General features: G+C 61.6%; 99 protein-coding genes and 3 pseudogenes. 45 read left to right on the top strand and 57 right to left on the bottom strand.

Annotation, left to right across the window (positions count from 1 at the left end; translation table 11 throughout):
• Nucleotides 1-49: 49 nt before the first annotated feature.
• Nucleotides 50-1,252 (top strand): annotated as a pseudogene (locus ACLCGK_RS23015) (IS1182 family transposase); the annotation flags it as partial.
• A gap of 93 nt (nucleotides 1,253-1,345) precedes the next feature.
• Here the strand turns inward: ACLCGK_RS23015 and ACLCGK_RS23010 are convergent.
• From ACLCGK_RS23010 to ACLCGK_RS23000, 3 genes are all read right to left on the bottom strand, one after another.
• The gene (locus tag ACLCGK_RS23010; RefSeq protein WP_410953032.1) at nucleotides 1,346-1,678 is read right to left on the bottom strand and encodes a GFA family protein; all 333 of its coding nucleotides are present in this window, start codon (nucleotides 1,676-1,678) and stop codon (nucleotides 1,346-1,348) included.
• Nucleotides 1,679-1,870: 192 nt separating this feature from the next.
• A complete protein-coding gene (locus ACLCGK_RS23005; RefSeq protein ID WP_410953031.1) occupies nucleotides 1,871-2,632 on the bottom strand; it encodes an SDR family NAD(P)-dependent oxidoreductase in 762 nt (253 codons plus the stop codon).
• 341 nt (nucleotides 2,633-2,973) lie between these two features.
• Nucleotides 2,974-3,435 (bottom strand): DUF6196 family protein, encoded by a 462-nt coding sequence (locus tag ACLCGK_RS23000; protein WP_410953030.1) that lies wholly within the window; start codon nucleotides 3,433-3,435, stop codon nucleotides 2,974-2,976.
• Between the two features lie 124 nt (nucleotides 3,436-3,559).
• On the opposite strand from ACLCGK_RS23000, the gene ACLCGK_RS22995 reads away from it, so the two are divergent.
• On the top strand, nucleotides 3,560-4,468 hold the full coding sequence (locus tag ACLCGK_RS22995) for a LysR substrate-binding domain-containing protein (RefSeq protein ID WP_410953029.1): 909 nt from the start codon (nucleotides 3,560-3,562) through the stop codon (nucleotides 4,466-4,468).
• Between the two features lie 194 nt (nucleotides 4,469-4,662).
• On the opposite strand, the gene ACLCGK_RS22990 is transcribed toward ACLCGK_RS22995, so the two are convergent.
• Complete coding sequence (locus ACLCGK_RS22990; RefSeq protein ID WP_410953028.1) at nucleotides 4,663-5,484, bottom strand: helix-turn-helix domain-containing protein; 822 nt, start codon at nucleotides 5,482-5,484, stop codon at nucleotides 4,663-4,665.
• A gap of 109 nt (nucleotides 5,485-5,593) precedes the next feature.
• Between ACLCGK_RS22990 and ACLCGK_RS22985 the strand changes: the two genes are divergently transcribed.
• The 3 genes and pseudogenes from ACLCGK_RS22985 to ACLCGK_RS22975 all read left to right on the top strand — a co-directional run.
• Nucleotides 5,594-5,908, top strand: coding sequence for a DUF2834 domain-containing protein (locus ACLCGK_RS22985; protein ID WP_024086856.1), 315 nt, complete (start codon nucleotides 5,594-5,596; stop codon nucleotides 5,906-5,908).
• Nucleotides 5,905-6,333 (top strand): MAPEG family protein, encoded by a 429-nt coding sequence (locus ACLCGK_RS22980; protein WP_410953027.1) that lies wholly within the window; start codon nucleotides 5,905-5,907, stop codon nucleotides 6,331-6,333. Before ACLCGK_RS22985 ends, ACLCGK_RS22980 begins: the two co-directional genes overlap by 4 nt.
• Nucleotides 6,334-6,393: 60 nt before the next feature.
• Nucleotides 6,394-6,534, top strand: a pseudogene (locus ACLCGK_RS22975) (chorismate mutase); the annotation flags it as partial.
• 124 nt (nucleotides 6,535-6,658) lie between these two features.
• On the opposite strand, the gene ACLCGK_RS22970 reads toward ACLCGK_RS22975, so the two are convergent.
• Complete coding sequence (locus ACLCGK_RS22970) at nucleotides 6,659-7,093, bottom strand: rhodanese-like domain-containing protein (RefSeq protein ID WP_410953026.1); 435 nt, start codon at nucleotides 7,091-7,093, stop codon at nucleotides 6,659-6,661.
• Between the two features lie 95 nt (nucleotides 7,094-7,188).
• On the opposite strand from ACLCGK_RS22970, the gene ftrA reads away from it, so the two are divergent.
• Complete coding sequence (gene ftrA, locus ACLCGK_RS22965; protein ID WP_102083696.1) at nucleotides 7,189-8,148, top strand: transcriptional regulator FtrA; 960 nt, start codon at nucleotides 7,189-7,191, stop codon at nucleotides 8,146-8,148.
• 125 nt (nucleotides 8,149-8,273) lie between these two features.
• Here the strand turns inward: ftrA and ACLCGK_RS22960 are convergent, their stop codons facing one another.
• The 7 genes from ACLCGK_RS22960 to ACLCGK_RS22930 form a co-directional block, all read right to left on the bottom strand.
• Nucleotides 8,274-8,990, bottom strand: a complete 717-nt coding sequence (locus ACLCGK_RS22960; protein WP_410953025.1) for an SDR family NAD(P)-dependent oxidoreductase — start codon at nucleotides 8,988-8,990, stop codon at nucleotides 8,274-8,276.
• 298 nt (nucleotides 8,991-9,288) lie between these two features.
• Entirely contained in the window at nucleotides 9,289-10,986 is a 1,698-nt protein-coding gene (leuA, locus tag ACLCGK_RS22955) for a 2-isopropylmalate synthase (protein WP_015270092.1), read from the bottom strand.
• Between the two features lie 277 nt (nucleotides 10,987-11,263).
• A complete protein-coding gene (locus ACLCGK_RS22950; protein WP_410953024.1) occupies nucleotides 11,264-11,770 on the bottom strand; it encodes a GNAT family N-acetyltransferase in 507 nt (168 codons plus the stop codon).
• A 91-nt stretch (nucleotides 11,771-11,861) separates the two neighbouring features.
• Nucleotides 11,862-14,300, bottom strand: coding sequence for a TonB-dependent siderophore receptor (locus ACLCGK_RS22945; RefSeq protein WP_410953023.1), 2,439 nt, complete (start codon nucleotides 14,298-14,300; stop codon nucleotides 11,862-11,864).
• A gap of 77 nt (nucleotides 14,301-14,377) precedes the next feature.
• Nucleotides 14,378-15,214: a FecR family protein gene (locus tag ACLCGK_RS22940; protein WP_139657655.1), complete on the bottom strand. Its 837-nt coding sequence runs from the start codon at nucleotides 15,212-15,214 to the stop codon at nucleotides 14,378-14,380.
• Nucleotides 15,211-15,735 carry an RNA polymerase sigma factor gene (locus ACLCGK_RS22935; RefSeq protein ID WP_015270088.1) on the bottom strand — a complete coding sequence of 175 codons (525 nt, stop codon included), beginning with the start codon at nucleotides 15,733-15,735 and terminating at the stop codon, nucleotides 15,211-15,213. The genes ACLCGK_RS22940 and ACLCGK_RS22935 overlap by 4 nt, the downstream gene beginning before the upstream one ends.
• 93 nt (nucleotides 15,736-15,828) lie before the next feature.
• Nucleotides 15,829-16,215: a MerR family transcriptional regulator gene (locus ACLCGK_RS22930; RefSeq protein ID WP_023660557.1), complete on the bottom strand. Its 387-nt coding sequence runs from the start codon at nucleotides 16,213-16,215 to the stop codon at nucleotides 15,829-15,831.
• 73 nt (nucleotides 16,216-16,288) lie between these two features.
• Here ACLCGK_RS22930 and ACLCGK_RS22925 point away from each other — a divergent pair, with 73 nt between their 5' ends.
• The 3 genes from ACLCGK_RS22925 (at nucleotide 16,289) to ACLCGK_RS22915 (ending at nucleotide 19,985) form a co-directional block, all read left to right on the top strand.
• The gene (locus ACLCGK_RS22925; protein ID WP_410953022.1) at nucleotides 16,289-17,389 is read left to right on the top strand and encodes an SDR family oxidoreductase; all 1,101 of its coding nucleotides are present in this window, start codon (nucleotides 16,289-16,291) and stop codon (nucleotides 17,387-17,389) included.
• A gap of 160 nt (nucleotides 17,390-17,549) precedes the next feature.
• On the top strand, nucleotides 17,550-19,061 hold the full coding sequence (locus ACLCGK_RS22920) for a diguanylate cyclase domain-containing protein (protein ID WP_410953021.1): 1,512 nt from the start codon (nucleotides 17,550-17,552) through the stop codon (nucleotides 19,059-19,061).
• Nucleotides 19,062-19,085: 24 nt separating this feature from the next.
• Nucleotides 19,086-19,985 (top strand): DMT family transporter, encoded by a 900-nt coding sequence (locus ACLCGK_RS22915; RefSeq protein WP_410953020.1) that lies wholly within the window; start codon nucleotides 19,086-19,088, stop codon nucleotides 19,983-19,985.
• A 62-nt stretch (nucleotides 19,986-20,047) separates the two neighbouring features.
• Here the strand turns inward: ACLCGK_RS22915 and ACLCGK_RS22910 are convergent, their stop codons facing one another.
• The 4 genes from ACLCGK_RS22910 to ACLCGK_RS22895 form a co-directional block, all read right to left on the bottom strand.
• A complete protein-coding gene (locus ACLCGK_RS22910) occupies nucleotides 20,048-21,301 on the bottom strand; it encodes an OprD family porin (RefSeq protein WP_054573820.1) in 1,254 nt (417 codons plus the stop codon).
• Nucleotides 21,302-21,359: 58 nt separating this feature from the next.
• Complete coding sequence (locus tag ACLCGK_RS22905) at nucleotides 21,360-22,664, bottom strand: CitMHS family transporter (protein ID WP_013972233.1); 1,305 nt, start codon at nucleotides 22,662-22,664, stop codon at nucleotides 21,360-21,362.
• Between the two features lie 123 nt (nucleotides 22,665-22,787).
• A complete protein-coding gene (gene dctA, locus ACLCGK_RS22900) occupies nucleotides 22,788-24,101 on the bottom strand; it encodes a C4-dicarboxylate transporter DctA (RefSeq protein ID WP_003256769.1) in 1,314 nt (437 codons plus the stop codon).
• Between the two features lie 73 nt (nucleotides 24,102-24,174).
• The gene (locus tag ACLCGK_RS22895; protein ID WP_015270082.1) at nucleotides 24,175-25,254 is read right to left on the bottom strand and encodes a 4-oxalomesaconate tautomerase; all 1,080 of its coding nucleotides are present in this window, start codon (nucleotides 25,252-25,254) and stop codon (nucleotides 24,175-24,177) included.
• 147 nt (nucleotides 25,255-25,401) lie between these two features.
• Here ACLCGK_RS22895 and ACLCGK_RS22890 point away from each other — a divergent pair, with 147 nt between their 5' ends.
• Entirely contained in the window at nucleotides 25,402-26,295 is an 894-nt protein-coding gene (locus tag ACLCGK_RS22890) for a LysR family transcriptional regulator (RefSeq protein ID WP_013972231.1), read from the top strand.
• Between the two features lie 60 nt (nucleotides 26,296-26,355).
• On the opposite strand, the gene tcuB is transcribed toward ACLCGK_RS22890, so the two are convergent.
• The 3 genes from tcuB to ACLCGK_RS22875 form a co-directional block, all read right to left on the bottom strand.
• Complete coding sequence (tcuB, locus tag ACLCGK_RS22885) at nucleotides 26,356-27,537, bottom strand: tricarballylate utilization 4Fe-4S protein TcuB (RefSeq protein WP_410953019.1); 1,182 nt, start codon at nucleotides 27,535-27,537, stop codon at nucleotides 26,356-26,358.
• A complete protein-coding gene (gene tcuA / locus ACLCGK_RS22880; RefSeq protein ID WP_015270080.1) occupies nucleotides 27,518-28,972 on the bottom strand; it encodes an FAD-dependent tricarballylate dehydrogenase TcuA in 1,455 nt (484 codons plus the stop codon). Before tcuA ends, tcuB begins: the two co-directional genes overlap by 20 nt.
• A 148-nt stretch (nucleotides 28,973-29,120) precedes the next feature.
• Nucleotides 29,121-30,041 carry a LysR family transcriptional regulator gene (locus ACLCGK_RS22875; protein ID WP_013972228.1) on the bottom strand — a complete coding sequence of 307 codons (921 nt, stop codon included), beginning with the start codon at nucleotides 30,039-30,041 and terminating at the stop codon, nucleotides 29,121-29,123.
• A gap of 441 nt (nucleotides 30,042-30,482) precedes the next feature.
• Here ACLCGK_RS22875 and ACLCGK_RS22870 point away from each other — a divergent pair, with 441 nt between their 5' ends.
• From ACLCGK_RS22870 to ACLCGK_RS22830, 9 genes and pseudogenes are all read left to right on the top strand, one after another.
• Nucleotides 30,483-30,839, top strand: a complete 357-nt coding sequence (locus ACLCGK_RS22870) for a metalloregulator ArsR/SmtB family transcription factor (protein WP_013972227.1) — start codon at nucleotides 30,483-30,485, stop codon at nucleotides 30,837-30,839.
• Nucleotides 30,840-30,848: 9 nt separating this feature from the next.
• Nucleotides 30,849-30,935, top strand: a pseudogene (locus ACLCGK_RS22865) (arsenate reductase ArsC); the annotation flags it as partial.
• A gap of 18 nt (nucleotides 30,936-30,953) precedes the next feature.
• Entirely contained in the window at nucleotides 30,954-32,015 is a 1,062-nt protein-coding gene (arsB, locus tag ACLCGK_RS22860; protein WP_410953018.1) for an ACR3 family arsenite efflux transporter, read from the top strand.
• Nucleotides 32,016-32,018: 3 nt separating this feature from the next.
• Nucleotides 32,019-32,735, top strand: coding sequence for an arsenical resistance protein ArsH (gene arsH, locus ACLCGK_RS22855; RefSeq protein WP_410953017.1), 717 nt, complete (start codon nucleotides 32,019-32,021; stop codon nucleotides 32,733-32,735).
• A gap of 23 nt (nucleotides 32,736-32,758) precedes the next feature.
• Nucleotides 32,759-33,763 carry an ArsJ-associated glyceraldehyde-3-phosphate dehydrogenase gene (locus ACLCGK_RS22850; protein WP_410953016.1) on the top strand — a complete coding sequence of 335 codons (1,005 nt, stop codon included), beginning with the start codon at nucleotides 32,759-32,761 and terminating at the stop codon, nucleotides 33,761-33,763.
• Nucleotides 33,764-33,772: 9 nt separating this feature from the next.
• A complete protein-coding gene (gene arsJ, locus ACLCGK_RS22845; RefSeq protein ID WP_410953015.1) occupies nucleotides 33,773-35,017 on the top strand; it encodes an organoarsenical effux MFS transporter ArsJ in 1,245 nt (414 codons plus the stop codon).
• A 617-nt stretch (nucleotides 35,018-35,634) separates the two neighbouring features.
• Nucleotides 35,635-36,228 carry a GNAT family N-acetyltransferase gene (locus ACLCGK_RS22840; protein ID WP_410953014.1) on the top strand — a complete coding sequence of 198 codons (594 nt, stop codon included), beginning with the start codon at nucleotides 35,635-35,637 and terminating at the stop codon, nucleotides 36,226-36,228.
• Nucleotides 36,225-36,584 carry a cupin domain-containing protein gene (locus ACLCGK_RS22835; RefSeq protein ID WP_025339506.1) on the top strand — a complete coding sequence of 120 codons (360 nt, stop codon included), beginning with the start codon at nucleotides 36,225-36,227 and terminating at the stop codon, nucleotides 36,582-36,584. Before ACLCGK_RS22840 ends, ACLCGK_RS22835 begins: the two co-directional genes overlap by 4 nt.
• A 289-nt stretch (nucleotides 36,585-36,873) precedes the next feature.
• On the top strand, nucleotides 36,874-37,275 hold the full coding sequence (locus tag ACLCGK_RS22830) for a GFA family protein (RefSeq protein WP_410953013.1): 402 nt from the start codon (nucleotides 36,874-36,876) through the stop codon (nucleotides 37,273-37,275).
• A gap of 151 nt (nucleotides 37,276-37,426) precedes the next feature.
• On the opposite strand, the gene ACLCGK_RS22825 is transcribed toward ACLCGK_RS22830, so the two are convergent.
• The 3 genes from ACLCGK_RS22825 to ACLCGK_RS22815 form a co-directional block, all read right to left on the bottom strand.
• Nucleotides 37,427-37,912 carry a glycine zipper domain-containing protein gene (locus ACLCGK_RS22825; protein WP_025339507.1) on the bottom strand — a complete coding sequence of 162 codons (486 nt, stop codon included), beginning with the start codon at nucleotides 37,910-37,912 and terminating at the stop codon, nucleotides 37,427-37,429.
• A 362-nt stretch (nucleotides 37,913-38,274) separates the two neighbouring features.
• Nucleotides 38,275-38,970: a DUF2238 domain-containing protein gene (locus ACLCGK_RS22820; RefSeq protein WP_410953012.1), complete on the bottom strand. Its 696-nt coding sequence runs from the start codon at nucleotides 38,968-38,970 to the stop codon at nucleotides 38,275-38,277.
• 313 nt (nucleotides 38,971-39,283) lie between these two features.
• Nucleotides 39,284-39,517 (bottom strand): PLDc N-terminal domain-containing protein, encoded by a 234-nt coding sequence (locus ACLCGK_RS22815; protein WP_004376302.1) that lies wholly within the window; start codon nucleotides 39,515-39,517, stop codon nucleotides 39,284-39,286.
• A 187-nt stretch (nucleotides 39,518-39,704) separates the two neighbouring features.
• Here ACLCGK_RS22815 and ACLCGK_RS22810 point away from each other — a divergent pair, with 187 nt between their 5' ends.
• The 7 genes from ACLCGK_RS22810 to ACLCGK_RS22780 all read left to right on the top strand — a co-directional run bounded on the left by ACLCGK_RS22810 (nucleotide 39,705) and on the right by ACLCGK_RS22780 (nucleotide 43,456).
• Entirely contained in the window at nucleotides 39,705-40,208 is a 504-nt protein-coding gene (locus ACLCGK_RS22810; protein ID WP_410953011.1) for a CinA family protein, read from the top strand.
• 48 nt (nucleotides 40,209-40,256) lie between these two features.
• Nucleotides 40,257-40,796 (top strand): hypothetical protein, encoded by a 540-nt coding sequence (locus ACLCGK_RS22805; RefSeq protein WP_410953010.1) that lies wholly within the window; start codon nucleotides 40,257-40,259, stop codon nucleotides 40,794-40,796.
• A gap of 110 nt (nucleotides 40,797-40,906) precedes the next feature.
• Nucleotides 40,907-41,371 carry a hemerythrin domain-containing protein gene (locus ACLCGK_RS22800; protein ID WP_410953009.1) on the top strand — a complete coding sequence of 155 codons (465 nt, stop codon included), beginning with the start codon at nucleotides 40,907-40,909 and terminating at the stop codon, nucleotides 41,369-41,371.
• Nucleotides 41,371-41,616: a hypothetical protein gene (locus tag ACLCGK_RS22795; RefSeq protein ID WP_015270062.1), complete on the top strand. Its 246-nt coding sequence runs from the start codon at nucleotides 41,371-41,373 to the stop codon at nucleotides 41,614-41,616. Before ACLCGK_RS22800 ends, ACLCGK_RS22795 begins: the two co-directional genes overlap by 1 nt.
• A gap of 45 nt (nucleotides 41,617-41,661) precedes the next feature.
• Complete coding sequence (locus tag ACLCGK_RS22790) at nucleotides 41,662-41,805, top strand: hypothetical protein (protein ID WP_024086842.1); 144 nt, start codon at nucleotides 41,662-41,664, stop codon at nucleotides 41,803-41,805.
• 86 nt (nucleotides 41,806-41,891) lie between these two features.
• Complete coding sequence (locus ACLCGK_RS22785; protein ID WP_023661904.1) at nucleotides 41,892-43,001, top strand: mechanosensitive ion channel family protein; 1,110 nt, start codon at nucleotides 41,892-41,894, stop codon at nucleotides 42,999-43,001.
• Nucleotides 43,002-43,027: 26 nt separating this feature from the next.
• Nucleotides 43,028-43,456, top strand: a complete 429-nt coding sequence (locus ACLCGK_RS22780) for a hypothetical protein (RefSeq protein ID WP_410953008.1) — start codon at nucleotides 43,028-43,030, stop codon at nucleotides 43,454-43,456.
• 18 nt (nucleotides 43,457-43,474) lie between these two features.
• On the opposite strand, the gene xth is transcribed toward ACLCGK_RS22780, so the two are convergent.
• The 4 genes from xth to ACLCGK_RS22760 form a co-directional block, all read right to left on the bottom strand.
• A complete protein-coding gene (gene xth / locus ACLCGK_RS22775; RefSeq protein WP_410953007.1) occupies nucleotides 43,475-44,269 on the bottom strand; it encodes an exodeoxyribonuclease III in 795 nt (264 codons plus the stop codon).
• Nucleotides 44,266-44,508 carry a hypothetical protein gene (locus ACLCGK_RS22770; protein ID WP_003257678.1) on the bottom strand — a complete coding sequence of 81 codons (243 nt, stop codon included), beginning with the start codon at nucleotides 44,506-44,508 and terminating at the stop codon, nucleotides 44,266-44,268. The genes xth and ACLCGK_RS22770 overlap by 4 nt, the downstream gene beginning before the upstream one ends.
• A 160-nt stretch (nucleotides 44,509-44,668) precedes the next feature.
• Nucleotides 44,669-45,283 carry a hypothetical protein gene (locus tag ACLCGK_RS22765; protein WP_015270058.1) on the bottom strand — a complete coding sequence of 205 codons (615 nt, stop codon included), beginning with the start codon at nucleotides 45,281-45,283 and terminating at the stop codon, nucleotides 44,669-44,671.
• Nucleotides 45,284-45,503: 220 nt separating this feature from the next.
• On the bottom strand, nucleotides 45,504-45,644 hold the full coding sequence (locus tag ACLCGK_RS22760) for a hypothetical protein (RefSeq protein ID WP_289805886.1): 141 nt from the start codon (nucleotides 45,642-45,644) through the stop codon (nucleotides 45,504-45,506).
• 405 nt (nucleotides 45,645-46,049) lie between these two features.
• Here ACLCGK_RS22760 and ACLCGK_RS22755 point away from each other — a divergent pair, with 405 nt between their 5' ends.
• On the top strand, nucleotides 46,050-47,702 hold the full coding sequence (locus tag ACLCGK_RS22755) for a SulP family inorganic anion transporter (RefSeq protein WP_410953006.1): 1,653 nt from the start codon (nucleotides 46,050-46,052) through the stop codon (nucleotides 47,700-47,702).
• A 213-nt stretch (nucleotides 47,703-47,915) separates the two neighbouring features.
• Here the strand turns inward: ACLCGK_RS22755 and ACLCGK_RS22750 are convergent, their stop codons facing one another.
• From ACLCGK_RS22750 to pedF, 10 genes are all read right to left on the bottom strand, one after another.
• On the bottom strand, nucleotides 47,916-49,643 hold the full coding sequence (locus ACLCGK_RS22750; protein ID WP_410953005.1) for a NahK/ErcS family hybrid sensor histidine kinase/response regulator: 1,728 nt from the start codon (nucleotides 49,641-49,643) through the stop codon (nucleotides 47,916-47,918).
• Nucleotides 49,627-50,790 (bottom strand): alcohol dehydrogenase-like regulatory protein ErcA, encoded by a 1,164-nt coding sequence (gene ercA, locus ACLCGK_RS22745; protein WP_013972181.1) that lies wholly within the window; start codon nucleotides 50,788-50,790, stop codon nucleotides 49,627-49,629. Before ercA ends, ACLCGK_RS22750 begins: the two co-directional genes overlap by 17 nt.
• Before the next feature lie 89 nt (nucleotides 50,791-50,879).
• Entirely contained in the window at nucleotides 50,880-51,152 is a 273-nt protein-coding gene (gene pqqD, locus ACLCGK_RS22740) for a pyrroloquinoline quinone biosynthesis peptide chaperone PqqD (RefSeq protein WP_061302426.1), read from the bottom strand.
• Nucleotides 51,153-51,204: 52 nt separating this feature from the next.
• Nucleotides 51,205-51,276, bottom strand: coding sequence for a pyrroloquinoline quinone precursor peptide PqqA (pqqA, locus tag ACLCGK_RS22735; RefSeq protein WP_003253598.1), 72 nt, complete (start codon nucleotides 51,274-51,276; stop codon nucleotides 51,205-51,207).
• 251 nt (nucleotides 51,277-51,527) lie between these two features.
• On the bottom strand, nucleotides 51,528-53,048 hold the full coding sequence (locus tag ACLCGK_RS22730; protein ID WP_024086835.1) for an aldehyde dehydrogenase family protein: 1,521 nt from the start codon (nucleotides 53,046-53,048) through the stop codon (nucleotides 51,528-51,530).
• Between the two features lie 162 nt (nucleotides 53,049-53,210).
• Nucleotides 53,211-54,995 (bottom strand): PQQ-dependent alcohol dehydrogenase PedH, encoded by a 1,785-nt coding sequence (gene pedH, locus ACLCGK_RS22725; protein ID WP_024086834.1) that lies wholly within the window; start codon nucleotides 54,993-54,995, stop codon nucleotides 53,211-53,213.
• 267 nt (nucleotides 54,996-55,262) lie between these two features.
• Nucleotides 55,263-56,195 (bottom strand): quinoprotein relay system zinc metallohydrolase 1, encoded by a 933-nt coding sequence (locus tag ACLCGK_RS22720; RefSeq protein WP_309673656.1) that lies wholly within the window; start codon nucleotides 56,193-56,195, stop codon nucleotides 55,263-55,265.
• Between the two features lie 40 nt (nucleotides 56,196-56,235).
• Nucleotides 56,236-57,003 (bottom strand): quinoprotein dehydrogenase-associated SoxYZ-like carrier, encoded by a 768-nt coding sequence (locus ACLCGK_RS22715; RefSeq protein WP_085719687.1) that lies wholly within the window; start codon nucleotides 57,001-57,003, stop codon nucleotides 56,236-56,238.
• 162 nt (nucleotides 57,004-57,165) lie between these two features.
• Complete coding sequence (locus tag ACLCGK_RS22710; RefSeq protein WP_015270051.1) at nucleotides 57,166-58,041, bottom strand: substrate-binding periplasmic protein; 876 nt, start codon at nucleotides 58,039-58,041, stop codon at nucleotides 57,166-57,168.
• A 5-nt stretch (nucleotides 58,042-58,046) separates the two neighbouring features.
• Nucleotides 58,047-58,508, bottom strand: a complete 462-nt coding sequence (pedF, locus tag ACLCGK_RS22705) for a cytochrome c-550 PedF (RefSeq protein ID WP_013972175.1) — start codon at nucleotides 58,506-58,508, stop codon at nucleotides 58,047-58,049.
• A gap of 254 nt (nucleotides 58,509-58,762) precedes the next feature.
• Here pedF and exaA point away from each other — a divergent pair, with 254 nt between their 5' ends.
• Nucleotides 58,763-60,658, top strand: a complete 1,896-nt coding sequence (exaA, locus tag ACLCGK_RS22700) for a quinoprotein ethanol dehydrogenase (RefSeq protein WP_410953004.1) — start codon at nucleotides 58,763-58,765, stop codon at nucleotides 60,656-60,658.
• Nucleotides 60,659-60,836: 178 nt separating this feature from the next.
• Nucleotides 60,837-61,496: a pentapeptide repeat-containing protein gene (locus ACLCGK_RS22695; RefSeq protein WP_410953003.1), complete on the top strand. Its 660-nt coding sequence runs from the start codon at nucleotides 60,837-60,839 to the stop codon at nucleotides 61,494-61,496.
• A 142-nt stretch (nucleotides 61,497-61,638) separates the two neighbouring features.
• Here the strand turns inward: ACLCGK_RS22695 and ACLCGK_RS22690 are convergent, their stop codons facing one another.
• Both ACLCGK_RS22690 and ACLCGK_RS22685 read right to left on the bottom strand, forming a co-directional pair.
• Complete coding sequence (locus ACLCGK_RS22690) at nucleotides 61,639-62,277, bottom strand: response regulator transcription factor (protein WP_003257635.1); 639 nt, start codon at nucleotides 62,275-62,277, stop codon at nucleotides 61,639-61,641.
• On the bottom strand, nucleotides 62,277-63,551 hold the full coding sequence (locus ACLCGK_RS22685; RefSeq protein WP_410953002.1) for a histidine kinase: 1,275 nt from the start codon (nucleotides 63,549-63,551) through the stop codon (nucleotides 62,277-62,279). Before ACLCGK_RS22685 ends, ACLCGK_RS22690 begins: the two co-directional genes overlap by 1 nt.
• Before the next feature lie 151 nt (nucleotides 63,552-63,702).
• Between ACLCGK_RS22685 and ACLCGK_RS22680 the strand changes: the two genes are divergently transcribed.
• From ACLCGK_RS22680 to ACLCGK_RS22655, 6 genes are all read left to right on the top strand, one after another.
• Complete coding sequence (locus ACLCGK_RS22680; protein WP_410953001.1) at nucleotides 63,703-64,896, top strand: ABC transporter substrate-binding protein; 1,194 nt, start codon at nucleotides 63,703-63,705, stop codon at nucleotides 64,894-64,896.
• A 31-nt stretch (nucleotides 64,897-64,927) separates the two neighbouring features.
• Nucleotides 64,928-65,917, top strand: coding sequence for a YVTN family beta-propeller repeat protein (locus ACLCGK_RS22675; RefSeq protein WP_054572885.1), 990 nt, complete (start codon nucleotides 64,928-64,930; stop codon nucleotides 65,915-65,917).
• Nucleotides 65,914-66,654: an ABC transporter ATP-binding protein gene (locus tag ACLCGK_RS22670; protein ID WP_410953000.1), complete on the top strand. Its 741-nt coding sequence runs from the start codon at nucleotides 65,914-65,916 to the stop codon at nucleotides 66,652-66,654. The genes ACLCGK_RS22675 and ACLCGK_RS22670 overlap by 4 nt, the downstream gene beginning before the upstream one ends.
• Nucleotides 66,651-67,442, top strand: a complete 792-nt coding sequence (locus tag ACLCGK_RS22665; protein WP_410952999.1) for an ABC transporter permease — start codon at nucleotides 66,651-66,653, stop codon at nucleotides 67,440-67,442. The genes ACLCGK_RS22670 and ACLCGK_RS22665 overlap by 4 nt, the downstream gene beginning before the upstream one ends.
• A 304-nt stretch (nucleotides 67,443-67,746) precedes the next feature.
• Nucleotides 67,747-68,307, top strand: a complete 561-nt coding sequence (locus ACLCGK_RS22660) for a PQQ-dependent catabolism-associated CXXCW motif protein (RefSeq protein ID WP_061302432.1) — start codon at nucleotides 67,747-67,749, stop codon at nucleotides 68,305-68,307.
• A 57-nt stretch (nucleotides 68,308-68,364) separates the two neighbouring features.
• Entirely contained in the window at nucleotides 68,365-69,030 is a 666-nt protein-coding gene (locus ACLCGK_RS22655; protein ID WP_013972165.1) for a response regulator transcription factor, read from the top strand.
• Nucleotides 69,031-69,136: 106 nt separating this feature from the next.
• Here ACLCGK_RS22655 and ACLCGK_RS22650 read toward each other — a convergent pair whose 3' ends face one another.
• The 4 genes from ACLCGK_RS22650 to ACLCGK_RS22635 form a co-directional block, all read right to left on the bottom strand.
• The gene (locus tag ACLCGK_RS22650; RefSeq protein ID WP_286918253.1) at nucleotides 69,137-71,035 is read right to left on the bottom strand and encodes a NahK/ErcS family hybrid sensor histidine kinase/response regulator; all 1,899 of its coding nucleotides are present in this window, start codon (nucleotides 71,033-71,035) and stop codon (nucleotides 69,137-69,139) included.
• The gene (gene nosP, locus ACLCGK_RS22645; RefSeq protein ID WP_013972164.1) at nucleotides 71,004-72,167 is read right to left on the bottom strand and encodes a nitric oxide-sensing protein NosP; all 1,164 of its coding nucleotides are present in this window, start codon (nucleotides 72,165-72,167) and stop codon (nucleotides 71,004-71,006) included. Before nosP ends, ACLCGK_RS22650 begins: the two co-directional genes overlap by 32 nt.
• Before the next feature lie 269 nt (nucleotides 72,168-72,436).
• Nucleotides 72,437-73,621 carry a porin gene (locus ACLCGK_RS22640; RefSeq protein WP_003257627.1) on the bottom strand — a complete coding sequence of 395 codons (1,185 nt, stop codon included), beginning with the start codon at nucleotides 73,619-73,621 and terminating at the stop codon, nucleotides 72,437-72,439.
• Between the two features lie 217 nt (nucleotides 73,622-73,838).
• Nucleotides 73,839-74,726 (bottom strand): MerR family transcriptional regulator, encoded by an 888-nt coding sequence (locus ACLCGK_RS22635; RefSeq protein ID WP_085719673.1) that lies wholly within the window; start codon nucleotides 74,724-74,726, stop codon nucleotides 73,839-73,841.
• 154 nt (nucleotides 74,727-74,880) lie between these two features.
• Between ACLCGK_RS22635 and ACLCGK_RS22630 the strand changes: the two genes are divergently transcribed.
• The 7 genes from ACLCGK_RS22630 (at nucleotide 74,881) to ACLCGK_RS22600 (ending at nucleotide 80,386) form a co-directional block, all read left to right on the top strand.
• On the top strand, nucleotides 74,881-75,327 hold the full coding sequence (locus tag ACLCGK_RS22630; protein ID WP_410952998.1) for a PAS domain S-box protein: 447 nt from the start codon (nucleotides 74,881-74,883) through the stop codon (nucleotides 75,325-75,327).
• Between the two features lie 102 nt (nucleotides 75,328-75,429).
• Nucleotides 75,430-75,852: a nuclear transport factor 2 family protein gene (locus ACLCGK_RS22625; protein WP_410952997.1), complete on the top strand. Its 423-nt coding sequence runs from the start codon at nucleotides 75,430-75,432 to the stop codon at nucleotides 75,850-75,852.
• Entirely contained in the window at nucleotides 75,849-76,601 is a 753-nt protein-coding gene (locus ACLCGK_RS22620; protein ID WP_013972160.1) for an SDR family NAD(P)-dependent oxidoreductase, read from the top strand. Before ACLCGK_RS22625 ends, ACLCGK_RS22620 begins: the two co-directional genes overlap by 4 nt.
• A 6-nt stretch (nucleotides 76,602-76,607) precedes the next feature.
• A complete protein-coding gene (locus tag ACLCGK_RS22615; RefSeq protein WP_410952996.1) occupies nucleotides 76,608-77,855 on the top strand; it encodes an NAD(P)/FAD-dependent oxidoreductase in 1,248 nt (415 codons plus the stop codon).
• Nucleotides 77,852-78,661, top strand: a complete 810-nt coding sequence (locus ACLCGK_RS22610; RefSeq protein ID WP_410952995.1) for a DUF1365 domain-containing protein — start codon at nucleotides 77,852-77,854, stop codon at nucleotides 78,659-78,661. The genes ACLCGK_RS22615 and ACLCGK_RS22610 overlap by 4 nt, the downstream gene beginning before the upstream one ends.
• A complete protein-coding gene (locus ACLCGK_RS22605; protein ID WP_015270035.1) occupies nucleotides 78,636-79,898 on the top strand; it encodes an SAM-dependent methyltransferase in 1,263 nt (420 codons plus the stop codon). The genes ACLCGK_RS22610 and ACLCGK_RS22605 overlap by 26 nt, the downstream gene beginning before the upstream one ends.
• The gene (locus ACLCGK_RS22600) at nucleotides 79,898-80,386 is read left to right on the top strand and encodes a DUF2878 domain-containing protein (protein ID WP_410952994.1); all 489 of its coding nucleotides are present in this window, start codon (nucleotides 79,898-79,900) and stop codon (nucleotides 80,384-80,386) included. The genes ACLCGK_RS22605 and ACLCGK_RS22600 overlap by 1 nt, the downstream gene beginning before the upstream one ends.
• Here ACLCGK_RS22600 and ACLCGK_RS22595 read toward each other — a convergent pair.
• From ACLCGK_RS22595 to ACLCGK_RS22585, 3 genes are read right to left on the bottom strand one after another with little or no spacing between them, the layout of a single operon-like run.
• A complete protein-coding gene (locus ACLCGK_RS22595; RefSeq protein WP_082810517.1) occupies nucleotides 80,324-80,506 on the bottom strand; it encodes a DUF2256 domain-containing protein in 183 nt (60 codons plus the stop codon). The genes ACLCGK_RS22600 and ACLCGK_RS22595 overlap by 63 nt on opposite strands.
• Nucleotides 80,503-82,029, bottom strand: coding sequence for a cryptochrome/photolyase family protein (locus ACLCGK_RS22590; protein WP_410952993.1), 1,527 nt, complete (start codon nucleotides 82,027-82,029; stop codon nucleotides 80,503-80,505). The genes ACLCGK_RS22595 and ACLCGK_RS22590 overlap by 4 nt, the downstream gene beginning before the upstream one ends.
• Before the next feature lie 43 nt (nucleotides 82,030-82,072).
• Complete coding sequence (locus tag ACLCGK_RS22585; protein ID WP_038410392.1) at nucleotides 82,073-82,594, bottom strand: chalcone isomerase family protein; 522 nt, start codon at nucleotides 82,592-82,594, stop codon at nucleotides 82,073-82,075.
• A 158-nt stretch (nucleotides 82,595-82,752) separates the two neighbouring features.
• On the opposite strand from ACLCGK_RS22585, the gene ACLCGK_RS22580 reads away from it, so the two are divergent.
• The gene (locus ACLCGK_RS22580; RefSeq protein ID WP_038409357.1) at nucleotides 82,753-83,523 is read left to right on the top strand and encodes an SDR family NAD(P)-dependent oxidoreductase; all 771 of its coding nucleotides are present in this window, start codon (nucleotides 82,753-82,755) and stop codon (nucleotides 83,521-83,523) included.
• A 26-nt stretch (nucleotides 83,524-83,549) separates the two neighbouring features.
• Here ACLCGK_RS22580 and ACLCGK_RS22575 read toward each other — a convergent pair whose 3' ends face one another.
• From ACLCGK_RS22575 to pstS, 11 genes are all read right to left on the bottom strand, one after another.
• The gene (locus tag ACLCGK_RS22575; RefSeq protein ID WP_054572893.1) at nucleotides 83,550-84,104 is read right to left on the bottom strand and encodes a helix-turn-helix domain-containing protein; all 555 of its coding nucleotides are present in this window, start codon (nucleotides 84,102-84,104) and stop codon (nucleotides 83,550-83,552) included.
• 248 nt (nucleotides 84,105-84,352) lie between these two features.
• A complete protein-coding gene (locus ACLCGK_RS22570; protein WP_102083680.1) occupies nucleotides 84,353-85,711 on the bottom strand; it encodes an aspartate aminotransferase family protein in 1,359 nt (452 codons plus the stop codon).
• Between the two features lie 71 nt (nucleotides 85,712-85,782).
• Nucleotides 85,783-86,556, bottom strand: a complete 774-nt coding sequence (locus ACLCGK_RS22565) for a gamma-glutamyl-gamma-aminobutyrate hydrolase family protein (protein ID WP_015270028.1) — start codon at nucleotides 86,554-86,556, stop codon at nucleotides 85,783-85,785.
• Nucleotides 86,557-86,640: 84 nt separating this feature from the next.
• Nucleotides 86,641-87,987, bottom strand: a complete 1,347-nt coding sequence (locus ACLCGK_RS22560; protein ID WP_410952992.1) for a glutamine synthetase family protein — start codon at nucleotides 87,985-87,987, stop codon at nucleotides 86,641-86,643.
• 27 nt (nucleotides 87,988-88,014) lie between these two features.
• Entirely contained in the window at nucleotides 88,015-88,569 is a 555-nt protein-coding gene (locus ACLCGK_RS22555) for a helix-turn-helix domain-containing protein (RefSeq protein ID WP_013972148.1), read from the bottom strand.
• Nucleotides 88,570-88,728: 159 nt separating this feature from the next.
• Nucleotides 88,729-89,328 (bottom strand): hypothetical protein, encoded by a 600-nt coding sequence (locus ACLCGK_RS22550; protein ID WP_085719663.1) that lies wholly within the window; start codon nucleotides 89,326-89,328, stop codon nucleotides 88,729-88,731.
• Nucleotides 89,328-90,026, bottom strand: a complete 699-nt coding sequence (locus tag ACLCGK_RS22545; RefSeq protein WP_015270024.1) for a hypothetical protein — start codon at nucleotides 90,024-90,026, stop codon at nucleotides 89,328-89,330. The genes ACLCGK_RS22550 and ACLCGK_RS22545 overlap by 1 nt, the downstream gene beginning before the upstream one ends.
• A 93-nt stretch (nucleotides 90,027-90,119) precedes the next feature.
• Nucleotides 90,120-90,881, bottom strand: a complete 762-nt coding sequence (gene pstB, locus ACLCGK_RS22540; protein WP_031324478.1) for a phosphate ABC transporter ATP-binding protein PstB — start codon at nucleotides 90,879-90,881, stop codon at nucleotides 90,120-90,122.
• 75 nt (nucleotides 90,882-90,956) lie between these two features.
• Nucleotides 90,957-91,850 (bottom strand): phosphate ABC transporter permease PstA, encoded by an 894-nt coding sequence (gene pstA / locus ACLCGK_RS22535; protein ID WP_015270023.1) that lies wholly within the window; start codon nucleotides 91,848-91,850, stop codon nucleotides 90,957-90,959.
• On the bottom strand, nucleotides 91,850-92,815 hold the full coding sequence (gene pstC / locus ACLCGK_RS22530) for a phosphate ABC transporter permease subunit PstC (protein WP_013972145.1): 966 nt from the start codon (nucleotides 92,813-92,815) through the stop codon (nucleotides 91,850-91,852). The genes pstA and pstC overlap by 1 nt, the downstream gene beginning before the upstream one ends.
• Before the next feature lie 72 nt (nucleotides 92,816-92,887).
• A complete protein-coding gene (pstS, locus tag ACLCGK_RS22525) occupies nucleotides 92,888-93,919 on the bottom strand; it encodes a phosphate ABC transporter substrate-binding protein PstS (protein WP_003259756.1) in 1,032 nt (343 codons plus the stop codon).
• 289 nt (nucleotides 93,920-94,208) lie between these two features.
• Here pstS and ACLCGK_RS22520 point away from each other — a divergent pair, with 289 nt between their 5' ends.
• Entirely contained in the window at nucleotides 94,209-94,586 is a 378-nt protein-coding gene (locus tag ACLCGK_RS22520) for a termination factor Rho (protein WP_410952991.1), read from the top strand.
• A gap of 101 nt (nucleotides 94,587-94,687) precedes the next feature.
• Here ACLCGK_RS22520 and ACLCGK_RS22515 read toward each other — a convergent pair whose 3' ends face one another.
• The gene (locus ACLCGK_RS22515) at nucleotides 94,688-94,921 is read right to left on the bottom strand and encodes a hypothetical protein (RefSeq protein ID WP_054572896.1); all 234 of its coding nucleotides are present in this window, start codon (nucleotides 94,919-94,921) and stop codon (nucleotides 94,688-94,690) included.
• A gap of 245 nt (nucleotides 94,922-95,166) precedes the next feature.
• On the opposite strand from ACLCGK_RS22515, the gene ACLCGK_RS22510 reads away from it, so the two are divergent.
• Nucleotides 95,167-96,042, top strand: coding sequence for a universal stress protein (locus ACLCGK_RS22510; RefSeq protein ID WP_038409345.1), 876 nt, complete (start codon nucleotides 95,167-95,169; stop codon nucleotides 96,040-96,042).
• Nucleotides 96,043-96,127 lie beyond the last annotated feature (85 nt).

The raw sequence follows: 96,127 nt of genomic DNA, 5'->3' as shown, positions 1-96,127 counted from the left end.
CCTGCGATTATCTAACCTTCTGATCGTCGAGATCGTGGCGGGGACGATCATGAAGCGGTTCATTGAGGGTGAGGCCCGGACGCAAGTCACGCTGCTGCCGGAGTGCCTGGATGATTACATCACCGAAGAAAACCCTGTTCGAGTGGTTGACGTTTTCGTCGATGAACTCGACCTCGGAGCGCTCGGATTCGAGGGTGTCGATCCGGCTGCTACGGGTCGTCCGGCCTACCATCCAGCAGTCCTGCTGAAAATCTACATCTATGGCTACCTCAATCGGATTCAGTCCAGCCGCCGGCTTGAGCGCGAGGCAGAGCGCAACGTCGAGCTGATGTGGTTAACGGGCCGGTTGGCTCCTGACTTCAAAACGATTGCTGACTTTCGTCGAGACAACGGTAAAGCTATTCGCGGCGTGTGCCGGCAATTCGTAGTGCTGTGCCGCAACCTCAATCTTTTCTCCCAGTCGATCATTGCCATCGACGGCAGCAAATTCAAAGCCGTAAATAACCGCGACCGCAACTTCACCCAGGGCAAGATCAAGGCGCGCATGCAGCAGATCGAGCAGAGCATTGACCGCTATCTTGCGGCGCTGGATTCGGCGGATCGGGCGGCGCCCGAGGTCGCCGAGGCCAAGGCTGAACGGCTGAGCGAAAAAATAGAAAAGCTGAAACAGCAGATGACAAAGCTAAAGGACATTGAAGCGCAGCTTCACGCCAGCCCAGATCAGCAAATCTCTCTTACCGATCCTGATGCACGCTCAATGGCCACGAGTGGCCGAGGTACTGGCACGGTTGGCTACAACGTACAAACAGCAGTCGATGACAAATACCATCTGATCATTGCTCATGAAGGCACTAATGTTGGCAATGACCGAACGCAGCTGAGCAATATGGCGAACCAGGCACGCGAAGAGATCGGCGCTGAGTCGCTGACAGTGGTCGCCGACCGAGGCTATTACAAAGGTCCGGAGATCCTTGCTTGCGAGCAGGCAGGGATCACCACTTTTGTCCCGAAGCCGCTGACATCAAGCAGCAAAGCGGAAGGCCGATTCGGCAAGCAGGACTTCATCTACATCGCTGCATCGGATGAATACCGATGCCCTGCGGATCAACTACTGACCCGCAGGCATTCTTCGGTGGAAGACGGCATGTTGCTGCACTCCTACTGGTTCTCTGGCTGCCAAAGTTGCTCCATGCAGAAGCAGTGTACGACGGGTAAGGAACGCCGGTTGAAGCGCTGGGAGCATGAAACGGTAGCTGCCCTTCATGTAGGGCAGCTTGCGGCCAGGAGCTGGCCGTGGCACTTGCGAGTTGCCACGTTAAAGCCTTGGTCGGGCGCGAGTGCCGTCTTATTGATGTGGATGTTCCGGAAACTGCTTGGCGCTGTCGCAAATGTCGTACCAGCTTGGCTTTTCCTTGACGAACTCATGGAAGAGATTGGTGATGGTTAATGCCTCATCGATGCAATTCGCAGCCACGGGAAACGACTCGGCGGTTGACGTCACCTCGCCCAATGCTGTTCCGCAGTGCGAACAGAAGCACCGGTTGTACTTATAAGGTGCTTCAGGATAGTAGGTGGTGATGGAGTCCGAGCCGGAAATCAGCTCGAACGATGAGCGCTTTACGAAGACGAAGGTACTTGCTCCGACCTTTCTGCAACGAGAGCAATGACATGTTCCCATCATTGTCGGAGGACTCGACACCGAAAACTTCACTGCTCCGCAGCAGCAACTACCGTTAAGCATGGCTTTCTCTCCAAAGGAAACAAATACTGTACATAAATACAGTGGCAATTGGAAGGGTGCCTTACCAAGACTTCAGATACCTCAGATGGATGAGGGGCAGCCATGGGTCGACAGGGTGACTCTTTTTCTCTAGGTCAGATTCAACCCACCGTCTGAAAGGAGTATCTCGCCGGTCAAGTAGTCGGACTCGACCAGCATGACAACAGCTTTTGCGATGTCCTCTGGGCTGGCGGCCCTGCGCATAGGTGCGCGAGTTCGCCACAACTCTTGAGCCTCTGTCCACTCTGCGGTCAGAGGCGTGTCGACCAAGCCAGGCGCCACAGCGTTTACGCGAATTTCTGGCCCTAGCGATACCGCGAGCAAGCGGGTCATGTGATTAAGCGCAGCTTTGCTTACCGCATAGGGAATCGATGCGCCCTTAGGACGGGTACCGGCATGCGAACTGATGTTTACGACGCAACCTGCTCGACGGTAACGGGCGGCATCGCGCAGTGCCGACTCGGCCAAAGCAACCAGATGGAACGGCGCCACGACATTAACCTCGTTAAGTTCGTGCCACACCGTCGAACTGGCAGAGGTAAGGTCGCCGTGCGCAATGACTCTGCTAATACCGGCGTTATTGACCAGTACGTCGAGCTGCCCCCACGCGGCGATAGCCTCGTTAACAAGCCTGACCCTGTCAGCTTCGACAGCAAGATCAGCTTGCAAGTAAATAGCCTGCTTCATTTCGGCAACCATAGCGTGTCCCGTATCCGCAGAATTTCGCGAATGGAGCACCACCGCATAGCCTGCCCGGCTAAGTACACGTGCAATGGCTGCGCCGATACCGGAAGTTGATCCTGTCACCAATGCGACGCGTAATACGTTATCGGTTGTCGGATTGGGTGGCATATGGATATCTCGAATGGGTTGCTAAAGAGTAAGCGGCCAGCGTACACACCTTGCACGTCTCAGTCAGGCATCCACAGATGCGGAAGCAGTTGCTAGGCTCTGTACGAAAAGCCTTGATACTTGTCCATGCTGCGTTGAAAACAGCCTCGGAATGCTCATGTACTCCAGTACACTCCGCTTCCTCGGCTGTTTTCGCCTTGCCTGCCCTGCGTCTCAAGACTTTTCGTACAGAGCCTAGATCTCACTGGCTCACTGCGTCAGCACATCATTTAGATACGCGCATGGGTCATGACCATTCAGCCGCGCAGAAGCTGAGATTTGGGGACGCGCGAACGTATCCGCTACAGGGAAACTCCCACCTCCCCGTCCGTTTGGCCATCTACCAAAGTCTGGATCTCTGCGAAGACATCCGAAGCTAGGCTGGCCGGGACGCCCCAATAATCAAAGATCCCACCCTCATCTCGATTCTGGCCACAGGTCACAAAAACGCCGGTCCCAAACTTCTGCTTCAGGCGCATTGCCAACCAGCCAACGAAACCGCTGTTGTCGGCGCCTTGCGTAAAGTGAAATCGGAAGACGCCGAATAGCTCTTGCTCGACATCAGCACAGGGGACCAGTTGACTCCATACCTGGTCATCCCGTACGAGCGCCAGTGCATCAGGGCGAGCGGCATTAGGGAACGATGGCAACGGAAACTCGAGAAATGCGTAGGTGCCGGGGAAGAGCCTCAAATGGGCTTGGGTAATGACGCGCAACAAGCGGCGCTCCGTATCTTGGACCGTTTCATGGGAAATGTTCACCATTTCAGACTCTCCGTTCAGTAAAGCGCGCAGCGCTTCTTTTGATTGACCGAGGAGATGCTAAGCAGGAAGATCTTCAAGATAAATGCTCGGATTTAAATAACATTAACAACTAAAGATTGTAGATATGGATAAGCTAAAAAGCATGGCGGCGTTCGTAGCAGCAGCGGAGTCAGACTCCTTCTCGGCAGCAGCTGCCGTGTTAGGCGTGACGCCACAGCTGATTGCCAAACAGGTCAGCAATCTGGAATCTCAGCTAGGCCTTAAACTGATCACCCGCACCACTCGCCGACAAAGCCTGACCGCCGTGGGCAGGGACTATTACTTGCGCTGCAAGGCTATCCTGAGCGACGTTGAAGACGCCGATCAGCTGGCGCTGTCAGCAAACTCGACTCCGCGCGGAAAAATCCGCATCAGCGCGCCCTATAATTATGGTTCTCATCGACTCATCCCGTTCCTGACCCAATACCTAACGCGTTACCCAGAAACGGAAATCGAGTTGGAGTTGACTGACAGGTTCGTGAATATCGTAGAAGAGGGATTCGAAGTCGTGTTTCGGCTTGGCAAACCCCAACTGGCCGACAGCGCGGCATTGGTTCAACGCGGCTTGAGACCTTTCAGGATGTTTGCTTGCGCATCTCCCGCTTATCTGTCGCGCAAAGGGACCCCGCTCCATCCCGAACAACTCGTGGACCATGATTGCCTGGGCTATCTGTTCTCCGATCGAATGACGGACAAACTCTGGCGATTCACCAAAAACATGCAGACGTTCACGATCCCCATTGCGAGTCGACTGAAAGTCAATAACACCCTGGCCAAGGTGAACGCCGCATTAGCGGATTTCGGCATCACGCTGTGCGTCGAGGATGTACTGATGCCTTACGTGCAACGGGGTGAACTGGTCGTACTTTTCGAGGAATTCGAAGGGCCCACGTATCCCGTCAATCTGATCTACCCCTTCGACCGTCGCCCCTCCGCAAAGCTCAGGCACTTCATAGACGAAGTTGTTGCTGCATTGGGTTCGCCGAAGGCTTAACAGAACAGGGCTGGTTGCGCGCAGCTTGTATGCAAGAGTGCTTGGTAGTGAAGGCGAGATCATCTGATCGCACCCGAGCCATGGTCGTCTGGCCTGATGCCGATGAGGCTGGCAGTAATCCGTTACAGGATGCCCGCTTTTGGCAGACCTCTGCCGGTGCTGACCGGCAGCTATGGGTCGATAGCTGCTATGCGCTATTCGCCGTATTCCGCATTCCAAGCATCGAAAGCATGCATCATCCTTTGTCTGGTCGATAGATCGGCAGGTATCAAATGCTCGATTCGCAGTGACTCTACAGTGATGTCCAGGGGTAGCCCGAAGGTCGTGAAGGTAGATAGAAAGCTCAACTCGCCATCTGCGATGCGCACTCGTGTCAGCAGCACGGGGCTGGCAGTCTCTGCGTGCAAGGCCACGCCCGGCGGAGGGAGGCTGCTCAGGCGCTCTGCGAGCGTAGGGTTGCTGACTGACTCCCTGGCCGCGCGTTGCCACGCGGCAGCACGGACCTCCTGGGCATTGGCCAGGCGATCACCCAGGCCGCCGGGGCATAACAGTGTTTCCAGCAGGTTGACGCCTGATGATAGGTCCTGCGCCACACCCGCCAGCGCCAACAGCAGACCTGTGCTCACGTTGGCGGCAGTGATATCCCAGTTGCTGTCCATGACGATGGCCGGCGCCGGATTGTTTGCATGCAGGATATGTTCGATGGCCGTGTGTACCACACCCATAGCGGGCGCATCGAGTGGCGTCGCGGCGTAGCGCGGCGCGTAGCCAGCGGCAAGAAACACTTCGTTGCAGTATTCCAGTGGCGCCCCAAGGGTCATCAGTAAGGCATGCAAGGTGTCGGGGCTGACTTTGGCACGCCCGGTTTCCACACAGCTGAGGTGGCGCTGCGAAACCCCGGCCATCAGTGCCAGGTCAAGCTGGCTGAGCCCCGCCTGCCGACGCAGGTGGCGCAAATGCTGGCCCGCGGAGGTGGCCGGTGCGGGGGATTTTTGATGGAACAGTTGGTAACTCATGCTTCGTCTCTAGCCCGTCCTTGCGCTCCGCGCTCAATGACCTCAGAGGTCATTGAGCGTCGACCATCCTACCCCTAATGTGCCAGGAAAACCTATCAGGGACATGATCATGGCTCTTCGTATTTGTGCGCTGGCATCGTTGGTGCTCTTTTCGATTTACAGTGGCTGGACGATGTTGATTGCCGAACAATCGCTACTGGCCTTTGGGCGCGAGCTTGTTTCGCGACCGGACACAGCCCAGGTGGTCATCGACTTGTACTTGATGGCGGCGCTGGCCTGCGTCTGGATGGTGAAGGACAACCACTCTCGGGGCAGGTCGCTCATCGCAATGCTTCCCTACTTGCTGCTCACGGCGGTTTTCGTGTCCGTCGGGCCGCTGCTCTATCTGGCGGTCAATGGCCTTGATCGGGGGCGCCAGGTGTGAACGATGCCTTGAACGTCTACGCGCTGTGCGTGGTTGTGCTGTTCCTCAAGATGTTTGCGGTCTCCTGTTACCAAGGTTGGTTCCGACTGCGGCACAGGGCATTCACCAACGCAGAAGACGCCGCTGTTTTCAATCGGGTTGCCCGTGAAGCAGAGCTTGCACAAGTGAATCGGGCGAGCAGGGCCTGGGCAAACGACCTGGAGAACATCCCGACTTTTTTCGCGCTCGGTGGGTTGGCCATTGCCATGAATGCACCTGCAACCGTCACGGCAGTGTTGAGCATTCTGTTCACCGTCGCCAGGGTCCTGCATACCGTGGTTTACTTGAGGGGTATCCAGCCATGGCGCACGGTTTACTATGGTATCGGGATACTCTGCCTCTTGGGGTTCTGCACGTCGCTCACAATGACGATATGGGTGCGCTGATCCTGGGTTCATGCCAGAAGCCCCAGGCAGAATTTGCTCCGAGATTTAGTTTTGCAAGCGCGGCCCCAACGTGAAATGGCTGACGAAACTGGTGCCTCGGCCGAGGTCGTGGAGCAGGTCTACCGGGCGATGATTTCGGCCTTCATCACTCAAGAACTGGCCATTCATGCGCAGCTGGCCAACGGACCTTCAGCATCTTGAAGACAACGCGGGGCTCATCCGAAGCCCCGCCGCCTCCCCCTTCCATCTTTGACTCAAAGCGGCGTGTGCTCGATCAAGCCGGGTACGTCTTCGGGTGATGCCGCTCGAACTGTGCCCTCTCGACTCAACATGCACATGAAACGCCGTTACCCTGTGCAGCAACGTCCGCCCCCACCAACGAAAACCCTTCGTCAAGCCAGCCGGTAACCCCGCCAATCATTTCTTTCACCGGAAAACCCAGCTCAGCCAAACGAACCGCCGCCCGATGTACGCCATTGCAATGCGGCCCCGCGCAATAAACAACGAAAAGCGTCTGGCGCGCATAGTCAGCCATGCGTTCTGCGCTGATGGTGCGGCCAGGAATATTGATCGCGCCCGGCACATGGCCCTGCGCAAACGCCTCGCTGCTCCTTACATCTACCAGCACATAGTCGACGTCACCCGACCGCTGGCTACGTTCAACATCCGAACAATCCGTCTCGAACGCCAGACGGCGGCTGAAATGAAGCAGGGCATCGGATGGGCTTGCGGCAGGATATTCGCTGACCAGGCTTGGCATGGATTTCACTCCTCGGTTGAAGGTGCGCCCATTGTAGGAAGCCCGCCTGTATCGCTACAGTGGCGCATTCGACAGTCACCGGTAGTTTTCCGCCAATGCTCACGAACCCTGGTTTGGTCGCCGTGCTGGCCTATGACGGGCTGTGCACCTTCGAGTTCGGCATTGCCGTGGAGATCTTCGGGCTGCCACGCCCGGAGTTCGAATTCGCCTGGTACACGCATCGCATCGTCGCCGTCGATCCCGCACCAATGCACGCGGCAGGTGGCATGCAGGTCATTGCCGAGTTCGGCTTGGAGTCGCTCGTTGATGCCCATACCATTATCATTCCGGGCTGGCGTAGCCGCGATGAGCGCCCGCCGCAGGTGCTGCTGGACGCCTTGCGCGCCGCGTATCAACGCGGGGCGCGGCTGCTTTCCATCTGTTCGGGGGTGTTCGTGCTCGCGGCTGCGGGCCTTCTGGACGGCAAGCGTGCCACCACCCATTGGCGCTATACGGACGAACTCGCGGCACGCTATCCACTCCTTGAAGTTGACCCTGGCGTGCTTTACGTAGACTGCGGCCAGCTGATTACCTCGGCAGGCAGCGCTGCCGGTATAGATGCCTGCCTGCACCTGGTGAGTCGAGACTTTGGTACGCAGGTTGCCAACACCGTTGCCCGTCGCCTGGTTATGGCACCCCAGCGTTCCGGAGGGCAAACACAGTTCTTCCCCGCACCCCTTGCCCAGAAGCCTCGCGATGATCTTGCCGCGGTGCTGGAGTGGGCGACCTTGCATGTGGGCAGGCCGCTTACGGTCAAGCAGCTGGCAGCGAAGGCGCTGATGAGCGAACGTACCTTCCTGCGACGCTTCATCGAAGCGACAGGCATCACGCCGAAAACCTGGCTGCTTCAGGTACGCATGAACGTGGCGCGTGAGTTGCTGGAAAGCAGCCCATTGAGCAATGAGCAAATCGCCGAACGCTGCGGGTTCGCCTCGGCGGAAAGTTTCCGGGCAGCATTTCGCAAGATCGTGGGGTTGGCGCCCATGAGGTATCGTGCGCAGTTTGGCAACCACTGACCGTTCAGCGGTACCTTTGATACACCGTTTCTGCCAAGGAAGCAGAAACACGTGCATGTCGATTCTGTCGCGCCCTGGTACGCGTCAGCTGCTATCCGGACTCAGGGCGACTGACCGTTGTGGCGTCAGAAGCGCTCATCCCCGATCGCGGGCAAGATCAACTCCCGTACGAATGAAGCCCCTGACAGGCGCAACAACGCATCGACCATGGTGACCACATCATGTACCGGTACCCAACGCCGCTCACCTCGCGCAGCAGCCTGCACCAATGGCGTGGACAGGGCGTCATCGGTATTCAGGTAACCCAGCTGAAGCACGGTCACCGCCAGGTTGTCATCCCTGAAGCCTTCGCGTAGCGCATCAGCCATGCCGTTGAGGGCGAACTTGGAGGCACCGAACGCTGCCTCCGGGCGCCCGCTCTGGCGAAGAGCCGAAGTCGAGCCGGTGAGGATCAACTGCGGCCGGGGAGCACCGAGCAACCTGGGTATCAGGCGTTTGAGAAGAAGCAGCGTGGCGGTGACGTTCACCTCGACCAGCCGGGTGATCGATTCGTCGCTGTCTTCGGAGAATGCATAGTGCTCGCTGAAGGCATGCTCTTCCCAGATGCCGACGTTGTATATCAGTACGTCCAGATCGGCAGGTGTTCGGTCCGCGATCCGTGCTACAGCCGCCACTGGCTCGGAAAGGTCGGCATCGATCCAGTACAGGTCGATGCCCGGCGCAAGGGCCAGATCTTTCGGCTGTTTGCGTGATACGCCAATCAGCGTGTCCCCGGGCTTGCCGAGGCCTTCGAGCAAAGCCCGCCCCAGCCCTCTGCTGGCGCCTACGATCATCGTCTTCACATGCTGTTCCTCTTTCCCTGATCTGCTCCAGGCCTCACTGGATCGGTCATCGCCTTCGACAGGCCCAAGGCGATGAAGCCGATAATCTGGAAAACCAGCAGTGAAGTCGGAGTGTCCATTTCTGGTGCTTGCGAGTTCGTTTGCGCAAGCAGCGAGTGTGCCGCCACGCCACTCTAAAACCTTGAGTTAACTCGAGGTCAATAGCGGTTCAGGGTTACAAGGCTGGCATTTCACCTTTTCCGCCGTGGCCGCAGCAGCATTGGTCACCACACCGCCGAACAGCGCCAGCCAGTATCCCTCAAGCCGTGGCGACCGTGCTTTTCACTGTATCGAGCAGCCCCAGGCGCGTGGCCCGGCAGACAGCACTCACCACAGCCTTGAGTGATGCCTGGAGTGTGCTGCCGTCCCTGCCCACGCCAAACAGCAACTGGTTCTTGACACGTATTTCGATGTAGGCAATGGCTTCGGCCTCAGCACCATCACGCACGGCGTGCTCGTGGTAATCGGCAATATCGAAGACCAGCCCCTGCTGGGCGAACGCATGGACCAGTGCGGCCACTGGGCCATTACCCTTGCCAGCGAACGCCAGGCGTTCACCCTCGACCAGCAGTTGAGCGTCAAGGTAAGTGCAGGCTTCGTCAGTGGTGACCATGGGGTGCAGCAAGGCGTAGGGATTACCCTGCTCCAGGTAGTTTCTGGTGAAGCACGACAAGATCATTTCGCTGGTGATCTCCCTCCCTTCACTATCGGCGACCTGCTGCACCAGGCCGCTGAACTCCATCTGTAACCGGCGCGGCAGGACGATACCCTGCTGCTCCAGGAGATAGGCCACACCACCCTTGCCCGACTGGCTGTTGACCCGGATGACTGCCTCGTAGCTGCGCCCCATGTCGGCCGGGTCGATCGGCAGGTACGGCACCTCCCAGAAACCGTCGGGGTTTTTCCGCCGTTGGGCGAAGCCCTTCTTGATTGCGTCCTGGTGAGAGCCGGAAAATGCCGTGAACACCAGCTCTCCCGCATAGGGATGGCGTGGATGGGTCGGCAACTGGTTGCAGAACTCGACCTCACGCTGGACATGGATGATGTCAGAGAAATCCAGCTCCGGGCTGATGCCACTGGTGTAGAGGTTCATGGCCAAGGTCAGGATATCGACATTACCGGTGCGCTCACCATTGCCGAACAAGGTGCCCTCGACCCGCTCGGCGCCTGCCAGGCAGGCCTGCTCGGCGGTAGACACACCTGTGCCACGGTCATTGTGCGGGTGGATACTGATGATCACGCTGTCGCGCTTGCGTACGTGGCGGCAGAACCATTCGATCTGGTCGGCGAACACGTTGGCGGTCGAAACCTCCACGGTGGTAGGCAGGTTCAGGATCATCTTGTTGGTGGGAGACGGTTCGAATACGTCTATCACCGCTTCGCAAATTTCCAGGCCAAAATCGAGCTCGGTGAAGCAGAAGGTTTCTGGTGAATACTGGTAAGTCCACTGCGTCTGCGGATTGGCCTGCATCAGCGCCTTGATCTCCCGGGTAGCCTGCGTGGCGATGCCGATGCAACCTGCGCGATCCACACCGAACACCACATCACGAAATACGGGAGCCGTTGCGTTGTACACATGAACGATGGCACGTGGCGCCCCCTTGAGCGCTTCGAAGGTACGCTCGATCAAGTGTGTACGGGCCTGTGTCATGACTTGGATAGTCACATCTTCGGGGATCCGACCGCTCTCGATCAATTCACGCACATAGTCGAAATCGGTTTGCGATGCTGCCGGGAAGCCAACCTCGATCTGCTTGAAACCGACCTTCACCAAAAGGTCGAAGAATCGGCGTTTGCGTTCGGCGTTCATCGGCTCGATCAGTGCCTGGTTACCGTCTCGCATGTCGACGCTACACCAGGTGGGAGCGACCTTCTGGACCTGATTGGGCCACTGGCGGTCTGGCAGGTCGACTGTGGCGAAATGGCGATATTTGATTGATGGATCCTTAAGCATCATGGCGGCTTTCTCCTGGGCCTGTGTAACACCTTGTACTTGCCCGTGATGGACAAGCCAAAATATTGGATCCAATTTACACAGAACCTGGCTTACCTCGATTGCGTTATTCAGCATCAATTCGGTAACTTGCGAACATTTATTGTTAAAAACAATGAAAAAATGGATTTTTATATCAAAAAATGAAAATAGGCAGCCACAGATTGCCTTCTTCACCATCCCATCGGAAGCTACAGCCCCAAAATCTGGCAAAGGCGAATGCGCCTTCATGAAAAAGCGCTTATTGGCTTGCTTCCGTCTCCTCCTGCTTGAAGATACGGAACCCTCGCGCCTGATAATTTCGAAGCGCGGCAGGATGGTCGAAGGTGCAGGTATGTACCCACACCCGCTCTGTACCGCTCCACTCCCACGCTGCTCGAACAGCGTGACTCAGGAGCGCTCCGCCGAAGCCACACCCCAGGAATTGAGGTGCCAGCCCGAAGTAGCGTATCTCTGCGTTACTGCCATCGGGGCGATAGAGCTCGTAATAGCCGGCTATCGCACCACGGTAATAGGCAACCCAGGTACGATGGCAATCCTGTTCGACGAGTGCCTGCCAGTCAGAAATCCCCCAGGTGTCAAGATCGCCCCACTCCCAAGGTGTGCCTACCAGCTTGTACAGAAACCGATTGAATTCCGCCTGAGGCACTTCACATTCAATGATCTGGAGTTCGTGAGGCTGTGTTTTTTCCTTCAGGTCGGATGCCGAGACCATTTCCAGATAATAAGTGGTGCAAGACCGTTCCATCGTAGACTCCCTACCCTACAGGCCAGCTATTGGTGTGAAACATGACAATGACCACCGGGGCCGACATCGAGCCCGGTGGTTTTTCACTACCTTACCAATTGTGCGTGTAACTGGCAGTCAATACCGTGCCGGGTGCCGGCAAGTGGCTGGTGTTGTTGTTATTGCGCAGCAACTGGCTGTAGAGCGGGTAGTAGTCGCGGTTGAACAGGTTCTGGATGCCGACGCTCACCTTGTCGTCTGCGGAGATCTGGTACTGGCTGATCAGGTCGACTGTCGTATAACTGCTAACCTGATGTCGACCAAAGCTGTCCACCCCATCGAGCCTGTAGTCCTTGGCATCGAAGAACGTGGCTTGCAAGCGGTTGCTCCAATCCAGGGTCGGCTTGTATTGCACGTAGGCGGTCAGCTTCAGCGGCGGAACGCGATAGCCGGTCATGTCTTGCCAGTCTTTACCGTCCGGTTTTTCTCGTCCGCGCATCCAGGTCGCACTCCCCCCTGCGCCCCACACAGCATCGTCCGACAGCCAATCGGCACTGGCTTCAGCACCGTAGATACGCTCCTTGGTGCGGGTCAGAATCAGGCCGTTGTTGAAACTTTGTACATCCCCCAGTTTGGAGGTGGTGTAGAACAGTGCCAGGGTGCCAAGGGTGTTGCTGCCCAGCTCTCCTCGCCAGCCAAGCTCATAGTTGTTGGTCTTGACCGGCTCCAGGTTCGATGCGCCGATGTCGAAGCCACGGCGCGCATTGCGCAGCTGGATGCCCACGTCGGGCAACTGGAAACCCTGGCTGAAGGAGGCGTAGATTTCCTGGCCGAGTACCGGCGAGTAGACGATGCCCAGGTTCGACAGCACCGCATCGTAATGAATGTCGCCACCCTTCACCGCCACCGGGGAGGCAGACGTGGACTCGGACAACGGAACGAAGTCATCGAATTCGGCGGTGGAGTATTCGTAGCGCAGGCCGCCGTCGACCGACCAATGCTCATCGAAGCGATGCTGCAGCTGGGCGAAGGCACCGGCGCTTCGCGTCCTCAGCGGGGGCATGTAGGTGAGCTTGCCAGTCTTGTCGAAAACCAGGCCGCCACTGGCGTCATAAGCCGCCGGGTCGAAGACATCGAGCGGCATTTCGCTGCGCTCCTGGTTATAGTCACCACCCCACACCAGTTCGGTACTGCCGCTGTCGCCAATTGGCGTGCGCAGCGTCAGGCGGCTTCCGAAGACTTCGCTGTTTTGCATGATCTGGTCAACATTGCCGCCGCGGGTGGCAACGGCACGGGCATCGAACGGGGTGAAGCGCGTGAAGTAGTCCCGGTAGTACATCTGGGCAGAAAGCCGGCTCCCGAGGATGTCGAGATTTTCATACTCCAGGTTCACCAGCGTGTTGCGAATGCGGTTCTGCTCGTCAAGATCCAGGCCCTTGATCGCATTGGCCGGCACAGAGCCAGCAGGGAGTTTCGCGACGCTTGGGTCGGTAGCGTAATCGCTGTCCTGGCGGGCATCGTAGTGGCTGACTGCAAGCTGCACTCGCTGGTTCTCGTCAATGTGCAGCCCCAGCTTGCCGCCAATGTTGTAGATGTTCGAATCGAACAGGTCGCCTTGGCTTGGCTCCGGGGCGATCCGGTCACCGTGCGCATCATACGAGGCACCGATATGGCGGGTACCGAAGTCGAACGAGTAGTCCACCGCACCCTGAGAGCCCGCGAAATATTGCTGGAACTGCCCCCCCAGGCCATCGCTGCCAAGGCGGGTCAGCGGCGAGGTCGCGCTCAGGCTGGTTTCGGCGCGGTTTTCACCACCCGCGGGCCGTGTGGTAATGGAGATGATGCCCCCCGTGGCGCCGCTGCCGTAGATGGCGCTGCTGCCACGAATGACTTCGACCCGTTCGATCAGTGCCGGGTCGATGTTGGCCAGGTTGCGCGAGGAGTCGCGGTTGGTATTGAGCGGCACCCCGTCGACCATGACCAGCATGCTGCGCCCGCGCAGGGTCTGGCCATACTCGGTGACGGTGCGGCTGGAGTCGGACATGCCGGGAACCGCCTTGGCCAGTACCGTAGCCAGGCTCTCTGACCCCTGGCGCAGCTCCTGCAGTTGTTCATGCTCGAGAATGGTGGATTGCCGCGTCGCGGAAACCAGGCTGCTGCTGGTGCGCGAGGCGGTGATTTCCGTCTGGGCCATTTCCACGGGTCCGCTCTGGATTCCAGCACTTGATGCAGGGGCACCCTGCGCGACGATGACGAACGTGCGCTCATCCTTGGCCTGTACCTGCAAGCCAGTGTCCTTGAGCAGCGTTTGAAGTGCTTCCTCGGGTGTGAACCGCCCCTTCACCGCAGGCGCGTTTCGGCCTGCACCAAGATCGCTGGCGAAGATGATCTGTACCGAAGACTGCTGTGCGAGCGCGTTGATGGCCTCGCCCAGCGGTGCGGCGGGGAGATCCACGTTCACCTTTTCCCGGCCCTGGGCCGACATTGCGATGAGCAGGCTACTGGCAAGCAATGACAGGCGTAGCTGGCGACTGCGGAGGGGAAAATGCACTTCTCGAGTTCCTTTTTGTGGTTGGGCTTTTTCAGTAGCCGCCATGGGGATCGAGAAACCCTACCTGCGCCTGAGAATTATTTTCTTGTCGGTTTGCGTTGAATCCGGACGCTGCCGTCCCCTACCTGCAGCACGGCGACAGGCAGGATGCTGGGCAGCAGATCCAGTAGCAGGTCGACATTGCGCGCTTCGAACACCCCCGTCACCTTGAGTGCGGCCAGGCTTGGGTCGCTCAGCTCGATGGGGGCCTTGCGATAGTGGCGCAACAACGACACCGCTTCATCCAGCGGCGTCTGCTCGAACACGATGCGATCATCTTTCCATGCCATCGCCTTGGAGGCGTCAGCCTTTGCAACCGGCATCAGTTGCCCGCCAATCGAGTCGACCTGTTGCCCTGGCCTCAGGGTGACAGGCGCCTGTGCTGCAGTTGCAGCGGTGACGTCCACGCGCCCACGGGCCAGGGTCACACGCACCGCGTCGTTATCCAGCCGGCGGACATTGAACAGCGTACCGAGCACCTCGACTTTCGCCATGCCAGCGGACACCACGAAGGGGCGGTACACGGCCGAGGACACATCGAAAAGCGCCTGCCCTGCGCGCAGGTCGACTTCGCGGCTGAGCAGACGCCAACTGATATCGACATGCGTGCCACTGTCGAGCAGCAGCTTGCTTCCATCGCTCAGCAGCACAGCGCGCCGCTCACCAATGGCGGTAGCGAAACGCTCGCTCTTGTAGGCAGGGTTCAGCCACGCCAGGGCCGAAAAGGCGATCGCAACCGCTAGTGTAATACCGGCCGACTTCACCGCTTTGGAGGGCGCTGGCCTGGACGGCGGCATGGGGAACAGCTGCTTGAGCTCTTCACGATGTCGCCCCAGTGCCTCGTCCAATGGCGCCTGTTCGGGCTGCTTGGTCATGGATGCACCTCATCGCGCCCAAGCCGTTGCCTGCACGCCGCCAACCCCAGGCGCAGATGCTTTTCCACAGTCTTCAGGGAAATACCGAGGCGCGCAGCTACTTCTGCCTGGGGGATTTCGTGAATCTTGTGCATGACGAAAACAGCCTGGCAGCGTGGTGGGAGGTCTGCGATAGCGTTGACGAGCAGTTGAAACTCGCGCGCGCTGTCATACCTGGTCACCGGGGTGGCTGCCGGGCAGGCCACCTCTGGCAGCTCGGAAATTGCCTCTACCCAGGCGCCTCGGCGGCGATCGCTACGATAGCGGCTCACGGCGGTGTCGTGGGAGATTTTTCGTAGCAGGGCCAGTGGGGTTCTGACGTCTTCTTTCTCACCGCGCTCAAGCAACTGCACACACACGTCATGCACTACATCGCGCGCCACGCTTCTGTCGCCGAAGCGTCGGCGAATGTGGTCCACCAGCTCGTCATAGTGACGGACCAATGTAGACAGCAGCGACGGTTTGGCGGGATCGAACGACACGATGCATCCTGGATAAGAGGTAGGCCTCGAAAACAAGACACAAGTGTAAATGAGAAATAATTGCGAATAAACAAGCTACTGCATCGAGCCATGCTAAACCGAGAGAGGGCGAGGAATGGTCAGACCGTTGGCAATGGCACTGGCTTCCAGCTTTGCACGCTCCGCATCCAGAAAGACATAGGCGGCTTGCAGCGTGTTGATCTTCGCTTGAATTTCGGCCATCTTGCCGGCTACCAACATCGCGCCTTGGGCGCAATCGATCGTGTTACCGCGCTTGGCCGCAAGGATGTCGCCAATCTCGGCGAGCGAAAAACCGCCACTCTGGGCACTTTGAATAAAGGCCAGGTCAACAACGGTCTGGTCGCTGTAGCTGCGGTAATTGTTGGCTTGGCGATGGGCCACGATAAGCCCGAGTTGCTCGTAATAACGCAATGTATGGCGGCCCACCCCACTCCGGCGCTCCAACTCTCCGACATTCACGATAAAAATTCCTTGACTGTAGAGTAGGCTCTACACCTTAGCCTGCGCCGATCATCCAGACAAGGATTCAGATATGAGCGTGGAATGCTTCGTCACTGGCGGCAGTGGGTTTGTGGGTCAACATCTGCTGGCCCATCTTACCGCGACAGGGCACAAGACCTGGGTGCTCATGCGCAACCCTGCAAACATCGAACGCCTCAAAGAGCAGGTAGGCCAACTGGGAGGTAATCCCGCCTATTTAAACGCAGTTGAAGGAGACATCAGCAGGGATGGGCTTGGACTCAGCGAAGCAGACAGGCAATGCGTAACTTCGGCCGCGGTGGCCTTTCACCTCGCGGCGCAGTTTACCTGGGGCCTTACAATGGAACAGGCCCGCGCAGTCAACGTACAAGGGGCGCTGAGGGTCGCCAGGCTTGCGGCGAGCCAGCGTATCCGCTTGCTGATGGCTGGCGGTTATATGCTGCAGAACCTTACCCATCTTGCAAGTATCGGGGTTGATAACGCGCACCCTGAAAACACCAATTGGCCTGCAGTATACGGCCGTGTCGGGGGCTACGAAGGCAGCAAGCTGGAGTCCCATTTCGCGGTCATCCGTTACATGCAGGAGGTAGGCGCAGATTACTCGATCGTTCATCCTGCTACGGTATGTGGTCACAGCGAGAGTGGGCATATCCCTGAAGGTCAACCTCTGGTGGACCTAATCAGAAACCTGGCACTGGGCCGGTTCAAGGCTGTCCCCGGTTCCGCCAGGCACTGGTTGCCGCTGGTCAGCGTTGATTACCTGGTAAAGATGATGACGTGCGTGGCGTTCGACCCATCAATGGTCAACCGGCAGGTCCTGGCGCTGTATGAGCACACGCCGAACCTGCAGGGTATGCTTGAGCAAATGGCACAAACGCTGGATATAGAGCCCCCCCGCCGCCATGTACCCATAGGGTTGCTGAAGTGGCTGTTGGCGATTCCAGGGCTGGCCAACCGATTATCGATCAGCGCGGAGTCACTGAACTTCATCCAGACGCAGCGGTTCGACATGAACGACAGCCAGCAACTGGAACGAAAGTATCAGTTGGCCCATCCCGACATGACGCGAACTTTGGAAAAGACGGTGCGCTACGTTGAGGGTTACTTGCCCAATCGTCATGTTCATACTTCTGCATACCCTGCCGGAAGATAACAAACGGGTTCTGACAGAACGCGTGATTCTGTCGAACATTCCAGCAACTTCGGTGTTATATTGTTGCACATGAACCGATTGGTTACTTCCTGACCGTCTGGTTAGTTAAAGCGTGTCGACGCTCAACTTGGTCTTTAGGGAAAAAGGCGTGTGAATTGACGTGAAGCGTGACATCCACCTCGTTGTGCTACTGCTATCGGTCATCGGTTGCTCTCTCGCCTCGCTAACGCTGTGGAAGGTCATGGCTTCTCGCGAGCGTGCCCTGGAAGACGTCAATGTCCATGGCCTTAACCTGACCCAGGCATTGTCCACCTATTCGGAAGGTATTGTCCGTCAGAGCTCAATGCTGCTGCTCGGGCTGGTCGAGCGCCTGGAAACCGAGGGCTCCGGACCTGCGCAGATCGAGCGGCTGGATCAACTGGTCAAGCGCCAGCAACCATTGATGCCGCCAATGAGCGGCATCATGATCTACGCCAGGGACGGACGCTGGCTGATGTCGTCCAACCAGCCGACCCCGGTCGGTGCCAATAGCAGCGACCGCGCCTTTTTCATACACCATCGTGACGACCCGTCCCGCGACCCTTTCATCGGCCTGCCAATCCGTAGCCGCGTCAACCAGGAATGGGTGATCACCATCAGCCGGCGGTTCAACGATAACCATGGCGAATTCGCCGGCGTTGTCGCCATGACGCTTGGCGTGGAGAACTTCCTGCAGCTATTCGGCAAACTCGATGTCGGCCATGAGGGTGCCATCGGGCTGGCCTATACCGACGGTTCCATGCTGGTGCGCTACCCGTTTCGGGAACAGGACATGGGTCGCAACTTTTCGAAGTCGCCCATCTTTACCAAGTATCTCGTTGACCAGTCAGCAGGCACTGCATCGTTCACCTCCAGCCTGGACGGCGTGGAGCGCCTCTATGCATTTCGCAAGAGCGACAAGCTACCTTTGGTGACAACGGTCGCGCTGGGCAAGCAGGAGGCACTCTCGGCCTGGCGGCTCGAGGCGCTGCTGTCAACGCTGGTGGTCGCTGTGCTGCTGGCACTGACCGGGGCCATTGGCTGGCTGTTGATTCGCGCCATGAGCCGGCGAAATGCGGTCGAAAGCGAGCTTCGACTGACCCAGCAACGGCTACTCGACAGCAACCAGCAGCTCGAGAGCCTGGCGATGCACGATGCGCTCACGGGGCTTGCCAACCGGCGCTGCTTTGACGAAGCGCTGACTCAGGAAATCCGCACGGCCCATCGCAATGGCACCACGCTGGCTTTGCTGATGATCGACATCGATCATTTCAAACCCTACAACGACACCTACGGGCATCCGGCGGGCGATGCCTGCCTGCAGCAGATAGCCTCCCTGCTCTCCTCCTGCATTCGCCGCCCTCGCGACCTGCTGGCACGCTACGGGGGAGAGGAAATGGCGGTAATCCTGCCCGATACCGACAACGATGGAGCTGCCGTCGTCGGCAGGCTGATGCTCGAACGCCTGGCCTTGCAAGCCATCCCTCACAAAGGCAGCCCATTCGGACACATAACCGCCAGTATCGGCATCGCCTGCTCCAAAGGTACGGCCCTGGACAGCGCGCCATCACTGATTGAGCGCGCCGACCGGGCGCTCTATATCGCCAAGCAGGCCGGCCGCAATCGCCTCCATGTCGACCGGTCGAAGACATAAAGCCAAATAACAAGGAATGTATAAATGCAATCTCAATTCAGCAAAGGCTTGCTCTTTGCACTCTGCGCCGCTGCACTGAATGCAACGATCGGTGTACTCAGCAAGGTATTGATGAACAGTGGATTCAGTTCCAGCAGCATCGCCCTGATAAAAACAGTCCTCGGCTGCCTATTGCTGTCAGCACTGCTACTGTTCCTCAAGCGGCCACTGCATACGGCCAAATGGTTCCATGCCGCCGTTTGCGCCTTTCTCGGCATTTTTGTGCTGTTCCACTTTGAGACTTCGGCCTATAGCCATTACGCCGCGGCAGGCGTCGTGGTGATCCTGATGGCGAGCGCCTCCATTTCTTCGATATTACTGGGACGGATAGTCCTCAAGGATCCAATCACCGCCAATGCCACAGTAGGCGCCGGTTTGACCATAGCCGGTATTGCCGTGATTTTTGGAGCCGACCTGGACCAAGGCTTCACGCTGCAAGGCGCAATGCTCGCTGCGACTGGGGGCTGCGGCTACGGTGCATTTTCAGTTGCCATGAAGCGCATGGGCGTTTCCGGGGGGCTGCATTTCACTCGGCAACTATTGTTTTTCGGCAGTCTCTACCTGCTGATGCCAGCTGCAACCGATGGGTTCATCATGGGTGAACTGTCGCTGGGAGCGGTCCTGGCATTGCTGGCGCTGGCTGCGTTGCCGACTATCCTCGGCTTCTTCTGTACCACCAAGGCCATCGAATATTTGAAGCCATCACAAGTGCAGGCACTGGAGCTGACTGAACCGCTGTTTGCCGCGCTTCTAGCGTTCGTGATCCTCAATGAAGTGCCACGAGACACCTTGTACCTGGGGGCCGGGCTGATCCTCTGCGGATTATGTTTCTCCAACGAGCTGATCCGGTTAGGCAAAAAAGCACCACAGCCGTCCGGTGCATAATTCATTTTCAATCAGCACCCGGCGAGCACGCGCTCCTTGAGGCGCATGCTCGCACTGCCGCATTACCAGACTGCAATATCGTAGGTGAGATAAATCCGGTTGCTGTCACGACCTCGGGCAAAGTCAGAGCGGTATACATAGTTGCGCAGTTTCACGCCCAGCCCTTTGACTGGCCCGGACTGCACCACGTAGGCAAGCTCCACATCACGCTCCCACTCGCTGAGCCCGGCTTCACCGGAACGACCGTTGTCCCCGCTCAGGTAACGCGCCATGAAGGTCAGCCCGGGCACACCGGCCGCTGCAAAGTTGTAGGCGTAGCTCGCCATCCAGGTTTTCTCTTCCTCCTCGATGAACTTGCCTATGCCAACGTTACTGAACGAGTAAACCGTCGCGCCGCTGATGTACGGCAGCCCTGCCTCGCCGTCGAGCACCTGGTAACCGGCACCGACAGTGTGCCCGGAGTGGGTATAGGACAACTGCCCGCTGAACATGTCATTGTCGATCTGGCCGCCATGAGCGGCTCCGCTGTCGCGGCTCTTGAAATAGCGCAAGTCGGTGGTGAACACCCCTCCACCCAACGGCAGGTCGTGTACCAGGCCGGCATAGTCCTGGCGATAGAAGTGTTCGAGCTGGCCGTGGAAATAGCTCAAGCGCAGCTGCTTGCTGACGGCATAGTCGGCACCGGCAAAGTTGAAGTCGCCAGACTCGCCGCCACCATAACCATCCAGGAACAGACCGGTGCTGTCCGAGGAGTCCCGCTGCTTGAAGCGGTCCAGGTGGCCGGCGGTCAGGGTCAGGCCATCGACATCGGTACTGGTCAGCTGCGTACCCTGGTAGGTCTGAGGCAACAATCGTGCATCGTTGTACACCAACACCGGTGTCTTGGGCAGCAAGGTGCCATGCTTGACGATGGTCTGCCCCAGTCGCGCCTTGGCGGTTACCCCGGCACTGGCGAACTCGTCCGCGGCACGGCCATCGTCATGCACCGGCAGCAAGCCGGTACCGCTGCGGCCGCGGCCCGAATCGAGCCGGACGCCTACAAGCCCCAAGGCATCGAGCCCCAGCCCCAGCGGGCCTTGGGTGAACCCTGATTGGTAGTCGAGCAGAAAACCCTGCGCCCATTCCACCCGCTCGCTCTTTGCAGTTGCAGCAGCGCGGGCGCTCATGCCTTGTTCGTCGCGGAAGTTTTCGTTGAAGTAAACGTTGCGCAGCTGCAGCTTGAGCTTGCCGTCGTCGATGAATCCGGCAGCGCCGGCCACAGGCAGCCAGCCGCAGAGCAGGCCACAGGTGGCCCGGCGGAAAACAGTTCGGGACATTTTCGATACTCTGTTGTTGTTCTTGGATGAGGTGGGCGCCAGCGGCGCCCGAAGCAGATCAGACGAAGAAGGACAAGGCACCCGTGACCAAGGCCAGTGCGGTGATGACCAGTGATGTCAGCACCGCCCATTTCACGGTGGCCTTCTGGAAGTCGCCGATGTCGCGATCGACCATGCCCACCAGCAGCAAGGTCGAGGCCACCAGCGGGCTCATCAGGTGCACTGGCTGCCCCAGCACCGAGGCGCGGGCGATTTCAACCGGGTCGATGCCGTAGGCGGCCGCAGCGTTGGCAAGGATCGGCACCACGCCGAAGTAGTAAGCGTCGTTGGACAGTACGAAGGTCAGCGGCATGCTGGTCAGCGCCACCACCAGCGGGAACCAGTGGCTCCACGCCTCGGGAATCCAGTCGACCAGGGTCTGAGCCAGCGCATCGACCATCTTGGTACCCGAGAAGATCCCCGCGAAGATGCCTGCGGCGAATACCAGCAGTACCACTGTCATGGCATTGCCAGAATGGGCGAGGATGCGCTCTTTCTGCAGATCCAGCTGCGGGTAGTTGATCATCAGCGCCGCGACGAAACCGATCATGAACAACAGTGCGGAATGCATCACGCCCATCACCAGCGCTGCCATGACGGCAATCACCAGCACCAGGTTCACATACGCCAGGCGTGGGCGCTTATGTGGGCTCTCGCCGAGGATTTCCTTGATGTAGCAGTTGCCGCCACCCGACTCCAGGGCGATGTTGCCGATGCGTCGGCGCTCGGCGCGGCCCAGCAGGAACGCGGTGAACACCACCCAGGCCGCACCGCCGATCACGGTCGGCAGCATCGGGATGAAATACTCGGTCGCATCCAGCCCGAGCGCGGCAATGGCCCGGGTGGCCGGCCCACCCCAAGGGCTCATGCCACTCATGATACTCAGCGACAGCATGGATACCGTGGCCAGGATCATCGGGTTCATGCCAATGCGCTTGTACAGCGGCAGCATGGCCGCACAGGTAATCATGTAGGTGGTGGTGCCATCACCGTCGAGCGCCACCAACAGCGAGAGCAGCGCGGTACCGATGGCGATCTTGACCGGGTCGCCATTGACGCGCTTGAGGATCTTGCGGATCAGCGGGTCGAACAGGCCGGCATCGATCATCAGGCCGAAGAACAGGATGGCGAACAACAACAGGGCCGCCGAGGGCGCCACCATTTTCAAGCCATCGAGCATCATCTTGCCCAGCTCGGGGGCGAAGCCGCCGATCACTGCAAAGACAATGGGTACCACGGTGAGCGCAACGATTGGCGACAGGCGTTTGCTCATGATCAGGTAGGTGAAGGTCACCACCATGATCAGGCCCAGGAGTGCGAGCATGGTCTTTTCTCTTGTTTTTATTCTATTGCGGCCATCGGCAAGGCAGACGGCCCCCTACCCCACTCGGCATCGCAGGGATGCTGAGTGGGATTCTAAGTCAACTATGGAAGGTGAAGAGGCTTTTCAGCCGTGATGCCGAGGCTCGGCAGACCAGTCGGCCTGCGCAATATCCGCCTCGTCCGGTGCAGCCGGAATGCCGTTCAGGCGGCGCAGCAAGGTTTCCCGCTCACAGGCATTCTCCGACAGCGAGATGACCACCGTGGCCACGGCATTGCTGGCCAGGCTGGTCAGGGCACGCGCCTCGGACATGAAGCGATCGATGCCGATCAGCAAGGCAAGCCCTGCCAACGGGATGTCGTGAATGACGGTCAAGGTCGAAGCCAGCGCAACGAAACCACTACCGGTCACACCCGCCGCGCCTTTTGACGACAACAGCATGATCGCCAGCATCGTCACCGTCTGGCCAAGGCTCAGGTCGATGTTGCAAGCTTGAGCGATGAAGACCGCCGCCAACGACAGGTAGATGGCAGTACCGTCGAGGTTGAAGGAGTAACCGGTTGGCAGTACCAGCCCGACCACACCTTTCTTGCAGCCCAGTTTCTCCAGCTTTTCCAGCATGCGCGGCAGTACAGGCTCGGTGGACGAGGTGCCGAGCACCACCAGAAACTCCTCGCGGAAATAGCGCAGCAGCTTCCACAAGCTGAAGCCATGGGCACGGCAGATGCCGCCAAGCACCACCAGCACGAAGAACGCACAGGCGATGTAGAGCGTACCGACCAGCTTGGCCAGTGCCCCCAGGGACGTCACGCCGTACTGCCCGACGGTAAAGGCCAGCGCACCGAAGGCGCCGACCGGGGCGAAGCGCATCAGGTAGCCAAAGATGCGAAACACCATGGTCGAGGCAGACTCCAGCACATCGAGTACCGGCTTGCCCTTCTCGCCCATCGAAGACAAGGCGAAGCCGCTGAGCACCGCGATGAACAGCACCGGCAACACTTCACCCTTGTTGAACGCCCCGATGAACGTGTCGGGAATGATATGCATGAAGAAGTCGACCACGCTGAGCTTCGCCGCAGATGCGGCGTACTGGCCGAGCCCCGCAGTGCTGAGAGTGGCAGGGTCGATGTTCATGCCGACACCAGGACGGAACAGGTATACCGCTGCCAGGCCGATCATCAGGCTGATGACAGTCAATACCAGGAACAGCAGCAAGGTCTTGCTCATCAAACGCCCGAGGGAGCGCTTGTCGGTCATCCCGGCGATACCGGTGACGATGGTGCAGAAGACCACCGGCGCGATCATCATCTTGATCAGCTTGATGAACGCATCACCCAGGGGCTTGAGCGCAACGGCCTGTTGCGCCCAGAAGTGACCGACCACCACGCCCAGCAGGACGGCGCAGAGGATCTGGAAGTACAGCGATTTGGCGAGTCTCATGAGGCATCACCCATTGTTGAAATTGTGCGGATGCGCTTGTTGCGAATGTACAGGTCTGGACTACCGCCTGGGCCTACCCCGCCAACCTGCGGAATGTAGGCGCGTAAACGAAGCCTGAGAACAGCCGCCGGGCGGTTCGCACCACAGAGGCCTGAATCGTCTTGCCATCTGCGCCACTGCGCGACAGCGCGACATCGATACCGCCGCTTGGATGTTCCAGACGCACTTCGGTCAACTGCACGGCGCCCTCGCCCAGCAGATCGCCGATCACCGTACCTGGGCTGACGCAGGCAGTCGCCAGCCCTATCGCTCCGGTGATGGCCAAGGCGCGGTGGCAGTTGTGCGGCATGAAGTAGCGAACCTGCAACGTGCCGTCATAACGGGGCTTGGACACCAGAACAGGCTTGGGGATGACCATGCCGCTGACATCACCCAGGCCCATGGCCTTGCCGGCCTTCAGGCGCAACGCCTCGAGGCGCTCGAGCAGTTCGCCGTTGGCGTCGAGTTCGGCCGGGGATTCCGAGCCGGTGACGCCCAGCTGGCTGGCCTCCACCACCATCATCGGCATGGCCATGTCGATGCAGGTGACCGCAACGCCGTCGATCACATCCTTGGCCTTGCCAGTCGGGAACAGTTTGCCGGTCTTGCTGCCGACCGCATCGAGGAAGGTCAGGTGTACCGGGGCGGCAGTGCCCGGTACGCCATCGATCGCCGTGCGGCCTTCATAGCGCACGATGCCGCCGGGGGTTTCCACCAGCGAATTGACGAAAGTGCCGGTGTTCAGGTTGCGAATACGCACCAGCGTCTTGCCGTCCTGGCCTTTGACAAGCCCTTGCTCGATGGCGAACGGGCCAACGGCGCACAGCATGTTGCCGCAGTTGGGCGCGGTATCGACCCGGCGCTGGGCGACCATGACCTGCACGAACAGGTAGTCGACGTCGGCGTCGGCATGCAGCGAGGGGCTGACAATCGCTACCTTGCTGGTCTGCGGGCTACCGCCACCGATGCCGTCGATTTCCAGTTCATGCCCGGAACCCATCAGGTTGATCAGCAATTCGTCGCGTTCGACCACATTGGCAGGAAGGTCCCATGCATGGAAAAAGGGGCCCTTGGAGGTGCCACCGCGCATGAGTACGCAAGGAATTCGTTGCATGATTTCGCACTCTTGTTGATCAATGGACATCATTGATGCTGTGGACAAAAGATTGACAGGGATGGATAAATCAATCCAATGCAAATATCGTAGTTATTGTTCCGATTTGAGCATCAATACCGAACCCAATGCCAAGAGCGATCCGAGATGGAATATGAGCTGCAAGACATACGATCTTTCGTGAAAATCGCCGAACTCGGCAGCTTCCACGAAGCCGCAGAAGCGCTGCACCTGTCCCAGCCCGCCTTGAGCCGACGGATCAAGAAGCTCGAGGAAGGCTTGGGCACTTCGTTGCTGGAACGCACTACTCGTCGCGTCAGCCTGACCAGCGTCGGGCGTGACTTCCTGCCCAAGGCCAGGCGCCTGCTGGATGACTTCGAAGACTCGATCCTGAGCATTCGCGAACTCGCAGAACGACAGACCGGCCAGGTAACCCTCGCCTGTATTCCGACCGCAGCGTTCTATTTCCTGCCATCGGTGATCCGCGACTACAACGAGCAATACCCCAAGATCCGCATTCGTCTGCTGGACCTCAGTGCCAACGACGGGCTCGAAGCCGTGCTGCGGGGTGAAGCCGATTTCGGCATCAACATGATGAGTGGCCAGCACCCGGACATCGAGTTCGTCTCCCTGGTACAGGAGCACTTCGTGCTGGCCTGCCGCAGGGACCACAAGCTGGCGAACCGTGAGGCCGTCACCTGGACAGAACTGGCCGACTACCGCCTGATCGGCGTAGGCCGGCTTAGCGGTAACCGGATGCTGCTGGACCATGCCCTGTCCGGGCTCAACCTGCGGCCCAAGTGGTTCTATGAGGTTCAGCACCTGTCGACCTCGCTGGGCATGGTCGAGGCCGGGCTGGGCGTGTCGGCCATGCCCAGCCTGGCCATGCCCAGCGCCGACCACCCGACCCTGGTCAGCGTGCCGCTGATCGAGCCCCAGGTAACCCGCACCCTGGGGTTGGTCTACCGCAGAGGGGCGTCGCTGTCGCCGGCAGCGGAGAAGTTCGTGTCGATCCTGCTGGACAAGTGGCCCAACCGTTGAACGAAATGCCTTGCTTCCGGCTCGGCACGGCGCAAGGGGCATACGGACTGAGTTCATGGTTCACTCCCCGCCCAGGCCCAGCTTGTTGGGCCAGCGCTTCTCGATTGCAAACTTGAGCAGTGCCGCGCTGCGGAACAGGCCATGGGCAAACTTGCCATAGGGCAGCGTGATGAACAGCGCCATCACCGTCCCCAGGTGAAGCGCCAGCACGATCGCCATCGCGGCGGTATCACGCAGGCCCAGCAAGGCGAGGCCTGTGGCGCTGACCAACAGCAGAAGCAGAATGAAGGCCCGGTCCATGGGGCGCTGGGCCACATCGCCCTGCTCCGGCGCCCTGCGCAGGTTCAGCGCCAGCAACCCGGCCGGCCCGACAATCAAGCCAATTCCGCCCAGGGTTCCGAGCAACACCGGTGCACTCAGCAGCGGGTAGGGCGCCTGCTGGCCCAGCAGGTAGTGATAACCGGTGGCGACCACCGTGGCGGCAAAGCACAGCATGAAGCCGTAGAAGGTGAAGTGATGGAAGCGACGGCGCCAGAGCGTGTAGCGATCATCGGCATTGTTGCAACCTTGGCCGTGCCCACCGTCGAGGTATTTCAGGGTCAACACCGCGCTTGATGCCTCGAACACCGCCCCTTTGGCCGGTTGCGCCAGCGCCTCGGCAGGCGAGACCGAGCGCCAGAAGCGACGTACCGCCACCGCCAGGGCCAGCGCTGCAGCGGCAAAGACGCTACCGAACATCAGTGCCAGGGTGTTGTGCGGGAAGACCGCATAGAAATTCCCAGCCAACCGCCCGGGCAGCAGCGTGCCGTTGACGAACAAGGTCAGCAGCAGGAACAGCGACAAGGCTACGGCCAATGCACTGGCGACATAGGTGCCGTTGTGCCTGTACAGCCGCCCGAAGAGGGCCGGCCAGGCGTACTCGGCGTATGTCTGCCCGCGCACCTTGGCCATCGCCTGGGGCACGTTCACCGCGAATTCGTGGGGCTGCGCGTACTGGCAGGCATGCAGGCAGGCGCCGCAGTTGTGGCACAGGTTGGCCAGGTAATGGATATCGGCCTTGCCGAACTCCAGCCTGCGGGTCATCGCCGGGAAGACCGCGCAAAAGCCCTCGCAGTAACGGCAGGCATTGCAGATCCGCATTTGCCGGTCCACTTCCTGCTCCTCGACGTTCAACACCGGGATCAGTTCGAGGGCCGGCCCGGCGGTGTCAGGCTGGCGTGGCTCAGGCAGTTGCGCAGTCATGGCTCTTCTCTTTTTCTGGATGTTCGTAACCCGCCGCCGCAGCAGCGCTGGTCCCGGCGATACGGCCGAAGGCGGTGCCAATGGACATGCCGACGCCTGCGGTGTAGCCCTTGCCCAGTACATTGCCCGCCATCATTTCGCCAGCAACGAACAGGTTCGGGCTGGGACGCCCGTCGAAATGGACGGCGGCGGTTTCATCGGTGCGCAGCCCCAGGTAGGTGAAAGTCACGCCAGGGCGCAGCGGGTAGCCGTAATAAGGCGGCGTATCGATCGGGCGCGCCCAGTGGCTTTTCGCCGGTTCCAGGCCTGCGGTGTGGCAGTCGTCCAGCCGGGTGTGGTCGAAAGTGCCCACCTGGCAGGCTCGGTTGTAGGCATGCACGGTTTCGAGGAAGGCCTGCACAGGCAAACCGAGCAGGCCGGCCAACGCCTCCAGACTATCGGCGGTGGCACCCGGAAAAACCGGTGGCATGAAGCGCCCGAGGGCTTTCTGGTCGATGATAGAGAACCCCACCTGCCCAGGCTGATGCGCCACCAGGCGCCCCCAGATGGCATAGCGCTTGGGCCAGAAATCCTCGCCTTCATCGTAGAAGCGCTGGCCATCGCGGTTGACCACCACGCCCAGCGACACACAATCGATGCGCGTGCAAATGCCGCCGTCGTACAACGGCGCACGAGCATCGATCGCCACCATGTGCGCCTGGGTCGGGTCGCCAATCGTGTCGGCGCCCTGTTCGATCATGCGGCGCAACAGCACCCCGTCATTGAAGCGCGTGCCACGGATCAGGAAATTGTCCGAAGGCCACTCCCCTCGCTCGTTCTGCCCCCACGCCTCGCGCAACCACTCACGGTTGGACTCGAAGCCGCCGGCGGCAAGCACACAGGTACGCGCCTCGATGCGCTCGGCAGGCAGGTGTCGCCCCTGAACCTCACGCGCCGGCACATGGGCCGCGACGAAGCGTCCGCCCTGCAGTTCGATGTCGGCTACTGGCGTGTCGTAGCGTATCTGTACGCCAAGGTTTTCGGCGCTGCGAAAGTAGGCATTGACCAGTGCCTTGCCGCCGCCCATGAAGAAGGCGTTGGTCCTTGCTGTGTGCAGCGCACCCGACAATGAGGGCTGAAAATGCACGCCATGGCGGCGCATCCACCCACGACAACTGGAGGACGCGCGAATCACCAGCCGCGCAAGCTTTTCGTCGGTCTGGCCACCGGTAACCTTCAGCAGGTCCTGCCAGAATTCTTCTTCCGGGTACGCCTCGACCAGCACATCCTGCGGTCCATCATGCATGCACCTCAAGTTGCGCGTGTGTTGTGAGTTGCCACCACGCCAGGCGCGGGGTGCGGCCTCGAGCAGCAGCACGCTGGCTCCGGCCTCTCGCGCCATCAGCGCGGCACAGAGGGCGGCATTGCCCCCTCCGATGACTAGCACATCGATCATTTCGCCTCCAGATCACGAAGAGCCGAATGTTCGGCTGCTCCTCGTGACCGGGGACTTTAATGAGCGCCCGCAGACCGCGAAACGCGATGGTCGGGGGGAGGCATTCAGTTTTTCTAAAGGGTCGGAACAAGCGCCCCCGGCGCCTGGGTCAAAGCAGCCGTGCGCCTGGCCATCGGCCCTGCTCCACCAGCTCCCGGGCAACGTCCTGCAGTACGATCCGCGTAGCCAGCGCCGCCGGTGAGAGCTCGTCATCAGTCAGGCTGACAATCACATTGCGACGCTGCGCCAGGGCTTCGTCGACAGCAAACACGCGCAGGCCCGCCTGATGCGCCCGGGCCACTGTCGCGCCAGGTTGGATGGTGGCGGCATGGCCCGCACACACGCAATCCATCAACAGCGACAGGCCATCGACTTCCATGACGATGCTGGCCTCCAGCCCTGCCCGCTCGAAAATCGAGCGCAACGTCGTGCGCAATCCATGCTGGTTGCTGGGCATCACCAACGGCAACGTCGCGATCTGTTGCAACGTGAGCGACTCGCCCCAGCCGTCCTTGACCAGCGGTGCGGGAACCAGCACGAACAGCCGTTCCGTCAGCAGCCCCCGCACCTCCAGGCGCGGCCCCGTCTCTGCCTGGAACAGCACCGCCAGGTCAAGGTGCCTGGCATTGAGTTGGTTCATCAGATAACCAGACAGCATCTCCACCAGGTGCAGACGGATATCGGGATAGCGCTCTCGCATCCTGTCGATCAAGGCAAGGCCAAGAATCGAAGCCGTGGTCGGAGCCAGCCCCACGCTGGCATAGCCGCTCATGCGGCCACTTTGAGCTGCCAGCACAGCATGTTCCGCCTGACGAAGCGCAAGACGCGCATGGTATTCGAAGGCCAGTCCGGCCGCGGTCGGCGCTACGCCGGTGCTCGAACGCGTCAAAAGCCGGGTACTCACCTCGCTCTCCAGCTTCGACAACTGCTGGCTCAAAGCCGAGGCGCCAACCCCTAGCTCGACCGCAGCCCTGCCAAGGCTGCCGTACTCCAGAACACTCAGGAAATAGCGAAGCTGACGTAACTCCATACAGATCTCTTCAACGATGGGGGCAGGCCTGGAGCATGTTAAACGTATTTGCACAGCGTGGGCGGTCAAGCCTTGATCGACAGGACGCTACGGTGGAACGGACTGGCCCGCCCTCATGGAACTGCATATAGCTGGATGATTGAGCAGGGCCTCTGTGGGAGCGGGCGTGTCGAGGCGTCGAACCGCCGCGAACACCGGCGCAGCCGGTGCCAACCACCGCGTTGAATTTTTCGCGGGCACGCCCGCTCCCACAGAGGCCGCGTCGCGCTTGCGAATTGAGTTCTCTGCGCGACAGCGCAGCCCAAAGGGCTGGGCGATCTCCTGCAAGGCCTTCTTTTCGTCTGCAGGAATCAATCTGGCAGGCCTTGCAATACATGCGAAAAATCGTATATTTGAAAAACCATATATATCAAGCATGAAAAGCAAACACCGAGAACTGCCATGACTGACTCGCTGACCCCGACCCAGGTCTTCAAATGCCTCGCCGACGAGAACCGCATTCGGATGATGCTGCTGATCGCTCGCGAGGAAGAGCTGTGCGTCTGTGAACTGATCTGCGCCCTGGAAGAAAGCCAACCCAAGGTTTCTCGCCACCTCGCACAACTGCGCACCTGCGGCCTGCTTGAAGACCGCAGGCAGGGCCAATGGGTTTACTACCGCCTGCATCCAGAACTGCCCGCCTGGGTACGCGATGTGCTGGTAACCACGCTGGAAGCCAATCGCGAATGGTTGAGCACCAGCGCCAAACGACTGGACACCATGGGTGACCGCCCTCAGCGCGTCGCTGCCTGCTGCTGACCACTGCCGAGAAAAAAGGCATTTCTCGCATTGCCTTTCGAACAACTGGATGCAGCCCGGCTCAAGGCCGAGCTGGCGATCATCGGAACGCTCTGACGTTCAGGGAGATACACCATGAGCAAAAGCCGGCTTTCCTTCCTCGACCGCTACCTGACGGTCTGGATCTTCCTGGCCATGGGCCTGGGGATCACTCTCGGCAGCCTGTTCCAGGGGTTGCCAGCGTGGCTGAACAGGCTGTCGGTGGGCTCGACGAACATCCCCATCGCAATCGGCCTGATCGTCATGATGTACCCGCCATTGGCGAAGGTGAAATACGAGGAGTTGCCACAGGTCTTCAAGAACAAGCGCATCCTTGCCCTGTCGCTGATCCAGAACTGGGTGATCGGCCCGGTGCTGATGTTCGGGCTGGCAGTAGTGTTCCTTTCCGACAAGCCCGAGTACATGACCGGCCTGATACTCATCGGCCTGGCGCGTTGCATCGCCATGGTGCTGGTATGGAACCAGATCGCCGGCGGCAATAACCAGTACGTGGCCGGCCTGGTCGCCTTCAACAGCATTTTCCAGATTCTGTTCTTCAGCGTGTACGCCTGGATCTTCCTGGGCCTGCTGCCGCCACTGTTCGGCCTGGAAGGTAGCGTCATCGAGACCAGCTTCCTCGATATAGCCCAATCGGTGTTGATCTACCTGGGTATCCCGTTCCTGGCCGGTTTCCTGACCCGCAAGACCCTGATCAGCCGTAAAGGCGTCACCTGGTACCAGGAGCACTTCATTCCGAAAATCAGCCCGCTGACCCTCGTGGCGTTGCTGCTGACCATCGTTGCCATGTTCAGCCTGAAAGGCGACATGGTGCTGCAACTGCCGCTGGACGTGCTGCGCATCGCCATCCCGCTGACCATCTATTTCGTGGTGATGTTCCTCTTCAGCTTCTGGATGGGCAAGCTGCTGGAGGCCGACTACCCCCGCACCACTGCGCTGGCCTTCACTGCGGCAAGCAACAATTTCGAACTGGCCATTGCGGTGGCCATCGCCACCTTCGGCCTCGCCTCGCCGGTCGCGTTTGCCACCGTCATCGGGCCCTTGGTGGAAGTGCCGGTACTGATCTCGCTGGTTGGCGTGGCCTGGTGGCTCAAGCGTCGCTGGTTCGATCAGCCATCTGGCGCCTTGTCCCAGGAGTGAAACATGACCGAACACCACATTCCCAACATCGACAACGACCTGGTCGATCTGCCGACAGCCGAGAAACTGGCGATCGCGCAGCGGTCCACCCACAAGCCTCGCATCCTGCTGCTGTACGGATCGACCCGCGAACGTTCGTTCAGCCGTCTGCTGACGGAAGAAGCGGCGCGCCTGCTGGAGCACTTCGGTGCCGAGACGCGCATCTTCAACCCGTCCGGGCTGCCACTGGCGGATGACGTGCCCGATGACCACCCCATGGTCAAGGAACTGCGCGATCTGGTGTTGTGGTCCGAAGGCATGGTCTGGTGCTCGCCGGAACGCCACGGTGCAATGACCGGCGTGTTCAAGTCGCAGATCGACTGGATCCCCCTGAGCATGGGCGCCGTACGGCCGACCCAGGGCAAGACCCTTGCGGTCATGCAGGTATGCGGTGGTTCGCAGTCGTTCAACGTGGTCAACCAGTTGCGCGTGCTTGGCCGCTGGATGCGCATGTTCACCATCCCTAACCAGTCGTCCGTGCCCAAGGCCTACCTGGAGTTCGACGAAACGGGCCGCATGAAACCGTCCCCGTACTACGACCGTGTCGTCGACGTCATGGAAGAACTGGTGAAGTTCACCCTGCTGTTGCGCGACCGCGCCGACTACCTCGTCGACCGCTACTCCGAGCGCAAGGAGTCGGCCGAGGAATTGTCCAGGCGTGTCAATCAACGATCCATCTGAAGTCACAACTCGAGAACAAGACCATGGCAATCAAAGTAGGCATCAATGGGTTTGGCCGTATCGGTCGCCTGGCGCTGCGCGCGTCCTGGGGCTGGCCGGAATTCGAATTCGTCCAGATCAATGACCCGGCCGGCGACGCCGAGACCCACGCCCACCTGATCAATTTCGATTCGGTCCACGGGCGCTGGGATCGTGAAGCCGGGGCAGATGGCGACTCGGTGGTGATCGAGGGCAAGCGCATCAAGGTCACCGCGAACAAGAACATTGCGGACACCGACTGGTCGGGCTGCGAGCTGGTCATCGAAGCCAGCGGCAAGATGAAGTCGGTAGCCGTGCTCCAGGCCTACCTGGACCAGGGCGTCAAACGCGTGGTGGTCTGCGCGCCAGTGAAGGAGAAAGGCGCGCTGAACGTGGTGATGGGCGTCAACCAGCACCTGTTCGACCCGGCGCAGCACCGTATCGTCACCGCCGCTTCCTGCACCACCAACTGCCTGGCCCCAGTGGTCAAGGTGATTCACGAGAACCTGGGCATCCGCCACGGCTCGATCACCACCATCCATGACCTGACCAATACCCAGAGCATCCTCGATACACCGCACAAGGACCTGCGTCGCGCCCGCGCCTCGGGCATGAGCCTGATCCCGACCACCACGGGTTCGGCTACCGCAATCGCCGAGATCTTCCCTGAGCTGCGCGGCAAGCTGAATGGTCACGCTGTGCGTGTACCGCTGGCCAACGCCTCGCTCACCGACTGCGTGTTCGAGGTGGAGCGTGAGACGACGGTTGACGAGGTCAATGCGCTGCTGAAAGCCGCTGCCGAAGGGCCGCTCAAGGACATCCTCGGCTACGAAGAACGCCCTCTGGTGTCCATCGACTACCGCACCGATCCACGGTCTTCGATCATCGACGCGCTGTCCACCATGGTGGTCAATGGCACCCAGGTGAAGATCTACGCCTGGTACGACAACGAGTGGGGCTACGCCAACCGTGCAGCTGAACTGGCACGCTTGGTCGGCGCAGCGGAGTAACCGGCAATCATGAAGGAGTTGTCAGCCCTGCCTGCACAAGTGCGTCAGTACCTGCTGGTTACCGGCAACTACTGGGCCTTCACTCTCACCGACGGCGCATTGCGCATGCTGGTGGTACTGCACTTCCATTCGCTGGGCTACACGCCGCTACAGATTGCGGCGCTGTTCCTGTTCTACGAAGTGTTCGGCGTGATCACCAACCTAGTGGGCGGCTACCTCGGCGCCCGCCTGGGGCTCAACCGCACCATGAACATCGGCCTGGGCATGCAGGTGCTGGCCTTGCTGATGCTCACGGTGCCGGCAGCCTGGCTGACAGTGCCTTGGGTGATGGCGGCACAGGCGCTGTCCGGCATCGCCAAGGACCTGAACAAGATGAGCGCCAAGAGCTCCATCAAGCTTCTGGTGCCGGACAGCCAGCAAGGCACCCTGTACAAGTGGGTAGCCATTCTCACCGGTTCGAAAAACGCGCTAAAGGGCGTGGGCTTCTTCCTTGGTGGTGCCCTGCTCGCCCTGCTCGGCTTCACCCTGGCGGTGCTGGCCATGGCGGCGGTACTGGCATTGATCTGGATCGGCAGCCTGATCCTGCTGAAGAAGGACCTGGGCAAGGCCAAGGCCAAACCGAAGTTCCGCGACATGCTGTCCAAGAGCCGGGCCATCAACATTCTCTCGGCCGCACGGCTGTTTCTCTTTGCCGCCCGTGACGTCTGGTTCGTCGTCGCTTTGCCGGTGTACCTGAGCACGGCTTTTGGCTGGGACTTCTGGCTGGTCGGCGGTTTCCTGGCTGCATGGATAATCGGCTACGGCATCGTCCAGTCGCTTGCCCCCCACATTACTGGCAAGAAACGCGGCCATGTGCCCGACGGTCGCGCGGCTTTCATCTGGGCGATCGCCCTTGCCGGGCTGCCGGCGCTTATCGCCCTGGGCCTGTCGGCAGGCTGGTCGGCGCAGGTGGTGCTTCTGGGCGGGCTGATGCTGTTCGGCGTGCTGTTCGCCGTGAATTCGTCGCTGCACAGCTACCTGATCGTCAGCTATGCCCAGGAAGACGGGGTATCGCTGGATGTGGGCTTCTATTACATGTCCAACGCGCTAGGGCGGCTGGTCGGTACGCTGCTTTCCGGTTGGGTATTCCAGGCTTACGGGCTGGGAGCCTGCCTGTGGATCTCCACAGCGTTTGTTCTGCTGGCTGCCCTGATTTCTATCGCATTGCCAAGGCATGCTGCCGGGGTGCTCCAGGCTAGCGAAGAAAAAAGGTAAAGGGGTGATCCATAGCTGCCCACAATCGATCCTTGGCTGTCGTTCTGCCCAACAGAAATCATTGTGGGAGCGGGTTCACCCGCGAACACCGGCACAGCCGGTGCCATCCACCGCGGCGCCTGCTTCGCGGGTAAACCCGCTCCCACAGAGTACGCGTCGCGCTTACAAAATCAGTTATCTTTTAGCGTCCGCTTTGGGTCCATAGCGGTTGGTCTCGGATGGCTGCTAACGACCCGGCGCTTACACTGATCCACGCTCTGTTGCTTGTACCGGCCTCTTCGCAGCACAAGGATGCTCCTACAAAGGACGCGTCAGACGAGCGATATTTGTTCTCTGCGCGACAGCGCAGCCCAAAGGGGCTGGGCAATCTTCCTCGGGAAAATCACCAGCCTTCATGCATGCGCTGTACCTGTGGGAGCCGCGCTTGCCGGCGATGGGCCGCGAAGCGGCCCCGGTTACAGATGCCGCCATGCCTTTGCGCATGGGACAGCGTCGCACACCGTGCTGACGGTGTTCGCCCACAGCATGATGGGCACCGTTCAACCCGCCTACCCTGCCTCCCTGCCAAAGGCGTAATCCTTGAAAACTGACCACCCGGTCCCATGGGAGCACTGTACATGCCTATCGACTTCAGGCCCGCTCAAGCCTCGGACGCGCACGATATTGCGCGCTTCTTTCAACTGACATCGGAGGGCATGGCCGATTACATATGGAGCAAGCTTGCCGCTCCTGGAGAAGCATTGCTGAGCGTCGGTGCGTCTCGCTATGCCAGGGAACAAGGCGACTTTTCCTACAAGAACTGCCTGATGGCCACTTTCGAAGGGCGTGTCATCGGCATGATGCATAGCTATGCCTTGCGCGAGACCCCTGACAGGTCTGTCGAGGCAGACCCGGTCCTCGCGCCTTATTCCGACATGGAAATACCCGACACCTTGTACATATCCAGCCTGGCCCTGGATGAAGCCTGGCGCAGCCAGGGGCTGGGCGTCCAGTTTCTTCGCCACGCCCAGCAGCGCGCCGAGGAGTCTGGCCTGAATGGGCTATGCCTGATCGATTACGCAGAAAACCACGGTGCACGCCGCTTCTACGAACGTCACGGTTTTCAAATTGTTAAAACCTGCCAGATAGTTCCGCACCCGATGCTGGGCGTAACCGGTGAAGCCTATTTGATGTATCGCCCTAACCAAAACGTGCTCGAGGAAAAGCCATGAACAAGAAACTGACCGTGTTCCGCGAACTGGATATCCAACCGATACGCGACCTTCCCTTTTTTGAAGAGGTCGTGGAAGGCACCCCTCATACGCTGACGTCCAAGTACTATCACGATGAACAGCAAGGTCGCATTTCCGGAGAATGGGAAGCCAGCACCGGAGCGTGGCGCATCGACTACAAGGTTTGGGAGTTCTGCCATGTACTGAGTGGATGCTGCGTCATCGAGCTTGAGGGTTGCGCCCCCATCAAACTGGCCGCTGGCGACACGTTCATCATCGAACCGGGCGCCAAGGGTAAATGGACCGTGCTGGAAGACATGAAAAAGAACTTCGTGATCCTCTTGCCCGCGAACTAGGCGCGGCAAGCCACAACAGCCCTCTACTTCATGGCTGCGCTCTCGCGCATGGAACAAAGCCTTTGTGGGAGCGGCCTTGTGTCGCGAAAGGGCCGCAAAGCGGCCCCAATTTGCTTAACTGACCGGCATTAGGGTAACCCCTGTTGCTGAAGCCAAGCCCGCCACTTCATGGCAAGCCCTCCCCCACGAGATCACTACTGATCCTGAGGTCGAGAATGGCCACGAACGGCCAGTCGACTGATCCAGCCGAGGCGGTTACGCTGTTTTCCTTACCTGCACGGAAGCGCCTATGACAGAGACATTCCAGGGAAGCTGCTTGTGCGCAGCGGTCACTTACCAATTACTCGCCCCGCCAAAGGCAGTGAGCCATTGTCATTGCAGCCAGTGCCGCAAAGGTCACGGGGCTGCATTCGCTTCGTACGGCAGCGTTCCATGCAGCATGCTGCGAATACTTCGCGGCGCCAACAGCATCAAGGCTTTTGCTTCATCACCGACGGTAGTGCGCGAGTTCTGCGCCGAGTGCGGTTCGACCTTGTTCTGGTCACGCCTCGAGGGTGAGTTTGCTGACTGGGTTTCGATAGCGCTAGGTACGCTCGATACCCCGTTTCTACCCAGGAAGCAGAAGCATGTTCACGTGGACTGCGCAGTCCCCTGGTACAAACTACCCAATGCCCATCCTCAGGTTGACTGAAAACTCAAGATCGATAGCGTCCCCTCTTTCATGCAGTTCAAATCTGGGGGGACTTCATAGCAGGTGCCTGGAGCAAGGGGCGCTGGAGGTATTGGCCTGGCTGGCCGCAATTGCTGCGGCCAGCCCTTGCGATGGGCCTGTAACGCGGGGGTCAGTCGTCGTGGCGGTGTTTGTTGCGCCAGCCGTAGTGATTGCCACGGTCGTGGCGGTGACGGCGCCAGCCCCGATCATCGTCATCGTCGTCATAATCACGATAGCGATGCCCGCTCTCGTCATCGTATTCCCGGCCCATGTGGTTGCCCAAGGCACCACCCACACCGCCACCGGCTGCTGCGCCGATCATGCTGCCAGTGGTGCCGCCCATCTTGCGACCCACCACGTTACCGCCAGCTGCACCCAGTGCGCCGCCAATGGCCGCCTCGCCACGGCTGTGCTTGTCGGCACCCACCGCACCACCGGCCGCGCCACCCAGGCCGGCGCCGATTGCCGAGCCGGTGCTGCCGCCGATCGACTGGCCGACTACCGAGCCCAATACTCCACCCAATGCGCCACCTATACCTGCTTCGGTATTGCCGCCTGCCGACGCAACGCCGCTCAGCAGGCCAAGTGACAACAAGAGAATCGAGGAGTACTTCATATGTGAAAGCCTCAGAGGGATACGGAGGCGATCCTGAGGCTCTGGACAGGGCCTTACAATGGAAATCCGACGAGTGACACGACTTGGAGAAATTCTCCAAGTTACTGTTTTCCCGACGGAAACTTTAGGGATTTTCGATGGTCACAGGCTGATTGCGAAAGGCCTTTCCAGTGATGGAGAGGCCTTTTGAAGTTCTGATCGCGTTGGATGCTACCTGCTGGTCTTGCAGGAGCGGCCTTGTGTCGCGAAAGGGCTGCGGAAGCAGCCCCAGCAACTTATGCGTCTGCGCCGAAACCCTGGGGCTGCTTCGCAGCCCTTTCGCGACACAAGGCCGCTCCTACACAGCGATAAGTCCTGCCCCGTCAGCCGTGCCTGTCCCCCAGACACACTACCCTTCTGCCCCAAAGCTTGCGTGACCCAAACCACTGGATCAACAAGGTGAAAAGTGCGCCGAGCAAAGCCAAGGCCATGTCCTTTTGCGCATCCCAAGGGTCTTGCTGGGTCGCGAGAAAGGCTTGGGCCCGGTCATCGCCCAGGTATTGGCCGCCTATCCACTCCAGCAGTTCGTACAGCGCCGATGTCGCAAGCACGAAAGAAACAGTGCACAACGCCAACCAGGCGCCTCGCAACAGGGCCTGGCGCTGGAGCAGTTCCCTGATCGGCAAGACGAACAGAAGGCCGTAGCTCAGATGCACCAGACGATCGAACTGGTTGCGTTGCCAGCCCATCCAGGCATTCAGAGAGTGATCGGTAAGCGCACGCAGCCAAGCGTCATAGGGAACCTTGGCATAGGTGAAATGCGCGCCTAGCTCATGAATCGCCAGCATCACCATGATTGCCAGGTAGGCATGCCACGAAAAGCGCCAATAGCGGCTGGTTGCAGCCAAGGTGAGCAGGAGTGCCAGCGGCAAAACGTTTTCGAGCCACCAATCTGCACGGTCATGCGGCGCAACTCCCGAGGCAAGCACCATCAACGTGGCCGATGCCAGCACACCCGCAACCTGCCTTGGCGTGGCCGACGGGGCAAAGCTTGTTTGCGACGCTGGATTCTTGGTCATGGCTTCACGCTCGGCTTGACGTGGCTCATGGCACCGGCTTCGCCGGTGTTCGCGGGCTTGCCCGCTCCCACAGGGACCGCGCCGAATTCACGAAGGCACTTTGCCCGTGGGCGCGGGTGAAGCCCTGCTGCACCGCTCAACTGCTCACGGCCCGCTCAACGCTTGCGTTGCGCTTTATCACGAGCTGTTTTCTGCGCAGTGGAATCATGGGACGTGCCAGTTGACCCATCAGGACGCTGCGCATCATTGTCCCGTTCCTCTTCGCCTTGGGTTCCGCTGCGAGGTGTCTCCGATCCTTTCTTCATCTCCCCTCCTACCCCTTGCTATGTTCAGGCGACGACGGCCCGGTACCGCGTTTGATTCCACGCGGCCCAAGCACGCCCCAGATGGCCAGGCCGACAATGGGCAGCGCCAACAGCAACAGTGCCCACATCGCCTTCGTCACATCGCTCTTGTCACTGCGGAAAACACTGACGATGGCCCACAGATCGAGCAACACAATGATCGCCGCCACAGCGATCCAGAAATACGTCACAGGCTCGGTCATGATCGCTTCTCCTCTGCTTGTTCCGGCAGCAGCGCGTGGTCCGCGCCCCCACGCTCCTACCCAGAGGAAGCCAGCAAGCGGAACAAAGTTCAGGAAGCTTTCCCCGCCATTGATAGGTGGCACACAAGCAATGAACCAATCCCGCAGGAAACACGTCCACCCAAAAACAACGCACGAGTGACCGGCCATGACGACCGACCCCGTACTCGAGACCCTTGATTACCTCAAGGCCCACAAGCTGGTACTGACCACCGCAGAATCCTGCACGGCCGGTGCCATGGTTGCGCTGTTGGCAGCAGTGCCGGGGACCGGCGAGGTTCTGGAAAGCGGCTACGTGGTGTACTCGCCAAGCGCCAAGAAACGCCTGCTCGGCGTCAGCCCACAGACTATCGAACGCTACGGCCTGACCAGCGAGGCGGTAGCCTGGGAGATGGCCCTCGGCGCATTGAAAGACAGCGACGCCACCGTCGCCATCGCCAGCACGGGTGTCGCCGGGCCACAGCCGCAGGATGGCATCGCCCCGGGCACTGTGTGCTTTGCCTGGGCCTTTGCCGGCGAGCCTTTGGCGGTATTCACACGCAGCCAGCGCTTTTTTGGCGAGCGCGCGGATGTAATCCGCCAGGGCGCGCTGTACGGGTTGTCGCACCTGGCCCATTACCACCAACGCTGGCTGCGTGGTGAGCGCGCCTGAGGGGCTACGTAAGGGGCTACGTGAGAGGCTACGTGAGAGGCTGCAAGCATGGACGAAGACGAGCTGGCTTCAAGGCATCACCCCGTCGAGGAAGACATGCGCATGCAGCAGCGGGTCTGGCGATTCGAACGGGTCGGATGGTACGCGCTGGTGGTGGTCGTGCTGCTGGGCCTGGCCGGGCTGTTCGGCAACGGTCCGCTCAGTGACGCCCAGGTCATGAGCGACGACGGCCGGGTGCATGTGGAGTATCAGCGCCTCAGCCGCAGCGGCACCACCGACAACCTGCGCATCACCGTTCGCGGCAATGCCGGGGAGCCTGTGATGTTGCTGCTCGGGGGGACCTTGCTACGCGAAGCCAGCATCGAAACGCTGCAGCCAGAGCCGCAAGTATCGCTTTCCCATGGCCGGTCGCTCCTGCTCCAGCTTGGCACCAGCAAAGAGGGTATCGCCACCCTCTACCTGACCCTGCGCAGCGAACATGTCGGCACTCTCGAAGGTGTTGTCAGCGCCGGCCCAGGCAGCGCAGTGCGTTTTCATTCCGCAGGAGTGACCCTGCCTGGCCGGCGCAACCTGCACGGATTCCGGTGAGAGCCGCCTTTCGCGACAGCAGTACGCTGATCATCCGCTTTGAACCTTGGCGCGCGGCCCCTACTCCATCGAAGGCAATCGTGATTTTTTCAGCCCCGAAGAGGTGTCGCATGAACGCTATCGATTTGCTGATCCAGGACCATGAGCTGGTGAAGAAGCTGCTGGAGGAACTCTCCTCCACCACTGAGCGCGCGGTGAAAAAGCGCGCCGAGTTGCTCGAACGCATCACGCAGGAGGTAAGCATCCATACCGCCCTGGAAGAAGAAATCCTGTATCCGGCCATCAAGCAGGCCGGCGGCAAGGAAGAAGCGAAGATGTATTACGAAGCCAAGGAAGAGCACCGCACCGTCGACTCCCTGGTGCTGCCGGACCTGCTGCAAACCGAAACCGGCACCGTCGAGTTCGCCGGGCGGGTCAAAGTGATGAAGGAACTGCTGGAACACCATATCGAGGAAGAAGAAAGCGAGCTGTTTCCGACCGCCCGCAAGTTGCTGGGCAAGCAGCAACTGGATGAGCTCGGCCAGGCCATGGAAGCGCAGAAAAAACTGCTCAAGGGCGAACAGCGTGCTGCGTGATGGAAGCCTGGATCGACTTTCTTGAATGGCCTGCCATGGCCCTGACGGTACTTGCCGCCTGGTGCATCGGCTCACGGCGCCCAGGCCGGCGCAAGCTGGGTTTCTGCTGCTTCATTGCCAGCAACGTGCTGTGGGCCGCCTGGGGGTGGCAGGCGCAAGCCTGGGCGCTGATCATCCTGCAGGGTTGCCTGTGCGCCATGAACCTGCGGGGCTGGAAGAAAAACACTGCCGTGGAGTCGGGCTGAACGCCCGGACACATGCCTGAAAGCCCAACGGCGAGGAGCCAGACCATGATCGACCCCAACCAACCCGACCCGTACGTGGACGAAGTACCCCACAACCCGGGCGAACCTGTGCCTGAACAGGAACAGGAGAAGGAAGCACCCGACTGGCCCGAAGGCCAGGTGCCGCCAGAGGAGCAGTCCGACGGCTGAGGCTCACCTGGCGAGCGGCATTGCCTGCTTCGCCGGCAATGCCGCTCCACCAGTCACCCAATCCTATGGAAGGAGGCAAGTGTCTCATGAGTGATCGCATCATCGCCTTGTTCACCGATACCACACTGTTCGGAGTTTCCGTTCTCAATTTGTTGCTGGCACTGACGGTAGCGCTGCTGACATTCGTCGTGGCGCGGGCGGCCATCAGTTTCATGCTGCATCGGGTCAGGCGCTGGTCCGAGCATGACGGCGCGCTAAGCCAGGTGCTGGCCAAGGTGCTCGCCGGGACCAGCAATTTTCTGCTGTTCCTTGCCTCGCTGCTGGTGGGCCTGAGCATGCTCGACCTGCCCGAGCGCTGGCTGACCCGGGTCGGTAGCCTGTGGTTCGTGGTCGCGGCATTGCAGATCGGGCTGTGGGCCAACCGCGCCATCGGCCTGGGCCTGAGTCGCTACTTCGCCCGGCATCGCACCGACGGCTTGAACCAGGGCAGCGCGCTGGCCACGCTGTCGGCATGGGGTGCGCGGGTACTGTTGTGGTCAGTGGTGCTGCTGGCGATGCTGTCCAACCTGGGCGTGAACATCACCGCCTTCGTCGCCAGCCTTGGGGTAGGCGGTATCGCTGTTGCACTGGCCGTGCAGAACATCCTCGGCGACCTGTTCGCCTCGTTGTCCATCGCCGTCGACAAGCCGTTCGAGGTGGGCGACTTCATCGTCATCGGCCCGCTGGCCGGCACGGTGGAGCACGTGGGGCTGAAGACCACACGCATCCGCAGCCTGGGCGGCGAGCAGATCGTCATGGCCAATGCCAGCATGATCAGCAGCACCATCCAGAACTACAAGCGCCTGCAGGAACGACGGATCGTGTTCGAGTTCGGCCTGTCGTACGACACTCCAACCGAGGCCGTGAAAAAGGCACCCGCCATCGTCGAGGAAGCGATCAAGGCACAACAGCAGGTGCGCTTCGACCGTGCCCACCTGCGCGGCTTCGGCAAGGAGGCGCTGGAATTCGAGTGCGTGTATATCGTCAAGGACCCGGGCTACAACCTGTACATGGACATCCAGCAAGCGATCAATTTCCACCTGCTCGAGCGCTTCTCGAAGGTAGGTGCAAAATTCGCCGTACCGGTACGCGCGATCAAGGTCACGGCCTTGCCAGAGGAATCGAAGCGCGGGCCTCAAAGTATTCACGTGGGGTAACCCGCCCCCGTGCATGTCAGCGCTCCATGCATTCCGTCGATTTCACGGCACGCCCGTGGGTGATGCAGGCCGAACAGAAGGTGACCAACCCGCAACGGAGTATCGCCATGAAGATCATGAAGCCTCATTCGTTACTGCTCGTGCTGTGCCTGGGGCTCAGCGCACCTGTGGTGCTGGCAGCCACCGACCTGAACGATCAGCGTGCTCCTGGCACGCAGCCGCATGACAGGGGGCACATGAACAACCAAGGCGGAGCGACCGGCTCCGGCACGCCTGCGGATGCCATGGGGACAGGTTCCGGCGGAACCGATGGCAATGACACTGACAATACCGGTGGCGATGGCACCACCGACCAATCCGGTAGTGACCGCAGTGGATCGGAACGCGGCACCGGGACGGGTAGCGGGACCGGAGGCTCTGGTGGTTCGGGCTCCAGCGGTGGTTCCGGTAGTTGAAGGTTCGCTCGAACTGCCCTATGGCCGGCGACGCGTGCCCAGCTCGATCCAGACGGGCGCATGGTCGCTGGCCTTGGGTTCGTTACGCACCCAGGCATCGACACCAGCCCGCTTCAGGTAGGGCGCGAGCTCGGGGTTGAGCAGCAGGTGGTCGATACGTAAACCGGCGTTGCGTGCCCAGTGGTTGCGGAAATAATCCCAGAAGGTGTAAATGCGCTCGTCCGGATACAGATGGCGAATGGCGTCAACCCAGCCTTGATTCAGCAGTTTCTGGTAGCACGCACGTGATTCGGGCTGCAGCAGCGCGTCCTTCATCCAGGAGCGCGTGTCGTAGATATCCATATCGGTTGGCACCACATTGAAATCGCCCGCCAGCACCGCGGGATGGCCACCGTCATGCAGCCCTTTGACATGCTCGATCAGGCTCTCGAACCAGCGGACTTTGTAATCGAATTTCGGCCCCGGTTGCGGGTTGCCGTTCGGCAGGTACAGGCAAGCCACCAGCACCCCGTGCACCGCGGCTTCGAGGTAGCGGCTCTGGTTGTCGTCCTCCATGCCAGGCAGGCCACGCCGTACTTCCAGTGGTTCGCTGCCTCGCGACAGAATGGCCACACCGTTCCACGAAGGCTGCCCTTGATAGAGGCTGCCGTACCCCGCCGCTTCCAGCGCCTGGTGAGGAAACTGCTGATCCGTCGCCTTGAGCTCCTGCAGGCAGGCAATGTCAGGCCTTTCCCGCTCCAGCCAGGCCAGCAGTGCCGGCAGTCGGCTACGAATGCCGTTGATGTTGAACGTGGCAATCTTCAGCGCTTTCATGCGTCGGGATCGCTCACATGGGCCTGCACGGCATCTTCCAGGGCGCGCACATGGGCGTCATCGGCCAATGCCTTGAGTGCCAGCCAGTCGTCCCAGTCGATGGCACCATCGTCACGCAGCGCCTCGGCCGTGCGTAGCAGTTCATGGTGGTAGGCATCCGGCGACTCACGGCGGTAACTGATGTCGTCGTATTGGGCGTACCAGGCTTCGAGCTCGGGGATGCTGCGTTCAATGCTCATGATGGAGCCCTCACGGTGTCCTTTGCATTAAGAGCCCCACCATTGGGCGACGTTCAAATTCAATGCCGCCAGTCGAACCGCCCAGAGGCTGCGCATCAAACGAGCTCGCCGCGAACCAGGTTTCCCGGTTCGCGGCGCAACCGAAGCGTTACTCAGGCAATCAGGTAGGAATGCCTGCCAGTCGCCAGACAGGCGCTGGAGCCGGTTCGGCCTGGCTGCGTTTGCGTGCCCACTGGGTCAGGGCAGCCATCATGGCAAAGCCCAGCAGGATCAGTACCGGATAGGCCAGCAGCAACTCGGTCAGCGAGTATTTCCAGGCCAGTGGGCGGCCAACACCCAGCATCGCCGCATACAGCCAGGACACACCCGACAGTGCGCCGGAGAACAGTGCGAACATCCGCACGCCAAAATTAAGGTCCAACAAGTTGCCTGCTTTGAGCAGGGCAGGCAATACATAACGATGCAACAGCATGCCATTGAAGGTCAGCAACATGACAATAATGACCTTCGCTTGAAGTTTCGGATTGGCAAAATAGTTCATACCTTTATCAAGGTAGTCAATTCCAATCACTGCGGCACCCGTGAGCCACAGGAATATCAGGGCATTGGCCACGGACTTCTGCAAGCTCGTCATATGCTTACTGTCATGCCCGGTTTCTTTATGACCCTTCAACAAGTTCCTGACCATCTCGGCGTCACTGGCGAATACCATGCCGATGGCAATACAACAGGCCAATAAATGAACGTAAATAACAGACAACCGCACCAGCTCCATGGATTCTTTCTGCCCGAACAGGCTAATAATTGTATTAATCTCCACGACATTTTCTCCACGCAATGCGTTAGCGCTAGATGGCTTTGAAATAGGTGTGCGAACGATTTAATCGCAACGTCAAAGCCAAATTCGAATCGTTAAATGAAAAAGCAAATTGTCACTCAATACACGCGGTGGCTCACCCGAAGAGCCTCGGTTGGGCATGGCAATACTCCATTATTCAGGAATAAAAAAGCCCCATGAGCATCCCTGCAATGCCGATGAGGTTGAACGTCCATAAGTTCTGGGGAAAGGCGCGAAGTGCAATCACATTGAAGGCACCTGCTGGCAAATAGGAGTCAGTGTCATCCAAATCGTTCATTTCTCGAGCAAAACGACCGACAGGCGGCACACTAAATCAAGTTAGTTAGTTTGCTAAGTTGTTGTAATTTGACCGAGTGGAAAGTTTTATCGACAACTGGATCCAAACTTCGCAAGTGTCTTTGGAAGCTCTATCCCGCTGTTTCGCAGTTATCGCTTTGCAGGTGACCGTGCCTGAAGTGCCATCAGTCAGGCCCGGCAAGCTACATTCCGATCATCACGGGCGGTCGGAAGGAAGCGTGCGAGACATCGTGAATCTGGACCCGCACAACGCCTTCACATTTGAGGGTGCAGATGCCGCGCCTGCCCTGCTCCGCCTCGTTCAGCTCGATCAGTTCGTTCAGAGGCACAACAGGCCCATGGCATGCTAAATACTATGTGCATGCACCTTATCAAGGAGCCTGCAATGATCGCGGTTCGCGAAGCCTGGAACGCCGGCCTGTTCAAGCGTGAACACTGGATGCGCAACCTTGTCTCCGGCCTCATCGTCGGGGTTGTTGCGCTGCCCCTCGCCATGGCCTTCGCCATCGCTTCCGGGGTCAAGCCGGAGCAAGGCATCTACACGGCGATCATAGGCGGGCTGCTGGTTTCCTTGCTGGGCGGCAGTCGATTGCAGATCGCCGGACCGACCGGGGCCTTCATCGTGATCCTCGCAGGGGTGACGGCGAAGTACGGAGTGGAAGGCCTTCAACTGGCCACGATGATGGCTGGCGCCATACTGCTGGTGCTTGGCATTACCCGCCTGGGTGCAGTCATCAAGTTCATTCCCGACCCGGTGATCGTAGGTTTCACCGCCGGCATCGGCATCATCATCTGGGTTGGGCAATGGCGTGACTTCTTCGGCCTGCCCGAAATCGAAGGTGGGCACTTCCACGAAAAACTGTGGCATCTGTTGCTAGCCCTGCCGGACCTCCACATTGCCACGACGCTGCTCGCGACATGCAGCCTTGCTTTGCTGATCCTGGCGCCAAGGCTGCCCGTGCTGAAACGCCTGCCCGGGCCACTGGTAGCCATGGTGTTCGCGACGCTCGTCCAATCCCTGTTCCATTTTGACGGTGTGGCTACCATCGGCACCGCCTTCGGGGCTATCCCACAAGGTTTGCCGTCACTGACCTGGCCCGAAGTCTCCCTGGCGCGGGTGATCGAACTGGTCGGGCCAGCCTTTGCGATCGCCATGCTGGGGGCCATCGAATCATTGCTCTCGGCTGTCGTCGCCGACGGCATGGCAGGGACCAGGCACGACTCGAACCAGGAATTGATCGGCCAAGGGGTCGCCAACCTGGTAGTGCCGCTGTTCGGGGGCTTTGCCGCCACAGGTGCCATTGCCCGGACAGCGACCAACATCCGCAATGGTGCTACCGGGCCGTTGGCCGGCATCATCCATGCGCTGACACTGGTACTGATCATTCTGTTCCTGGCGCCACTGGCGTCGAACATTCCACTCTGCGCACTGGCAGCGATCCTGTTCGTCGTCGCCTACAACATGAGCGAGCTGAAGCATTTCAAGCGCATGCTGCAGCGCGCACCGCGAGCCGACATCGCCATCCTGCTCGTCACCTTCACCTTGACGGTGTTCAGCGACCTGGTGATCGCCGTGAATATCGGCGTCATCCTCGCCATGCTTCAGTTCATGCGCCGCATGGCATCGTCCGTCGAAGTCCAGCAGGTGGTCGAAGAGGAACTGGCCAATGAACTTCACAGCAACGGCCAGAAATCGCTGCCCCCCGGCGTGCTGGTTTACACCATCGAAGGCCCGCTGTTCTTTGGCGCCGCTGAAACCTTCGAGCGCGCCCTGTCACAAACGCATACCGACCCTGAACTGCTGGTAATTTGCCTGAAGCGGGTGCCCTTCATGGATATCACCGGGCTGCAGACCCTGGAGGAAGTGATCCAGCAACTGCATGAACGCCAGATCGTTGTGAAACTGTGCGAAGCCAACGGCAAGGTGCTTGGCAAGCTCGAAAAGGCCGGAATCTTGCGCCTGCTTGGCCCCGGGCACTATCACCAAATGCTCGGTACCGCCCTGCTGGAGGCAAAGGCACCAGCGGCACACAACTGACTTGTGATCCACCAGGGCCATACAGAGTCCCATTTCAGGAACAGCCACCTGGCAATGCGCGCCCCCCCTGTAGGAGCGGCTTTAGCCGCGAACACCGGCGCAGCCGGTGCCATGCACCGCGTTGGATTCTTCGCGGCTAAAGCCGCTCCCACAGGGTACGAGGATCGCTTACGAATTCAGTTATCTGTCGCGCAAGGCCATGGGGTTGAGGCTTCAGCCCAGCAACTGGCTCAACACCGCACGCAACTTCCCCGGTTTGACGGGCTTGTTCAGCAACGGCGCGCCGAGCTTGTTCAAGGAGCGTCGGCACTGATCGCTGCGGTCGGCAGTGATGATCACCGCGGGAATGGCGGCGCCGAAATGTTCACGCAAATGCCTGACCACTTCGCAGCCGACAACACCGTGGTCCAGGTGAAAGTCCGCCAGGATCAATTCCGGTGCCCGCCCCTGCAAGGCCAGCAAGGCCCCGGCCTGGTCGGTCGCGGTAACCACTTCGCAGCCCCACTGCCCGAGCAGCGCGCCCATGCTCTCGAGGATGCTCACTTCGTTGTCCAGTACCAGCAGGCGGCGGCCCGGCAACGGGTTGCCGGCGCCAGGCTGCGGCGCGGCCTGGTGGATAGGCAAGGGCATGGCTTCGCCGATCGGCACGTCGATACTGAACATCGAGCCACGCCCCGGCCATGAACGCACCTCGACGCGATAGCCGAGAATCTTGGCGATCCGCTCGACGATCGCCAGCCCCAGCCCCACACCCTTGCGATCGGCGGCACGGCCTACGTCAAGTTGGTTGAACTCGAGGAAAATTGCCTGCAGCCGATCGGCCGCGATGCCCCGCCCGGTATCCCACACCTCCAGGCGCAAGTGATCGCCGCGGCGCCTGGCGCCCAGCAGAATCCTGCCCTCATCGGTATAACGACAGGCGTTGCTGAGAAAGTTGCGCAGGATACGCGTCATCAGCCGCAGGTCGGTACTGATGGCGTAGTCGCCAATGCGCGCGCGCAGCTTCAGGCCTGCCGCATCGGCCACCGTGCGAAACTCCGAGACCAGTGGCCCGAACAGTTCGTCGAGGCGGTACAGCGCCACGTCCGGCTTGACCGCCGCCTGGTCGAGCCGGGAAATGTCCAGCAGGTCGGTCAGCAGGTCTTCGGCGCCCTCCAGGGCCTGGTGGGTACGCTCCACCAGCACCTTTTCCGCGTCTGGCAATGGCCTTTCGCGCAAGGTCGAGATCAGCAGCCGCGCGGCATTCAGCGGTTGCAGCAGGTCATGGCTGGCGGCAGCGAGGTACTTGTCCTTGCTGCGGTTGGCGGTTTCCGCAGCGTCGCGGGCATCGCGCAGGGCGCGGGCGATCTGTTTGCGCTCGGCGATCTGCTGTTGCAGGTTGCGGTTGGCCTCCAGCAGTTCATCGGTGCGGGCGGCCACCCGTTGCTCGAGTTCGTCATTCAGTTGCTGCAGGCGCTGCTGGGCCAGCTTGCGTTCGGTAATGTCGGCGACAAACCCTTCCACCAGCCCTTCCTGGCCGGGCTTGAGCAACAGGTTCATCAGCACATCGAGGTGGCTGCCATCCTTGCGCCGCAAGCGGGTTTCATAGCCGTGCAGGCTGCGTTCACGGGCGAGGGTCGCGGTGATGGCGTGCAACTCTTCGGCCCCGCCGACAAACAGGTTGGCGGCAAGGTCCGTCAGCGGAAACAGCAACGCTTGCGGGTTGTCGTAACCCAGCATGCGTGCCAACGCCGGGTTGGCGGCACGCATGCCGTCTTGCAGGCTGGCCTGGAAAATCCCGTGCACGGCGTTTTCGAACAGCCACTTGTAGCGGTTGCGTTCGGCCTCCAGTTCGTCCAGGCGCGCAGCCAGCTCCGGGTAATGGCTCTTGCGCGCCGAGTGATCGCCCAGCCCCAGCAGCCCGGCCAGCGCCCGTTGCTGCTCGTCAGAGGGCCTCGCCATAGACCACCTCGACATCACGTTGGCTCGACGCACGCGGATTGGTGAGGATGCACGGGTCGTCCATCGCATGTTGCGACAGGAACGGGATATCGGCCGTGCGCACCCCATGCAGGCCCAGGGTTTCGTGGAAGCCGATGGCACGCTTGAGCGCGATCAGGTGCTCCACCAGGCGCGCGCAGATCTGCCGGTGGTTGAGACCGCGGCAGTCGATACCCAGCACTTCGGCAATCACCTTGAAACGCTCCGGTGCCGAACTGTAGTTGAACGCCACCACGTGCTCCACCAGCACCGCATTGCACAGGCCATGCGGCAGGTCGAGGAACCCGCCCAGGCTGTGCGACATGGCGTGGACCGCACCCAGGATCGCATTGGAAAACGCCAACCCCGCCTGCATGCTGCCCAGCATGATCTTCTCGCGCAGGGCGATATCGGTGGGGTTGGCAATCATTTCCACCAGGTTGCCATTGATCAGGCGCATGGCTTCCAGCGCATGGGGGTCGGTCAGCGGGCCGTGGCCGGTGGAAACGAAGGCTTCGATGGCATGCACCAGCGCATCGATACCGGTGCAGGCCGACAGGAACGGGTCCATGCTCAGGGTGGTTTGCGGGTCGATCAGCGACACGTCCGGCACCACCGCCTTGCTGACGATGGAGAACTTCATGCGCTCCTGCTGGTTGGAAATGATCACGAACTGCGACACGTCCGCCGAGGTGCCGGCCGTGGTCGGGATCAGGATCAGCGGCGGGCTGGGCACGCGGATCATGTCCACGCCTTCGAATTCGAGGATGCTGCGCCCGTGGGCGACCACGATGCCGATGGCCTTGCCGCAATCCATCGGGCTGCCGCCGCCGACCGCGACGATCACATCACAGTGGTTTTGCCGGTAGATCTCGGCGCCAAGCATCACCTCTTCCACACGCGGGTTGGGCGATACGGCGCTGTACAGGCAGTAGTCGATGCCCTGGGCCTGCAGGCTGGCCTCCACGTCCGCCACCCAACCGGCGGCAATCACACCGGGGTCGCTGACCACCAGCACCTTGCGCGCACCGAAGGTCTTGGCGTAATTGGCGACATTATGCCGGCAGCCGGCACCAAAGATGATCTCGGGCGAAACGAACTTGCGAAGCGGGCTGAAACTCTGGCTCATCGGGAAGCCTGTTCTTATTGTTCTGGAAGGTAACCGCCAGCGTAAAGCATCCCGCAGCGAAAGCAACCAGACCAAAGCCTGGCCACGGTTCATTCGATCCAGTACTTGGCACGGGCCACCTCCAGGAACGCCAGGATGTCCTCGTCCAGCCCCGGCACCCCGGGGAAGCGCTGTGCAAGGCGGTCGATGACCGCCGCCACGCTGCGCCGGCCGTCCAGCAACTCGAGCACCCAGCCGGCACTGGCATTGAGTTCGATGGTGCCCTCCGGGTACAGCAGCACATGGCAGGCCTGGCGCGGCTCCCAGCGCAGGCGGAAGCCCTTGCGCAAGGCCAGGGCTTGTTCGCGATCGATCAGGTTCACAACGGGCATGCTCAATGAAGAACCGGCCATCGCGCTGATGGCCGGACAGGCATCAACGATTGGCGAAGTACATCGTCACTTCGAAGCCGATGCGCAGGTCGGTAAAGGCGGGTTTAGTCCACATGGGGCATTCCTCTTCTTGGTGCCGGGCGATTCCGGTATAGGCATTAATGCACGAGGGGCGACGGGGCCGAATGCTACTTTGGGACAGGTTTGCGGGGTGCGTTGGTAGGGGTAACACGGAGCAACTGTGGATTTGTGCATGGCAGTGCCGGCCTCTTCGCGGGCTCGCCCGCTCCCACAGGGACTGCACAAGTTTCAAGACCAGTGCAATACCTGTGGGAGCGGGCGAGCCCGCGAAGGCCGCGACGCGGTTTAGAAGAAGCCCAGCGGGTTGATGTCGTAGCTCACCAGCAGGTTCTTGGTCTGCTGGTAGTGATCAAGCATCATCTTGTGCGTCTCGCGGCCCACCCCGGACTTCTTGTAGCCACCGAACGCGGCATGCGCCGGGTACAGGTGGTAGCAGTTGGTCCACACGCGCCCGGCCTTGATCCCGCGGCCCATGCGGTAGGCACGGTTGATGTCACGGGTCCACAGCCCCGCGCCCAGGCCAAACTCGCTGTCGTTGGCGATCGCCAGCGCTTCGGCTTCGTCCTTGAAGGTGGTCACGCCCACCACCGGGCCGAAGATCTCCTCCTGGAACACGCGCATCTTGTTGTTGCCCTTGAGCAGGGTCGGCTGGATGTAGTAACCGCTGGCCAGGTCGCCGTCGAGCCGCTCGGCAGCGCCACCGGTGAGCAGCTGCGCGCCCTCCTCCCGGGCAATCTGCAAGTAGGAAAGAATCTTGTCGTATTGCTGCTCCGAGGCCTGGGCGCCGACCATGGTCGCGGTGTCCAGCGGGTTGCCACGGGTGATCTTGGCGATCTTCTTCATCACCTCGGCCATGAACGGCTCGTAGATCGATTCCTGGATCAGCGCCCGCGACGGGCAGGTGCACACTTCGCCCTGGTTGAAGAAAGCCAGCACCAGGCCTTCGGCTGCCTTTTCGATGAACGCGGGCTCGGCCTGCATGATGTCTTCGAAGAAGATGTTCGGCGACTTGCCGCCCAGTTCGACGGTGGACGGGATGATGTTCTCGGCCGCGCACTTCATGATGTGCGAGCCCACCGGGGTGGAACCGGTGAAGGCGATCTTGGCGATGCGCTTGCTGGTGGCCAGGGCCTCACCGGCTTCGCGGCCAAAGCCCTGGACGATGTTCAGCACGCCTGCTGGCAGCAGGTCGGCGATCAGCTCAGCGAAAATGGTGATCGACAACGGCGTCTGCTCCGCCGGTTTGAGCACCACGCAGTTGCCGGCTGCCAGCGCCGGGGCGAGTTTCCAGGCGGCCATCAGCAGCGGGAAGTTCCATGGAATGATCTGCCCGACCACGCCCAATGGCTCGTGGATGTGGTAGGCCACGGTGCCCTCGTTGATTTCGGCGGCGCCGCCTTCCTGGGCACGGATGCAGCCGGCGAAGTAGCGGAAGTGGTCCGCCGCCAGCGGCACGTCGGCGTTGAGGGTTTCGCGCACGGCCTTGCCGTTGTCCCAGCTCTCGGTAACGGCCAGTACTTCGAGATTCTGTTCGATGCGGTCGGCGATCTTCAGCAGTACCAGGGCGCGGTCCTGCACCGAGGTCTTGCCCCAGGCCTCGGCAGCGGCATGCGCGGCGTCCAGGGCCTGCTCGATGTCCTGGGCGCCGGAGCGCGGGAACTCGGCAATCGGCTGGCCATTGACCGGCGAGCTGTTGGTGAAGTACTGGCCGCCCAGCGGCGGCACGAATTCACCGTTGATGAAGTTGCCGTAGCGTGGTTTGAAGGACACGACGGCGCCTGGGGTTCCGGGTTGTGCGTAGATCATGCTGAGCCTCTGTGGGTCGATGCCTGTCCAGCGACAGGCGATGAGCCGATGGTAAAAAGCCCCGCCTGCCGGGCGAATGCATCGTTGGCAGCGGGGCTCTCGTCATTTGGTAGTAGGGCCGCTTGCCACAGGGTCCCTGGCAGCAAGCGGCAGGTTGTCGGCTTAGCGACTGGCGCTTGCCGTTTGCAGTTGCTTGGGCAGCTTGAAGGTCCAGAGCATGCCGCCCTGGTTGAAGTCCTTGACCCGCTTGGCCACTTCACCACCCCACAGCGGCACCGCGCCGCCCCAACCGGAAACCACCGAAACGTACTGCTCGCCGTCCATTTCCCAGGTCACTGGCGAACCGAGCACGCCGGAACCGGTCTGGAACTCCCAGACCTTGTCGCCGGTCTTGGCGTTGAAGGCCTGCAGGAAGCCTTCCGGCGTGCCGGTGAACACCAGGTTGCCCTTGGTGGTCAGCACCCCGCCCCACAGCGGCGCATAGTTCTTGTGGCGCCACACTTCCTTGCCGCTGACCGGGTCGATGGCGCGCAACACGCCAATGTAGTCTTCGTTGAGCGGCTTGATGGTGAAGCCGGCACCGAGGAACGCCGCGCCCTTCTTGTAGGCGATGCCTTCGTTCCAGATGTCCATGCCCCACTCGTTGGACGGCACATAGAACAGCCCGGTGTCCTTGTTGTAGGCCATCGGCATCCAGTTCTTGGCCCCGAGGAACGCCGGGGCGACGAACACCGAGCTGCCCTTGGCCTCGCTACCCGGCGCCCCCGGCCGGCTGGCCTCGTTGTAGATTGGCCGGCCGTCCTTGTCCAGGCCGGTGGCCCAGGTGATCTTGTCGACGAAGGGGAAGCCGCGGATGAACTTGCCGTTGGTGCGGTCCAGCACGTAGAAGAAGCCGTTGCGGTCAGCGGTAGCGGCGGCCTTGACCTCCTTGCCGCCGTCCTTGTAGTTGAACGAGATCAGCTCGTTGACGCCGTCGAAGTCCCAGCCGTCATGCGGCGTGCTCTGGAAGTGCCACTTGATGGTGCCATCGTCGGGGTTCAGGGCCAGGCGCGACGAGGAATACAGGTTGTCGCCCGGGCGCAGGTGCGAGTTCCACGGCGCCGGGTTGCCGGTGCCGAACAGGATCAGGTTGGTTTCCGGGTCGTAGTAGCCGCCCAGCCAAGGCGCCGCACCACCGGTCTTCCACAGGTCGCCGGGCCAGGTCTTGCCCGCCTCGCCGCCGGAAATGCCGTTTTCGATCGCCTTGCCGTCCTTGTACACGTAGCCCATGTGCCCTTCCACGGTCGGTCGCATCCACAGCAGCTCGCCGTTTTCCGGGTTGTAGGCCTGGATCTTGCCCACCACGCCAAACTCGCCGCCGGCGACGCCGGTGATCAGCTTGCCGTTGACGATCATCGGCGCGGCGCTGATGGAGTAGCCTTCCTTGTGGTCGGCCACCTTCTTGCTCCATACCACCTTGCCGGTGTCCTTGTTCAGCGCCACCAGCTTGGCATCGAGGGTGCCGAAGAACACCAGGTTGCCGTACAGCGCCACGCCGCGGTTGATCACGTCGCAGCACGGGCGGATGTCATCGGGCAGGCGCGCATCGTATTGCCACAGTTTCTTGCCGGTACGGGCGTCCACGGCGAACACCCGTGAGTAGGAGCCGGTCAGGTACATCACCCCGTCCTTGACCAGCGGCTGGGCCTGCTGGCCGCGCTGCTTCTCACCACCGAAGGAAAATGCCCAGACCGGCCGCAGGTCCTTGACGTTGTCGGTATTGAGCAGGTTCAGCGGGCTGTAGCGCTGGCCCTGCACGCCCAGGCCATTGGTCACGATCTGCTGCGGGTTCTTCGGGTCCTGGAGAATTTCTTCATTGCTGACAGCGGCGTGGGCTGCACCGGCAAGCAGCATGGCGCTGAGCACCAGGCTCAAGGCGAACACGGGACGACGTGTGGATCGGGTCATGACGGCTACCTTTGGTTTTTTTGTTGTATCCGGGAAAACTTCCCGGTGTGTCGGGAATTCTTGGTCCCGACCTGCTTGCCAACAATTGCCCGCAGTGCTGAGTTTTCTAGTTCCTTGGTATCAGTGAACTTGCGCGGCCCCCTGTAGGAGCGGCCTTGTGTCGCGAAAGGGGCGCGAAGCGGCCCCAGGATTTGTGCCCATGGCTGAAATTGCCGGGGCTGCCTTGCAGCCCTTTCGCGACACAAGGCCGCTCCTACAGGGACCGTGTCAGCCCTTGCTGTCCACGCGCCGCAGCTGCTGGCGTTCGTAACGGGGGTACAGGTGGCTGACACTGCGAATCAGCTCGTAACGGGTCAGGCTGATAGCGGCAAACCGTTCGGGTATGGGGCTGCGGATCATCTCGGCCATGTCATCGCCACGCGCCGCGCCGTCGCGCATCAGCCCGTCCAGCCAGCCCAGGTAATCACGCATCTGGGCAAACGGCCGGGCATCGCTGGCCAGCGGGCCATGACCAGGCACCAGCTGCTTCCAGGGCAGCGCTTGCAAGGTGTCCAGGTCCTTCAGCCACACCTCCAGCCCCGGGCTGTTGGGCGTGGTCAATGCGCGCTCGTAGAACACCAGGTCGCCGGCGAACAGCACACCGGTGCTTTCATCCAGAATCGCCAGGTCGGCACCGGTGTGCCCGCCCAGCGCCAGCAGCCGCAGGCGGTGCCCACCCACCTCGTGAATACCTGGCTCCAGCACGCGGGTCGGCAGCACCACCTCGGTACCGCGCATCCAGTCGCCAACCAGGCGGTACATGTTCTCGGCCATGGCCTCCCCCTGCTGGCGCAACAGCTCGCCGGTACCGGCCAGGGCGCCGATGGGCACATCGGCAAAGGCCTGGTTGCCCAGCACATGGTCGGGGTGATGATGGGTCAGCAGCACTTCGACCACCGGCTTGTCGGTGGTGGCGGCAATGGCCTGGCGCAATGCTTCGCCGTAGCGTTTCGACGGCCCGCTGTCGATAACCACCACCCCGTTGTCGGTGACGATGAACGCGGTGTTGACGATATTGCCGCCGTTATCCTTGGCGAAATTGTCGGTGCTGCCCTCCAGCAGCCAGGTGCCTTCGGCGATCTGCCGGGGCTTGAGCCGATAGTCCAGGTCTGCCCAGGCCGGCAGGCCCAGGCACAGTAGCAACAGCAGAATGCAACGCATGACGGGCGCCTCTGGTCAGGGATGGAGTCGGGCAACGCGTTCAGGGCACTGCCGCCTCGAACTGGTTGCCGCTGTTGTCCTGCAACACCAACCGGGTCGGCCCGGGGCCCTGGATGTCGAAGCCCAGGTTGGGGTTTTCGCTGACCGCCGGGTACAGTTCCAGGCTGGCCAGGCGCTGGCCATCCGCGCCTTGCAACTCGGCATGGTTGAGGAAGAATTCGGGAATGCCGCTGACCAGGCCGTTGTCCATCGGGTGGGCCACCTGCAGGCGCAGGCGGCTGCTGTCGCCGCGCGGGTAGCGCCCGCCCAGGACTTCACCGAGGTGTTCCTCCCAGCCGGGCTGGGTGCGTACCACGCTGGGCGCGGTACAACCGCCGCCGGCAGCATCGATCAGGGTCGAGCCGACATGCCACAGGCCGTCGCGCGTCAGTACCGCAGCGCGCAGCGGTGTGGCCTGTTCGACGCGAATGCGGATCGACAACCAGGGCAGCACGCGCTCGCCAGGCTGGAAGTCGACGATACGCGGCAGCGGGTTGAGTTCGGCCCAGGCGATGATCCGCACCACTTCACCGCTGAACGCCCGAGCGTCGATCTCCAACGGCACCTGGCGTGCGTCCTCGGCAAAGGGTGGCGCCAGCAGCTTGACCCGATCATCGAACACGAATGCGGCCTGGCCCAGCAGCTGCTTGTGGTAGAAGTCCCACATCACCGACGGCACCGGGTCCTTGTGGTTACTCGGCTCGCTGGCCTGGGCCTGTGCGGCCCAGGGCATCCAGCAGGCCAGCAGGAAAGTCGCTCGCCAGTTCATCGCCCACTCCTTGATGAAACAGTTATCCGTTGAGCCAGCATGATCCCTGTGGGAGCGGGCATGCCCGCGAAGCAGGCGGCGCGATGGATGGCACGGGCTTCGCCCGTGTTCGCGGCGGTTCGACGCCTCGACAAGCCCGCTCCCACAGGGGTCGCGCCAGCGCTACTGATACATCTCCGGCACCTGGTAACGCAGGCCATAACTGGCATAAATCGCCTTCATCCGCCCATCACGAATCAGCGTCTCAAGCGCTTCCTCCACCGCATAGGCCAGCTGCCGGTTGCTTTCATGCACCGCCATGCCGATCTCCCAGGCCTGCTTGCCAAGGTTCGGGTAGGCGTTTTCCGCCAGGGCCAGCTGCGGGTCGGCGGCTTGATGCAGTTGCCAGTCAACTTCGCCGCGCATCGCCATCACCGCGTCCACCTGGCCGGCCTGCATGGCGCCGAAAGCTTGCTGCACATTGGGGTAATGATGGGTCCTGGCACTGAGCATGCCGTTGAACACGGAAGTCAGGTAGAACGACGGCACGCTGTCCACCTCGACCCCGATCGGGTGCTGCTGGAACACCGCGACACTGGCCACCGAGGGCAGGCGGCGGCGATCATAGGCGACCTGCCAGCGCTCCTCCTGATAAGGACCGAACATGACCACCTGGGCGTTTTCCAGCTCGCCTACCTCGTTGCGCCGCTGCGCATAGGCATGGTCGTATGGCACCCGCATCATCAGGTCGGCCAGTTGCTGGTGGCGCAACGGGCTGCCGCGCCAGATGTAGTCGCGCAGATCGTCGTCGAGCTTTTCCCCGGGTGGCGCCCAGATCAGCTGCAAGCGCACCCCCAACGCCGTGGCCAGGGCCTGCGCCAGCTCCACGTCGACACCTCGCGGCTGGCCGTGGTCCTCGAAACTGTAGGGCGCAAAGTCCTTGTACACAGCCACCTTCAATTCGCCGGCGGCGATGATCGCATCGTAGTTGCGCACCTGCGCCTGCGCCGCCGCGCAGCACAGCAGCAAGCCACTGAACAGCACCGCCAACAGACGCATGGCCGTCATTCCTCGACGTGCACGCTGTCCAGGTAGGTGCGCACCGCCCACAGGGCCTCCTGGCTCAGATAGTCGGCCATCTTCGGCATGTACACCCGGCCGTCGCGGACCGCACCGTGGCGTACCCGCTCGACGAACCACTCATCCCCGGCCTCGCCGGCATCGAGCATGCGCAGATCCGGGGCGATGCCCCCCGACTTGGCCTCCAGGCCATGGCAGGCGGCGCAGTTCTGGTTGTAGGCCGAGGCACCGATCTCCACGGCCTTGTCGTGCTCGGGAGAGCTGCGGTACGGGTTGACCGCTGCCCAACCATCGCCGTCCAGGGTTACGCCAGCGTCCTTGATCGGGGTCAGGCCCTTGGTTTCCACGGCCTGGGGCACCACATTGCCATGTGCCCAGGCAGTGCCGGTCAGCACTGCACTGGCAAGCAGCCCGGCAGCCAGCAAGACGTTGCGTTTTGTTGTCATTTTTATGCCCTCACGATTGCACGCAAGGCCTCAACCACAGAGGCCGTGTCGCCATCTTAGAAACAGCCCGCAGGCGGCCGAATGCTGCTTTGGTGGCCGCGCCTTACTCCCTTGGTAGTAGGGCTTGTGGCGAAGGGCCAAATGAGGTGCCCCGTGGGAACTATTCCCGGCAAGGGCGGGACTTTTTCCGTATCCCGCAAGGCCCGCCCCGTCCCACCCTGTGCAGGCCAAAACCTCCACTGGGAACTGCAACCATGACAACAAGAACGCTACCCGCCCTTTCCCCTCTGGCCCTGAGCGTGCGGGCCTTGCTGCTGGCCGGTAGCCTGGCCCTGGGCAGCGTGGCCACGGCAGCCACCACCCCTGCGGCACCTGCCAGCAAGAACGTGACGTGGGAAGACATCGCCAACGACCACCTGACCACCCAGGATGTGCTGCAGTACGGCATGGGTACCAACGCCCAGCGCTGGAGCCCATTGGCCCAGGTCAATGACAAGAACGTGTTCAAGCTGACCCCGGCGTGGTCCTATTCCTTCGGCGACGAGAAACAACGCGGCCAGGAATCCCAGGCCATCGTCAGCGACGGCGTGGTCTACGTCACCGGTTCCTATTCGCGGGTGTTCGCCCTCGATGCGAAAACCGGCAAGCGCCTGTGGACCTACAACCACCGCCTGCCGGACAACATTCGCCCCTGCTGCGATGTGGTCAACCGCGGCGCAGCGATCTACGGCGACAAGATCTACTTCGGCACCCTCGACGCGCGGGTCATCGCCCTCGACAAGCGCACCGGCAAAGTGGTGTGGAAAAAGAAGTTCGGCGACCACGCCGCCGGCTACACCATGACCGGTGCCCCGGTGCTGATCAAGGACAAGACCAGCGGCAAGGTACTGCTGATCCACGGCAGCTCCGGCGATGAATTCGGCGTGGTCGGCCAACTGTTCGCCCGCGACCCGGACACCGGTGAAGAGGTGTGGATGCGGCCCTTCGTCGAGGGCCACATGGGCCGCCTGAACGGCAAGGACAGCACGCCGACCGGTGACGTCAAGGCGCCGTCCTGGCCGGACGACCCCACTACCGAAACCGGCAAGGTCGAAGCCTGGAGCCACGGCGGCGGCGCGCCTTGGCAAAGCGCCAGCTTCGACCCCGAGACCAATACCATCATTGTCGGCGCCGGCAACCCTGGCCCCTGGAACACCTGGGCGCGCACCTCGAAGGACGGCAACCCGCATGACTTCGACAGCCTGTATACCTCAGGGCAGGTCGGCGTCGACCCGAGCACCGGTGAAGTGAAGTGGTTCTACCAGCACACGCCCAACGATGCCTGGGATTTCTCCGGCAACAACGAGCTGGTGCTGTTCGACTACAAGGGCAAGGACGGCAAGCTGGTCAAGGCCACCGGCCACGCCGACCGCAACGGCTTCTTCTATGTGGTGGACCGCAGCAACGGCAAACTGCAGAACGCTTTCCCCTTCGTCGACAACATCACCTGGGCCAGCCACATCGACCTCAAGACCGGGCGCCCGGTGGAAAACCCTGGGCAGCGCCCGGCCAAACCGCTGCCGGGAGAAACCAAGGGCAAGCCGGTGGAGGTCTCGCCACCCTTTCTTGGCGGCAAGAACTGGAACCCCATGGCCTACAGCCAGGACACCGGCCTGTTCTACATCCCCGGCAACCAGTGGAAGGAGGAGTACTGGACCGAGGAAGTGAACTACAAGAAGGGCTCGGCCTACCTGGGCATGGGCTTCCGCATCAAGCGCATGTACGACGACCACGTCGGCACCCTGCGCGCCATGGACCCGACCACCGGCAAGCTGGTTTGGGAGCACAAGGAGCACCTGCCGCTGTGGGCCGGCGTGCTGGCGACCAAGGGCAACCTGGTGTTCACCGGCACCGGCGACGGCTTTTTCAAGGCCTTCGACGCCAAGACGGGCAAGGAGTTGTGGAAGTTCCAGACCGGCAGCGGCATCGTCTCGCCGCCGATCACCTGGGAACAGGACGGCGAGCAGTACATCGGCGTGACCGTGGGTTACGGCGGCGCGGTGCCGCTGTGGGGCGGCGACATGGCCGAACTGACCAAGCCGGTAGCCCAGGGCGGTTCGTTCTGGGTGTTCAAGATCCCCAGCTGGGACAACAAGACAGCACAGCGTTGACTGCATGAGTTGACGCATCACTGGGGCTACGAGGCAGCCCATCGCCGGCAAGCCAGCTCCCACAGGTACAGCGCAGGTCTCAAGGGTTGCGCAGTTTCTGTGGGAGCTGGCTTGCCGGCGATGGGCCGTAAAGCGGCCCCAGGATGCATACCCGACTTCACATTGAGAGCCTATCGCCATGAACTACCTGCCACTTGCCTTGCTGATCGTGCTGTCTCCTGCCATGGCCGAGAATGCCGACGACGCTGGCAACGATACCCCCCTGACCATCAACGGCTGCGTGATTGCCGAAGCCAGCCAGTGCCCGGGGGCCGACCTGCGGGGCGCCAACCTGGCCAACCAGGACCTGCGCAAGATGAACCTGGCCGGCGCCGACCTGCGCGATGCGGACCTGCGCCATGCCCGGCTGGACCTGGCCAACCTGGAAAAGGCCAACCTGCAAGGCGCCAACCTGACCCGCGCCAGCCTGCAGCAAAGCAACCTGCGCCTGGCCGACCTGAGCCAAAGCCGGCTCGTTGCGATTCAGGGCTGGGGCCTGTTTGCCCAAGGTGCGCAATTTGCCAGGGCCGACCTCAGCGCGGCCTACCTGCAGTTCGCAAGGTTGTCAGCGGCGAAGATGCAGCAGGCCAACCTGCACGCGGCGGACCTGGAAATGGCCTGGCTGAGCAAGGCTGATCTGCAAGGGGCCGACCTTGGCGATGCCAACCTGCAGGAGGCCAAGTTTGGCCAGAGCAACCTGGCCCGCGCCGACTTGCGCGGGGCGCGGCAGCATTACGGGAATTTTCAAGAGGCCAACATGGAGGGGTGCAAGGGGTGCCCCGAGACCTGGGACAAATGAGCGCTGCCATTTTTGCAACCACTCGGTTACCTGTGGGAGCGGGCGCGCCCGCGAAGCAGCCGACGCGGTGTCTGGCACCGGCTTCGCCGGTGTTCGCGGGCATGCCCGCTCCCACAGGGTCCGGGCCCGAACCCTGAAGACCTCACCCCGCCACCCGCACCACCCCCAGGTCAATCCCCAGATGCACCAGCTCGGCATGGGAGCTGACCTGCAACTTGCTCTTGAGCAAGGTCAGGTGGTTGGACACGGTCTTGGCACTGATGCACAACTGCTCGGCAATCCCTCGCACCGGGGTGCCCTTGGCCAGCATCACGAAAATTTCCAGCTCACGCTGGGTCATGCGCTGCAAGCGCGGGTCACTGGCATTCTGCTGTGACGTGCAGGCCAGCTGGGTGGCCAAGGGCTGTTCGATATAGGCATGCCCGGCCAACACCCGCTGCACCGCCTCGATCAGCACTTCGGGCGCCGAGTTCTTGGTCAGGTATCCCGAGGCACCAGCATCCAGCGCCTGGCGCACCAGCGGCAGTTCGTCATGCATGCTGAAGAACAGCACCCGCAACTGCGGCAGGCGCTGACGCAGGCGCCGGGTGGTTTCCAGGCCGCTGATGCCTGGCAGGCCAAAGTCCATGATCACCAGGTTGGGCACCTGTTCCTGAACCCGCGCCAGCGCCTCTTCGCCACTGGCAGCCTCACGCACCTGTACCTTCGGCAGCACCGCTCGCAGCAGGCTGGCATAGCCCTGGCGGACCACGGCGTGGTCATCGACCAACACGATATTCATCACACCTCCATGGGAATGTTCAGGGCCAGCGCCCAGCCGGCACCCGGTCGGCTGAGGATGCGCAGCTCACCGCCCAGGCTGCGGGCGCGCTCGGCCATCGAGTGCAGGCCTACCCCGGGGCGCTGGGGCTGGCTGGCACCGCAACCGTTGTCGAGAACCAGCAGGCGCAAGCCCTTGGCGCTGCGTTGCAGGCGCACCCGCACCTGGCTTGCGCCGGCGTGACGGGCGACGTTGGTCAACGCCTCCTGCAGCAAACGATACAAATGCGTGCGACTCGGCCCGGGTAGTACCGGCAAATGCTCGCCTACCCGCAGGCGGCAATCGATACCCTGGCTGGCCTGCCATTGGCTCACCAGCAGGCCGAAGGCTTCGGCCAGCGGCATGTGCTGCAACGCCAGCGGGTACAGGTCATGTACCAGGGCGCGGAAACCTTGCTGCAGGCGTTCACAATCGAGCTCCAGGGTGCGTGTCGTCTGCGCCACCGCGTTTGGCTGGTCGGCGACCATGCGCAGCAGGCAGAGCTGGGCCCGAATACCCGCCAGGTATTGCCCGAGGTCGTCGTGCAGGGTCTGCGCCAACTGGGTGCGCTCCTGCTCCTGCACCGCCAGCAGGGCCTGGGTAAGTTGGGTATTGTCGCAGCGGGCCTGCTCCAGAGACGCGGTCATGCGGTTGAAGTGCTCCGCCAATTGGCGCGCCTCCGGCAGGCCGGCCTCGCGCAGGCGTGCGGTCAATTGCCCACCCGAGACCTGGCGCAAGGCCTGCAGCAGATCGTCCAGCAAGCCCATGCCCCGCCGCACCGCCCAACGGATGGTCAACAAGCTCAGCAGCAACGCCAGGCCGCACAGGACCAACAACTGCTGCAGCGAGTCACGCACCTCGTCGATTTCATCCCGTGCATCCACGGCGATCATTACCCGGCGACCATCCCCCAGCTCCAGCAGCCGGCTGCTGTCGTGGCGCTGCCCAAGCAGTTGGCGGCCCAACCAGGCATCCAGGCCGGTTGCTTGCGGCAGCCGCGCAGGTTCATCCGCCGCCAGCCAGTGCACCCGCACATGGCGCAGGCTTTGCGTCAGCCGTGGTTGCAGGCTCTGCGGGTCGCGCTCGGCAGTGTCGCCGAGGTATGCCACCACGGCTTGCGCCGACTGCAACTCCCGCTCCACGTCAGCCACCGCCTGGCGCAACAGCACCACGGCACAGGCCAGCGTCAACATCGCGAAGCAACAAGTGACCCAGAGGTTGATCCGCCACAGGGCCGAAAGGTTGACAAGGCGCATGGGCAGTTCTCCTCGGGATTGCTGCGGCCATCGTAAAACCCGCGCCCATGTGGTGAATTACTACCTTGGTACCGGGCGAGCGCTACTTTCTGCATATTCCCCCCTCCCGGCGCGCTTCCTATGCTGGCGCCATCTGCCGTGGAGTTGCCTTATGCGCCTGCCTGCCCACCTTGCCATGACCTGCCTGCTGGCCCTGGCCGCGACGCTTTCTGCAAGCCCGGCACCCGCCGCGCAGGCCCCGGGCGGGGAACCGTTGCAAGTGCGCATCGGCTATCTCGGCTATCGCCCCGATCCCGGCCCGCTGCTGTCCAACATCATTCCCGAACCCACCGATGCCGGGCTGCAGGGCGCCGAACTGGCGATTGTCGACAGCAACAGCAGCGGGCGTTTTCTCAAACAGGAATTCCACCTGGCCAATGCCACGGTCGAAAGCCCCGAAGCCCTGCTGCAGGCTGCCAAGGCCCAGCATGACCAGGGCCTGCGGCTGTTCGTGGTAAATGCCCCCGCCGCCAGCCTGCGCGCGCTATCTGCCGCCCTGCCCGACAGCCTGCTGTTCAACGCCGGCAGCCCGGACGACAGCCTGCGCAGCAGCCAGTGCCTGGGCAATGTGCTGCACAGCCTGCCCAGCCGCGCCATGCTGGCCGATGCCCTGGCGCAGTTCCTGGTAATGCGCAAATGGCAACGGGCGCTGTTGGTCGTCGGCCAGACCGACGATGACCGGGCCTATGCGGCGGCCCTGCGCCGCGCCATGAAGCGCTTCGGCATGCAGCTGGTCGCGGAGAAAGCCTGGACATTCGACAACGACCAGCGCCGCAGCGCCCAGGCCGACATGCCGCTGTTCACCCAAACCGCCGAGTACGACGTGGTGCTGGTGGCTGACGAACGCGGCGACTTCGGCGAGTACCTGCCCTACCAGACCTGGTATCCGCGGCCGGTAGCCGGCACCCAGGGCCTGACCCCCACCGGCTGGCACAAGACCGTTGAAACCTTCGGCGCGGCGCAGTTGCAAAAGCGCTTCGAAGCCCAGGCCGGGCGCTGGATGAACGACCGCGACTTCGCCGCCTGGATGGCCGTGCGCAGCGTCGCCAGCGCAGTGAGCAAACTGCGCCAGGCCGAGCCCCGCGCCCTGCAGCAACTGCTGCTCAGCGAGCAGTTGCCGCTGGACGGCTTCAAGGGCCGCAAGCTCAGCTACCGCCCGTGGAACGGCGAGCTGCGCCAGCCGATCCCGCTGGTGCAGCCGCGGGCCCTGGTCAGTACCTCTCCGCAGGAGGGCTTCCTGCACCCGCTCAACGAAATGGACAGCCTGGGCTACGACAGGCCCGAAGTGACCTGCGGCTACCCCTGACCCGATAACCACAACAAAAAAGGATTTCGCCATGCGTCGCTCCCCTTTTCACCGGGCACTGCTTTACCCCAGCCTGCTGTCCGGCGCCCTGGCCCTTGCCAGCGGGCACGCCGTGGCCGCCACCGCCTGGGTATCGAACGAGAAGGACAACAGCCTCAGCCTGATCGACATGCAGACCCTGCAAGTCACCGAAACCCTGCCAGTGGGCCAACGCCCGCGCGGCCTGCTGCTGTCCCACGACAACACGCTGCTGTACATCTGCGCCAGCGATTCGGACCGGGTGCAAGTGATGGATGTGGCTACCCGCAAGATCATCAAGGAACTGCCCTCCGGCAAGGACCCCGAGCAGTTCGCCCTGCACCCCAACGACCGCTGGTTGTACGTGTCCAACGAGGACGACGCGCTGGTGACGGTAATCGATACCCAGACCGACAAGGTGCTCGGGCAGATCGACGTCGGCATCGAGCCCGAAGGCATGGCGGTGAGCCCGGATGGCAAATGGGCGGTCAACACCAGCGAAACCACCAACATGCTGCACTGGATCGACACCAGCACCCAGACACTGGCGGACAGCACCCCGGTGGACCAGCGGCCGCGCTTCGTCGAGTTCAGCCAGGACGGCTCGCGGCTGTGGGCCTCGGCAGAAATCGGCGGCACGGTGACCATCCTCGACGTGGCCAGCCGCCAGGTGCTGAAAACCCTGAACTTCCAGATCAAGGGCGTGCACCCGGACAAGGTCCAGCCGGTAGGCATCAAGCTCAGCGCCGATGGCAAGTATGCGTTCGTCGCCCTGGGCCCGGCCAACCATGTGGCGGTGGTCGATGCCAAGACCTACGAAGTACTCGACTACCTGCTGGTGGGCCGGCGGGTCTGGCAATTGGCGTTCACCCCGGACCAGAGCCAGTTGCTGGCCACCAACGGGGTCAGTGGCGACGTTTCGGTGATCGATGCAAAAAACCTCAAGGTGCTCAAGTCGGTGAAGGTCGGCCGCTACCCCTGGGGCGTGGTGGTGACGCCATGAATACCCTCGAAGTCAGTGACGTGAGCTTTGCCTACGGCCAGCGCGAGGCGCTCAGGCAAGTCGGTTTCAGCCTGGCGTCCGGGCGCTTCGCCGCCTTGCTGGGCCCCAATGGCGCCGGCAAGTCGACCTTGATCGCCCTGCTCACCCGCTTGTACGACCTGCAGCATGGCGACATCCGCGTGTGCGGCTGCTCGCTGCGCAACGCCACGCGCCCGGCCTTGCGCCAGCTGGGCGTGGTGTTCCAGCAAAGCACCCTCGACCTGGACCTGAGCGTGGAGCAGAACCTGCGCTACCACGCCTCGCTGCACGGCCTGTCGCGGCGCCAGGGCAATATTCGTGTCGATGCCGAACTGGCCCGCCAGGGCCTCGATGAGCGGCGGCGCGAACCGGTCCGGGCGCTGAACATCGGCCATCGGCGCCGGGTGGAGATTGCCCGCGCGCTGCTGCATGAGCCGCGTTTGCTGTTGCTCGACGAGGCCAGCGTCGGCCTCGACCCGGCCAGCCGCCTGGCGCTCAACCAGCACCTGCGGCTGCTGTGCCGCGAGCAGCGCCTCAGTGTGCTGTGGACCACCCATCTGCTGGACGAAGTGCAGCCCAGCGATGACCTGCTGATCCTGCATCAAGGGCGCCTGGTGGCCAGCGGCACGGCCGATGCCCTGAGCCTGGAGCACGGCGGTGACCTCGACCATGCCTTTGCCCGCCTGACCAGCGCCCCCACAGGAGTCAATGCCCGATGAACGCTTACTGGCAGTGCTTCAACGGCATTCTCCTGCGCGAATGCCTGCGTTTCGTCCTGCAGCGCACCCGTTTTCTCAGCGCCCTGGTGCGCCCGCTGCTGTGGCTGCTGGTGTTCGCCGCCGGCTTTCGCGCGGCCCTGGGCATTGCGATCATCGAGCCCTACGACACCTACATCCCCTACGAGGTGTACATCATTCCGGGCCTTGCCTGCATGATCCTGCTGTTCAACGGCATGCAGGGCTCGCTGTCGATGGTCTATGACCGGGAGATGGGCAGCATGCGCGTGTTGCTGACCAGCCCGTTGCCGCGGCCCTTCCTGCTCGGCAGCAAGCTGCTGGCGACCTCGTTGATCTCCCTGCTGCAGGTGTACGCCTTCCTTGCCATCGCCTGGTTGTATGGCGTGCAGCCACCGGCTGCGGGCCTGTTGCTGGCGCTGCCGGCGTTGTTGCTGGTGGCGCTGATGCTCAGCGCCCTGGGGCTGTTGCTGTCGAATGCGATTCGCCAGCTGGAGAACTTTGCCGGGGTGATGAACTTCGTGATATTCCCGCTGTTCTTCCTGTCCTCGGCGCTGTACCCGTTGTGGAAGATGCGCGAGGCCAGCCAGTGGCTGTACTGGCTGTGTGCAGTGAACCCGTTCACCCATGCCGTGGAGCTGGTGCGCTTTGCCTTGTATGAGCGCTTCAACCCGCTGGCGCTGACGGTATGCCTGGGGCTGACCGTGCTGTTCACCCTGCTGGCGATCCTCACCTTCAACCCCCAGCATGCGGCGCTGCGCAAGCCACGCTGAGCGGCAGCGATCCATCGCTTAGCGCGAACCCTGTGGGAGCGGGCGCGCCCGCGAAACAGGCGACGCGGTGGATGGCACCGGCTTCGCCGGTGTTCGCGGGCACACCCGCTCCCACAAGGGAAGGTGACACGCTCTCGAACATTGTTCCCTGTGCGACAGCGTAGCCCAAAGGGTTGGGCAATCTCCCACAGGTTTGCGCGCCCGGCTTTCTACTACTTTGGTACTGCCTTTGCTGTCTGATCGTCGCATTCACATTGCACCGCCACTGGCATGTAATGGGCCTATAACAAAAAGGACAACCCCCATGCCACGTGCCCTGCCCCGGCTGCCACGCCCATTGCTGGCGGCGCTTTCCCTGAGCCTGACGCTAGGCGCTGCCCAGGCCGATACCACGCCGCTATTCTCTGCCGACGGCTACCGCACCACCCTCTACCGCAGCCCGACCCCACAGCAGGTCGAGGGCGGCCAGGTCATCGACACCGCCATGCTGCAAGGCCTGCTGGGGCACACCCCCAAGCCGGTGCTGATCGACGTCTATCGCCGCCAATGGCTGCAAGGCCGCTTCATCGAAGATGAACCCCACGCCAACATCCCCGGCAGCCGCTGGCTGGCCAACACCGGCGATGGCGAGCTGAGCCCGGCGTGGCACGATTACTTCGTGCGCAACCTGCAAAAAGCCACCGCCGGGCGCACGGAGCAACCGCTGGTCTTTTACTGCCGCTCCGATTGCTGGTTAAGCTGGAACGCGGTAAAACGCGCGAAAGCCCTGGGCTATAAGAATCTGTATTGGTACCGCGATGGCCTGGACGCCTGGCAACAGGCCAACCTGCCGCTGCAGCCAGCGCAGCCGGAACCCTTCCCCTGAATTCATCGCCTGCAAACGCGTGCCCGCTCCATCCAATAAAAACGAGGTGAAAAGGCCATGTACAAAATTCTGATTGCCGACGATCACCCCCTGTTTCGCGAAGCCATCCACAACGTTATCAGCGATGGCTTCCAGGGCAGCGAAGTCATGGAAACTGCCGACCTGGACAGCGCCCTGGCGCTGACCCACGAACATGACGACCTCGACCTGATCCTGCTCGACCTGAACATGCCCGGCATGCATGGCCTCAATGGCCTGATCACCCTGCGCAACGAGGCCCCGACCACGCCGGTGGTGATCGTCTCGGCCGAGCAGGAAAAGCAGATCGTGCTGCAGGCCATCACTTATGGCGCGGTGGGCTTCATCACCAAGTCCTCGCCACGTTCACAGATGATCGAAGCGATCGAGCAGATCCTCAACGGCAATGTCTACCTGCCGCCCGACATCATCCGAGCCCAGAAAAGCAGCACCAGCCGGCGCCTGAACGATGCCCCGAGCTTCCCGCCGGAGATGCTCCAGGCCCTGACCCGCAAGCAGCTGCTGGTGCTCGAGCGCATGACCAAGGGCGAGTCGAACAAACAGATCGCCTACACCCTGGATATCGCCGAGACCACGGTCAAGGCCCACGTTTCGGCGATCCTGCGCAAGCTCAACGTGCACAACCGGGTACAGGCCATCCTCAGTGCCGGTGATATCGATTTCGGTGATTACCTGCGGCGTTGACCTGTTCCGGCCTCTTCGCGGGCTTGCCCGCTCCCACAGGATTCCCGCAGGTTTCAGTGTTGCGCAATACCTGTGGGAGCGGGCAAGCCCGCGAAGAGGCCGGCGGCTATGCCACACTGCTCCCCAGCAAATGGCTCATCGCCGCCTTCAGCTTCATCGGCCGCACCGGCTTGTGCATCAGGGTGTGGCCCAGCTCGCGGATCTGTTGCTTGAGCTCGTTGCTGTAGTTGGCGGTGATCATCATCGCCGGCAAGGGCTGGGCGCGGCGGGCATTGATCCGCGCCACGGCGTCGACGCCATTGCAGTCGTTGTCCAGGTGGTAGTCGGCGATCAGCAGGTCGGCCTCGGCATGGTAGTTGTCCACCTGGCGCGCCAGGTCCTCCTCCGACAGCGCGGTGACCACCCGGCAGCCCCACCCCTCCAGCAGGGTACGCATGCCAGCGCAAATCGCCGCATCGTTATCCAGTACCCACACCCGCGCCCCGCGCAGGCGTTCGAGCATCGGCTCGCTTATTGCCTGGCTCGGCTGGGCCTTGGGCGCGGTGGTGCTCAGCGGCACTTCGACAGCGAACACCGAGCCTTTGCCAAGCCATGACCGCACCCGAATCCGGTGGCCAAGAATGCCGGCGATCTTTTCCACGATCGCCAGGCCCAGACCCAACCCTCGGTCCTGGTCCGGGCGCTGCACATCGCCGCGCCTGAACTCCTGGAACATTTCTTCCAGGTGCTCCTCGGCGATACCGATCCCGCTGTCCCATACTTCGATCCGCAAGCCGCCACGCTGGCGCCGGCAGCCCAGCACCACGCGCCCACTGCGGGTATAGCGAATGGCATTGCTGAGCAGGTTGCGCAGGATCCGCGCCAGCAGCTGGATGTCACTGCGCACCACGGCGGAACAGCCCACGAAATGCAGTTCAAGCCCTTCGCTGCGCGCCACCTGGGCGTATTCGGCAGCGAGGTTGTCCATCAGTTCGCGCAGAGCGAACGGGGCGACATCGGCCTTGATCACGCCAGCATCGAGCTTGGAAATATCCACCAGGGTACCTAGCAGGTTCTCCACATCCTCCAGCGAGTTGCTGACATTACGCACCAGGTGAGCACTGTTGTGCGGCTCGCGGTGTTCGAGCAAGGCGCTGGTGAACAGCCGTGCCGCGTTCAGTGGCTGCAGCAAGTCATGGCTGACGGCGGCAAGGAACTTGGTTTTCGACAGGTTGGCCTGCTCGGCCTCGCGCTTGGCCTCGCGCAGGCGCGATTCCACCCGGCTGCGCTCCTCGATTTCGCGCAGCAGCTGCTCGTTGAGGCTGGTCAGCTCGGCCGTGCGCTCGCGTACCCGTTGCTCCAGGTGCTGATACGCCTGGTGCAGCGCCTGTGCGGTATTACGGCGCTCGGTGATGTCGCGGATCAACACGAAGATGCCCACCACTTCACCATTGGCCAGGCGGTTCGGCACGTAGGAGCGCAGCATGTAGCGTTCCTGGCCGTTGATGTTGGTTTCGGCAAACTCGAAGGTTACGCTCTCCCCCGCCAGCGCCCGCGCCACGTAGGCCTCCAGGCGCTGGTAATGCTGCTCGCTGTGGGCCTCGCGCAGGCTCTGGCCCAGCATCACGCCGCGAGGCCAGCAATACCATTCTTCATAGACCTTGTTGGTGAATTCGTAGACCAGGTCGGCATTCAGGTAAGCGATCAGCGCCGGCACATGGTCGGTGATCAGGCGGATCTGGTGCTGGTGTGCCGTCTCGGCCCGCTGCCGGGCCTCGCTGAGCAGGTGGTTGACGGCCTTGAGCTCGGCCATGGCCTGGTTCAGCGCTTCGGTGCGTTCGCGCACCTGCTCGGCCAGCACCACCGAATGCTGAAACGCGGCATAAGGGTCGTTGCCACGCGTGACGCCGGACTCGATACGCTCGATCAGGGCGCCGTTGATACGCTGCAGCTTGTGGTTCTGGTGCTGCAGCCGGGCGACCTCGGCCTGCAGTTCAGCGACCGACAGGAGGCCGGTTGCGGGCAATGGCGACTCCGGTGAAGGTCTGGTTGATGTGCATGCCATCGAACTGTTCTCCGTAGGTGTTGAAGCCGATCACCCGCTGCTCGCGCAGGAACGCACCGACCGCTTCCAGCCCGTCCCGGGCTTCCAGCTCCAGCCGCCGCAGGAAGCAATCGCAACCGATGGTCAGCAGCAGCGGGCCGAGGCGCTGCTGCAAGCCGTCGAACAACTGGTGCAGGTTCGGCAACAGCGGGCCCGGGGTCATGGCGGTGAGCACGATGCCGTTTTCAACAGCGCAGTAGAAACTCAGGCTCAGGTCCGGGTGCACCTGCTGTATCGCCCGCACGTAGTACTGGTCGTGGATGCGCACGGCCAGCGGATGGGCAGCGAACACACGATGATCGAGCTCGGCCACCGGCACGCCGATGTGCCGGGCGTATTCCTCGGCAGCTGGCTCGGCATTCAGTTCGAAGACCCGGCGCTGGGCACTGTCGGCGCCGGTGACCACCAGCTTTTCCTGGCGCGGCAGGATGTGGTGGGTGGTGAACACTTCGAAGTCGAGCCAGGTATTGACCAGCACCACCACCGCCGCGCCGTGGTGGAACGCGCCGCCGAAATACACATGGGTGCGGGTCAGGTAGTTGTCGTCGCCGGCCGAGCCGCCGAAATGCGGGATGTCGCCCAGGGCCGCACTGAGGGCGGCAAGCACCATTTCCTCACGGCTGGACAAGCCGTCGAGCAGGGTCAGGGCAAAGCTGTGGCCCTTGATCGGCGCCAGGTTATTGCTGCGGCAGGTGCCGACCAGGCGCTCGACCATCTGCTGGGCGTCGATCAGGCTGAAGCGCTCCATTTCATCGATCAGTTCGGTGGCGATGGAAAAGTGCCGATGATCGAACCCCACTGCCGTTATGCAGTTGCGGCCATAGCCCTGCGGGGTGATTTCCCCGGCGCTGGTGCAACCGACCAGGCGGATGCCGCCAAAGCCCTGCTCCAGGGCTTCGCCCAGGGCCTGCAGGTCGTATTCGGCGGAGCAGAAGAACAGCACGAAGCCCAGGTGCGGGTGCAGCAACTGCGCCGCCAGCTCCTGGGCTGCCTGCCGGGCGTCGGTTGCCTGGGACATGGCGCTGACCACACCGTCGTTGTGAGCCTGCTGCATCGTGGTCTCCGGCGCGGGGTGGCTGAGTGATGAGTGTACGAAGGCGATCATCGAGGACGAATGCTACTTGGGTAGCGGGTGGGCGGTTCCATGGACGTAATATCACCGGCATGCGCGGGACCTTGTAGGAGCGGCCTTGTGTCGCGAAAGGGCTGCAAAGCAGCCCCAGCAATTTGTGCATCGCTGCTGAAATCCTGGGGCCGCTTTGCGGCCCTTTCGCGACACAAGGCCGCTCCTACAATTGACCGTGTTGCCCGGTCTGGCAAGGCTTACCAGGTCAACACCGCCCCCACCGCAAAGGTATCGGTGTCTTCGTTCTGGTCACTGGTTTCATGGCCGTCGATGGAAAACTGGTTGTACTCGGCAACCAGCTTGAGGTTGTCGTTGACGTCATGGAACAGCGCCACGCCACGGGTTTCATAATCCGCACCGCTGCCCACCGCGCCGTTGCCATCGTCCTTGGTCTTGCCATACGACAGCGCCACCCGGTTCTTGCCGACCTTGTAGGAGCCCTGCAGCAGGTAGCCGTCGCTGTCGACATTGCGCAAGGTCGGTTCGCCAGCGTTGTTGGTGAAGAACGGGTTGATGCCCTTGGCCTGGAACCCCGAGCCGGTCAGCGACAGCCCCCCCATCTTCGCCTGCACACCGTAGCCGACACCTTTGGAGGTGACCGACTGCACCGCCGGGTCGGTGTTGTCGGAGGTCTGGTAGCTGCCGTTGAGCCAGCTGTAGATCTGCGCCCCACCCAGGTCGAACTGGTAGGTGATCTCGCTTTCGGTACGCGGGTTTTCCTGGTAGGCCTTGCCGGTCGGGCTGCTGTCGTTGGTGTCCACCGGGTCCATGATGCCCACCGCCACCCGCAGGCCGTCCATCACTGGGGTGCGATAGGTGATCTGCGAGGTGGGGAACGGGTACGGGTAGCCGCTACCGATGTTGCCGAACGAGACCCCGCCGCCGTCAACCAGCCCCAGGGTGTCACTGACCTGGCCATAACCGGCCAGCAGTTCGTCGAGCAGGATATTGGAACGGGCGAACAGCCCGAAGTCCTTGCCGATCAGCACCTCACCCCACTCGGGGTTGGCCACGGTGCCGTAGAACTGGCGCACGTCGATGGCGGTGTCGGTACCGTTGGTTTCGCTGTCGTTGATGGTCACCCAGAACGAGGCTCGCGCGCCGAGCTTCAGGTCATCCACCTGCTTGCCCATGTTGAAGCCCAGGTAGTTGGGCAGAAAGCCCATCTTCACCCGTGACTGGCGGCGATCGAACTGCTCACCCTGCCGATCGACATCGCTGTTGACGTAGAAGGCGTTGATATAGCCGTCGGTGGAAAACGTCGTCTGGTCCTTGTCGTACAGCATGATCTCGGCCTGGGCCAGGCTGCTCAGGCAAAGGGTCGACAGGCTGACGGTAACAGCCGCCAGCAAACGTGGGGACAGATTCTTATTGTTGTACATGTCGCGCTCCGAAACGGGGACGGGATGTCGGAGGCGATTATCAGAAGCTGGCAAACAGCCAGAAACGCTGCCTTGGAGGGGGCTGCCAGGTGCTTTGGGCCTGCGCGCGCGGCGTGATGATTCCGGCCCAGGACCGGGTTACGCCCAGAGGCAAGACTTCTGGCGTAACCCACAGGAGCAGGCAAGGATCAATACGGCAGACTACAGCGGGCCCCTGTCAAAGGTCCAGGGCACCACTGAGCAAGGCGTTCAGCATGGGTGCGACGTCAGCGCGCTGCTCGTCCAGCAGACACAGCGGGAGGCCTTGCCAGGCTGGTTGTAAATCGGCCAATCCCTCGCCAATCAAGGCCAGCGGACAAACGATTGCCATTTGCAGCGAACGCAGGCGCCTGGCCAAGGCAGGGTCCACCGGCACCTGGACCTTGATCACCACTGCTGCGGGCTGCATTGCTGCACACAGCATGGGTATTTCTTCCAGCGGCTGCCCGCAACCGAGCACTTCGATGCGTTGCTGCTCGCTGCTCAACAGCAGCCCGGTGCACAATACCTGCAGTTCGGCTTGCCCCTCGGTGCCTGCCAGCAGCACGCGCGGTGCATCGGCCTGGTTCATCTGCAGGCGCATCAGCAGGCGGGCGCGCAGGAACATGTCCAGAAACAGCCATTGGCTACGCTGGCCCGGCGCAATGCCTGAGGCCAGGCCATGCCAGACTGGCATCAGCACCTCACGCAGCACGGTGGCCTTGGGCAGGACGGTGAACAACTGCCCATGGATGCTTTCCAGCGCTTGTGTATCGAATGCCTTGGTTGCACGCTCCACAGCAGCGCGCCAGTCGTCGAACGCCGAGTGCTGCTGCACCGGCGCATCCGGCTGCCCTGCGAGCATGCCGCCTACCTTGCTGATGGGCACCCCATTGCCGGTCCAGCGCAAGATGTCGCGTATGCGCTGGACATCGCGGGCGGTATAAAGGCGATGGCCGCCCTCGGTGCGCTGCGGGCTTATCAACCCATGGCGCCGCTCCCATGCCCGCAAGGTCACCGGATTGATGCCGGTCAGGCTGACCACATCGCGCATGGGTAGCAAATCGGCTGGGGTGGCGTCAGTCATGATGAGGGTTTATCTGGGGGGTGGCACATTCTAAACCCATATGCACCTTCTGCGGCGAGCCTCCTTGGGTCATCATGCAACAAACGGCGCCGAGGCCTTCTGCACGCAGGCCAGGCCGCGCACTTCGCATCCTAAATGCCTGTAGGTGGGCCCCATGATCAACGCGAAACTCATGCAACTGATGGTCGAGCATTCCAACGATGGCATCGTCGTCGCAGAGCAGGAGGGCGACGACAGCATCCTTATCTACGTCAACCCCGCCTTCGAGCGCCTGACCGGCTATCGCGCCGAGGACATCCTGTATCAGGACTGCCGTTTTCTGCAGGGCGACGATCATGACCAGGCCGGCCTTGCCAACATCCGCGAGGCGATCCGTGGAGGCCTGCCGTGCTGCCAGGTGCTGCGCAATTACCGCAAGGACGGAAGCTTGTTCTGGAACGAGTTGTCCATCACGCCGGTGTACAACGAGGCGGACCAGTTGACGTACTACATCGGCATCCAGCGCGATGTCACAGCGCAGATTTTCGCTGAGGAGAAGCTACGCGAGCTGGAGGCCGAGGTGGCTGAATTGCGCCGACAACTGGGCCAGGCTGAGCGCTGAACAAAACCTATACAAGATCGTTGACTTGTATAGATTTACGCTTAGACTTCAGATATACCTGTACAACAAGCCATTTCTGTACAGGATTTCCTGGAGTCCAGCATGTCAGCGTATCTGCAGCAATTCGCCGAGCACTTCAGCAGACTCGACGGGGGCAACCTCGGCACCCTTGAAAAGCTGTACAGCAACGATGTCACTTTTCGCGATCCGTTGCATCAGATCCAGGGGCTGCGCGCTCTGCGAACCTATTTCGCGCAGTTGTACGCCAACGCTCACGATATTCGCTATGCCTTTTCCAGCATCGACGAAGTGATGCCTGGGCAAGGTTACCTGCGCTGGACCCTGCAGTTTCGCCACCCACGCCTGGCCCGCGGTCAGCAGATCAGCTTGCAAGGATGCAGTTACCTGCAATGGCATGACCGGGTCCATTTTCACCAGGACTATTTCGACGCAGCAGCCCTGCTCTACGAACATGTTCCGGTCATGGGCGGTGCGATTCGATGGCTCAAAGGCCGGATGGCATGAGCCGCTGCTGGCTGACAGGCGCAAGCAGCGGTATCGGTGCCGCACTTGCACAATGCCTGCTGGAGCAAGGCCACCAGGTTGCCCTGGGCGCACGACATGCAGATCGTCTCGCCCCGTTGGCTGAACGTTTTCCCGGGCAGGTGCTGCTGGCCATTGGCGACCTGGACGACCCCGTACAGGTCGCCGGGATCGCAACCCGTATCGAGCAGGCCTGGGGAGCGCTGGACAGGGTGATCCTCAATGCAGGCACCTGCGAGTACCTGGAGCCGGACCATTTCGACCCTGCCTTGGTCGAGCGTGTGGTCCGTACCAATTTCCTTGCTGTCAGCTACTGCCTGGCAGCGGCCCTGCCCTTGCTTCGCGCCGGTCAACGCCCTCATCTGGTGGTCATGGGCAGTTCGGTGACCTGGCTGGCCTTGCCCCGTGCCGGCGCCTATGGCGCGTCCAAGGCAGCCGTGCGTTATCTGGTGGAATCGCAGCGCATCGACCTGGCCCGCGAAGGCATCGCCGTCACCCTCGTCAACCCGGGCTTTGTCGACACGCCATTGACCCGTCGCAACGATTTCCCCATGCCGCAGCTGTGGTCGGCGCAGCGCGCAGCCAGCCATATTGCCAAACGCCTTCCCGAGCGCCCGCTGGAAATCAACTTCCCCCGGCTTTTCATCCTGGTATTGCGCCTGCTTGGCGCACTGCCCGCGCGCCTGCGCCTGGGGCTTGGGCAACGCCTTGCCCGTCATGAACAGGAATGATGATCCATGCGTATAGCAATCATCGGCAGCGGCATTGCAGGGCTATCCTGCGCTCATCTGCTGTCACGCAAGCATGAGGTGACGGTTTTCGAAGCCGAGAAATGGATCGGGGGCCACACGCATACCCTCGATGTGATCTGGCAGGGTGAACGCCATGCAATAGATACCGGCTTCATCGTCTTCAATGACTGGACCTACCCGCACTTCATCCGCTTGCTCGACAACCTGAAGGTCGCCTCACGGCCGACCGAAATGAGTTTCTCGGTGCATGATCCGGTCACTGGCCTGGAATACAACGGGCACGACCTGAATACCCTGTTCGCCCAACGCCGCAACCTGGTGTCCCCGGGGTTCTGGGGGATGCTACGGGATATTCTGCGTTTCAATCGTCAGGCACTCGCCGACCTGGATAACCAGCGTATCGATGCCAACGCGACCCTGGGCGCCTACCTCCGGGCTCAGCGCTATGGACAGCGCTTCATCGACCATTACATCGTACCGATGGGGTCGGCGATCTGGTCGATGTCCCGCGCGGACATGCTCGGCTTCCCACTTGCGTTCTTTGTGCGGTTTTGTCGCAACCACGGCTTGTTGTCGGTCAACCAACGTCCACAGTGGCGCGTGATCGAAGGGGGTTCGCGCAGCTACGTCAGTCCGCTGTGCCGGCCGTTTGCCGGGCGCATCCGCCTCGACTGCAAGGTTTTCCGGGTCAGCCGCGACGAAGGTGGCGTCACCCTGACGAGCGCTGCCGGTACCGAGCGTTTCGACAATGTGGTGTTCGCCTGCCACAGCGACCAGGCCCTGGCTTTGCTCGAAGCGCCGAGCGTGCAGGAACGGGAAGTGCTCGGCGCCATCGGTTATGCCAGCAACGATGTGGTGCTGCACACCGATACCCGTCTGCTACCCCGCCGCAAGCGCGCCTGGGCCAGCTGGAACTACCGTCTCGGCGGGCCGCAGCAGGCGCCTGCCGCGCTGACCTACAACATGAACATTCTGCAAGGTATCCAGGCACCGACGACCTTCTGCGTGAGCCTCAACCAGACCGCGCTGGTGGATCCGGCGCAGATCATTGCCCGCTTCCAGTACGACCATCCGCAGTACAGCCTTGCGGCGTGCGCCGCGCAGGCGCGCCAGGCGCAGCTGCAGGGCCAGCGCCACAGTTACTTCTGCGGCGCCTACTGGGGCAACGGCTTTCACGAAGATGGCGTGGTCAGTGCGTTGAAGGTGGCCGCGCATTTCGGAGAGCACCTGTGAACAGCAGCCTTTGCGTGGGCTGGGTCAGCCACCGGCGCCTGGCGCCGCGCCCCCACGCCTTCCGCTACAGGATCGGCATGTTCTACCTGGACCTGGACGAGCAAGCCTTGCTGACAGGCCTGTCACGCTGGCTGTGGCGCTGGCGCCTGGCGCCGCTGAGCTGGAACCAGGCAGATTACCTGCCAGCCCAGACCCGCCGGGGCGAGCCCCTGGCCCAGGCTGCACGCTTGCTGGTGCGCAGCGCGACGGGAGAAATGCCTGAGGGGCCGGTGCACCTGCTCACGCAATTGCGTTGCTGGGGGCTGTCGTTCAACCCGGTCAGTTTCTATTTCTGCCATGACCGCGACGGACGACTGACGGCAATCCTGCTGGAGGTGCGAAACACACCATGGCGTGAACGCTTCCATTACGTGCTGCCGGTGCGCGGAAACCTTGCCGGGCCCTTCACCGTCGCCAAGGCCTTCCATGTGTCGCCGTTCATGCCACTGCACATGGACTATCGCTTGCGCTTCGCCCTGGACGCTGAACATGTGCGCATCCACATGGAGAACTGGCAAGGCGATAGCAAGGTGTTCGAGGCCGACCTGGCCTTGCAACGCCAGGCGCTGGATAGAGCCGCTGTGCACCGATACGTACTGGCCTTCCCATGGATGAGCCTGCGCACCGTCTCGGCCATTTACTGGCAGGCATTGCGCCTGCTGTTCAAACGCACACCCGTCCATGACCACACGGCCAGCCAGCGTGACCTGGCGCTCGGCCATTCCTGCGAGGACCCTGATGATGTCGAACCCCACCCTGAGCGTTAGCAAGTTCGCAGGCCTCGGGCCATTGTTCGGCGGGCTGGCACGAAATGCCGTGCTCGCCCGGCTGGGCAGGCTGCGCCATGGCCACCTGCGCCTGCTCAGCCACGGGCAGCAGTGGAGTTTCGGTGACGCCCACAGCCCGTTGCAGGCCGAGGTGGAGATCCTTGATGACATCACCTGGGGCCTGATAGCCGGCAATGGCTCGATCGGTGCTGGCGAAGCCTACATTCACGGCTATTGGCGCAGTCCCGACCTGGCGCTGGTGACTCGTCTGTTCGTCGCAAACCTTGAGGTACTTGACGCGCTCGAGGGGGGCCTGGCCCGCTTCGGCCGCCCTGCCCTGCGGTTGCAGCACAAACTCAACCGCAACAACAGGCGCGGTGCCCGCCGCAATATTCTGGCGCACTACGATCTGGGCAATGCCCTGTTCGAGCGGCTGCTCGACCCCACCATGATGTATTCGGCAGCTCAGTTCGAACACCCGGGGCAGACACTGGAGCAAGCACAGCTGCACAAGCTGGAGCGCATCTGCCAGAAGCTGGAGCTGAGCCCTGCCGACCACCTGCTGGAGATCGGCTGCGGGTGGGGCAGCCTGGCAATCCACGCCGCCACCCGATATGGCTGCAAGGTCACCACCACCACGCTTTCCGAGGCGCAGTACAGCCATACCCTGCAACGCGTTCAGGCCCTGGGGCTGGAGCAGCGCGTGAAAGTGCTTCGCGAAGACTACCGCGATCTTCAAGGCACCTTCGACAAACTGGTCTCGATCGAGATGATCGAGGCTGTCGGCCACCGTTACCTGCCGGTGTATTTCCGCCAGTGCGCCTCGCTACTCAAACCCGACGGCCTGATGCTGTTGCAAGCGATCACCATACGCGACCAGCGCTATGAGCAGGCGCGGCGGTCGGTCGATTTCATCCAGCGCTACATCTTCCCCGGTGGCGCCCTGCCTTCGTTGAGCGTGATGCTGGAAACTGCCAGCCGGCACACCGCACTCAACCTCTTGCACATGGAAGATTTCGGCCAGGACTATGCCCACACATTGCGGCATTGGCGAGAAAACCTGCGCCAGGCACGCGCAGCGTTGACGGACCTTGGCTACGACGACATGTTCCAGCGCCTGTGGGAGTTCTACCTGTGTTACTGCCAAGGCGGTTTCGAGGAGCGCACCATCGGTGTCGCGCATCTGCTCTGGGCAGCGCCCCAGGCACGGCGCGCGCCCTTGCCTGGCAGCGCCTGATGAGCCGTGGCTGGCTGCTCGCCAATGCCTTGTGGCTACAGGCTGGCTGGTGGCTATGCGTACTGGGGGCCGAAAAACCCTTCCTGTCGATGCTGGTGATCGCTGCCCTGGCCGTGCATCTGAGCCTGTGCCCGGCCGTCCACGCAGAGGTCAAGGCGCTGTTGCTGGTAACGCCGGTCGGGTGTGTGCTGGATAGCGTGCTGGGCGCGCTGGGCGTGTTCAGCTTCGACACCTGGCCATTGCCGCTGTGGCTTGCGCTGCTGTGGCTGGTACTGGCCAGCGGCATGCGCCACAGCCTGGCATGGGCCGACAGGCACTGGCGGCTCGGTGCGCTGCTAGGTGCAGTTGGCGGCCCGCTGGCCTATGTAGGCGGAGCGGGGCTGGCAAATGTCGACTTGCCCATGGGCCCACTGGTAACCGGCCTGTTACTGATGCCGATATGGGCCGTTACCTTCCCCCTGCTCGTGCGCCTTGCGGTGCGGTGCTGACTTGCGGCATCGTTCGGAGCAGTAGCGCACCTGCTCCCAGCAACGTGACCAGCGCTTGCGCCAGTTGAACGGCCGCCCACACACCACGCAGACCTTGCTGGGCAAAAGACCCTTTTTCATATCGGCTGCGCCGCATCGAGTCGCGCCAAAAGTGTCTGGCCACGCTGCCAGATGGCATCGCGACGGTCAGCCGACATGCCATCGAGGTTTCGATAGACCAGCGCCAGACGCGGGTTGGCCGAAAGCAGGTGGCGATGACGGATGAGAAAATGCCAGTACAGGGCATTGAACGGGCAGGCATCCTCCTCGGCCACCTGGTCAACCCTGTAACTGCAGGCCTTGCAATGATCGGACATGCGCTGGATATAGCGACCGCTGGCGCAGTAAGGCTTGGAGCCCAGGTAGCCGCCGTCGGCGTACATCACCATGCCAAGCGTGTTGGGCAGTTCGACCCAGTCGAAGGCGTCCATGTAGACAGCCAGGTACCACTCACAGATTGCGGTGGGCGCGATACCGGCCAACAAGGCGAAGTTGCCGGTGACCATCAGGCGCTGGATATGGTGAGCGTAACCCAAGCGAAGGGTCTGCCCGATGGCCTGCTCCATGCAGCGCATGCGGGTGCGACCGGTCCAGTAGAATTCCGGCAACGCTCGCTCGTTACCCAGGTAATTGAGCGCGGCATACTCCGGCATGCGCAGCCAATAGATGCCGCGTACATACTCACGCCAGCCGATCAGCTGGCGGATGAAGCCCTCTGCTGCATTGAGCGGCACTCGCCCCTCGCGCCAGGCCTTGTCGACCCCGTCGCATAGAAAACGCACATCAAGAAGCCCGATGTTGAGTGCTGCACTGATGCGCGCATGGAACAGGTACGGCTCGCCCTCGGCCATCGCATCCTGGTAGTCACCGAAAGCCGCCAGGCCGAAATCCAGAAAGTGTTGCCAGAGCTGCTGTGCCTCGGCATGGGTCACCGGGTAGTCGAAACCGTCGATGGCTCCGTAGTGGTCGCTGAAGCGTTGCCGTACCAGGGCTATTACTGCAGCTGTGATGTCGTCCTGTGCGAAATGTGCGGCGAAGGGGCCACGTAGCTGGCGAGGCAAGGCCTTGCGGTTGTCGCCATCGAGATTCCAGGTTCCACCTGCCGGGCTGCCGTCAGGCTCCAGCAGCAGGCCGGTGCGCTTGCGCATGCCACGGTAGAAGTGCTCCATGCGCAGTTGGCCGCGCTCCCGGGCCCAGCGCGCGAAAGCTTCGCGAGAGCATAGAAACCGCGTGTCGCGATGCCACACAAGCGGCAGTGCGGCATCGCGCAACGCCTGCTCCAGGCGCCACTCTCCGCACTCGGTCAGGTGAATATGCGTGGCTCCCAGGGCCTGCTGCCAGCGCCGCAACTCGCCAACGATGGTTCCGCTGTTGCCGTCATCATCGAGTTGTACATAATGCACCTGCCAACCGCGCTCGCGCAGTGCCAGAGCGAAGTGCCGCATGGCACTGAAGATCAGGACGATCTTCAGCGGATGATGCGGCACGTACCTGGCCTCCCCTTCCACTTCCGCCATCAGCACAGCATCGCGGGCAGGATCGAGGGCGTTGAGGCTTGCCAGGTCGAAGGACAGCTGGTCTCCCAGTACCAGACCCAGGCGCATCTTCAGGCTACCCCTGGCTGGTCAGCGTTACCGTTATGCAGATTCATGGCATGCCTCCCAGCAGACGCTGACGCAGTTGTTGATCCCTGGCCCGCGGATCGAGCCAGATGGCGAAGAACGCCCGTGCAAAAACGGGGTCGGCGACCGCCCGGCTGAGTTTGCCATCGACGTAGAAGCGGCAGCCCTGCCCCGGCATGTACAAGCCGGTGATGCGCATGCCTGGCCGTACATCCACAAACGCCTGCTGCATGGCCTGGGACCACGCCGCGCGCCGCTGCGGCGTCACGTTTTCAGGTGCCAGGCGGTACATTTCCTCGAGGCTGGCCTGTACCAGCGTGTCCCTGGACAGGCTTCGGTGATAGGCCAGCTCAAGGGCAAAAGGCCGGTTCCAGTCCTGGACCGGACCTGCTGCCCATAGCTGTGCGGTGTAAAGGCGCAAGCCAAACCAGCTGAACTCACCGACGCCCAGCCGTTGCGCTGCCGGCAGCTCCGCTCGCCAGTCCGCCGCCTCCGACAGGGCAGTCAATAGCAGGCAAAGCCAGGCCCAACGAGTCGTGTGCCCCATACTGACCTCGAGCACGTGAAATACCTGTACAATATTAGAAACTATGTACAGTTTTTTATGAGGTTGTACAACTTTTACTTGCAGGTCTCAGGGCCTTGTTTCGGCAGAGCCAGTGACAGAGGCATACCAGCGTCGGGGCCGGCAAAGGAGGCAGTTCAGTGAGCCTTATCAATGACCTTCATACCCCCGCCAACGTGCTGGTCTGCGGAGCCAGCCAGGGGATCGGCCTTGCACTGTGCACACAACTGCTGGCGCGCGACGACATCGGACGGGTGTTTGCCGTCTCGCGACATGCCACCAGCAGCCCTGCGCTGGATGCTTTGTTTGCCGAGCACCCACGACAGTTGGTTCGCATCGACTGCGACGCTTGTTCCGAAGTGGCACTGCAAACACTGGCGGCGCGGGTGGGAGCCTGCTGCAACCACTTGAACCTGGTATTTTGCACGCTTGGCGTGCTGCAAGCGCCACCCGCACGGGCCGAAAAAGCGCTGACACAGTTGGATATGGCGGGGCTGCTGGCCAGCTTCACGACCAACTGTTTCGCCCCTGTGCTGCTGCTCAGGCACTTGCTGCCCTTGTTGCGACAGCAACCGATGACCTATGTGGCGCTGTCGGCGCGGGTCGGGTCGATCAGCGACAATCATCTTGGCGGGTGGTACAGCTATCGCGCCAGCAAGGCGGCGCTCAACCAGCTTCTGCGTACCGCGAGCATCGAGCTCAAGCGACTGAACCCCGCTTCCACGGTACTGTTGCTGCATCCCGGGACCACCGACACCCGCCTTTCCCAACCCTTTCAGGGCAATGTGGCGCCAGGAAAACTGTTCTCGCCGGCGTTTGCGGCGACATGCATTCTAGCGCTGGTGAGCCGACACGGCCCGGAACAGAGCGGTACATTCTGGGCGTGGGACGGGACACCGATTGCCTGGTGACTCCAGAGCCAGCCTGGATTCCCCTCTCAGCTGAATACCCAGAGCACGCGGGTGAGCTTGTCTGTCAGGTTGGCGTAACGAAAGCTCGCGTGGGGTTGCAGCTGAAAACTGTCATTGGCGCGCAGCGTTACCGGCTCGCCGCCATCCAGCCAGACGGTCAGTTCGCCTTCGAGCACGAAGCAGCCCTGCTCCGAGCTGTCGTCCAGGTACTCCTCGCCACTGCTGGCCCCCGGCTCCAGGTGGCTGTCGAGCATGGAGAACGCGCCCGTTATCGTGGGGGATGCCAGCACATCGGTGATGCCACCGGCCAGGTGAAGGGTACGACGCTCGTGAGGGCGGGTGACCCACTCGAGCTCGCGGGGCTGGTCCAGCTTGTAGAAATAGGCCGTGGAGACGCCGAGCTCTTCGCTGATAGCCGTGAGGTCGGCCACGGTTGGGCGGGATACGCCCCGTTCGACCTGGGACAGAAAGCCCACCGAACGGCCGATGCGCTGCGCCAGTTCGCCCAGTGTCAGGCCCTTGAACTTGCGCAGGTCGCGAATCAGTACGGCCAGGCCTTCGATCTCTTCGTGCACTTTCATGATTGAATCGCGACTTTCGGATGGGAAAAATTGATGCCCTGAAAAGTACATGATTCATTTCACAAAGCAAGATGCTTCATGGCGATCTTGGGGCTGCTTTGCAGCCCTTCGCGGGCACGCCCGCTCCCACAGAGATCGCGCTTCTCCTGAACCCGGCGCCGAACCTGTGGGAGCGGGCGTGCCCGCGAAGGGTCGCAAAGCGGCCCCAAACAATTCAACTGACTGGCAGCAGTCCCAGGGCTCCTCCCTTAACGAACAGCCTCGTACGTCAAGTCCAGGCACTTGCGGGCTTTTTCCACCAGTTCGTCGATCTCCTCGATGCTGATAACCAGCGGCGGCGCGATGATCATGGTGTCGCCCACGGCACGCATGATCAGGCCGTTGTCGAAGCAGTGCTGGCGACAGATCATGCCGACACCTTTGCCTTCATAGCGCGCGCGGGTGGCCTTGTCCTTCACCAGCTCGATCGCACCGAGCATGCCCAGGCCGCGTACCTCGCCTACCAGCGGGTGGTCAGCCAGCTCGCGCAGGCGTTGTTGCAGGTAAGGCGCGGTCTTGTCGTGCACCTGCTCGATGATCTTTTCGTCACGCAGGATCCGCAGGTTCTCAAGGCCGACCGCAGCCGCCACCGGGTGGCCGGAATAGGTGAAGCCGTGGTTGAAGTCGCCGCCTTCGCTGATGACTTTGGCCACTTCATCTCGCACGATCACGCCGCCCATGGGGATATAGCCGGAGGTAAGGCCCTTGGCGATGGTCATCAGGTCGGGCTTGAGGTCGTAGTAGTCGCTACCGAACCACTCGCCTGTACGGCCGAAGCCACAGATCACTTCGTCAGCGACGAAGAGGATGTCGTACCTGGCCAGGATCTCCTTCACCTTCGGCCAGTAGGTCTGCGGTGGAATGATCACCCCGCCAGCGCCCTGGATCGGTTCGGCGATGAAGGCGGCAACGTTGTCCACGCCAACTTCGAGGATCTTTTTCTCCAGCTGTTCGGCCGCCCACACGCCGAAGTCGGCCTCGGTCATGTCGCCGCCTTCGCCATACCAGTATGGCTGCGGGATATGCACGATATCCGGGATCAGCCCGCCCTGCTGGTGCATGCCGCTCATGCCGCCCAGGCCCGCGCCGGCCACGGTGGAGCCGTGGTAACCGTTGATGCGGCCGATGATGACCTTCTTGTTCTTCTGGCCCTTGAGCGCCCAGTAATGGCGGACCATGCGCAGCACGGTGTCGTTGCCTTCGGAGCCAGAGCCGGTGAAGAACACGTGAGTCATGCCTTGCGGGGCCACATCGGCGATCGCCTTGGCCAGTTCCAGCGCGGGCGGGTGCGCGGTCTGGAAGAACAGGTTGTAGTACGGCAGCTGCTTCATCTGCTGGCTGGCGACGTCGGCCAACTCATCGCGCCCATAGCCCACCGCCACACACCACAGGCCCGCCATGCCATCGAGAATCTTGTGGCCCTCGCTGTCCCAGAGGTACACACCTTTGGCCGAGGTGATGATGCGCGGGCCTTTCTCGGCCAGCTGCCGAACATCGCTGAACGGGGCCAGGTGGTGGTCGCGGCTCATGGCTTGCCAGGCAAGGGTCTGCGAATTCTGCTCACTCATTGACTTCACTCCATCAAGTTGCGCAGCCGTGCTGCGCAGGTACTTTTTTTTGTAATTGGGAAAAATCGCTGTCAGGCGGTCTTCAACAGCATCTGGCGCAGTACCGAGCGATGCCGGCAGGCCTTGCCAAAGGACTGGAAGATGGTCAGGTAATGCGGGTTGTCCATGACCTGGTACTCGGGGTGCCATTGCACGGCCAGGGCAAAGCCTTTGCTGTTCTCGACCGAAACAGCTTCCACCAGGCCATCAGGTGCCAGCGCCTCCACCCTCAGCCCGGGGGCCAGTACATCGATGCCCTGGCCGTGGATGGAATTGACATCGATAACCGCCGGCAAACCCATGCGGTCGAGCATGCCGCCGGGCTCTATATGCAGGGCGTGACGCGGGCCGTATTGCTTTTCGATGGGCTCACCCTTGCTTTCGCGGTGGTCCATGAACATGCCGGTCTCATGCACTTTCTGGTGCAAGGTGCCACCGAGCGCCACGTTCATTTCCTGGAAACCACGGCAGATGCCCAGCACCGGCACTCCGGCGGCGATGGCCGCACGCATCAGTGGCAGTGTGGTGGCATCACGCAGCGGATCGTGATGGGTGCCCGCTGCACTGGCCGGTCCGTTGTAGTGGAACGGTTCGATGTTGGACGGCGAACCGGTGAAGATCAGCCCATCCACCACGTCGAGAATATCGGCGCTGTCCATCAGGTCTGCGAGGCTGGGTATCACGATGGGCAGCCCACACGCTGCCTTGGCCGCCGCGCGCGCGTACTTCTCGCTGATGGTCTGGGTTGCATGCAGCTCGATCATGCTGGTGCATGCGGTAATGCCGATAACGGGCACACGTGGCATATCTTCCTCCGGCAAATCCATATTGCGCGTTGTATTGAAACGGTAGAAAGGCAGGGTGCAGCGGCGCTGCCCCGACCCCGGCACCTATAGGAACCAGCGGTATTCGCGGGCATCGATGTGGCGCATGAAGTCCAGTTGCTCCTGGTATTTGTTTTCGCAGTAGACCATCACGAATTCACTGCCCAGGCCCGCGTTGACCTCCGGGTGGTGACGCATGGCGGCCAGGGCACTGAAGGCATCCTTGGGGAACTCGATGCCGCTCTGGCGGTTGTCGTTCAGCGGGGCAATGGGCTCGACGCCACGTTCCAGGCCATGCTCCATCCCGGTCAGGATGGCCGCCAGCACCAGGTACGGGTTGGCATCGGCCCCAGCGAGGCGGTGTTCGATGCGCAGGTTGCGGGGGTCGGACTCGGGGATGCGAATACACGCATCGCGATCTTCGAAACCCCAGCTGGCCTTGCTCGCCGCGTTGACCATGGCACCGTAACGGCGGTAGGCATTGTGGTTCGGGGCGAAGATCGGCATGCAGTGGGGCAGCAACTCCAGGCACCCTGCCACCGCATGGCGCAGCTTGCGCTGGTCATCGCCGGCGAGGATGTTGTTGCCGGCGTTGTCGTACAGGCTGACGTGCACGTGCATGCCGCTGCCCGGCGCGTCGAGGTACGGCTTGCTCATGAAGCTGGCTCGGTAGCCGTGCTTCATCGCGATACTGCGGGTACTGCGGCAGAACAGCGCCGACCAGTCCGCCGCGCTCATGGCATCGTCGCTGTGCGAGAAGTTGATCTCGAACTGGCCTGGGCCCAGCTCCGCGGTGATGACGTTCGCCGGCACGCCTTGCTCGTTGGCACCATCGACCATCTCGTGCAGCACCGGTGCAAAGCGCGACAGCCGCTCGATGTGCATGTTCGGCTGGTCGTCGTGGTCGTCGGTCGCCTTGTCGCGTGGGTACTGTGGCAGGCCGTTATCGAGCTTGCGGTCGAACAGGTAGAACTCCAGCTCGAAGGCCACCACCGGGCGAATGCCGCGCCTGGCCAGGCGCTGGATCACCCGGGCCAGCACTTCACGGGGCTCGAACTCGATGGGGTTGGCGGTGCCGTCAGAGGTGATGAGCATCTGCGCGATCGGTTCCTTTTCCCAGCGCACCGGCCTTAGGGTACCCGGCACCAGGCGGCGGGCGGCATCCGGGTCGCCATCGGCGAAGCAGTAGTCACCGATTGGATAGAGCCCCCCCTGGGTGCCCAGCAACACGCAGTTCTGCGGCAACTTCAGCGGCGCGCCGGCTGCGACTTTTTCCAGCATGTCCATGGGGTAGCGCTTGCCGTAGAAGTGCCCGGGAATATCCAGCGCAATCAGGTCGACATAACGTATTTCTGGGTGTTTCGCTCGGAACGAGCGCACTTCAGTCAGCAGATCCGGAAAGACGACACTCATCTTCTTGTCCTTGTGAGGTGAACGAATTCAGTTGAAGACCCAGAGCACGCGGGTGGTTTTTTCCGTCAGGTTGGCGTAACGGAACTGCGCGTGGGGGTGCAGCTGGAAGCAGTCGTTGGCCTGCAGGGTCACGGCGTCGCCGTGGTCCAGCCAGACCGTGAGTTCGCCTTCGAGCACGAAACAGCCCTGCTCGGAACGGTCAGTCAGGTACAGCTCGCCACTGCTGGCGCCTGGCTCGAGATGGCTGTCGAGCATGGAGAACGCGCCGCCGATGGTGGGCGAAGCCAGCACATCGGTGATGCCCGACTCGAGGTACAGCGTGCGCCGCTCGTGGGGGCGCGTGACCCAGCTGACGCTGCGGGGCTTGCTCAGGTTGTAGAAGTACGCGGTGGATACGCCGAGCGCTTCACTGATGGCGGTGAGATCGGCCACGGTAGGGCGCGAAACACCGCGCTCGACCTGGGACAAGAAGCCCACCGAGCGGTTGATGCGCTCGGCCAGTTCGCCCAGGGTCAGGTTCTTGAATTTGCGCAGGTCGTGAATAAGGATCGCGAGGGCTTCAACCTCTTCGTGCATCTTCATCGTTTGAGACTGCCGTGAAATTTTTAGAGTTATTTTTCATGAAAAATTACATGAAAAATTTCACGAGTCAAGCCGAAGCTGAAAATGGGAAGCCGCGAAGGGAGGTATGGGGGGCAACAAGTAGCGAAGAGGCGTAACGAGAAAAGTACCTTGAAGCCCTCAGGAAGCGAGGGCCTGCGAACGCTGCCGTACCGGCATTTCATAGCGGTGCGGTTGCTGCCAGGCCAGCTGTGCCTGGACATCGACCGCCGCATCCATCACTTTCTGCGCCCAGTTCTCATCCTTGGGGCACACCACCACCACGCGAAAACCGTGGTCGACGCCTTCCAGCCGCACGCCCTCGGAATCATCGACATGCAGGTCGATATCGAAGGCCGACGGCAACTTGGAAGGCGCATTCTCAAGCCCGTTCACGGCCAGGATATGCTGGTGCCGGTCACTGTTGACCACGCCATCGACCCGGATACCGTAGAGCATCAGCCAACGGCGTATGTAGGACGGTGTGCGCCCCGACGAGGTGTAGATCCAGATGCTGCAGCCCTGGCGGCGCAGGTCGCGGATCAGCGAGCGCGTGCCACTGCGCAGGGGTTCACCCAACCAGCGGTGGATGAACGCCGGCAGCTTGCTGTCCTCGGCGGCGGCATGGTCGGCCTGGCAGGCGAGCGTGTCGTCGATATCGAACGAAATGCGTATCTGCGGGCGGTTGAACGTGCGCTCGATGGCTTGCCGCCCGCGTTGGAACAGAGAAGAGCTTTGCATCAGCGGCACCTCTCGCGCGCAGGCATGGATGTGACGCCCAGGAAGAACTTGCCGGGCTCAGGCGCGTGCGCTTCAAGGAAAGCTGCATACTTTTTCTTGATCTTGGGTAGTTCGTACAAAGCCTTGACACCATGCTTGGCAGAGTTGCGTATGACCGAGGATGGGTTGAAGTAACCCTCGGCATTGTCCAGCGACAACACGAATGGCGGTAACCCCGCGCGCATCAGCAGGTAGCTGACAATGAGCGACCCTGTGCGGTTGTTGCCTTCGATGAACAGCTGCGGCTTGCTCAGAATTCGAACGTAGACACCCGCCGCGCGCTTCCAGATCGAATCGCTGCCATACGAGCAATACCAGTTGTAGAGGTCCTTGATGCCGCCCTCCACGTTGTTGAAAAAGTGCGCCTCGGTCGCCGCCAGGTGCGGGGCAAACTCCAGCCTGCGTGCCGGGTCGCTGCCGCACAGCACGGTGGCATTGATCTCCAGCATCAGGTTCAGTTGCTGAAGGTCGAAAAGGTCGACACCCCGGGCGACATAGTCGTCAATCAGGGCATAGCCTTCAACCACATTCAGCAGCACCTCGTCGGTAAACGGATCGCGCGGTTCGGTGAAATGCTGGCTGAGTTCGGCAAAGCGGGCCTGCACCTCACGCAGTGCGCGCTCTACCGCTGGCAGATCAAGACGACGCGTCGCTGGCATTGGAAATCCCTGGTAACACTTGACGGAAGGTAATGCGGCCGGGTGTTGCAGCCTTCCTGACTGCAACACCCGGCCACCTTGGCACGTGCGGCCTCAGCTGAACTTGCCGCTGATGTAGTCAGCAGTCAGCTGCTCACGCGGGTTCTGGAAAATCTGCGTGGTCGGGCCCATCTCGACCAGGTAACCGGTACGGGTGCCCTTGGAGATATCGACCGAGAAGAACGCGGTGGTGTCGGCCACACGAATCGCCTGCTGCATGTTGTGGGTCACCAGGGCGATGGTGTAGTCCTTCTTCAACTCGACCATCAGCTCCTCCACCCGGCGGGTGGCAATCGGGTCGAGTGCCGAGCAGGGTTCGTCCAGCAGCAGCACTTCCGGCTCGGTGGCGATGGCGCGGGCGATGCACAGACGCTGTTGCTGGCCACCGGACAGGGCCAGGCCGCTGACCTTGAGCTTGTCCTTCACCTCGTCCCACAGCGCGGCGCCCTGCAGCGCGTGCTTGACGCGGTCACCGATATCGCCCTTGTAGCGGTTCAGGCGCAGGCCGAAGGCGACGTTGTCGAAGATGCTCATGGAGAACGGGTTGGGCTGCTGGAACACCATGCCGATGTAGCGGCGCACCACCACAGGGTCGACGCCCTTGCCGTAGACGTCCTGGCCCAGGAAGTGCACATGGCCTTCGAAACGGAAGCCCTTCACCAGGTCATTCATGCGGTTGAGGCTACGCAGGACGGTACTCTTGCCGCAGCCAGACGGCCCGATGAAACCGGTGATCTCGTTCTTCCTGATCGGCACATGGCTGTCGCGAACGGCCATGAAATTGCCGTAGAAGATCTTGTCCAGCTTGCAGTCCATGACGATGGGGGCTTCGCTGACCACGGGAGCGGCTTTTGGCGCAGTGGATACGTTCAAGGTCGGATGCTCCCTTTCTCAATACTTGGGCTTGCCGAATACTCGGCTCAGAATGTTGATTACCAGCACGATCATCACCAGTACCAGCGAGGCCGCCCAGGCGAGCTCGAGCTGGTTGTCGAATGGCATGCCGGAGAAGTTGTAGATCAGTACGGCCAGCGAGGCCGTCGGGTTCATGACCGCCAGATCACCGTCATGCAGGATCCAGTAGTTGCTGAACAGCGCGGTGAACAGCAGCGGCGCGGTCTCGCCGGCGGCACGGGCCACGGCCAGCATGACGCCGGTCAGGATGGCCGGCAGGCCGGTGGGCAGGACGATTTTCCAGATCACCTGGGCACGGGTGCAGCCCATGCCGTAGGCCGCATCCTTCATGATCTTGGGCACCATCTTCATCGACTCTTCAGCGGTCAGCACGACGATGGGCAGCATCAGTACCGCCAGGGCCACACCACCTGCCGGCGCGGAGTAGGTGCCGGTGGTCATCACCACCAGGGCATAGGCGAATACGCCAGCCAGGATCGACGGCAGGCCGGTGAGCATCTTGGCGGCAAAGCGCGCGGTGTTGGCCAGCTTGCTGTCCGGGCCGAGTTCGGCCAGGAACACCGCGGCCAGGATACCGACCGGGACGGCGATGGCAGCAGCAATGCCGACCATAACGAAAGTACCGGCCATGGCGTTGCCAAAGCCCCCGCCCATCTCGAAACCGGTGGGTGGCAGCTCGGTGAACACCTCCAGGTTGAGGCGTGCGCCACCGCGAGTGATCAGCATGTACAGCACGGAGATCAGCGGCACGCTGGCCACCAGTGCCGCGAACCATGCCAGCGTGGTCAACAACAGGCTGCGCAGGGAACGGCCTTCCAGCTTGCGCTGCAGGCTGGGCAACGCGTTTGCAGGGGTGGTGAGGTTGGTCATCATTTGTTACCCCGCTGGGCGTAGAGCATGATCATCGAGCCGAGCACGTTCACCAGCAGGGTGATGAACATCAGCACCAGTGCGGCGTACATCAGTACCTCGACCTCGTTCGGGCCGGCCTCCGGGAAGTTCAGGGCCAGCAAGGCCGCCAGCGTGTTGGCCGGGGCGAACAGGGACAGGGAAATGTTGTTGGCATTGCCCACCAGCATGGCCAGCGCCATGGTTTCACCCAGCGCACGGCCCAGGCCGAGTACCAGCGAACCAAAGATACCGGTGGCTGCCGATGGCACCATTACCTTGAGAATGGCCTCCCAGTGGGTGGCGCCCAGGCCGTAGGCGGCCTGCTTGGTCTTCATCGGCACGCTGGTCAGGGCGTCCTGCGAAACGGCGGCGATGGTCGGCAGAATCATGATCGCCAGCACCAGCGCGGCAGGCAGCAGCCCTGGGCCGCTCAGGGAAGTACCAAAAAAGGGAATCCAGCCCAGCTCGCTGTTCAGCCAGGTGGTCAGCGGGCGAATGGCCGGGATGACCACATAGATCCCCCACAGGCCGTAGACGACGCTGGGGATGGCAGCGAGCAGCTCGACGATGGTGCGGAACACCGCCGCCAGCCGGGCCGGGAGGAAGTCCTGGGTCAGGAAGATAGCCATGCTGACGCCGAAGAAACCGGCGATCAACAGGGCGATAAGGGCGCTGTAGAGCGTGCCCCAGATCGCTGGCAGAATACCGTACTTGCCTTGGTTGACGTCCCAGACACTGCCGAACAGCACGTCAAAACCGTGCTTCTCGATGCCTGGCAGTGCCTTGCGGCCCACTTCGTAGACCAGCGCGAAGACCAGCGCCAGCACCAGCACCACACCGATGCGTGCAAGCGCACGGAAGGTGCGATCAACCAGGAAGTCTTTCGCAGACGGTGGCTGGCACGCGGAGTCGGGGTTAGCCGGGATGGCAAAAGGAGTGTTCATGGGCAAGTTCCGGGACAGAGAGCAAACACACCCGGCATGGCCGCCAGACCACACCGGGAGCGCCTGGACGTGTTACTGAATGTTGGCCGACGCTTTGCGTACCTGATCGACAACCGACGCTGGCAGCGGGATGTAGCCCATCGAGTCGGCGATCTTCTGGCCTTCGGTCAGGCTGTATTCGACCATTTCACGCATGGCCTTGGCCTTGGCCGGGTTACCGTTGTCCTTGCGGAAGATCATCCAGGTGTAGGAGGTGATCGGGTAGGACTTGGCACCGTCCGGGTCAGGCAGCCAGGCCACCAGGTTCTCCGGCATCTTCACCGCAGCCAGCGCCTCGGCACCGCTCTCGGCGTTCGGCACGACGTATTGGCCGGCCTTGTTCTGCAGTTGGGCGAAGTCGACCTTGGCCAGCTTGGCGAAGCCGTATTCGATGTAGCCGATGGCGCCTGGGGTCTGGCGGACGGTGGCGGTTACGCCATCGTTCTTCGGCGACTTGATGAACTTGTCGCTGGCCGGCCAGTTGACGGTGTTGCCTTCACCCAGCGCTTGCTTGAAGTCAGCGTTGATGGCCGACAGGTGCTTGGTGAATACCGCAGTGGTGCCGCTGGAGTCGGCACGCACGACCACGGTGATCGGGGTGGCGGGCAGTTTCAGCTCAGGGTTGGCCGCGACGATCTGCGGGTCGTTCCACTGGGTGATCTTGCCGAGGAAGATGTTGGAGTACACATCGCGTGGCAGCTTCAGCCCTTTGGGGTTGCCTGGCAGGTTGTAAGCCAGGACGATTTCACCGGCGGTCATTGGCAGCAACTGCACGCCTTCGCCGACCTTGGCGATTTCTTCGGCTTTCATTGCCGAGTCGCTGGCGGCAAAGTCGACGGTCTTGTTCAGAAAGTCCTGAACACCCGCCCCGCTCCCCTTGGACTGGTAGTCAACGGTGACACCGTCGGTTTCCTTGCTGAAGGCCTTGAACCAGGTCAGGTAGATCGGTGCCGGGAAACTTGCGCCGGAACCGGTCAGGCGGATGTTCTCTGCGGCAAAGGATGCCGAAGTGGCGCAAAGAGAAACGGCAACGGCGAGTGCAGCAGATTTCATCAGGCGTATCATCGAAAAGCGCTCCGTGTGATGGCCGGCACACTTTGCAGCAGCAATGTTACAGCTTTGTGACCGATGAATGGCAGGCCGCACGGTAGAGCCGTCTGGCGGCGCCATCACGGCAACATCAGGGGCCAGAGCCCTGGAGTGGTTCCTGTCTCAACCCTACGGCTTCGATGTGTCGGTTGAATGACTGCTTCCGTCAGGCAGCAGGCTTCGTGGCGCCGCTGGTCGATTACCGGGCACTCGGGCGTTGCCGCGGCATTCAACCGCTCATGTAAACCAGACGGGAGTGAGTGCCATGCCACGCGGCGACAAGGACAAATACACCGACATGCAGAAGCGCAAGGCCGAACACATCGAGGAAAGCTACGAGCAAAAAGGCGTGCCCAAAGAGCAGGCCGAAGCGCGTGCCTGGGCCACCGTGAACAAACAGTCCGGTGGAGGCGAGAAGAAAGGTGGCTCGGGTAAGGCTACATCCTCCAGCGAGAAGAAAACTGCCCGCTCGGACTCGGCCAAACGGGCGGCGAAGTCGCGCCAAGGTCATTCCCGCACATCGGGCAGCTCCCTGGAAACCCAGAGCAAGCAAAGCCTGATGAAGGAAGCGCGCAGCAAAAACATCAAAGGGCGCTCCACCATGACCAAGGCACAGTTGGTGGAAGCGCTCAAGCACGCATGACCGCAAGCCCTGAACCGGGCGCAATCCCTGTGGGAGCGGGCGTGCCCGCGAAGAACGCAATGTGATGCATGGCACCGGCTACGCCGGTGTCCGCCACAGCATCAACCATTCCCGGCGATATCCGCCGTGTCGGCATCCCGGCAACTGTTGCGGGATGCGCATACGAATTCCGCCTCGGCACGTGTGGGGTAGTTGAGGGTCAGGCGCAGCTTTTCCTGTGTGTCATAAAGGTCATAGCCCTCCCCTAACGTTGCGGGAAAGCCAAGACTACGCGGGTAAATCTCTTTCTTGAGCGGCACAGCGGGAACCACAACAAAGCGCGTCTGCATGATCATCCCCCTCCCGGCAGTCTCTTAGTATTAGTACTGCTACGGGAAAGCATCAAGTTGACTCATGTAAACAATCGCAATAGCCCTGCGAGCCTATCAGCCGAAGTGCTCCCTTGACGCACGTCAAGCCGCTGGGCCGGGTTCGCGCGACGATGGCTGTCAGCAAGGAACGAATCGAAAACCGCCATGCGCATTGTGCTCAAGGCCATCGCCATCGAGCACTGTGCGCGGCCTTGGATAAGGAGTCCCACATGAGCCACCTGAACCACGTACTGGTAGCAACCGACCTGTCCACCTCCGCCCGCAACGCGGCAGAGCGCGCTGCGCACCTGAGCAAGGCGCAGCAGGCATCGCTGGACCTGCTGTACGTTGCCAACCCGGCCCCCTTCGAGCGCTTGAAGCAGCTGGTCGCACCTGGTGATGATCTGCTGAAGCGCGTGCTGGATACCGCTGGCGAAAAAATCCGCGCACTGGCTGCAATGCTGTTCCAGCGCCATGACATCGCCGCTGGCGTGCAGGTAGCGCATGGCTCGGTGACCACGGAGATCACCCGTGTGGTGCAGGATAAACGCAGCGACCTGCTGGTATGCGGGGCGAAGGGCCAGAGCGTCGCGCGGCGCCTGCTGCTGGGCTCCACGGTGCAGAAGATGCTGAACCGCATGCCCTGCCCTTTGCTGGTGGTCAAGCAGGCGCCACGCGATGCCTACCGGACCTTGCTGGTTGCAGTTGATTTTTCGCCTTCGTCACTGCGCTCCATCGAACTGGCAAAAGCCATTGCCCCACAGGCCGAGATCATTCTGTTGCATGTTTACGAAGCACCGTTCGAAGGCAGCATGCGTTTCGCCCACATCGACCATGACACCCTTGCACACTACCGCAATGTCATCCGCAAGGATGCGGTCCAGCAGCTCGCGGCCTTGAGCGAAACCGCCGGAGTGGCAGATGCTCGGCAAATCGTGGTGCATGGCGACCCTGCCTGGCGGATTGCCGAGCAGGAACAAGAGCTGGAATGCGACCTGATCGTGGTTGGCAAGCAAGGGGAAAGCGCGCTTGAAGAGCTGCTGATAGGCAGCGTCACCAAGCATGTGCTGAACGAATCCCAGTGCGATGTGCTGGTATCGCCATAAGATGCATGTGATGTGGAGGACACGTGCCTGTCCTTCGCGGACAAGCGACTCATTGGTTAAGTGAGGTTTTGTAGGAGCAGCCTTG

The sequence above is a fragment of the Pseudomonas sp. S1(2024) genome (genome assembly GCF_046557535.1).
The sequence above is the reverse complement of the archived record's forward strand: the minus strand, read 5'-3'. Positions and strand labels throughout refer to the sequence as shown.

Excerpts from the sequence above, each read along its gene's own strand:
- ACLCGK_RS23010 (WP_410953032.1), bottom strand. The coding sequence starts at position 1,678 with ATGGGAACATGTCATTGCTCTCGTTGCAGAAAGGTCGGAGCAAGTACC.
- ACLCGK_RS23005 (WP_410953031.1), bottom strand. The coding sequence starts at position 2,632 with ATGCCACCCAATCCGACAACCGATAACGTATTACGCGTCGCATTGGTG.
- ACLCGK_RS23000 (WP_410953030.1), bottom strand. The coding sequence starts at position 3,435 with ATGGTGAACATTTCCCATGAAACGGTCCAAGATACGGAGCGCCGCTTG.
- ACLCGK_RS22995 (WP_410953029.1), top strand. The coding sequence starts at position 3,560 with ATGGATAAGCTAAAAAGCATGGCGGCGTTCGTAGCAGCAGCGGAGTCA.
- ACLCGK_RS22990 (WP_410953028.1), bottom strand. The coding sequence starts at position 5,484 with ATGAGTTACCAACTGTTCCATCAAAAATCCCCCGCACCGGCCACCTCC.
- ACLCGK_RS22985 (WP_024086856.1), top strand. The coding sequence starts at position 5,594 with ATGGCTCTTCGTATTTGTGCGCTGGCATCGTTGGTGCTCTTTTCGATT.
- ACLCGK_RS22970 (WP_410953026.1), bottom strand. The coding sequence starts at position 7,093 with ATGCCAAGCCTGGTCAGCGAATATCCTGCCGCAAGCCCATCCGATGCC.
- ftrA (WP_102083696.1), top strand. The coding sequence starts at position 7,189 with ATGCTCACGAACCCTGGTTTGGTCGCCGTGCTGGCCTATGACGGGCTG.
- leuA (WP_015270092.1), bottom strand. The coding sequence starts at position 10,986 with ATGATGCTTAAGGATCCATCAATCAAATATCGCCATTTCGCCACAGTC.
- ACLCGK_RS22950 (WP_410953024.1), bottom strand. The coding sequence starts at position 11,770 with ATGGAACGGTCTTGCACCACTTATTATCTGGAAATGGTCTCGGCATCC.
- ACLCGK_RS22940 (WP_139657655.1), bottom strand. The coding sequence starts at position 15,214 with ATGACCAAGCAGCCCGAACAGGCGCCATTGGACGAGGCACTGGGGCGA.
- ACLCGK_RS22925 (WP_410953022.1), top strand. The coding sequence starts at position 16,289 with ATGAGCGTGGAATGCTTCGTCACTGGCGGCAGTGGGTTTGTGGGTCAA.
- ACLCGK_RS22915 (WP_410953020.1), top strand. The coding sequence starts at position 19,086 with ATGCAATCTCAATTCAGCAAAGGCTTGCTCTTTGCACTCTGCGCCGCT.
- ACLCGK_RS22910 (WP_054573820.1), bottom strand. The coding sequence starts at position 21,301 with ATGTCCCGAACTGTTTTCCGCCGGGCCACCTGTGGCCTGCTCTGCGGC.
- ACLCGK_RS22905 (WP_013972233.1), bottom strand. The coding sequence starts at position 22,664 with ATGCTCGCACTCCTGGGCCTGATCATGGTGGTGACCTTCACCTACCTG.
- dctA (WP_003256769.1), bottom strand. The coding sequence starts at position 24,101 with ATGAGACTCGCCAAATCGCTGTACTTCCAGATCCTCTGCGCCGTCCTG.
- ACLCGK_RS22895 (WP_015270082.1), bottom strand. The coding sequence starts at position 25,254 with ATGCAACGAATTCCTTGCGTACTCATGCGCGGTGGCACCTCCAAGGGC.
- ACLCGK_RS22890 (WP_013972231.1), top strand. The coding sequence starts at position 25,402 with ATGGAATATGAGCTGCAAGACATACGATCTTTCGTGAAAATCGCCGAA.
- tcuB (WP_410953019.1), bottom strand. The coding sequence starts at position 27,537 with ATGACTGCGCAACTGCCTGAGCCACGCCAGCCTGACACCGCCGGGCCG.
- tcuA (WP_015270080.1), bottom strand. The coding sequence starts at position 28,972 with ATGATCGATGTGCTAGTCATCGGAGGGGGCAATGCCGCCCTCTGTGCC.
- ACLCGK_RS22875 (WP_013972228.1), bottom strand. The coding sequence starts at position 30,041 with ATGGAGTTACGTCAGCTTCGCTATTTCCTGAGTGTTCTGGAGTACGGC.
- ACLCGK_RS22870 (WP_013972227.1), top strand. The coding sequence starts at position 30,483 with ATGACTGACTCGCTGACCCCGACCCAGGTCTTCAAATGCCTCGCCGAC.
- arsB (WP_410953018.1), top strand. The coding sequence starts at position 30,954 with ATGAGCAAAAGCCGGCTTTCCTTCCTCGACCGCTACCTGACGGTCTGG.
- arsH (WP_410953017.1), top strand. The coding sequence starts at position 32,019 with ATGACCGAACACCACATTCCCAACATCGACAACGACCTGGTCGATCTG.
- ACLCGK_RS22850 (WP_410953016.1), top strand. The coding sequence starts at position 32,759 with ATGGCAATCAAAGTAGGCATCAATGGGTTTGGCCGTATCGGTCGCCTG.
- arsJ (WP_410953015.1), top strand. The coding sequence starts at position 33,773 with ATGAAGGAGTTGTCAGCCCTGCCTGCACAAGTGCGTCAGTACCTGCTG.
- ACLCGK_RS22840 (WP_410953014.1), top strand. The coding sequence starts at position 35,635 with ATGCCTATCGACTTCAGGCCCGCTCAAGCCTCGGACGCGCACGATATT.
- ACLCGK_RS22835 (WP_025339506.1), top strand. The coding sequence starts at position 36,225 with ATGAACAAGAAACTGACCGTGTTCCGCGAACTGGATATCCAACCGATA.
- ACLCGK_RS22830 (WP_410953013.1), top strand. The coding sequence starts at position 36,874 with ATGACAGAGACATTCCAGGGAAGCTGCTTGTGCGCAGCGGTCACTTAC.
- ACLCGK_RS22825 (WP_025339507.1), bottom strand. The coding sequence starts at position 37,912 with ATGAAGTACTCCTCGATTCTCTTGTTGTCACTTGGCCTGCTGAGCGGC.
- ACLCGK_RS22820 (WP_410953012.1), bottom strand. The coding sequence starts at position 38,970 with ATGACCAAGAATCCAGCGTCGCAAACAAGCTTTGCCCCGTCGGCCACG.
- ACLCGK_RS22815 (WP_004376302.1), bottom strand. The coding sequence starts at position 39,517 with ATGACCGAGCCTGTGACGTATTTCTGGATCGCTGTGGCGGCGATCATT.
- ACLCGK_RS22810 (WP_410953011.1), top strand. The coding sequence starts at position 39,705 with ATGACGACCGACCCCGTACTCGAGACCCTTGATTACCTCAAGGCCCAC.
- ACLCGK_RS22805 (WP_410953010.1), top strand. The coding sequence starts at position 40,257 with ATGGACGAAGACGAGCTGGCTTCAAGGCATCACCCCGTCGAGGAAGAC.
- ACLCGK_RS22800 (WP_410953009.1), top strand. The coding sequence starts at position 40,907 with ATGAACGCTATCGATTTGCTGATCCAGGACCATGAGCTGGTGAAGAAG.
- ACLCGK_RS22795 (WP_015270062.1), top strand. The coding sequence starts at position 41,371 with ATGGAAGCCTGGATCGACTTTCTTGAATGGCCTGCCATGGCCCTGACG.
- ACLCGK_RS22790 (WP_024086842.1), top strand. The coding sequence starts at position 41,662 with ATGATCGACCCCAACCAACCCGACCCGTACGTGGACGAAGTACCCCAC.
- ACLCGK_RS22785 (WP_023661904.1), top strand. The coding sequence starts at position 41,892 with ATGAGTGATCGCATCATCGCCTTGTTCACCGATACCACACTGTTCGGA.
- ACLCGK_RS22780 (WP_410953008.1), top strand. The coding sequence starts at position 43,028 with ATGCATTCCGTCGATTTCACGGCACGCCCGTGGGTGATGCAGGCCGAA.
- xth (WP_410953007.1), bottom strand. The coding sequence starts at position 44,269 with ATGAAAGCGCTGAAGATTGCCACGTTCAACATCAACGGCATTCGTAGC.
- ACLCGK_RS22770 (WP_003257678.1), bottom strand. The coding sequence starts at position 44,508 with ATGAGCATTGAACGCAGCATCCCCGAGCTCGAAGCCTGGTACGCCCAA.
- ACLCGK_RS22765 (WP_015270058.1), bottom strand. The coding sequence starts at position 45,283 with ATGGAGCTGGTGCGGTTGTCTGTTATTTACGTTCATTTATTGGCCTGT.
- ACLCGK_RS22760 (WP_289805886.1), bottom strand. The coding sequence starts at position 45,644 with ATGAACGATTTGGATGACACTGACTCCTATTTGCCAGCAGGTGCCTTC.
- ACLCGK_RS22755 (WP_410953006.1), top strand. The coding sequence starts at position 46,050 with ATGATCGCGGTTCGCGAAGCCTGGAACGCCGGCCTGTTCAAGCGTGAA.
- ACLCGK_RS22750 (WP_410953005.1), bottom strand. The coding sequence starts at position 49,643 with ATGGCGAGGCCCTCTGACGAGCAGCAACGGGCGCTGGCCGGGCTGCTG.
- ercA (WP_013972181.1), bottom strand. The coding sequence starts at position 50,790 with ATGAGCCAGAGTTTCAGCCCGCTTCGCAAGTTCGTTTCGCCCGAGATC.
- ACLCGK_RS22730 (WP_024086835.1), bottom strand. The coding sequence starts at position 53,048 with ATGATCTACGCACAACCCGGAACCCCAGGCGCCGTCGTGTCCTTCAAA.
- pedH (WP_024086834.1), bottom strand. The coding sequence starts at position 54,995 with ATGACCCGATCCACACGTCGTCCCGTGTTCGCCTTGAGCCTGGTGCTC.
- ACLCGK_RS22720 (WP_309673656.1), bottom strand. The coding sequence starts at position 56,195 with ATGCGTTGCATTCTGCTGTTGCTACTGTGCCTGGGCCTGCCGGCCTGG.
- ACLCGK_RS22715 (WP_085719687.1), bottom strand. The coding sequence starts at position 57,003 with ATGAACTGGCGAGCGACTTTCCTGCTGGCCTGCTGGATGCCCTGGGCC.
- ACLCGK_RS22710 (WP_015270051.1), bottom strand. The coding sequence starts at position 58,041 with ATGCGTCTGTTGGCGGTGCTGTTCAGTGGCTTGCTGCTGTGCTGCGCG.
- pedF (WP_013972175.1), bottom strand. The coding sequence starts at position 58,508 with ATGACAACAAAACGCAACGTCTTGCTGGCTGCCGGGCTGCTTGCCAGT.
- exaA (WP_410953004.1), top strand. The coding sequence starts at position 58,763 with ATGACAACAAGAACGCTACCCGCCCTTTCCCCTCTGGCCCTGAGCGTG.
- ACLCGK_RS22695 (WP_410953003.1), top strand. The coding sequence starts at position 60,837 with ATGAACTACCTGCCACTTGCCTTGCTGATCGTGCTGTCTCCTGCCATG.
- ACLCGK_RS22690 (WP_003257635.1), bottom strand. The coding sequence starts at position 62,277 with ATGAATATCGTGTTGGTCGATGACCACGCCGTGGTCCGCCAGGGCTAT.
- ACLCGK_RS22685 (WP_410953002.1), bottom strand. The coding sequence starts at position 63,551 with ATGCGCCTTGTCAACCTTTCGGCCCTGTGGCGGATCAACCTCTGGGTC.
- ACLCGK_RS22680 (WP_410953001.1), top strand. The coding sequence starts at position 63,703 with ATGCGCCTGCCTGCCCACCTTGCCATGACCTGCCTGCTGGCCCTGGCC.
- ACLCGK_RS22675 (WP_054572885.1), top strand. The coding sequence starts at position 64,928 with ATGCGTCGCTCCCCTTTTCACCGGGCACTGCTTTACCCCAGCCTGCTG.
- ACLCGK_RS22670 (WP_410953000.1), top strand. The coding sequence starts at position 65,914 with ATGAATACCCTCGAAGTCAGTGACGTGAGCTTTGCCTACGGCCAGCGC.
- ACLCGK_RS22665 (WP_410952999.1), top strand. The coding sequence starts at position 66,651 with ATGAACGCTTACTGGCAGTGCTTCAACGGCATTCTCCTGCGCGAATGC.
- ACLCGK_RS22660 (WP_061302432.1), top strand. The coding sequence starts at position 67,747 with ATGCCACGTGCCCTGCCCCGGCTGCCACGCCCATTGCTGGCGGCGCTT.
- ACLCGK_RS22655 (WP_013972165.1), top strand. The coding sequence starts at position 68,365 with ATGTACAAAATTCTGATTGCCGACGATCACCCCCTGTTTCGCGAAGCC.
- nosP (WP_013972164.1), bottom strand. The coding sequence starts at position 72,167 with ATGCAGCAGGCTCACAACGACGGTGTGGTCAGCGCCATGTCCCAGGCA.
- ACLCGK_RS22640 (WP_003257627.1), bottom strand. The coding sequence starts at position 73,621 with ATGTACAACAATAAGAATCTGTCCCCACGTTTGCTGGCGGCTGTTACC.
- ACLCGK_RS22635 (WP_085719673.1), bottom strand. The coding sequence starts at position 74,726 with ATGACTGACGCCACCCCAGCCGATTTGCTACCCATGCGCGATGTGGTC.
- ACLCGK_RS22630 (WP_410952998.1), top strand. The coding sequence starts at position 74,881 with ATGATCAACGCGAAACTCATGCAACTGATGGTCGAGCATTCCAACGAT.
- ACLCGK_RS22625 (WP_410952997.1), top strand. The coding sequence starts at position 75,430 with ATGTCAGCGTATCTGCAGCAATTCGCCGAGCACTTCAGCAGACTCGAC.
- ACLCGK_RS22620 (WP_013972160.1), top strand. The coding sequence starts at position 75,849 with ATGAGCCGCTGCTGGCTGACAGGCGCAAGCAGCGGTATCGGTGCCGCA.
- ACLCGK_RS22615 (WP_410952996.1), top strand. The coding sequence starts at position 76,608 with ATGCGTATAGCAATCATCGGCAGCGGCATTGCAGGGCTATCCTGCGCT.
- ACLCGK_RS22605 (WP_015270035.1), top strand. The coding sequence starts at position 78,636 with ATGTCGAACCCCACCCTGAGCGTTAGCAAGTTCGCAGGCCTCGGGCCA.
- ACLCGK_RS22600 (WP_410952994.1), top strand. The coding sequence starts at position 79,898 with ATGAGCCGTGGCTGGCTGCTCGCCAATGCCTTGTGGCTACAGGCTGGC.
- ACLCGK_RS22595 (WP_082810517.1), bottom strand. The coding sequence starts at position 80,506 with ATGAAAAAGGGTCTTTTGCCCAGCAAGGTCTGCGTGGTGTGTGGGCGG.
- ACLCGK_RS22590 (WP_410952993.1), bottom strand. The coding sequence starts at position 82,029 with ATGCGCCTGGGTCTGGTACTGGGAGACCAGCTGTCCTTCGACCTGGCA.
- ACLCGK_RS22585 (WP_038410392.1), bottom strand. The coding sequence starts at position 82,594 with ATGGGGCACACGACTCGTTGGGCCTGGCTTTGCCTGCTATTGACTGCC.
- ACLCGK_RS22575 (WP_054572893.1), bottom strand. The coding sequence starts at position 84,104 with ATGAAAGTGCACGAAGAGATCGAAGGCCTGGCCGTACTGATTCGCGAC.
- ACLCGK_RS22570 (WP_102083680.1), bottom strand. The coding sequence starts at position 85,711 with ATGAGTGAGCAGAATTCGCAGACCCTTGCCTGGCAAGCCATGAGCCGC.
- ACLCGK_RS22565 (WP_015270028.1), bottom strand. The coding sequence starts at position 86,556 with ATGCCACGTGTGCCCGTTATCGGCATTACCGCATGCACCAGCATGATC.
- ACLCGK_RS22560 (WP_410952992.1), bottom strand. The coding sequence starts at position 87,987 with ATGAGTGTCGTCTTTCCGGATCTGCTGACTGAAGTGCGCTCGTTCCGA.
- ACLCGK_RS22555 (WP_013972148.1), bottom strand. The coding sequence starts at position 88,569 with ATGAAGATGCACGAAGAGGTTGAAGCCCTCGCGATCCTTATTCACGAC.
- ACLCGK_RS22550 (WP_085719663.1), bottom strand. The coding sequence starts at position 89,328 with ATGCAAAGCTCTTCTCTGTTCCAACGCGGGCGGCAAGCCATCGAGCGC.
- ACLCGK_RS22545 (WP_015270024.1), bottom strand. The coding sequence starts at position 90,026 with ATGCCAGCGACGCGTCGTCTTGATCTGCCAGCGGTAGAGCGCGCACTG.
- pstB (WP_031324478.1), bottom strand. The coding sequence starts at position 90,881 with ATGGACTGCAAGCTGGACAAGATCTTCTACGGCAATTTCATGGCCGTT.
- pstA (WP_015270023.1), bottom strand. The coding sequence starts at position 91,850 with ATGACCAACCTCACCACCCCTGCAAACGCGTTGCCCAGCCTGCAGCGC.
- pstC (WP_013972145.1), bottom strand. The coding sequence starts at position 92,815 with ATGAACACTCCTTTTGCCATCCCGGCTAACCCCGACTCCGCGTGCCAG.
- pstS (WP_003259756.1), bottom strand. The coding sequence starts at position 93,919 with ATGATACGCCTGATGAAATCTGCTGCACTCGCCGTTGCCGTTTCTCTT.
- ACLCGK_RS22520 (WP_410952991.1), top strand. The coding sequence starts at position 94,209 with ATGCCACGCGGCGACAAGGACAAATACACCGACATGCAGAAGCGCAAG.
- ACLCGK_RS22515 (WP_054572896.1), bottom strand. The coding sequence starts at position 94,921 with ATGATCATGCAGACGCGCTTTGTTGTGGTTCCCGCTGTGCCGCTCAAG.
- ACLCGK_RS22510 (WP_038409345.1), top strand. The coding sequence starts at position 95,167 with ATGAGCCACCTGAACCACGTACTGGTAGCAACCGACCTGTCCACCTCC.